This window comes from Nocardia sp. NBC_01009, assembly GCF_045208035.1.
Taxonomy (GTDB): Bacteria; Actinomycetota; Actinomycetes; order Mycobacteriales; family Mycobacteriaceae; genus Nocardia.
This window is the reverse complement of record NZ_CP108695.1, coordinates 5576526-5691512: the sequence shown is the minus strand read 5'-3', so window position 1 is coordinate 5691512 and position 114987 is coordinate 5576526. Positions and strand designations below refer to the sequence as shown.

Here is a 114987-nt window from a genome sequence, read left to right as displayed (position 1 = left end):
CCAGAAGGTCGCCAACCGGTAGGCGAGGACACCGGCGACCGCCGACGCGCTGGGCACACCGCCCACCATGAGACCGGCCACCAGGGCGGCCTCGACCACACCGAGGCCTGCCGGGGTCGGGCTGGCCGCGCCCAATGCCGCCCCGCCGAGGAAGACGGCGGCGACCAGGGCCGCGGACGGATGTCCGCCGAATGCTTGTACTGAAAAACCCAGGGCCGCAACGTAAGCGATATTTACGCAGATTTGGCCGCCGATCACCATCGCGGCACGGCGTGGCCTGCGCAGCACATCGGTCATCGAACCGGCCGCGCTCCGCACCTGGGCGAGCTGGTCAGGGCGACGCAGCAGCAGCGCGACGGCGCCGCCGAGCACGGTCATCACGGCCACGAAGCCGATGAGCAGTACCCAGCCGCTGGGCAGTGCGGAACTCAGCAGCAGTCGGGTCCGGCCGAGCCACACTCCCGCTCCGGCGAGCTCGATGACATGCAGGATCGCACCTGAGGCGACTGTCAGTGCGACGGCGGCGACGGCGGTGGCCCTGGTCATCCCGGAACGTTCCAGATAGCGTTCGTTGACCGCGGTGCCGCCGATGCCGTAGGGCACCAGCTGGTTGGCGAACGAGGTCGCCAGTTGCACATTCATTGTGCGGCCGAATGCGAGCGGGCGGGGACTCGCTCCCATCAGTACCAGCGCCGCCGCCGCATAGGTCACCACCGACATCGCCAAGGCGCCGGCCAGCCATTGCCATTGCGCGTCGTCCAGGGTGGCGATGGTGGTGCCGAGTTGACCGAGCCGCGGTAGTAGCACATAGGTCGCGAAGATCGTCGCGGCGATCCAGCCGAGGGTGCGCCAACGGAACCGCACCAGCACCTCCGGTACGACGGCCGCCACACCGGTCGTATCCGCGATGATGGCAAGCAGTTCGTGCAGCAGGCGAGGCTGATGCCGGGTCGCGCGGCGGGTGGCTACGGCCAGCGCCAGCGGCTGGAGCAGGGGCGCCGCGCTGGTCAACGCGTCGGTGCCGAGCACCATATGCGCCGTCGCGACCGCACGTTCCGGACCGACCTTGAAGCTCATCGAGAGGAGCAGTTCGGCGACGTCGGCGTCGAGCAGATGGTCGGAGGCGCCGGATTCGCCGAAACCGAAATCGACGATCCACGGTGCGTCCTGTTCGTCGATGAGGATATTGGCCAGGCGCAGATCGCGGTGGGCGATGCGGGCTGCGCGCAACAGCGCGATCTGGCACCAGATATCGCACAGGGATTCGTCGGAGATCGGGCCGGACACCGTGCGGGCGAGATTGCGGCTCGGAACGCGTTCTTCGGCGATCCACGCGTCACCGCTCGCGGCGACGCCGACCGAGGCGATCGTCGGTGTGCGCACGCCCGCGCGTTGGGCCAGCAGAGTCAGGAACGCTTCATGTTCGGCCTTCTGTTTCGGGGTCGCGAACGGCGAATCGTCCTCGACCTCCCGGAATATGAGGTGCCGGAACAGTTTGAACAGCACATCGGCATTGCGTTCGTGATAGCCGATTACCTTCACGAACAGCTCACAGGTCTCGGTGGTGACGTAGAACGGCCGGGACCCGCGCGCGTCGAGGACCGCGGGGATGACCCGCAGCGGGCGCAGTCCGGCGGCGGTAAGAGCCCGCAGCACTGCAGGCGCCTCGGCGCGGTGCACGGGAGCGCCCCAGAGGAGGTGCAGCGCGGCGGCAACCGTCCAACCCAGCGCCGCGCCGCCGAAAACGTCCAGCACGAAATGCGCCCCGACGAAGACCCGCGCCAGGGCGACCGCTCCGGCAAGCGCCCAGACGACGCGTCGCCAGGGCCGGGGCAGCCACGGGCTCGCCGCGGCCGCCATAGCTGCCGCGACCGCAGCGTGCCCGGAGACGAAGCCGAGTCCGCCCTGGTGTGTACGCAGGTTCAGCTCGTTGAGCAGGACATCCGGTCGCGCGCGACCGGTCAGCGTTTTCACCTCGATGGCGAGCAGATAGGAGAGCACGCCCGCCGCGGCGATGTCGCGGGCCATCCGGAACCGCCGCGCCACCAGCGCCGCGCCCGCCGCGACGCCGACCGCGCCGATGGTGCCCAGCTGCATGATGACCCACAAGACGGGCGCCACCCACGAGGGCAGGTCGTTGATCACCCGGAACAGGTCGACCTCGAGTTGCGGCACCTCGGTATGGCGGGCTGCCAGCGCTGAAATGGTCAGTGCCACCAGGCCGAGCACGACTCGGATGGCATTGCCCGCATGCCGCTCGACGACTCGGGCCCGGGGTGGGATGTCGGCTGCGGTCGCGGCCTGCGACGCCGAGGTCGGTGTCACGCCGGCCGGCACCGCCTCGATCCGTGTCGCCTCAGCCGTCATCGTCATCGGTCTTTCGTCGGTGGAACTGCAGTGTCGCAACCGAGCCCAGGGCGCGACCAGGGGCGTACGGCTCCCGGATCAGGGCCGATGGACCCGTCGTCGGGTAGCGGTGTGCACAGCACGCCCGTCAGCCAGAGCAGCCAGAGCAGCCAGAGCGGCCGGTAGCAACGCGTCGGGGAGTGCGTTGATGCGCAGAAACAGTTCGCGGTCTACGCGCACGAGCGCGGCGGACCCGGTGGCCAGGGCGCACAGCATGGTCAGCAGCAGCAGCAGCGGCGAGCCGCAGATCTGTTGCTCGCCATCGACTTGGCACGGTCATCGCGAACATGCTGCATCGGTCGTTGGTCACAAACCAGACGGGTACGTCTCGGGGATCGTGCCCGCGATCCATTCGCCGCTTGGTTCCAGTGGCTCCAGTGCGGTGGTGTGGTCGATGTGGATGAGGGCGTCGTATTGGTCGGCGGGTCTGGCGTGGAAGTAGTGGCTCTGGCGTTCGGTGCCGGGGCGGTATACCACGCCGATGGCGCGCTGTAGGCGCGGTTGACGCAGCAGGTCGGTGACCTCGTTCGGAATATCCATGCGGAGTAGGAATTCCGGGTTGCCGGTGTCGTGTAGCAGCTCTTCAACGCTGGATGGCAGTGCGGGGCGGACGGTTTCGCGGATGGTGGGCCCACCCCAATCTTGCGCGGCGGTGACCATGCCCGAGCAGGTGCTGAAGCCGATGATGCGGCAGGCGTCGCCGTGGCGTTCGCGGATCAGTTGGCCGAGGTTGAGTTCGCCTTCGCTGCCCAGTTCGGTGGCGCGGGCATCGCCGACGTGGGAGTTGTGCGCCCACACCACGATTCTGGCGCCGGAGCCGCCGGAGCGGTCCAGATGGGTGGCGAGTGCGTCGAGGGTGTCGGCCATGTGCCGGTCACGCAGATTCCACGAGGACACTCGGTCGCCGAACATGGCTCGGTAGTAGGCCTCGGCGTCGCGCACTGACCAGGCATTGCGCAGCGCGTCGAACTGCTCGTCAGCGGCATAGGGTTCCTGCTCGCCGCGGGCGATGGCCAGGCGCTGCAGTTCCAGCAGTTGCCGGATCACTTGGGCTTCACAGGATTTGCCTGCACCGAAGGCGGCGGCGAAGCCGTAGGCCTGGCCGTCATCGCCCGCGACGTGGTCAAAGCAGGCGTAGCGAATCTTGGCGCGCTGCGCGGCCTTCGGATCGACGCGGTCGAGGTAGTCCACGACCTCGCGCATCGAGCGATGCAGGCTGTAGAGGTCCAGACCATAGAAGCCGGTCTGAATTCGGTTGTCGCGTTGTTGTTCGGCGTTGTGTGCGCGCAGCCAGATGACGAATTCGCGGACCTCGGTGTTGCGCCACATCCAGGTCGGAAATCGTTCGAATCCGCGCAGCGCCTGTTCGGCGCTGGTGTCGTTGCCGCGCCCGTGCACGTACTGGTTCACCCGAATGGCATCGGGCCAGTCCGCCTCGGCGGCGACCGCGGTGAAGCCTTTCTCCTCGATCAGCCAGCGCGTGATCACCGCGCGGGCCCGGTAGAACTCGTGTGTGCCGTGCGAACTCTCGCCGATCAGCACGAATTGGGCGTCGCCGATGAGTTCCTCGAGCACCTGGATAGGCGGGACGCCGTCGGGCGCGTCGATGGCCGCAGCCCGGATGGTCGCCGCGGTGTCGATGGGCGGGACGGCGACTCCGGTGGTCGAGATGCCGAGCAGAGTACGCACCTGCTCGTCGGTGACCTGGGCGAAGTCCCAGAACCATTCGCCGACCGCGCGGAACGGCGAAGGCATTGTCGCGCACACCATTTCGTCGACGGAGGCACCAAGCTCCCGGCAGGTCGACTCCGGCGCGGCGGGGACCGCGACGACGATCCGCTTCGGCTCGCCTGCCCGGATCGCCTCGATGGCCGCGAACATGCTCGCGCCGGTGGCCAATCCGTCGTCCACCAGGATCACCGTCCGCCCGGCCACCTCGATCGGGCCCCGGTCGGCGCGATAGGCGGCCTCGCGCCGGATCATCTCCTGGGCCTCGTCGCGGGCGATGCGGCGCACCTGATCGGCGGTCAGCCGCAGTGCGCGCACCATATCGTCGTTGAGCACGATGCGGCCGCCGGTGGAGAGTGCGCCGATCGCGAACTCGGGATGACCGGGGGCGCCGAGTTTGCGCACGACCAGTGCGTCCATCGGTGCGTTCAGCGCCGCGGCGACCTCCCAGGCGACCGGGATACCGCCACGCGGCAGTCCGAGCACCAGGACATCCGGATCGCCGCGATAGTGTCCGAGTAAACCGGCGAGCACCCGGCCCGCTTCGTGCCGATCCCGGAAGATCGGCCGCGGCGTTTCCTGCTCGACTTGCGTAGGGCTCATGGAAAGCCTCCTATCACCCGCAAAGGGCCGAATTATATTGTCAGGGTGCGGTATTCGGTGGTCGAAACCGTTCGGATCGGCGGACGGGCAGACCGAGCGTGCTGCGCTGGACGGCGAGCGTGAGATCCGTCGCGGTGACCACTCCGATGAGTCGGCCGTGCGGGTCGATCGCGGTGATGACATCGAAGTCGGGTCGTAGGACCACCTTGGCCGCCACGGCGCTGAGCAGTTCGTCGCCGGACACTCGGGCTGTCGGTGGCAGGGGGCGGGCGACTGTGCGCACCGTGGTGGTGGCGCGCGCCGCGGCGGGCAATGCCGTGAGATCGGACCAAGCGAGCACAGCGATCGGTCGATCTGCCGGGTCGGTGACCGGAAATACCCGGTGATCGGTATGCACGATCTGCGAGTGCAACAGGTCCTCGATGGACCAGGCCGCAGGAATCGACAGTGGGTGTTCGGTCATAACGTCACGGATCCGGGTGTCGCCCAGCCGATGTCGCAGCCCGGCGGCGGCGAGCTCGACATTGGCGGCCGAGTAGAGGAACCAGCCGAGCAGCATCAGCCAGAGTCCACCGCCATTGCCGACCAGTAGCATCTCGGCGCCGCCCAGGATGAGCAGACCGAGTCCGAGGATCCTGCCACTCTGCGCGGCCATGGTGGTGGCGCGCAGTTGGTCGCCAGTGTGTCGCCAGATCAGTGCGCGCAGTACGCGGCCGCCGTCCAGTGGTGCGCCGGGCAGCAGGTTGAATACGGCCAGCAGGATATTCATCGCGCCGAGCCAGCCGAGCATATCCGGCACCGGTGAGCTCATCAGGCTGCCGACGAGGTTCGCGACGACCAGCACGATGATGCCGATCCCGAGGCTGGTGACCGGTCCGGCCAATGCGATGCGCAGGTCCGAGCGCGGATCTTTCGGTTCTTCACCGAGTTCGGAGACGCCGCCGAGGAGCCACAGTACGACGCGTTCGACCCGGGTGCCGCGGCGGCGCGCGACGATCGAGTGTGCCAGTTCATGACCCAGCAGCGTGGCGAGCAGACCGACCGCGCCCGCCGCAGCGACCAGCCAGACCGCCACCGAGTTCCCGTGCGTATCGGCCAGTGATCGGCCGAGAAGATAGGTGAACAGTCCGAGGGTGACCAGCGTGGACCAGTGCGCGCCGACTCGGATGCCCGCGACCCGGCCCAGTGGGATCGTTGCACGCAGCATGTCAGCGGTCCGGCGTCTCGGCGCCGACCAGACCTTCGGCGAGCAGAATGCGGTGTGCTTGCTGGGCCGCCTGGGTCGATCGGTCGCTGTCGGGTTCGTCGGCGGGCAGCCGTTCGAGGCCGCGTGCCAGCACGGCGACGGCGTCGCCGAGCGCCTGGATGCGGTCTTCGAGACTGGCGACCGGATGGACCGCCTGTTCCTCGGCGACCGCTTGCCATTCGATCAGCGATTCGTCGATGGCCATTCGCGCACCGCACAGCACGCCGTACAGTTGCATCGGCAGGACCGCGAATATCCGGTCCAACTGTCCAGGGGAAAACAGCTCCGACAATGCCGCCGTGACCGCGCCCGCGACCGGGCCGACTTCGTCCTCGTCGATGCCCGACTCCCTGGCGAACTGCCTGAGAAATTCGGTGATGCCGTGCCGGACCGGTACGTGGCCGGGCACCCAGCCCTCGTAGTAGGCCCCGCGCAGGATCTCGGGCAATTGCGCAGTCAGATGGGCCGAACTGCTGACGCTGATGCGGTCGCGCACAGTGTGCAGCCAGGCGCGCAGCGCCCGGTAGGCGAAGGCTCGGTCGTCGGTATCGAGACTGTCGGCGACAGCGCGGAGCCAGTCGTGGGCAGTCTGCACGGCGGGTGCGAGGGGATCGTCGTGGCGCGACATGGTTGGCCTCCTGGGTGCTGACTGGGTGCGATGCTGGGTTCTTATCGCTCAGCCTGTGTCCCGCGCGGCCACCATCCAAGGGCCGAAGGTTGCCCCTGCGTGAGCCGATGGTCCCGGTTTCGGTTGCGGTGGCTCCGCGATCGAGCGGACTTTATCGGTCGGTGCTCGGACAGGGCCGGAAGTCCTCTAGGTGATGGACGTTCCGTGTCGAATTCGGCGACAGGTGTGGGCCCGGGGACTCTGCCGCGCGGCGGTCGCGGCGCAGACGATGAGGGTATGACGAATATGGTCCCGGTCGGCGCATCGACGAGCGGAACGTTCGGCTGGACGCCGATCGAGAAGCCGCAGTCCGAGCGGGCGCTGGCCAATCTCGTCGACTATGACCGAGCGTGTCGCGAATTCTCCTGGGAGCAGGCGCGATCTGAACTCGCCGGGCTGCCCGGTGGCGGGCTGAACATCGCCTATGAGGCAGTGGATCGGCACGCCGAAGGTCCAGCCGCGCAGACGCCTGCGCTGCGCTGGTTGTCTGCCGCGGGCGGTGAGGTGGTGCTGACCTATGCGGAGCTGGCCGCGGCAACCAATCGATTCGCGAACGTCCTGCAGGGGTTGGGGATAGGGCGCGGCGAGCGGGTCTGTGTCCTGCTCGGGCGAACCCCCGAGCTGTACATCGCGATATTGGGCGCGTTGAAGGTCGGCTGCGTGGTCTCGCCGTTGTTCTCGGCCTTCGGCCCGGAACCGGTGCGGCAGCGTCTGGCGATCAGCGAGGCGGCGGCTCTGGTCACTTCGACGGCACTGTACCGCAAGAAGGTCGCCCCCATTCGCGCCGAAGTGCCCGCGCTGCGCACTGTGCTGATCACCGACGGGCTGACCGAGACCGGGGAAATGTACGTCGACGACCTGGCCGCAGCGATGGCCGTCGCCAGCCCGGAGTTCCGGATCGCCCGCACTGGTCCAGACGACCCGGCGCTGCTGCATTTCACCAGCGGCACCACCGGGAAACCCAAGGGTGCCTTGCATGTTCACGGTGCCGTGCTCGCGCACCGGGTGACTGCTCGCTACGCTCTGGATCTGCGTGTTGGCGATATCTTCTGGTGTACCGCTGATCCCGGCTGGGTGACAGGTATGTCCTACGGCGTTATCGCCCCGCTGTGCCTGGGGGCGACCGTGATCAGTGACGAAGCGGAATTCGACGCCCGTCGCTGGTATGACGTCCTGACTGCACAACGGGTATCGGTGTGGTACACCGCGCCGACCGCGCTGCGCATGCTGATGCGTTACGGGGACCGGCTGCCAGAGGGCACCGACCTGTCGCCGCTGCGGTTCATCACCAGCGTGGGGGAACCGTTGAACCCCGAAGTGGTGCTGTGGGGTGAGCGGGTGCTCGGCCACCCGGTGCACGACAACTGGTGGCAGACCGAAACCGGCGCGATCATGATCGCGAATCTCGCTGCTGCGCAGGTGCGTCCGGGGTCCATGGGGCGACCACTGCCCGGCGTCGAGGCGACCACGCTCAAGCGCGGCCAGGACGGCCGCGCGGCGGTCGTCGCCGATTCCGTCACGCCGGCCGACCCAGGAGAGGTCGGCGAGCTGGCGCTGCGCCCGGGCTGGCCGTCGATGTTCCGAGAGTACTGGGGTGAACCCGAACGCTACGAAAAGTGTTTCGCGGGCGGTTGGTACCTCAGCGGTGATCTCGCCCGTCGCGACGCGGACGGCTACTACTGGTTCGTCGGCCGCGCCGACGATGTCATCAAGTCCGCCGGTCACCTGGTCGGGCCCTTCGAGGTCGAGAGCGCGCTGATGGAGCACCCCGCCATCGCCGAGGCCGGTGTCATCGGCACACCCGATCCGGTCGCGGGGGAGCTGGTGAAGGCATTCGTGCTACTGCGTGCCGGGTATCAGGCGTCGGAGGAACTGCGTGCCGAGCTGACCGCATTCGGCCGCAAGGCCCTCGGCGCAGTGGCTCCCAAACAAATCGAGTTCACCGAGAGTCTGCCGCACACCCGCAGCGGCAAGGTGATGCGCCGACTGCTGAAGGCCCGCGAGCTCGGCCTGCCCGAAGGCGATACCTCGACACTTGAAGGTGCGGTGTGAACGGGTCGACGCTGGACAAGGACGAACGCATCGAGCTGCTGCGGCAGATGGTCCGGATCCGCCGCTTCGAGGAGCGATGCGTGCAGCTCTACAGTGCCGGATCGATCCGCGGCTTCCTACATCTGTACATCGGCGAGGAGGCGGTGGCGGCCGGTGTGCTCAGCGCGATCGGGCCCGAGGACGCGGTGGTCTCGACCTACCGCGAGCACGGACATGCACTGGCCCGCGGCCTTTCGATGTCAGCGCTGCTGGCCGAAATGTACGGCAGAGCAACGGGTTGCAGCCACGGGCACGGCGGGTCGATGCACCTGTTCGATGCCGGGCGCCGTTTCTACGGCGGCAACGCCATCGTCGGCGGCGGGCTCCCGATCGCGGTCGGTCTTGCACTGGCCGACGCGATGCAGGAACGTCCGGTGGTGACGGTATGCCTGTTCGGCGACGGCGCGGTGGCCGAGGGCGAATTCCACGAATCCCTGAATCTGGCTGCGCTGTGGCGACTTCCAGTCCTGTTCGCCTGCGAGAACAACCGCTACGCGATGGGCACCGCGCTGGCCCGCGAGCACGCGGCCACCGATCTTGCGTTGCGCGCGGCTTCATACGGCATGCCCGCATGGCCGGTCGACGGCATGGACGCGCTCGCCGTCGCCGACGGGGCGCGGCGAGCTGTGGAGTCCATTCGCGCCGGCGGCGGCCCGTGCTTCCTCGAGCTGCAGACCTACCGCTTCCGCGCGCATTCGATGTACGACGCGGACCGATATCGGGACAAGGCCGAGATCGCTCGATGGCAGGAACGCGACCCGATCCCGAAGCTGTTTGCCCAGCTGCACGTGTCCGGCGAACTGGCCGAGGACGCGTTGGTCTCGCTCCAGGCCGCCGCCGACAGCGAACTCGACGCGGCCATCGCGGCGGCCGAGGCGGCACCTTTCGAACCTGTGGGCGACCTCACCAGATACGTCTACACGGAGCGCTCATGACCACCTATCGGGACGCGATGCGGGAAGCATTGCGAGAAGCGCTGATTCGAGACGATCGGGTGTTCCTCATGGGCGAGGACGTCGGCGCCTACGGCGGATGTTTCGGTGTGAGCCGAGGATTGCTCGACGAATTCGGGCCGCGCCGGATCCGAGATACGCCGCTGAGCGAGTCGGCCTTCGTCGGAGCAGGCATCGGCGCCGCACTAGGCGGGATGCGACCCATTGTCGAGATCATGACCATCAATTTCAGCCTGCTCGCGCTGGATCAGATCCTCAACAACGCCGCGACGCTACGGCACATGTCCGGTGGGCAGCTTTCGGTTCCGCTGGTGATCCGGATGGCAACTGGCCCGGGTCGTCAACTCGCCGCCCAGCATTCGCACAGCTTGGAGGCGTTCTACGCGCACATCCCCGGCCTGCGCGTGCTATCCGCGGCGACGGTCGAGGATGCCCGCGGCATGCTGTGGCCCGCACTGCAGGATCCGGATCCCGTGCTGATCTTCGAGCCCGCGGCGTTGTACAACACGGAGTCGGAGCTGCCCAGTGATCTGGGCGCGACCGATATCGATAGCGCAAAGATTTGCCGAGCGGGCGCCGATGTCACGCTTGTCGCCTACGGCGGTGCCTTGCGGTTGGCGCAGGCGGCGGCGGAGGCGTTGGTCACCGACGGCATCGACGCCGAGGTCATCGACCTGCGCACGCTGCGTCCGCTGGACGAGAAAACCCTGTTGGAATCGGTGACGCGCACCCATCGTCTCGTCGTCGTCGACGAGGGCTGGCGCAGCGTGGGTATCGCCGCCGAAATAGCCGCACGTGCGGCCGAATACGGCTACTACGAGCTCGACGGCCCGATACAGCGGGTCTGCGCGGTGGAGGTGCCGATTCCCTACGCCAAGCATTTGGAAGAAGCGGCGCTGCCGCAGGTCGCCGATATCGTCGCGGCGGGGCGCCGGGCGGTGAGCTGAATGGCTGAATTTCGGATGCCGTCGCTGGGCGCGGACATGGAAGAGGGAACACTGCTGTCCTGGCGGGTTCAGCCAGGGGACGTCGTGCATAAGGGTGACATCGTCGCCGAGGTCGACACCGCCAAGGCGGCAATAGAAGTCGAATGCTTCGAGGAGGGCACCATCGGCGAGATCCTGGTTGCGCCGGGAGTAACGGTCCCGGTCGGCACTGTGCTGGCCATGATCGAGTCGAACGGTTGCCGAATGCCTCCGAGTGTGGCACCACCCGGGTCCGGTCCGACGCAAACCTCGACCGCGGTGTCCGGCCCTGCGAAACCGTCGTCGGCGGAGCTTGATTCGGTGGAGCCGGTCTCGGTCTCGGTCGAGAGCGGTCTGCCGGGGCGGAAGCCACCGCCGGCCGATCATTCTACGTCGCGATCTCGATCCAAGACCAAGCGGTCGCGACGTTCGGCGGACAAGTCGACGATGACCAGGGCTGCGCGCACTGCTGGGCCGGGGTCTCCGGTTGCCGATATTCATGCGACGCCGCTGGTACGGCGACTGGCGCAGGAAGCGGGCATCGACCTGGCCGTTGTAGTCGGTTCCGGACCGGGCGGGCGGATCCTCCGTGCCGATGTGGACAGTGCCGTCACTGCACGCGCCGATGAGATCCCTTCCGCCGCAGCGGAACCCGAGATGACGAATCCGGAAGCCGCGACGGGCGCCGTGCGGGCCTCCGGGTATGCGCGACGGTTGGCACGGGAGCTCGGTGTCGACGTGTCGGCCGTCAGCGGCACCGGTCCGAGCGGAGCTGTGCGCGCGGCAGATGTTCGTGCGGTGCGGGCGCGCCCCGATGCTGAGGGAACCGCTGCGGAAGCGCTCGGAGACCGAAGGCCTCCACCGCAAGACCACCCGACAACCGGCGAGTCGCGCCAGGCAGCGTCGTCGCGTGACCGGGCAGCGATGCGTCGGTCGATCGCGGCGATGATGACCCGATCCAAACAGACCATCCCACACTATTATCTGTCTACCACCATCGATGTCGGTGCCGCGAGCGGCTGGCTGCGCGAGGTAAACAGGGCGGCGTCAGTGCCGGACCGAATCGTCATGGCGGCCTTGTTGTTGCGCGCCGTCGCTGTGGCGGCCCGCAGAGTGCCCGCGGTAAACGGACACTGGGTCGAGGACGCCTTCCATCCTGCCGACACCGTCGACCTCGGGGTGATCGTCTCATTGCGCCGTGGCGGAATCATCGCACCGACCATCGCGCACGCCGAGGCGGCATCGCCGCGCGAGCTGATGGCACGGCTGCGCGAGGTGGTCGACCGCGCCCGGTCGGGGCGGCTGCGCTCCTCGGAAACCGTTGCTGCCACCATCACCGTGACCAACCTCGGTGAGCTGGGCGTGGAATCCGTGCTCGGTGTTATCCCGCCGCCGCAGGTGGCGATCGTCGGCTTCGGTGCGGTGGCCGAACGTCCGTGTGCAGTAAACGGATTGCTGGGTGTGCGGCCGCAGGTCACCACCACCCTGGCGGCCGACCACCGAGCCAGCGACGGCGCGGTCGGCGCGCGCTTCCTGAACACGATCGCCGAACTGCTCCAGCATCCTGAGCAGCTGTGAAGGGAAGGTGTGAAGGACTATGCCCGGCAACCTGTCCCGTAGCGACGCGGACTCCGTCGTTCGGTCCGCGCTGCGCGGTTTCGCCTCCGACGAGGACCTGGCGGCGCTGACACAAGACGAGCCGCTGCGAGCCGCGTTGGAACTCGACTCCCTCGATTTCTTGACGTTCGTCGAAAAACTCACCCGAGCCACTGGCGTCCGGATCGAGGAAGACGACTATCCGCAGCTGGTGTCGATACATGCGTGTGTGGACTTCCTTGCGACCGAATGACGCGACGGGCACTTCGCACCTGATCCGATCGACGGTCACCACTACGACGGACACCGCCCGCGTGGCTGCCATGGCTGCGCACCGGTGCCGGGTTTATGGCCAATGCCGCTCGCGTCCGGGACGGATCTGGTGGTCTCCGAATAAACGGCAGCCACGGGACCTTCCCGGTGAGCCCACGTTGCACCTGGACCGCCGGTGACCCCGGACGGCCGTGCGCAGTAGCCACACAATGCCCTTTCTGCCACCAAGCGAGAACCGGACAGCATCGATCCTTTTCGTGCTCGTGACCAGGCGACGACTCATACACTCGGTAGCGATTCGTCGAATCGAGCGCAACGGGGGCCAACGTCCCTGAACCTGAGTCCCTTCGCATCTCCCTCGGTGCCCCGTCGAGGCGCGACGATGATGTGGTGGCAGGGGCCGTGGCCGATCCGGCAGCGGCCTTCCACGGCATTCGAGATGGACACCTGTGATGACCGGACTTGGCCCGTTGGATTCGGGATTTATCGAACTGGAGGACACCGATCGGCACGTCAGCGCCGGAATCGGGGCGGTGGCGGTGCTCGCGGGCGTCCCACCCTCGCGGGCGGAGTTCGCCGCAGCGCTTACCGAACACTTGAACGTGGATGCCCGGTTGCGACAGAAAGTGCGTAGGGCTCGATGGGATCTCACCGCGCCCGTGTGGGTCGATGATCTGCATTTCGATCTGGCACATCATCTCCGGTGGACCGCCTTACCCGATCCCCGTGACGAGGCCACGCTGCACGAGCTGATCGCGACAGAGATGGAGGAACGTCTCGATCGCGATCACCCGCTGTGGCAGTGCATCGTCGTCGAACATCTCGCAGGCGATCGCTGGGCGTTGATCGTGAAAGTGCACCACAGCATGGTCGACGGTATTTCGGGGATCACCTTGTTCGAGCGGCTGTGTGATTCGCCGCGACAGCAAGTCGCGCCCCTTCCACAGTCTGTGGACAACAGGTCGCGCGACTGGCGCGGCTTGCTGGTCAAGGGACTGCGGTTACCGATCGATGTGCCACGCGCGGTGTTGGAGACAGTGCGCGGTGCGGTCCCGATAGTGCTGGAAGCGGTGCTACCGGCAGCGGGCTCCTCGCTCATCGGACCGATCGGACGACAGCGCCGGTATGCGGTGGCACGCACGTCCCTGCCGGAGGTCAAGGAGATCGGAGTCGCATTCGGGGTGACTGTGAACGATGTCGCGCTCGCCGCGGTCGCTGCCGCGTTCCGTGCGGTACTGCTGCAACGCGGCGAGCAGCCGACGGCCGATATGCTGCGCATCCTCGCACCGGTGTCGGTGCGCGCCAAGGACGCGAAAGATATTCTCGATAACAGGGTTTCAGCTGTGCTGCCATTGCTGCCGATCGAATTGGAAGATCCGGTCCAACAACTGAGCGCTGTGCACACGCGAATGGCCGAGCACAAGGCCAGCGGCTCAGCCTCGGCGGCGAATTCGGTGTTTGCCTTGGCTTCTCGGCTGCCGTTCGCGCCGCTCGCTTGGACTGTTCGGCTCGTCTTGCGGCTACCGCAGCACAGCATCGCCGGCCTGGCCACGAATGTGCCGGGTCCGAAACAACCGTTGTATCTGCACGGCAGGGAAGTGTTGGAGATCCTCCCCTATGCCCCGATCGCGGTGCGTTTGCGGACCGGCATCGCCATCCTGAGCTACCGCGACCAGTTGGTGTTCGGCATCACCGGTGACTACGACACCACTCCCGACATCGACATGATCGCCCAGGGGATCCAGCGCGCGACCGAACAGCTGCTCGCTCGGGCTCGTGACGCGGCGCCGCAGCACTGATGCGCCGACCGCGGGAGGCTTACCGATGATCGAATTCGACGGACTCACCAAGTACTACGGGCGACAGCCCGCGCTCGTCGATGTCACGCTGAAAGTCCCTGCCGGAGTCGTTTTCGGCTATCTTGGGCCCAACGGCGCGGGCAAGACGACCACCATCCGAATCCTGGTCGGTCTCATGCGGCCGACCAGGGGAACTGCCCGCGTGCGCGGCGCTGACACGGTGCGCGAGCGTGAGGTCGCGCAGCGTCATATCGGTTATCTGCCTGGACAATTCGTCGCCTATCCAGATCTGACCGCCGAGCAGTATCTGCGTTACCTGGCCGCGCTGCGCGGCGGCGTCGATCCCGCTGTTCGTGACGCCATGATCGAGCGGCTGGATCTGGATCCCTCACAGCGCATCGGTGCGATGTCACACGGCAACCGGCAGAAGGTCGGCATCGTGCAGGCATTCATGTTCGAGCCGGACCTGCTGGTGCTCGATGAGCCGACAACCGGGCTCGATCCGCTGGTGCAGCGCGAATTCCTGGGCATGGTCCGAGAGGCGCGCGCCGCCGGGCGGACGGTGTTCCTTTCCTCACACGTGTTGTCGGAGGTGCAGGCCGTTGCCGACACGGTGGGGATGCTGCGCGAAGGACAGTTGATCGCGGTGCGGTCGGTGGCCGAGCTGACCAAGCAGGCGTTCCATCGCATCGACCTCACCTTCGCGGGCGAGCCACCGGACTCGGACGTATTGCGTGGGATCGCGGGCGTCCGGCGGGCCGAACGCAACGCCGTCGCGGTGCATGTCGAACTGGAGGGTTCGACCGCCGATTTGGTGAAGGCGGTCGCACCCTACGACGTGGTCGACATCGTCAGCCACGAACCGGATCTCGAAGAGGTCTTCCTCACCTACTACGGACAGGAGTGACGGGCCGTGTTGCGCAACGTCTATCTGAAGAGCCTGCGCGATCAGCGTCGTGGACTGATCGGTTGGAGCCTCGGCATCGTCGCGCTCGTACTGCTGGAAAGCGCGTTGTGGCCGTCGATCTCGGATATGGCGGGACTGCGCGAATTCTTGGACAGCTACCCGGAGCCGCTGCGCAAGCTGTTCAACATGGACGCATTTGTCACCGGCACCGGATTCCTGAATGCAGAGCTGTTCAGCATGCTGCTGCCGATCCTGTTTCTGGTGTTCGCGATAAGCCGCGGCGCCCGAGCGATCGCAGGCGAAGAGGAGCGCGGCACACTCGAAGTGCTACTGGTGACCAAGCTGTCGCCGATACGTCTCGCACTGGAGCAGGCCGCGCTGCTTGCCACCACGGCGGGTGCACTCGGGATCGTGCTTTTCGGTGCGCTCGTGGTGTGCTCGGCGGTCTTCGGTCTCGGCGTCGGAATCGGGGCAGCATCGACGGGTGCGCTGGCGATGGTGCTGCTCGGTGTCGAGTTCGGCTGGATCGCGCTGGCCATCGGTGCGGCGACCGGCAACCGGATCGTCGCGCTCGCAGTCGCGTCGGTGCTCGCCGTCGGCGCGTACGTGCTCTACGTGGCGAGCAAGCTGGTCGATGCCATGCAGCCGTGGGGCCCGGCGTCGCCGTTTCATCAGGCGATCGAGGGCGGGCCGATGGGAGCCGGATTACCGGCGGCATATGGATATCTGGTCGCGGCAGGCGCGGTGGTCCTGCTGGCCGCACTGCCGGTTTTCGACCGGCGTGATATCGCCGGAGTGTGATGCACCTCGGGCCTCGGGGTAGGGGAATTCGGTCTCGAGCGGCCATATGTCCGGTCAACCGTGTGGTCGTCGCGACCGGATCATCATCGTCCGCACTCGGCTCACCTTTCGACTCGGTTCGGCGGTCCGGCTCGCGCCGAGCATGGTCGTCGCCTACGAGGCGGACGACTTCGACCCGATCCGGCGACTCGGGTGGTCGGTGGTGGTCACCGGACTCGCCCGCGAGTCACCGATCCCGCCCGGATCGCCGAGTTCGAGCAACGGCTGCGACCGTGGGTCGACTCCGTCACGGACACGGTGATCGAGATCGAACCGAGCATCGTCACCGGCATCAGACTTGTCGAGAACGAAAGGTAGGCCCAAGCATCGGGCCCGCGATGATCACGAACCTGCTCACCGAGGGCAATCTGCCGTCCTATCACCGGGAGATAGCCGAGAACTGCTCCAGCGACGGCCTTCGGCCCGCTCCTTGATGCCGAGCAGCATCTTCCGTTCCATGACCCAGCTGCCCGGTTCCATGATCATCCAGTTGAACAGCCGAGTGGGCATGGTGGCATCGGGGGTCGCGATGCGGTTGCGGCTGACCAGCCGAACGCCATTCGTCGCAGGGTAGAGCCCGAACGCCCACACCCAGCGGCCGTCTTCGGAGGCGAACACCAGCGTCCGTTCGGGGTCGAGGATCGCCACACGCATACGCGGCCCCTTGGCGCCGAGTGCGAAAACGTCACCGACGGAGAGGCTCTGGAACTCGGGGAGAATGGTGTTCGCGCTGTGCATATCGAGGCCCAGCAGGTTCTCGATCCAGTCATAGGTATACGCACCGCCACGACCGGGTCCGAGTTGGACCAGCCACGGCCAGACCTGTTCCGGTCCCGCGGCAATGGCGATCGCCCGGGTGGCGACGATATCCGGTTCGGCAAGCAATTCGTCACCTGGCATGGTTCGTGTCACCTCGTCGCTGGTTGCGCCCCAGGTGAGGCGCCATCGGCGCGCGATCACCTGGGAGCCGACCGCGAGTCCCGCCGCATATGTCGCGATCCCGATCGCGCATGCCGTCGTTGTTTTCATACTCGATACGTTCCGCCGAATCACGGTGCGGGCACAGGGCACTTCGGCAGCGAGGGCAACGACCTTTGTCGCATGCGCGTTGCCCGGACGAGGTACCACGAGTGGTACCTCACTGCACCCGCAGTGGTCGTGTGCGATGCCAGCTGTCGGTCGGCAAGGCGTCTTTCGTTGTCCAGCAGGCTGATTCGCTACGTTCGGGGCTCGGTGTAGACATCGGCGACTGGGCGGCGAGGGGTTGGCGGGGGTTCGGTGTCGTCGGGGGAAGTGCCCACGCGGATCACGACTTGAGGCAGTGCGGGGTGGGGGAGGAAGCCCGCGATCGTCGTGCGGCCGGTCGGGAGTTCGGTGATGTGGGTGAGCGCGCAGGTTGCCAGTCCGGCTGCGGTGCAGGCCAACAGCACAGCCGACAGCGCCTCACCGGTGTGGAGCCACGCCGGTTTGGATTCGCTTGCCGAGCTCAGTACCACCAGTCTGGAGCGGTCATCCAGCGCGGCTCGGCGGGTCGAGTGCGGCACCGAGGGGAACGTGCGTGCGACGTCGACGTGGGCGGATTCGGCATCTGAGGGCAGGGCGTTCGGCGGAACACCCTCCGGCATGTCGTGATGACCGGCCCACCACTGCAGTTCGGTTTGATACATCATGTCGTACTGACGAGTGGCTGACGAGTGGTCCGAAGCAGCGGCCACCCGTTGTCTGGCGTCATCGTCGAGCACGTCGAGTTCGATGTCGTGCGGTGAGGTCAGCATCCGCAGTTCAGGCAGAATCCGCGCGAAACCGTCCGGCTCGAGCATCGGCAGCCGGTCGGTGTATCGATGGTCGATGGCGCGTGCTCGCTCGGCGATTCCGGCGGGCGGGTCGGGCCACGGGCGGAAGTCGATGGCAGCCAGGTGCCAGGGCTGAGCCGGGTCGGGCATACGTACGGTATCGGTGTGCCAGCCGTGTGCGGCGAACGCGGTGCGGGCGTGATGGAGTGCGGCACCGCAACTGATCACCAACTGCCGCGCGTTCGGGTCGGCCGAGGTCAGGCACCGATCTATATCGCCGTACAAATGCAGTCGGGTGCCGTCGAACACCCAGCGCCAAGGCTGGGTGTTGTGCACTGAGGGTGCTCGGCCGGCGAGGCGGATCGCCGCCAGCATCGTCCGATGATCCGGTACGGAGGTTACGGAAGAACTGTGGCTTGCGGTCATGGTGTCGAGTCTCGTCCGGTCGGGTGCTACGGAATATGGGCCTTCCGCCTGTTGCGGCGGGCCGATGGTCACCCGTGCCGGGTGACCGGAGACACCGGTGCTGTCCGGCAGGGATTCAGTCTTCCTGGCGGGCGATGATGATCGGGATGTCGGTGCCGTGCAGTACGGCTTGGCCAACCGAACCGAGGGTCATGCCGGCGAATCCGCCGCGGCCGTGGCTGCCGACGACGATCAGTTGCGCGTGCTCGGACTCGGCGAGCAGCCGTCTGGCGGGGTGATCTTCGACAACCACGCGCCGCACTATGACATCGGGATACTGTTCGGCGAATCCTGCCAGGCTCTCGGCAAGCACTCCTGCCGCCTGTTCCTGGAGTTCGGTGCGAGAAAGGTACCGGTTGAACTCCGACCAGGTGTGCACGGCCACCAGTTCGACCCCGCGGTGGGATGCCTCGTCGAAGGCGATCGCGATGGCTGCCATGCTGCACGGTGATCCGTCGACGCCGACCACCACACCACCGGAGAGCCGATCGGGCATGCGGTTGTCGGTCGCGGGGACAGCCACCACCGGGCATTGCGCGTGCCGAGCCAGCGCGGTGCTCACCGAACCGAGCAGCCCACGCCGGAAAGCACCTTTGCCCGTTGTGCCGACCACAAGCAGCCGTGCCTCCTTCGAACGGTTCACCAGTACCGGAATCGGCGGCGCTTCGACGACGAAGGTGGAGATAACAGCATCATCGACGAGCGTGGCGGCCTCGGCCGCGGACTTCTCAGCGGTAGCGAGAGTTTCGGCGCCGGCCTCGCGGAAAGCATCATCGATGATCGGCGCGAAGCCGAGACCCGGTCCATAGTCGATCGGCTGCCCGATCGCCGAAACCAAGTGCAAGGGGGTGTGATGTGCGGCTGCCTCGGCAGCGGCCCAGCGCACCGCACCAGCGGCGGCACGGGAACCGTCAACACCGACGACGATCGGCGGATTGATCTTGGAACCGGACATGATTTGCCTTGCCTTCCAATGGATTCGGTGCGGTATCCGACTATCGTGAGGGCCCCCGTCCGGGCGGATCGACGGGTCCACGCTCTCCACCTCGATAACGGGCTCGAGGCTTCGACAACGTCCGATATCGGAGTCATCGGCGCACCGTCCTCAGCATGGGTTCGAACGCACCGCGATCCACAGTGTCGAACGGCACCGGGCGAAGGGTATTTCGGCCACCTGGAACCCGATGCGGCACCGGCCGTCCGAACATGGTCGGTCGGCGCGATTACCGGGCCTTTCGGCCCTTTCTGTGGCCTACCCCGGTTTGCGAGCGTGACATGCACATCCCCACCGATGCGGAGAACTCGAGATGCCGACCCGACACCCTGATCGCGACACCTTGTTTGCCGCTCTCACTCGCGGTGCGTGCGCCGTCGGTGCACAGCACCCGGCCATGGCAGTGGCGGCCGGCGATAAGTCGGTGTACTTCGGCACTCATGCGGCCGCGCAAGGCGTTCTCGCGCGGAACGCCGCTGTCGCCGTCGAAAGGAGAAGATCATGTATTGGCACGAGGGAGCAATGAACGGCTGGATGTTCGTCGTGATGCTGCTCATCGTCATCCCGCTGTGGTTCGCCGTGATCGCCGCGATCGTCGTGGTGCTGCGCGCATCGAGCAGCCCTTCTCGATATTCGCTCCCGCCCACCGGAAATCGCTCTCCCGCAGGCATTTTGGCTGAGCGGTTCGCGACCGGTGAACTCGACGAGACCGAATATCGACGTAGGCTAGCGGTGCTCGGTGGTGATGCCCCGACCGGAGAGGTGCGCTCACCGGCCCGCGTCGACATTCACGAACAGGACCGACCATGATGGAGGGCACCGATCCGTCACACTCTGCGATCGATGCTCCCATCGTGGTCGCCGTAGACGGCTCGGCCATTTCCTATCACGCCGCAGCATGGGCGGCGGTAGACGCCGCAGTTCATCGCTGCCACCTGGAGATCGTGATGTCGTACACGGTCCCGTTCGGATTCGGCCCGACCGCGGCACCACCCGACGATGTGCGTCGAATGCGCACCGAATCCGAGCGGGTACTCACCGGGGCAACCTGGGCGGCGCGGGCGGCGGCGCCGGACGACGTGCTCGCTATATCCACTTCGATGCTTGGCCAGCCGGTTATTCCTTGGCTGATAGAGCGGTCGAAGCGGGCCAGGATGTTGGTTGTCGGCAGCCGTGGGCTCGGTGCAGTACGTCGCGAGGTACTCGGCTCGGTGGCCCTCGCGGCGACCCGGCACGCGCACTGTCCGGTCACCGTGGTGCATACCACCTCGGCCTCCGACGCGATATCGGCATGCAAACCGGTCCTGGTCGGTGTCGACGGAACCCATAACAGCGTGGCGGCCATCGAACTGGCCTTCGAGGAGGCATCACGGCGCAAGGTGGGTCTCATCGCCCTGCACTCCTGGAGAGACACGAGCGGCCCGCAGCTGCCCGCGTTCGATTGGGGCGGCATCGAGGACGCAGAAGACGCACTGCTCGCCGAGAGCCTGGCCGGTTGGGTGGAACGGTATCCAGATGTCTCCGTTCGCCGAGTTCTTGTATGCGACCAGCCGGCTCGTTCGTTGCTGAGGGAATCCGAGAACGCACAGCTGGTTGTGGTCGGCAGCCATGGACGCGGCGGCTTCGCCGGCATGCTTGTCGGTTCGACCAGCGCCGCGTTGTTGCATTCGGTGCAATGCCCTCTCACCGTGGTACGCGAGCGCTGAGATAGCTCGCACCCATTACGCGACGTAAAGGGCGATCGTGATATGCCGCGTAGCTCGCCAGCTCAGCTGAGCCAGCAGCGCCATCCTCGGAAGCGAACGGTCAAGCCCAAACGCGTGGTGTAGCGGGGATGGTCACCGGTGATCCGGCTTTCATTAGGCGGTGAGAGCTGCGGGGGTGGTCTCCTCCTGTTCGGTGGGGTCGGTGGTGTCACGTGAGCGGGCCAGGACATCGAGTCCGAGGTAGCGGCGGCCTTCGATCCATTCGTCGTGCTGTTCGGCCAGGACGGCCCCGACGAGACGGATGATGGCGGTGCGGTCGGGGAAGATGCCGACGACGTCGGTGCGGCGCCGGATTTCCTTGTTCAACCGTTCTTGAGGATTGTTCGACCAGATCTGGCGCCAGATCTGTTTGGGGAAGCTGGTGAACGCAAGCAGGTCGGCGCGGGCCGCATCGAGGTGACCGGCCACCTTCGGCAGTTTTTCGGTCAAGGCGTCGAGCATCCGATCATATTGTGCGGCAACCGATTCCGGGTCGGCTTGATCGAAGACTGAATGCAGCAACGTGCGAACCCAGGGCCACGATGCCTTCGGTGTGATCGACATGAGATTGACCGTGTAGTGGGTGCGGCAGCGCTGCCAGGAGGCGCCGGGAAGGGTGGCGCCGATCGCGGCCACCAGTCCGGCGTGGGCGTCGCTGGTGACGAGGCTGACCCCGGACAGGCCGCGGGCGACCAGGTCGCGGAAGAACGCCAACCAGCCCGCGCCGTCTTCGCCGCTGGTGACCTGGATGCCCAGGATTTCGCGGTAGCCATCGGCGTTGACGCCAGTCGCGACCAGGGTGTGGACATTGACCACGCGGCCGTTCTCGCGGACCTTCAACACCAGGGCATCGGCAGCGACGAACGTGTAGGGCCCCTGGTCGAGCGGGCGGGTGCGGAACGCCTCGACCTGCGCGTCCAAGTCGGCGGCCATGATCGAGACCTGTGATTTGGAAAGCTTTGTGACACCGAGTGATTCGACAAGGCGCTCCATCCGTCGGGTGGACACACCGAGCAGATAGCAGGTCGCCACCACAGAGGTCAGGGCCCGTTCGGCGCGTTTGCGGCGTTCGAGCAGCCAGTCCGGGAAATACGTGCCCTGGCGCAGTTTCGGGACCGCCACGTCGATCGTGCCGACCCGAGTGTCGAAGTCGCGGTGGCGGTAGCCGTTGCGGTGGTTGACCCGATTCTCGCTGCGTTCGCCGTAGCCGGCACCGCACACAGCGTCGGCTTCGGCGCCCATCAGTGTCTGGATGAACGTCGAGAGCATGTTCCGCAGCAGGTCAGGGCTGGTGACAGCGAGTTGGTCGGACAGCATCTTGCCCGGGTCGATAGGCTGGACAGAGGTCATCGCGTGAAACTTCCTTCTCATGACTTGGTAGGTCTTCTGAAGGATCACGCGGTGACCATCCCATTCACGGTTACGACACACCCTTGCGCTGCAAGGGCGTTCAGTTCGTACACCATCTTGATGGACTCAACCGAAGCGAACACCAGGGCACGTTCCAGGTCGAGGACTGCCGCTCGTGGCGAGTGCCGGCGTGGCCTTCTTTTGTGGCGTCCTACACTTCGGGATCCATCACACAGCCACGCAGGATCGCCACGCCCCACCACAACAGCCGGACCGCAAGACCGAAGTAGATCAGGACAGCGATGTACAACAAGTCCGCGCCGTAGTCGTGGGCCCAATCGGGCAGCAGCACGACAAATGCCACGAGCATCCCGATCAGCATGATCGAGGCCATCACCACAGCGGGAACCGCCAGCGGCAAGGCATCCGGGTCCGGTGCACTGCGGGGAAACAGACGGGGTGACATAGCAAACAGCCTGCTCGAGCGGTTGATCTGACGCGAGGGCACTGCTACCCGCAAGCGAGGGGCGAATGTCCCTGTGTCAGTGTGGCCTCAGTCCACCTGGTCGGTGGAAGTGGGCATATCGAGTATCTCGGCGAGCGGGCGGCGCGGCGTCTCCGGGGCGTTCTGCGCGGATTCGGGCGCCGAGCCGACACGGACCAGCACTTGCGGCAAGCCGGAGCCATTGATCAGCGTGCGGACAAGTGCGCGGCTCTGTGGTACTTCGGACATGTGGGTCAGGGGGCACGTCGCGTATCCCGCGAGGGTGCATTCCAGCAGTACCGTGGACAGGACCTCGCCACAGCGCACCAGTTCGTCGGGGGTGTCGCCGTGGGTGGAGAGCACGAGTATCACCGAATGGTCGGCGGTCGTCTCACCGCGACGCGGTGCCCCGGTGGCGGTGGGGAACTGGCGACCTACGTTGACTCGTTGACGTTCCTCCGAGGAGATGAGCGCCTCGCGGGGGACGCCGGCATTGCCGATGACGTGGCCGGTCCACCACTGTAGTTCGGCGTGGTAGCCGGCGTCGTAGCGGCGCAGGGATGCGGTCATCTCCGAGGCGCGGGCCAGAGCGGGGCGGCTGTCGTCGTGCAGCACGTCGAGGGTGGCGTCGGCCTGATCGAAGGTGCTCCGCAATATGGTTTCGAAATCGGACCATCCGGTGGGTTCGGCGAACGGCAGCCGGTCGGTGTGCCGGCGCCGGATGGCGTCGGCACGGGTGCGGTCGGCATCTGTCACGAAGTGTGCCGGTTGGAACGTGATGGCGGCCAAGTGATCGCGACGGTTCGGGTTCGGGAAACGGGCGACGTGAATACGCCAACCGGCCGCGGACATGGCCGCACGGAAATGGCCCAGCGTGATACCACAGCTGATCAGCATCTGGCGGCCGGAAGGGTCGGTGGCCGGGAGTCTGCGTTCGGGTACGGCGAACAGCTGTAGCGCGTGGCCGTCGAATGTCCAGTGCCAGGGCTGGCTGTTGTGCAGCGACGGCGCCCGGCCAGCGAGCAGGACGGCCGTCGCGATGGTTTCTCCGGTGGGTAGCTGATTCATATCGCTGACCGTATGTCTGCCACGCCGATGGAGGAGGAGTCGTTGGTCCCGGATCTTGTCGCTGGGTGGCCCCTACGCCCGGCGGCTTTTGCGGACTTTTGCCCCTGGACGGGACGGATCGGCTCGTTCAGGCTGGGAGACGTGGGCAACGGTGCGCCGGGGACGCCGCAAATCGATTCGCGCCGCCACGACGCGGTGATCTTCGATATGGACGGGGTGGTGACCGATAGCGCGTCGATGCATGCCGCGGCGTGGACGGAATTGTTCGATGACTTCCTCACCCGGCGGCCGGCCGGCGCCGGACAAGACCGGTCGCCGTTCACCGAAACCGACTATCTGCGCTTCGTGGACGGCAAACCTCGCTATCAGGGCGTGGCGGACTTTCTTGCCGCACGAGGTATCACCTTGCCGTGGGGCACTGCCAGTGATTCGGAGGCGGCCGTAACCGTGTGCGGGCTCGGTAATCGAAAGGATCGCCTGTTCCTCGATCGCATCGCGCGTGACGGTGTCCGGGTGTTCGCATCTACCGCCGATCTCGTTCGCCGATTGAACGCCGCAGGAATCGGCACCGGCGTGTTCTCCGCCAGTCGGCACTGCGCGCAGGTGCTCACTGCAGCCGGTGTCGCCGACTTGTTCGCGGTCCGGGTGGATGGGAACGATGCCGAAGCGTTGCGCCTGCGGGGAAAACCAGATCCAGCGATGTTGGTCGAGACCGTGCGCCGACTGGCGGCCGAGCCAGATCGGACGGTGGTCGTAGAGGATGCCGAGGCAGGTGTTGCGGCCGGCCGAAGTGGGGGCTTCGCGCTGGTCATCGGGGTGGATCGCAACGAGAACGCGGATCGGCTACTGACACGCGGAGCCGATGTCGTCGTCGATGACCTCTGCCGGGTGCGGTTGCGCGGAGGCTTCCGGCGGATGTCGGAGGTTTCGGATGTCATCGAGCGCTGGCCGCATATCGCTGATCTGCTGAGCACCGAGAAGGTTGCGGTACTGCTGGATTTCGACGGCACCCTGGCCGATATCGTCGCCGACCCCAGCAACGCGAAACTCGTCGATGGCGCGGCAACCGCGCTGCGAAGGTTGGCCGCGCAGTGCCCGGTCGCAGTCGTCAGCGGACGTGATCTTGCCGATGTGCGTGACCGCGTCGGCGTCGCCGGAATCTGGTACGCGGGCAGCCACGGCTTCGATCTGATGGCCCCGGACGGCACCCGTCACGTGCACGACGCCGCGCCCGGCGCCGAGGAGACACTCACTGCGGCGGCCGACGAACTGCGGTGTCGATTGCGGGGTGTCACGGGAGTTCTGGTCGAGCACAAGCGGTTCGCGGTCGCCGTCCATCACCGCAATGTCGCGGCCGAAGACGTAGACGGAGTGGTCGCCGCAGTACACGAGGTGGGGCGCACAGCAGGGCTGCGCGTGACCTATGGCCGTCGCGTCGCCGAACTACGACCGGACGTCGACTGGGACAAGGGCACTGCACTGCGCTGGATCCTCGACCATCTCACCCTGCCGGTGTTGCCGATCTATCTCGGGGACGACCTGACCGACGAAGACGCCTTTGACGCCGTCGAATCCGACGGGCTCGGCATCGTGGTGCGTCACGACGAGACCGGCGACAGGCACACCGCCGCCCGGTTCGCGGTCGACGGCCCGCGCGAGGTTCGCGACTTCCTCGATCGGCTGGTGCTCCAGCTGCACGCTGAAACCCTTGCGGCTGCGCCGGACTCGTGGACGCTCACCTTCGACGGCTACGACCCGGCGCAAGAGAAACTTCGCGAGTCGCTGTGCACGGTCGGCAACGGCTACTACGCCACCCGCGGCGCGGCGCCGGAATGCGTACCCGGAGCGGTCCACTATCCCGGAACTTACGTCGCCGGGGTGTACAACCGGCTTTCCGACGAGATCGACGGGCACGTCGTCGACAACGAAAGCCTGGTGAATCTGCCGAATTGGCTACCTGTGACGTTTCGGATCGAGCGCGGTGACTGGTTCGACCTCGATACCGCCGACCTGCTGGGTTACCGGCAGCAACTGGATCTGCGCCGCGCCGAATTCGTGCGGCAGTTCCGTTTCCGTGACACCTCGGGGCGAATCACCGCGGTGACTCAGCGCCGGTTCGCCGCCATGCACCGGCCGCACCTGGGCGCGATGACGACGACGATCACTGCTGAGAACTGGTCGGGGAAGCTGACCATCCGTTCGGCGATCGACGGCGCCGTGCGCAATCAGCTGGTGGCGCGATATCGGGACCTGTCGAATGTCCATTCGGTGACCGAGCGTGCTGCCCACCTGTCCGAGGATTCGGTGCTGCTCGCAGTGCAGACCGTCACCTCGGGCATATCGGTGGCCGTCGCGACGCGCAGCAGTCTGCGACACGGGCAGGAGCCTGTCGACGCCACGGGCGCAGCGATCCATCGAGACGGCCGGATCGGGCACGACTTCACCGTCGATGTCGCCGCCGGGGACACGGTGACCCTGGAAAAGATAGTCGCTGTATACACCGGACGTGACCGTGCGGCCGCGGGACCCCAGGAGGAGGCAGCGCGCTGGATCGACGCCGTCGGCGGCTACGCGGATCTGTTCGCCGGACATACCGTGGCGTGGGAGCATCTGTGGGCACGGCTGCGGATCGACCTCGATGGCACGCCGAACGCGACGCGGATCGTGCGGCTGCATCTGCTGCACCTTGTGCAGACATTGTCACCGAATACCGCGGATATGGATGTGGGCGTGCCAGCGCGCGGATTACACGGTGAGGCGTATCGCGGACACGTGTTCTGGGACGAACTATTCGTCTTCCCGGTACTGAATCCACGCTTTCCCGACGTGACCCGATCGCTGCTGCGGTACCGCTATCGCCGCCTGCCCGAGGCCCGTCGGGCGGCCGCGGAGGCCGGACTGGTCGGTGCGATGTTTCCCTGGCAGTCCGGAAGCGATGGCCGCGAGGAGAGTCAGCGGCTGCATCTGAATCCGCTGTCCGGGCACTGGAATCCGGACCCCAGCCGCCGCGCGCACCACATCGGAATCGCGATCGCCTACAACGTGTGGCAGTACCACCAGGCGACCGGTGACCTCGAGGTCCTCGTCGAATTCGGCGCGGAACTGCTGGTGGAGATCGCCCGCTTCTGGTCGAGCCTGGCCCGCTACGAAGCGGAGCGCAACCGCTACACCATCCGTGGTGTGATCGGCCCCGACGAGTTCCATTCCGGTTACCCGGACGCGCCCGAAGCCGGTATCGATAACAACGCCTACACCAACGTCATGGCAGCCTGGGTGATCCTGCGGGCAATCGACGCCCTCGACCTGCTGGCCCCCCGCGCGCGGTCGGAATTGCTGGAGAGGCTTTCGGTCCCACCGTCGGAACCCGAGCACTGGCAAGATGTCGCTCGCCGCATGTATGTCCCGTTCCACGATGGAGTCATCAGCCAATTCGACGGCTACGAGCAACTGGCCGAACTGGATTGGGACGACTACCGCCGCCGCTACGGCACAATCCAGCGGCTGGACCGGATACTCGAGGCCGAGGGCGACAATGTCAACCGCTACCGGGCGGCCAAACAAGCCGACGTTCTGATGCTGTTCTATCTGCTCTCGGCCGACGAACTTCGGGAACTGCTCGGGCATCTCGGGTATGAGTTACCCGGCGAGATGATCCCTCGCACCATCGACTACTACCTGTCGCGCACCTCCCACGGCTCCACGCTCAGTGCGCTGGTGCACTCGTGGGTGTTGGCGCGCGCCAACCGCGACCGTGCCGTCGAGTTCTTCGATCTCGTGCTCGAGTCCGACGTCGCCGACATCCAGGGCGGCACCGCCGCGGAGGGGATCCACCTCGGCGCGATGGCGGGCAGTATCGACCTACTACAACGTTGCTTCACCGGGCTCGAGATCCGCCGCGACCGCCTGATCTTCTGCCCGTCCTGGCCGGAGTCGCTCGGCGCCCTGTCCTTCCCGATGATCTATCGCGGCCATCGGCTGACTGTGCGTGTCAGCGGCGAGGCCGTCGAGATCAGCTCGGATCCCGGTTCCTCACCGCCGATCGAAGTCACCTGCCGAGACCAGGTCGCGCAGCTGATGGCGGGAGAGACGGTCCTGCTGCCGATTACCTCGGCAGCAGGCCCAGAGGAGCGCGAGGCGGGATCAGCTCGCCGACCGGGCGATGGTCACCAGCATTTTCGCGCCGTGTAGCACCGCATGACCGACCGAACTGACCGTCATTCCGGCGAAATCGCCGCGCCCGTGGGGCTGCCCACCCCCGGATACTTTCTGCAGTAGCCGGCCAGGCTCTGCGACAGCAATTCCTCGGCTTCTTCGTGCACTTCTGTGAGCCGTCGACCACCACCGGGCCCGAGCCACGCGAGGCCCAGGTTGGCGCGCGGACGCGCAAAGATCAGCGCACGGCTGGAAGCAACGAGCACTCGAAGGCGGCTCACACGGCGGCTGCGTTTTCCGCGTAGGCGACTTGCAATGATGATGTGCAGTTGCTTCAGAGCATGGATTCACGCGCGCCCGTCACGCATGGTGCATGATGCGATCGAGTTCGGTATAGGCGATCCGACCCGCCCAGACACGGGCGCGATCCAGCTCGCCCGGCGCGAGCGGGCCGGTCGTGTCTTCGACGAGGAAATCTACTGGCTGGTCGGCGAGGGTATAGCCCAAGCGCCACAGCCGTTTTGCGATGCCGCGTGCGGCCGAGCCCGGCAACCAGGGAGGTTTGGCGACCTTGGTCCCGAACGCCAAGGCGCGGTGGCCGGGTGACACCAGCGGCGCGGCCCCGAGCCATTCCCGTATGCCGATGTCGATCGCGATCGGCGCGTCGGTGAGCTTGGCGGCGTCGCGTCGCGTCTGCGGGCGGCTGAGCCCGAAGGCGTGGGTGGGTCCGCCGACCACGAGCAGGTGCACCGCCAGGGCAGGCACTTCGGCCGCAGCCACCACGTTCAGCATTTCCACCTCGGCATGCTCGAGCAGCCCTTGTGCGATGGCTTCCGCGACCGCCGCGGTGTTGCCGAACATCGACTCGTAGACAACTCGTGCACGCATGGTTGGCTCCTCTGCGTTGCGCACCGTGGAACCCGAGAATTACGACGTTACGGCGAGCGAAAGTAGGCGCACAGAGCCGAACCGACACTTGCCGTGGGACCTTCGCCCTGTGATCGAGATGCCTTTCTGGGTGACCGACTCCGATTCGGGCCGTCCTCCCGGCAGCCGGTAGGCGACGCTGGCACATCTGCTGCCCGGAATCCAGCAATTCGAGGATTGTCAGCAGGTAGTTGCGGTCGGATCTGCTCGCGGGTGTCACGCGTACCTTGTCCCGCAGTTCATGGCCAATGCGACCGTCGCGGGACTACCACCGGTGGTGGGCGGCGATCGGCATGCGGCAGGACGTGTGGCGGCTACTTGGATCTCCCCTGGGGCGGCTATGCGATTTAACACAGTGTCGGCCAGGGGATTTCCTACAGGTGGCGCGGCTCGGGTTCCGGTTGGCGTGTGCGGTGCGGGTCCAGCCGATGAGCGTGGCCGTGGCGCGGGATGCTCGCCGAACTCGCAGCTACATCTGGCGCAGTATGACCCTGGCCTTCACCTCCGAGGTCGGGTCGTGGGCTCGGCTCGTCGCAATTCCCGCACGACGGCATCGACCGCGCGCGGAACGGCGTCTGCGACTGGCTCGGACAATCCGACACCCAGCTCGAGACACGCCACGTCTACGGCGATGACGACGATCCTGCCTGGGAGTCGGCCGAGGGCGCGGCCTAGTGGCAGCGCGTCATGGATGCCGAGAGTGTGGGAAGAAGCGGCGGTGCCGGCCTGCCGGGGGAGGTCGATGTCGGTGCGGTGGACCCGGCCGGGAACCGAGGGTTCGCAGCGTACAGCGTCGATCACCACGGCAAGCTCCACACCTGCCCAGATATCCAGGAGACTCGTGGGCTCGCCGTCGGAGATGGTTACGAAAACTCCTGGTATGCCGAGTTTTTCGATTCGGGAAGCGACAGCCGAACCGACTCCGTCATCACTGCGGTACTCGTTGCCGACGCCGATGACGACGGCCCAGGGCCCGGTCATCGGCGCACCACATCGATGTCCAGGAAGTGCGCCGAGCAGGAGATGCAGGGATCGTAGTTACGGATCGCGCGTTCACAGACGGCGGCCAGCGCGGCGTCGTCGAGGTCGAGATTGTCCGAGACGGCGCGTCGCAGATCGTCCTCCATAGCCGCCTGGTTCTGGGATGTCGGTGGGATGATCGTGGCCGAGCGCACGATTCCCTGATCGTCGATGTCGTAACGGTGGTAGAGCAAACCGCGTGGCGCTTCGCTCACGCCGTGGCCGGTTCCGGCGCGGGGCTCGACCGGAACCGCGGTACGGGAGGGGCGTTCGTAGTCAGCGATGAGCGTGAGCGCCTCTTCGATGGCGTAGACGACCTCGACCGCGCGCACCAGGATGCTGCGGAACGGGTTACGGCATTCGGCGCCGAGTCCGATCTCGACCGCGACCTGTCGGGCGATCGGCGACAGCTGGTGGTAGTTCAGCGTGTACCGCGCCAGTGGTCCGGTGAGGTATCGCTCGCCGTCGAGCATGGCGTGCAAGGCGGTGGAGTGCGCTACCTGGTGTTCCCGCACGTGAGCGGGAAGATCGGCCGCAGCGAACCGAAGCCCGGTGCTGGTGTGCACCTCCCCGTTGTCGATGGCGTAGCGGCCCGGTTCGGTCGCGGCAAGCATTTCATATTCGAGTTCCTGCTCGGGAAATTCGAGTTTCGCCGCCCAGCGCGCGGTATCCACCGCGTAATCTCGTGCACGGCATAGTAGTTCGGTCACGGGAGCGAAATCGGCGGGTTCGGGGACCGAGTAGAAGCCGCCGAGCCGGATATTGACGGGATGGATGGCCCGGCCGCCGAGGAGTTCGAGCAGCGCGTTGCCCGCTTTCTTCATCGCCAACCCCTGTTCGACCAGGGTGCGATGGTCGGCGGCGAGCGCGATCGCGTCCGGGTAGCCGAGGAAGTCCGGAATGTGCAGCAGATAAATATGCAAGGAGTGGCTGGAAATCCATTCGCCGCAGTACAACAGACGCCGCAGGTCGGCCAGTGGCCGGTCCAACTCCGAACCACAGAGTTGTTCCAGTGCGTTGCACGCGCTGGTCTGGTAGGCCACCGGACAGATCCCGCAGACTCTGGAGGTGATATCGGGCGGTTCGGTGTAGGCGCGGCCGCGAAGGAATGCCTCGAAGAATCGCGGTGGCTCGTAGATGCTCAGTTCCGCGCTTTCGACGTGCCCATCCGTGACGACCACGCGCAGCGCGCCCTCGCCTTCGACGCGAGCTAGCGAGCCGACCTTCAGCTCCCTACGATGACTCATCGCCGCTCCTGTTCGCGAAGCCTGGCGCGGCCGCGGCGTATGTGGCGAAAACGCGGTCGATGTCACCGGTGTCCATGCCGTTGACGCGCAGGATAGGAAGCAGCGCGTGGATGTTGGGATTGGCCATCGGGCCGAAACAGCCGAAGCAGCCACGATGGTATGCCGGGCACAAGGCGCCACATCCAGCCTGTGTGACCGGCCCCAGGCAGGGGATTCCCTCGGCGACGGTCACACAGGTTGTACCGCGGCGTTTGCACTCGGTACAGACGCTGGTGTTCGGTATGTCCGGCGACCGGCCGGCCAGGAACGCACACAGGGTGTCGAGCAGTTGGCGCCGGTCGATCGGACAGCCACGCAGCTCGAAGTCCACGGGTACGTGCGCCGAGATCGGGGTGGAGGTGGCGAGTGTGGCGATGTGCTCCGGGCTGGCGTAGACCACAGACGTGAATTCGGTGACGTCGGCGAAATTGCGCAGCGCCTGTATGCCGCCGTGCGTTGCACATGCCCCGATCGCTACCAGAATCCTGGATTGCTCGCGGATCTCGGTGATCCGGCGCAGCTCTTCCTGCGTGGTGATCGAGCCTTCGACCAGTGAAACATCGTACGGTCCCGGCTCCATGGCGCTGGAAGCTTCCACGAAGTGAGTGATGCGGAGCCGGCCCGCGAGGGTGAGTAGCTCGTCCTCGCAGTCGAGCAGGGTGAGCTGGCATCCGTCACAGGAAGTGAACTTCCAGACGGCGAGCGTCGGTGTCTTCGTCATAGTTCTCGCACCGCCAGTAGTGGTTCGGCCACTGCGTAGTCGACGATGGGGCCGTCGCGACACAGCAGCAGCGTGCCGAGCTGGCAGTGCCCACATCGCGCGACACCGCACTGCATGTTGCGCTCCAGCGACACTTGGATATCGGTGGCGGGAATTCCCTTGCGCAGCAGGGTCTGCGCGCAAAAGCGCATCATCGGTTCCGGACCGCACAGGAACGCTGTGGCGCGGCCGGGTTCGAATGTCAGGTGGGCCAGTGGCTCGGTGACGAAGCCGACTCGGCCTCCCCAGTTCGGCGCGGGGTGGTCGACGGTCTGATGTAGTTCGATGGAACCGGTCGTCGCCCACAGATCTTGCTCACGGCGGAACAAGATGTCCGCCGGGGTGCGGGCTCCACTGATCACCACGATCCGCCGGTAGTCGCCGCGGGCCGCGACCGCGGCGAGCACAACCGGCCGCAGCGGTGCCAGCCCGATGCCTCCGCCGACGATGACGAGGTCTCCTCCGACCGCCGACGCCAGATCCCATCCGGTGCCGAACGGGCCACGCACACCGATCACGCCGCCGATATCGGTGTCGTGCAGTGCGCCGCTGACCGCGCCGACCACCCGGATCGTGTGCTCCAAGCGATCGTCGCCGGCCGCAGGGTTCCCGCTGATCGAGATCGCGACCTCACCCACCCCGAAGCTGTAGAGCATCATGAACTGCCCGGCCCGAAACCGTTGCGCCGCATCTCGTACCGGTTCCAGGTGCAGTGTCACGGTGTCGGGAGTTTGCGGGGTGCGGCCGACGACTCGATAGGGCAGCATGGTGTCCCCGGACGGTGCCGTGCGGACCTGCGTGTCGACGCTCATCGGCCACCTCGCCCCACCGCGATGCGGGGTGGACCGGCGGTGCACGTTTCGGCGGGGTTCCGGTAGAGGTCGAGCAGCCTGGCCCGGGTGGCTTGCAGTCTGTCGAGGAGTGCCTCGAACAGTGTCAGAGTCAGCGCATGGCCGAAACGCGGATCCGCGGCAGCGAATTCGGCCAGCGTCTCGGCATCGAATTCGACCGCGTCCACCGGTTCAGTGGTCACAGCTCCGAAATGCCACCGGTATGGCGGCACCAGCCACGACCAACCGAGCAAGTCTCCGCTGCCGAGGGTCTGGACGACGACCTCACCTTGCCCCGCCACCTGCGCGTTCAGCAGTATCCGCCCGTCACGGATCAGCCAGCACCGCTGTGCCACTTGACCTTCCACGATGATGCGATGCCCGGCGGGGAACGACACATCACGCCCGGCCTGGGCTAGCGTGCTCAGGTCTCTGCGGCTCAGTTTGTCCAAGCGCGCGAAGGTGGACAACTCATCACTGGTCGGCATGATCGGATTCCTCGGCGAGCTCGGCGAGCCGGGTCACCTCAGCCGTCAGGTCTATCTCGGCCGGGCACCAGGCGATGCAACGTCCACAGCCGACGCATCCCGAGCTGCCGAATTGGTCATACCAGGTGCTGAGTTTGTGGCTGATCCATTGCCGGTAGCGGCTTTCGCCGGATTGTCGCACGCTGCCGCCATGCAGGTTGGAGAAGTCCAGTTCGAAGCACGACGACCAGTGCTCCCAGCGCTCGGCATGATCGCCGGTGAGGTCGGTGACGTCCTCGGTCGTGGTGCAGAAACAGGTGGGGCACACCATGGTGCAGTTTCCGCAGGTGAGGCAGCGGCTGGCGACGTCCTGCCAGTGTGGGGACTCACGGGAGTCGCGAAGCAGTGCGCGAATGTCGACCTCGGGCATCGCACGGCCCATCCTGTCGGCTGCCGCCGACACCGCCGCACGGGCCTGCATGACCTCCGCCGCGTCAGCCGAACGCGCCGTGAGTTCGGCGAGGATCTCGGCGCCGTCTTCGCTGCCCACGTCGACGAGGAATCGGTGCCCCTCGGCGTCGACGCGCTCGGTGAGAGCGAGATCGTATCCGGCCGACACTCCGGGGCCGGTGCCCATCGACGCGCAGAAACACACCCCGCCCGGCTCGGTGCAGTTCACGGCGACGACGAAGAGATCTTTCCGGCGGGCGGTGAACGAGGAGTCGGGATGCGCCCCGCCACCGAGTACCCGCCCCAGGATCGCGATCGAGGCCAAATCGCAGCCGCGGACACCGAGAAACGCGGAGCGCACCGGAACATCCTCGACGGGTTCGGTCTGCAGGTCCGGTCCGATATCGAGAACTTTGCGGCGCGGCGGATGCAAGAACTGCTTCCAGGACCCGGGGCCAGCCGAATGCGCGAACACCGCCTCGTCGGTTCGGCGATGTAACCGATACCGTCCGGGCGCGGTCTCCACGCCCCACCCCGCGGGAAGCCGCGCGCCCGACTCCAGTTCGCCGAGCACGATCGCCCCGTCGCGCACTTGCGGACCGATGACCCGGTATCCGTGCTCACTCAGCACATCCACCAGTCGATCCAGGCCAACGCGATCGATCACCACGGTGTCATTGGGCATTATCAAGGCCTCTGCTCGGTCGGGTGTAGCCGTCCGGCTTCGAGTCTGGCCGGAGTACGAGACGCGCGGCGAGGGACCAAGGTCCCGAATGGCGATGGCCGACGGCATCAGTCCTGGCAGGGACGCTGATCTCGAGGCGCCGCCGGTCCGGGGCAGTTACCCCGGTGTCGGGTCGGTGCCCGGGTTGAGCCGATTGACGCCGGAGCGCCGCCGAACGTCGACGCGTGGATCAACCACGGTCCGCCTGACCCCCGCCTGGCCCGAGCGGTGACTGGTCCTCGCGCTTGCACACCACCCGTGTCTTCGTGCCGAGTGGGTGGGCTGCGGAGGTTGGGGTATACGTACAACAGAGGTCCTGACCAGGTCTTAGGGAGGATGAGATGCGACGAGCGCTCTTTCTGGCAGCGCTGGGAGTAGGGGTGCTGGCCCTGCGGCACCGGGCATTGCGATGGGGTGCGACACCCGCCGAAGCCCAGGAACGAACCAGCGCGCTGCTCGTGACGGGTGGTCGAGAAACGGGGCCACCGGCTCTGGCGCGAGGTAGGCCTGCAGGTCCGCGCCCACTCACGAAACGGCAGCTGCGGCAAGAACTCTCGATACTTTGCGTTCCATGGTGGACCGCTGATCACCACCAATACGTCGGCGTGAGTGCCGTAATGCTCAGGAGGGGCGAAGTCTCGCACTCACGCTCGGAGCCAGCTGCACAAGGCGAGTGCGCATGAAGATAAGTGTGTCCAGATCAGCGAACTTCGCATACCGCAGGTAGTTGCGGTCGGCCGGTGACGCATATTCCGGGCGTTCGTCGTTTGGGATCTCCGAACACGCGATGTCGACTCTTGCTCCCGGTCACAGTTGCCAGAAGCTGCGCACCGCGTCATCGAGGTCATCGCGCTCGAGGTTGTTGTCTGCTGGCAATGCTGATTGTGCAGGCAGGAACACCGGCTCGACCGGAGGTGAGAGCAGGAGATAGGTGAGGGTGTCGCGGGCGCGTGCGGCGTGGCGCCGGATGGTTTTGATTGCGCATTTCCGGCGGCTGGCCGACGATTCCTGCCGATCGGTGAGGGTAGCGAACCGGTGTTCAGGCAGCAGATTGAAATCTACTCGAGCGTAAGGGCGTTCGTTGACGGCGGTGACGGTGCATCTGCCGGGATCCACGGAGATGTGCGCGCACAACGCCGGGATCGGCTCCTGGTCCACGGCCGGCGAGTCCGGCGCGTCCACCGCCTGGACTCGGCTCCAACTGTCGGCCGCGAGCAGATTCGCCGGGAATGAACCCTGCCCCTGCCCGTGGTGCGTCAGCGATAGCCAGTCCGCTTTTATCGGTGGCGCGCCAGGTGCCTGCGCGGTGTCATCCAGGGATGCGTTTGCTACTCCGGTTCCGAGAATGACCGCGAGTGGCGAGATGATCGCAATCAATATCGGACGTGATCGGAGCCAACGACCGGCTTCCGATAATCCGCGCCCCTGAACGTCTACCAGCGCCTCTCGGCCTGGAGTATTCGTCGCTTGCGGCGCAGACGGTTTAAGCCGACGACGCGGCCGGGACGGGGTGAATTGTCGAATCCTGTGTGAGCCCGGCAAATCTGTGGCTGTGCCCAGTCGATGCGCGACACACCCTGCAACATCGATGCGTCGGGCTGGTATCCCACTATGCTTGCCATGTATTTAGCCATGTGGGTCTATTAAGACGATTTCGCCACCGCTGATGTACATCCGATTCGAAACGGGATCAAATATGCGACCTCGATTCGTCGTTATCGCGACCGCTGTGGTCGCGGCTGTCCTGGCTTTGGTCCTGTGGCAGGGCGCCGAGCCGAGCCAAGCCCAACCGCCCGGTGCGGACGTCTCCGGTGCCGGGATTCATCTGAAGACATCGGTGGACAACGTCAAAGTGGACCCACCGGGCGACCGGATGCCGAACTTCCTCATGACGTTCGCGCATGCCGCGCAGCTATCGGGCGACTACTCGCTGACCGTGGAGGGCAATGGAATAACGTCCGGCCAGGCCGTCGCGGGGTTCCTCCTGGGCTGCGCGATCAGTCTGAGCAACGGCTTCACCGTCGGAATCGATCCCAATCAAGGGCTGTTGGCGAGTATTTCCCCCGATTTCGGCCAGTCGGACCTCGATTTCGGCCAGGCGGACCCCGATTTCGGCCAGTCGGACCTCGATTTCGGCCAGTCGGACGTTGCCGCCAACCTGTCGGGTGTGACGCTCACGCCGGGGCCCACAACGCCGAGTGCCCCCACCACCTCCCGCAGTGCCGCCCCCATCTCCCGCAGTGCCGCCCCCATCTCCCGCAGTGCCGCCCCCATCTCCCGCAGTGCCGCCCCCATCTCCCGCAGTGCCGCCCCCATCTCCCGCAGTGCCGCCTCCACCTCCGAGAGTGCCGCCACCACTTCCCCGAATGCCTCGACCAGCCCGTCCTCCGCGAGCCTCGGACCGACCGTCGGCGGCGCGTTGGGCTTGACCGAGGTCCTGGAAGCCACCTTGGCACCGGGCGAGATCACCACCGTCACGACAGTGACGGCCAACCTGGACGACAAAACGGTGTTCCCGTACCACTTCATTTTCAACAACGCCGCGTTGAACGTCGGCCAGTGTGCCTCACCGGTATCGGCCGTCCCCTTCGTCACCGCCACGGTGAGTACCGCGGTGGGGACGGTGCAGACCACTGCCTACGGCAGCCAGTTCACCTTCTGATCCAGCGATTGCGCTGTACTCGGCGGTGGTCAGACCTCGCCGCAGGATCCACACGCCGATTTCGTGGCCGGCACGTTCAATACCTCGGTGAGCCGAGGGGAATCGAACCCTACAACAGGAGCGGTGGCAACCGGTGTCGCCACCGTTGCCTGCCGTGTCCGACCGAGTCGCTCCGCCCGCCGCGGCCCGCCGCACCGCGGCGACGGCCGGAAAGCGGAGATTGGGCAGCAGTACTGAGCAGGTCTGCCCAGTCTGTGCGGCGCGATCATGTTCTCGCAGTTCGGGCCAGCGCATGAGAGCACGCGAACACGTTTGGGAGAAGGCGACACCGATGGCGTGGATTTGTACGCGAGAGGGGCCTTGAACTCGTGACGACACTTATCAGTGAATCTTGGCGTCACTGCGGCTCGTTCAGGGCGGCGAGTGTCGGTGAAATTTGATGTCACCCAATCACCGGTGAACAGGCCCTCGCGATCCGCGACAGCCTGGACTTGAGTCTCGACAGCTGGGCCACCCAGCTGATGTGCTTGGTGGCCCAGCCTCGGGGTTCGCTAGCTCGGGTCGACAGGGCTGTTGTGGTAGGCGGCGACCAACCACCTGTCGTCAAGCCTCTGGAGGACCCAGGTCGCATTGACGAGCCGGTCGGCAGGCACTTCGGTTTCGCCGGCGAACAGGATGCCGGCCTTGCTGACGACGATTGCGTAGTCCTGACCGAGGAACCGGATGTCTTGGATCTCGTCGGTCACGGTCGAGTTCTGGAGGTAGGTAGAGAAACTTGCAGCCATGCTTTGCCGGACTTCCTCCCTGTTCCGTCGGTAGGCCCCGGGCATGATCACGGTGGCGTGCTCGATGTAGTCCGCGATAAAAGTGTCCGCGTCACCGGCTGCCCATGCTTTGTACTGGTCGGCCAAGACTTGGTTGATCGCCGCACAGTCGTCCGTTCGGGTCATGTTCATGGCATTCCTCCGATTTGTTGGCACGGCCCACCGTTTGGACCATTTAGCTATCCGACGCGCGAGCACGCCTCAAATCGACAACCTGAACGGAACGTCGCCGCGGGTTCATGACTTGGCGCGTTGGGATGCGGCGGCTAGCGATTGTGAACTCGACGAGACAAAACTCCGCAGCCTGGGCAGGCTGCCGGCTCGTCTCGGGTGCGCACGTCCAGTCGCACCCGCAGCCCTACTGAGTCCCACCATCGATCCGCAGCCCGTCCAGATGCGGAAACAGAACCGCCATCGGCCCAAGATCAGAACACCGACAACATGATCGATCATCAAGCCCCCGTTCGCATTCCGAGCCGGGTCAAACACGCAGACTGTGCCAGATCCATTTTGCCGTGCCGTCGACATCCGTCGGGTCGGTGTGAGTTGTTCGGCCCATGAGTGTCCTTCAGGGCTCCAGGTACAGGCGTTCATTGGGCAAGCGTGGGTACCTACGGCTGTCATCAGGTATCACTGCGAGATGTTTCGGATAGCAGCGGTCACGGCAATCTTGTATGAACAACAAAGCCGCAGTGACGCACGCGGTGAAATCGAGGCGCACGTGACCGAGTTGCACTGCAAGGTGCACGTCCGCTTCCTCCGGATGCGGAGACATCTGGCTATCCATGTCAGGCTCGAGCCTCCTTGGGTACCGGGCAGAAATCTGCGCGGCCATCCTCGGCGATCGGTTCCTTGACCTCGAATAGCAGTTCCGCTGTGCCCCACACGTTGTCGGCGGAGTCCATGATCGTCGCGCCCGACCGCAGGTAGTCCGCGTCATCGCACGATGACCCGCGGCAGGTGCCGGATTCGACGGATACCTCATGCCCGGGGGAGATCAGTTCGGGGGCCCGGGCCGGGGTCGTCGCTACGCGGTACTCCGGGTTCTTGATTTCGCGGGGGATTCCGATTTTCACAGGCAAAAAGCTCCTGAACGTGCGTATCGAGGTTTGAGCGACAGCGCCGCAGTTGATGCCAATGTGAGGTGCATCGCCAGTTAACCGATTTCCAATTATGAGTATTCGTCACCGATATACCTATACTGCTGCGGAAAATTCTGACATTGCTCCGTACTTCTGCTGTATGTTCACCCAGAATGCTTGATCTGGGTTCGGAACCGAGAGATCTTCGGTGCGGGAGCGATGAGCCCGCCGCGCGGCTCAATGTCGTCACTGATGTGGAGCCAGGCAGCCATGGTGCCCCACTACTGCGACAAGACCGGCCGAACCCGCCTGGCCTGGTCGCCGTTCGGTAGCGCGCAGGCGGACCCCTATGTATGGGGCACTGCAACAGTCGCCGACTACCGACTGCCTGCGGACCTACCCAGGACCGCGGAGCCGCCCGCCATTCCGCAGACCGCCGCGCGGAGCGTCGACTCCACTGCGTCACTGGCTCAGGCCCGGCGTATCGGAGTGCCGATTGCGGGCGACCCGCGTCCCGGATCCGTCCGCTGAGTTCCCGCCATGGTCACTCGAAATACCCGGCCCACGCGGGGCCGGGCCTTGGTCGTGCAAGTGGGACTTGTCAGGTCGCGACCTTCTGGTTCCAGTCGATGACGAACCGGTGAACCGGGCCGAACATCTTCTCCGGCTTCAGAAATGTGCGGGTGGCCAGCGGCATGGTGAGGCCGAAGAGGGCCTTGGCGATGGGGCCGGAGGTCTTGCCGCTGTTGGTCTTGGCGGCATTGTTCGAGATGTCCTCCACGCGGGGGCGGCGCAGCCGCTCGTAGGCGGCGAACGCGGCGGTCGGGTCGGTGATGTCGCGCAGGCAGCGGGCAAGCTCCACCGCGGACTCGATGGCCAGCGACGCGCCCTGACCGGAGCTGGAGGAGGGGGCGTGCGCCGAGTCGCCGACGAGCACCATCCGATCGCGGAACCAAAGTGGTAGGTGCGGCATCCGTTCCATCGGGCCCGCGACGATCATCTTCTCAACGCTGGTTCGCTGGAACAGCTGCTGGCCCGGGGTGTCGCCGACGTGTGCGGCGCGCAGCTCGGCCAGCCACTTCTCGGCGGAGACGGCCTTGGCCTCGGCCATCGTCATCGCCTCCTGCTGTGGGAGGTTGCTGAAGAACATGTCGCTGCCGTCGGGTTGCCGCCAGTAGCCGTAGAACGCTCGTTTGCCGAATGCGAAGTGCATGGCGTCGATATCGCCGCCGCCACCGTCGCAGCGCCTGCCGTCGGGTGTGAACTCACCGAAGCCGAAGCTCATCAGTCCGGTGTACTCGGGGCCGGGAGCCTCGGGGTCGATCAGGGTGCGGACAGTCGAGTGGATGCCGTCGGCGCCGATGAGGATGTCGCCCTCGGCGCTGGTGCCGTCGGTGAATGTGGCGACGACCCCTTGCGCGGTCTCCGTGACGTCGACCAGCCGTTTTCCGTGCTCGATCGCGATCCCGTTCGCCAAGGCGTGGTCGTGCAGCACACCGAACAAGTCCGCGCGCAGCATCACACAGCTCGGCGGCAGGCCTGGTAGGGCGTCGACGCGCATGAGTTTGCGTCCTCGTCCTGTCTCCATGACCATGCTGTGCAGCGGGTGTCCGGCGGCCCGCACCAGTTCGTCGGCGCCGACCGTTTTCAGTGCGGCCAGTCCATTCGGGGCGACGGTCAGCGCGCCGCCTACGTCGCGGGCTGCGCTGTCGTACGCCTCGAACACCGTCGCTGCGATGCCGGCTTTCCGCAGTGCCAGTGCCGTCACGGGTCCAGCAATGCCGCCACCGATGATCAACGCGGTCTTGATTCCCATGATCGTTCCATCTCTTCGATCCTCGCGATCGGTGCCCGGTCGACCACCGAGTTGATAGTGTCATAGAAACTAGTTGCAATGCAACTAGTCGTCCGAAGTTGACGTCGGCCGGGGTTCATCAAGGGCGGAAACAAGGCGGATCGGGCAATATGAGCCGGACGTTGAAAATCCTCTGACCTGGACGGGAAAGGATCAGGCGGACACCCGAGGACGAAATCCAGTTCCCTGGGTCGAGTGGTCGCAGGTCAGATCCTGTTTGGCGGACTGTTCGTCACGTGCGTTGATGCGGCGTGTGCAAACGTGCTCGTTCCGCGAGGTTGCATCGGCTGTCATTCGTTGCTGGTCTGCTCGGATTCGGCCGGTGCAGTGGGTCGGGCAGCGTTGCGCTGCCCGCGGTGGGACCAGCCTGTGACTGACGAATTCGTTGATGCACGGCTGACAGGCAGTCAATGACGTGGCGGGTACGTCATGACCCGCAACACTTAGCTGTCTCCTTCCTGAATATCCCGCGTGTTAGACGCGCAGCAGGAAGTAAGCGGCGGTTCCCGAGCCGATGACGGCGCCGCCGTAGCAGACCAGGATGATCAACGCGCTGAACTGCTCGAGCCGCAAGCCGTGGTACAGCGCGTACCGGAAGCGGTGTGCCCAATGGAATAGAGCCAGCACACAGAGTCCGAAAAGGACCAGCCGGATGACAGGATGACGCAACACCGAGAGCAGGTGTGCGTGGTCCGGCGCGGGAAGCCAGCCCAGCGGGAAGGCGAGGCCGAACAGGAACAGCAGCACCGGTATGAGCAGCGCGGCGGCCATCCCGCCGACGCCGAACAGCAGCCACGCCAACGGTTCCAGGGACCTCCTGCTTTTCATCGCAGCACCACCAACAGCACGATCGTCGTCAGCAGACCCCACAGCAGGTAGTGCAGCCCAAGGATCACGACCGGTGCGACGCGTCGGTTCCGCACACGCACCACCATCGCCTTGGGCGCGAGGTTGAACCAGGTGACCGTGTGCAGAAGCACAAAAAGCAGGGCGATCATGTTCAGTGCGAGCACCCACGGGCCGGCGCTCCAGCTCAGAAACCGCTGGTACTCCTCGCTTCCGGAACTGACCGCGTTGACCAGAAGCAGGAGATATACCACGAACCAGGCGACGAACACGCTGCTGAGTTCGCGCAGGACGAAGATCAGGTATGAGCGGCGTTGCGCCCACCAGAACGTGGAGATCGGTTTTCGGTACAACCGGGGTGTCGTGGTCATCGCGCCCGCCAAGGCATGAGGAAATCTCGGAGCGATTGCGTGGCCGCGGTCAGCTTGTAGCGTTGGATCGCGCCGGCCGGGTCGACCCCCTTGGGGCAGGCGGTGGTGCACTCGCCGACAAGGGTGCAGGACCATACTCCCTCGGCGGACGCGAGAACGTCCCGCCGATCTCCGGCTCCCTCATCGCGCGAGTCGAGGTTGTAGCGTTGGGCCAGCGCGATCGCCGCCGGACCGAGGAACTCGGGCTCGAGCGCGTAGACGGGGCAGGCCGAGTAGCAGAGCATGCAGTTGATACACATGCTGTACTTCGTGTAGTTGTCCATTTCGGACGGTGTTTGCAGGTACTCGCCGTCTTCGAGTGGCCGGTGTTCCTCCCTGATCAGCCATGGCTTGACCTCGGTCAGCTTGTGCATGAAGTCGCTGATCTCTATGACGAGATCCCGGATCACGGGGAAGTTGCGCAATGGCTCGATTCGCACCGGCCCCGGCGCGTAGTCGGTCAGGAAAGTGGCGCAGCTCAGTTGTGGCTCGCCGTTGACGGTCATGCCGCAGCTACCGCAGATGCCCATCCGGCAGGACCACCGGTAGGACACCGTTCCGTCGAGGTAGTCCTTGATGTAGTTGAGGCCGTCGAGCACCGTCCATTCCTTGCGCAGCGGGACCTCGTACGACTGCAGTACCGGTTCGTCCTCTTGCTCCGGTCGGTAGCGCGCAACCTGCAGGGTTATCCGGTCCACCATCGTTATCACCTCCCGTATACGCGTTCGCCGGGAGGCCAGCGAGTAATCGTTACCGGGAGGTACGAGACCTGCCCCGAGCTGTCCGGCTGCCGATGGATCACTGAATGGGCCAGGAATCGCTGGTCGTTCCTGGCGGGGAAATCGGTCCGTTGGTGCGCGCCCCGGGATTCCTCTCGCGCCAGCGCGCAGGCGATGATGCATTCCGCCACATCGAGCATGCACGACAGCTCCAGCACCGCCACTAGTTCGGTGTTGAACGCCCGGCTGTGGTCATCGAGGCACGCGCTGCCGAACCGCTCGCGAAGCTCGCGCAACTTGTCGACCGCCTCGGCGAGTGAATCGCCGTCCCGGTAGATCCCGGCACTGGTCTCCATCGTCTTCTGCATCTCGGTGCGGATGTGTGCGATGCGTTCGGATCCCTCGGCGTGTCGCGTGAGGTCCCGTTCCAGCCGGTCCTGTTCGGCGCGGCCGCGCGCCAAGACCGCCGACGTCGGTCCGGCCGTGGCCGAGCTCACGTACTCGGCGGCGGCACGACCGGCCCGCGCACCGAAGACCAGCAACTCGGGGAGGGAGTTGGACCCGAGCCGGTTGGCGCCGTTGATACTGACGCACGCGACCTCTCCGACGGCGTACAGGCCCTCCAGCGGTGTCGCGCCATGGATGTCGGTATGGATGCCGCCCATCATGTAGTGGACGACGGGGCGTACCGGGATCAGCTCCCGGACCGGGTCGATGTTCTGGTACTTCGAGCACAGCTCGCGCACGAACGGAAGCTTCGTGTCGATGAGATCCGCACCCAGGTGGCGTATGTCGAGGTGGACGACATGTCCGTACGGTGTGCGGATGGTCCGGCCCTTGTCGAGTTCGTGCACGAAGGCCTGCGACAGCCGGTCGCGTGGCCCGAGTTCCATGCTTCGCATCACCGGCACCGATGAGGGCGTCCCGAGGTCGTAATCCTGTAGGTAGCGGTAACCGTCCTTGTTGAGCAGCCAGCCGCCTTCCGCGCGTGTTGCCTCGGTGATCAAGATGCCCGTGAACGGCAGCCCGGTCGGGTGGTACTGGACGAACTCCATGTCCTTGAGCGGCGCGCCTGCCCGGTAGGCCAACGCCATACCGTCGCCGGTGTTGATATTGGCATTGGTGGTGAACGGATACACCCGGCCGCAGCCTCCAGTGCACACGATGACAGCGCTGGCGAGAATGGTTTCGACGCGTCCGGTGGCTAGTTCTATGGCTACGATGCCGCATACCTTGCCGTCGTCGACGAGCAATGTTGTGGCGAACCACTCGTCGTACCTGACGATGTCCTGATAGGACAGTGCGGTCTGGAACAGGGTGTGCAGCAAGTGAAAACCGGTCTTGTCGGCTGCGAACCAGGTGCGATTGTTCGTCATGCCGCCGAACGCCCGCACCGCGATGTGCCCGTTCGGCCGGCGGCTCCATGGGCAGCCCCAATGCTCTAGCTGGAGCAGCTCCCGCGGTGCTTCCTCGACGAAGGCCTCGACAGCGTCTTGGTCACAGAGCCAATCGCTGCCGGAGACCGTGTCGTATGCATGCTCTTGCAAGCTGTCGCCGGGACCGGCGACTCCGGCGGCGCCACCCTCAGCGGAGACGGTGTGGCTGCGCATCGGATAAACCTTGGAAACGATCGCGATACTCAACCGCGGGTTGTGTTCCGCGATGGCGATGGCCGAACGCAGGCCCGCGCCGCCCCCGCCGACGATCACGACGTCGTGAGAAGCGGTCATGGTGGCACCACCCGGGTGTCGTCCGTCAAGCCTCGAAGTCGGCGCTGTGCTCGTCCATCAGGACCTTGCCGTCATGGCGGACGATTCTGATCCGAATGCTGCCGTCGTGGAATTCGCGCCGAATCCGGCGGCAGCCACAGTCGTAACGCAGATTGTCAATGACCAAGCCCGCCTCGTCGTCTTCGCGGTGGCGAGCCCCGCCCCTCAGTTTCCCGCACGGGGCGCGCTCCCTGCTGAACTGCTCGGTGGCGCTTAGCATCTCCATCTCCCGGCGAACCGGTGGCACACCTCACTGATAGGTACATAAGAGTACGCGCATTGCGCCGAGGCCGCAGGAGGCGTGCTGGTCTGCCGGACGTAGCCCACCCACCTGCGCCGGCGGGACGGACGGCTGAATCGCCGTCGATCGCCGCCGCCCGGGAATACCTGGGCCGGGGCGCGGGTCGCACGATCCCGATCGGCATGTCCCCGCCCAGGACCGCCGTGTCAGCCGGCACGGCCATGCGTTCGCGGCCGTCCGGAGATGCCGCTTCGCGGGTTCCAGGGAGCCGCCGAACTGCACGACCATCCCTCCGGCGCGCCGGAGATGGGCCTGACCGGCGGTAGGCCCTCACCTGCGCCCGGATGTGCTGCAGCAGCACTGCTCGCAATCGTTGGAATTTCGATGGAGGTCATGATGAGTTGATGACGCGAAGCGATGATGACTGGGGGTCGGCAGGGGCGGGCGGAGCGGTCGCGGCCGGTGCGGTGATGTCCGTTGCCGCTGCTGCACCCGCGGTACGAGAGATCCGGGTGCTCGCATTGAACACATGGCACAGCGGCAGCAAAATCTCTAACGGTATTCAGCTGATCACCGATCTCATCATCTCGACACAGGCCTCGATCGTGCTGCTCTCGGAGGCAACCGAAGCGACCACGGCCGTTGCGGCCGAACTGGTGCGGCGGGGGCGCGAGTTCAACGCCGTCCCTTCGCACGACACGGGAATTCTGTCGGTGTTTCCGGTCGAAGACAGCGCCGATCTGCAATGGATGGTCAAGGCGCGGTTGAACATCGGCGGAAAGCGACTCACTGTCTACTCCGCGCATCTGGAGTATCGCTGGTATGCCTCCAACCTGCCCCGAGGGTACGGACCCGGGGCCCCGGCGCCGGGCGAGTTCGCCGAGCACGAGTGGAACAAGCTGCCGGAGGGCCCAGTGACCGACCCTGCCGTGATCGGGCGCATCAACGCGGCCTCGGGCCGCCCCGAGGTCATCAGCAACTTTCTCGCCGACGCGAAAGCCGAGATCGCCGACGGGTCTTCGGTCATCATGGGTGGCGACCTGAACGAGCCGTCCCTGCTGGATTGGACGCCGGCCACAGCGAGCTTGTTCGACCACAACGGTGTGGTGTTGGCGTGGGAGACCACTCGACGCCTGCAACAAGCCGGTTTCATCGATGCCTACCGATCGATGTATCCGGACCCGGCCACCCATCCCGGACTCACCTGGCCCTCGGACAACGTCGATGTGGAGGTCTCCGAGCTCGCCTGGGCTCCTGAGGCCGACGAACGCGACCGCGTTGACTACATCTTCGCTCATGGTGCCGCGCTGTGCCTGTCTGCCGTGGGCATGATCGGCCCGCGCGGGTCCATCGTGCGTGGTACCCGACCGCAAGAACCAACCCAGGACAATTTCCTCGCCTCGCCAGCGCAGTGGGGCAGCGACCACAAAGGCATCGTCGCGACATACCAACTCACCGACTGACAGAGAGGAGGGGGTGCGCACCTCTGCCCGGGGCCGACCCACCGACTGGCGGCGCATGCGGGTACTACGCTGCCGGAGCAGCTTCAGGTGATTTTGGATCATTTGGATCCGTTGCCGGGGTGATGTTGAGTGCGCGCGGTATGACGTGTTGGCCCACAACGAGCCGTATGAAGTGTTGTGTCCTGGCTTCTCGACCGGCGAACGCAACGTCGCCCGCCGGGTGTTCCTTACCCCGGAATGTTGGTCGGAAGGTGTTCAAGCGCCGCGTGATTCGGCGAGGCGGCGCATCCAGTAGCGGAACCAGTTGTGGCCAAAGGGTATGTACACGCGAACGGGGATTCCGCGGGCAGTGAGGTCGTCTATCACCTCTGGTCGCACGCCGAGTAGCTGTTCGACGGGTACGGGGCCGAGCGAGGCGAGGACTGCTTCGCGGAGGACTCCATCGTGGGTGGCAAGGGTGAATGGCGCTTTCGCCGTAGCGAGCCGGTGCGCCAAGCGCAGGTAGGCGATGTCGGTGGGCTCGCCGTAGGGGAGGGCACGATCGGATTGCTCGACGTAGGCGCCTTTGACCAGCCGGATGTGGATACCGGCATTCAGGAGGCGTTCCACATCGTCGGGGGTGCGACGGAGGTTGGCCTGTACGGTGGCACCGAGCCGGTCGGCCAGCCCTCTGCCAGCGACGTTGAGCACACATGTCAGCACGGCGTCTGAGCGTGCGTGGTCCTCGGCTCCGACCTGGATGCGCCGACCCTCCGGTAGGGCCCGCGCGATCGCTGTGATGCGGTCGGCACAGCCGCGCGGGTCGATATCGAGGCCGAGGTGGGACAGGTCGATCGCCAGCCAGGTGTCGTCCGAATCGGTGAGTTGACCGGCCAATCGGAGGTAGTCATCGGTAACACGCTGTGCGACGGTCGGGTCGTCGACCAGTTCGCCGAACTGGTCGATACTGCTGGCTACGTTGCGCGCGGAGAGTTCCTGGGCTGCCCGGATCGCGTCGTCGGCCGCGGTGCCCGCGACGTAGGGTGACGCTGCTCGCCACGCCATGTCCTGCCCCCACGGCACGGTCTTGACGATCCGCTCCAAGCGGGTATTGGTGGCAAGGCGAAACAGGATCGCGCGATCAATCGACATGGCCTCATAATGGCAACGGTCGAACGCCCAGCCGCATTCAGGCCACAGCTCATGTCGCCCATCGGGTGTTCGGATCCGCACGTGCCAGCCCCGGACCGGTTGTCCGAGAACGTAATTCGACTCTGCCGGTTCGAACGCGCGACAGTGCCGATGGGCGTGCTGCCAGCTCGGTTCGAACTCGGCGTCGGCGGCTACCGCACTCGGGGATAGCGGTGCCGAACCAGATCCGTCGCGAGTCGTGCCTCGAGCGGATCAGTTGATCGCGTTGGACGCGATCCGGAGGTAATCGGGTCGCGGCGCGGCTGGTTGAGTGGCAGTCGATCTGAAAGAACGTGGCCTGGCAGTTGTGGACCCTCAGGCCCGACGACTCTACGACCCACGCGGGCGTGCCGACGCGCTCGTGACGGTTGGTGACGGAACAACCTTGCCGTATCTGACCAAGGAACTGGTCGAGGACCTGCTCGCCGATCCTCCCGATCCGAACAATCCGTTTCTCGTCATAGAACGCGAAGAGCAGTACTACGTCCAAACCTGCCTGGACTCCGACGGTGTCTACGAACTGGAATATCGCGCGGGTTCAGAGGATGAACATTTTCACGTGCATACCTCCGACCGCAGCCTGGTGCGCGATGTTGTATGGGCGTGGTCGACCGACAATCTGTGGTGGCGCGATGCCGTTCGGTGGCGCGATCTGACGATTGAGGAACGTCCCGGCTAAGAGAGTGCGTGACAGCAGAATTGGCCGAGATCCGGGAGCAGCTGGCGGCGGTCGCGGAAATGATCCCGAAAATATCGGAGGTAGCGCTGACACTGTCGGTGGAAACGGATGTTTCTGACGACGGCGAATCGAATTGACCATCGGTCGGCCCTCGCCGACCGATGTCGAAACCAGCCAGATGTGTCGGGTGCGTTCAGTTCTCGGGAGTCCGGTATAGGGATGGCCAAGGCTGGGCCGGGTGGGTGAGGAGTTCGAGTAGGTCGTCTCTTTTGGCCTAGATGTGGATCAGTGTGGTCCGCAGCTGGTCGTTGTCTCCCAGCCATTGTTGGGTGCGGACGGTGTCGGTGCGTTTGGTGATGTCGGCCTGAACTTCGTCCAGGCGTGGCAGATGTGTGGGTTCGATCGGGAGCCACAATATCCACACAGCGAATATTCATCTGAACCACTGGCCGAAACTGCACGTCCTATGGCGATGCGACAACGAGACCGGAATCGCCAACATCCTACGCTGGAATAGCAATAAGCTATGAAATCGGCCCGGTGGTCGCCTCGGTGGCGGCGCCAGGGCTTGTTGTGAATCCACGTATCAGTCGACCACTCGAGGAGCAGGTAAATGACTGTTGTAAACGTTTGGGGTTCGCTCAGTCCCGTGGCACGATCGGCGTTTCCTGCGCCGCCCGAGCCGCACGATGAATGGCCGCTGACCGGCGGTACGGCATGGGTCTACTACAGCCCGCTGAACCGGCGCCAGCTCGTCCGGCCGGTTATCCTCGCCGATGGGTTCTCCTTGGGCGCGAGTGATCTCGGTGAGCTGTGGGCCGGGCTGGAGGAAAACGGCAGATACCGTTTCATCTCCGAACTACACGCTGCGGGCCGGGATGTGATCGTGCTGGGTTATGACGATCGGACGGCCTCGATCATGGACAACGCAGATACCGCCATCGAATGCATCCGCAGGGCCATATCCGAGCGTGTGGGTAAAGCGCGGCTGGTCGTGGGTGGTTTCAGTATGGGCGGCATGGTCACCCGCTACGCGCTGGCCAGGATGCAGCACGATCGCGATCTGCCCGACCCCGAAACCGCCATCTATCTGTCCTATGACACGCCGCATCGCGGTGCGTGGCTGCCGATCTCGATGCAAGCGTTCGCCCATTTCCTCAAGGACAATTGGGGCGCGAACCACCCGATCTTCGGCCAGTTCTCCGACCTGATCAACAGCTCGGCGGCCCGGCAAATGGCGCGCTGGCACATCGGCAAGATCGGCGACGAGGTCGACCAGGCTTCGGAACGCATGACCTTCCTCAAGCAACTCGAGGCGGTCGGCGGATGGCCCAAGGGTATGCGCAAGATCGGCGTTGCCAACGGCGTCGCCACCGGAGCAGGAAACGGTATCGACCCCGCGCAGACCGCGACGAGCGGTCGGGGTGAGCTGATGGAGGCCACCCTGCGCACCCAAGCACTCGGCGACCAGGTCGTGGCAACCCTGCACAAAGCCGATGAATCTCCCCTCGAGGTCCACGTCGACGGGCTGCCCGACATCGACGGCGCACCTGGCGGCCTGTTCCCCGAGAACCCGGTTGTGCCAGGCAATCCGGGCAGTTTCGGCATGGCAGCGATGCTCATGGGACTGCTCGGATCCGAGACCGATCTCCAGGTCAACACCTCCTGCTTCATCCCCACCGTCAGTGCCGTAGCCGCCGGTGACATCAGCGACCGTGACACCCTGTACAGCCCGATCATCTCCGGCGACAGCGAACTCGACGCCTTCGCCTGCGCGAGCAGCAACGAGGGGCACACCACCATGACCGAGGAACTGGGCGCATGGCTGGTGAACGAAATCACCTCCCACACCTGATAGCACACCCCGAACAACCCGCGCATTGCTGAATCAGGGCAGCCGCACCGGCACACAGGCGCACGGTGCGGCTGCCCCAAGCCCCCACGCCGCCGTGTCGAGCCACCAGCCACGGGCTAACTAACCAACACGTTCGGTCGAACTTCTCCACGCATCCCTTGGCCGGGTGGCCGCCGCACGGACGCCAATACCGTTGCTGCGCCCTGGATCACGTCGGCCTGGGGCCGCTGCGCGTTGTTGGCCGCCGCCAACTCACGCAGCTTCAGGCTCAGCACCCGGCGCCTGGCAACCCGGCGGCTTTCCATTGCTCGACCGGCTCACCCAGCTGACCACCCTCACCTCTACGAGGCTCGAGGCGGGCGGACATCGGGCCAGGATCGCGGGTTTGCCGATCATTTGCGGCGACAGTCGTATACTCGCGATATGGCGGATGAATCGTCCTCCACCGAATTCCCCGAGGCGCCGATTCTTGTGGTGCAGACCAGGGAACGCGTCTATCGGCTACGTGCCGGGGGCGCGTACAACGTCGGTCGCGATCCGACCGCCGACATTGTTGTGACCGATCCGCGCGCATCTTCGTTGCACGCCGTTCTGGAGCGTGGTGCGGACGGTTGGGAAATCGAGGACGCCGGTAGCCTCAACGGCACCTTTTTCGCGGGCCGTCGCGTCGAACGGATGGTGATCGACCGGGACGAGACGTTCCAGCTCGGGCACGCCGTGGACGGCGAGCAGTTGGTCTGCTCGGTGGAAGTACCACCCGGCCACGAGACTGGTGGCGATGTCGGGGGAGACACGGACTTCGGGGGAGACACGATGGTCGTCCCCGATCCCGGCTACAGGCTCGACGACGAAGCAACGGTCAACTTCGACCCGGGCCGGCCCCGGCGAGTTTCGCGGTCGTCACCTCCGGCGGCACACCCCAGCGCGGTCGTCCGGATAACATCGCCCACGCTTCGGATCGGACGCGCGGCCGACAACGACGTTGTTGTGCCCGATCTCATGGTCTCCCGCCATCACGCCGAGCTGCACACGGTCAGCGGCGGCAGGTACCGGATCGTCGACCTCGACAGCCACAACGGCATCTACATCAACGGCTCCCGGATGGACGCCGCGGACCTATCCGAATCCGACTTGATCGGTATGGGGCACACCACGTTCCGGCTGGTCGGCGACGAGCTGCGCGAGTTCGTCGACACCGGTGACGTGTCGGTCTCGGTGCAGAACCTCACCGTGCGGACACCTGAAGGCAAGGTGCTCCTCGACGGGGTGGGCTTCCCCATCTCGCAGCGCTCGCTCGTCGGGGTCATCGGGCCCAGCGGAGCGGGCAAGTCGACGCTGCTCGGCGCGGTCACCGGGTTGCGGCCGGCGACGGAGGGGACGGTCCGCTACGACGGACGCGACCTGTACACCAATTACGACGAGCTCCGGCACCGGATCGGACTGGTCCCGCAGGAGGACATCCTGCACAACCAGCTTCCGACGCGGCGCGCGCTGCTCTATGCGGCCGAGCTGCGCTTCCCCGGTGACACGGGCAGCGAGGAGCGCGAGCAGCGGGTCGACGAGGTCCTCGACGAGCTCGGCTTGACGCGGCACGCCGATACCCGCATCGATAAGCTCTCGGGCGGGCAGCGCAAACGCGTGAGCGTCGCAGTGGAGTTGCTGACCAAACCGTCTCTGTTGTTTCTCGACGAACCGACCTCCGGCCTCGACCCGGGCCTGGACAAGACGGTCATGGAAATGCTGTCCGAACTGGCGCACGACGGGCGGACCGTCATCGTCGTTACGCACAGCGTGGCGAATCTTGATTCCTGCGACCGCCTACTGGTCCTGGTGCCCGGCGGTCGGCTTGCCTATTACGGGCCGCCCGAGGAGGGGCTGCAGCAGTTCGCACAGCGCACCTGGGCTGAGGTGTTCCAGGCATTCGATCGCGAGGACGAGCGCGACTGGGCCGGTGAGTTCCAGGCGTCGTCACGCTTCGAGAACTACGTGGCGGTCGGACTGACCGACGATGTCGGCCCAGCGGAAGTGCGCCCACCGGCGCCGCCGCCCGCGCAGCAGTCCAAGCTTGCCCAGCTCAGTACCTTGTGCCGGCGATATCTGGCAGTGATTGCCTCGGACCGAAGTTATCTGGCGCTCCTCGGCGTGATGCCCCTACTTCTCGGTGGCTTGATCGCTGCAGTGCCGTCGGGCGAGGGGTTCGCCGGGCCGCCGGGATCCAACACCGATGCCCCGACCAAGCTCATGGTTTTGGCGTTCGCGGCATGCTTCGTCGGCACCGGCAACTCGATTCGCGAGATCGTCAAGGAACAGACGATCTACCGCAGAGAACGCGCGGCAGGCCTGTCAGCGGGGGTCTATCTGATGTCGAAACTGCTGGTCCTGAGCGTGATCACCACCCTTCAGGCGGTGGTGTTGGTTTTGGTCGGCACCATCGGTGTGGATATGCCGCCCAAGGGGCTTTTCATGTCAGTCGAGCTGGAGCTGATCCTGGCGATGGCGCTGCTCGGCATCGCATCGTTGGCATTGGGCTTGCTGGTGTCGGTGTCGGTGGACACCTCGGAGAAGACACTGCCGCTGCTGATTGTGCTGTCGATGGCACAACTGGTGCTCACGGGCGGGCTGGTGCGGCTCCCCGGCACACTCGGCCTAGAGCAACTGGCCTACATATCGCCGTCCCGTTGGGGGTTCGGCGCGGGAGCCGCCACCCTCGACCTCGACACCCTCACACCGCACACGGGCGGACCCGACCCGATATGGAAACACACCCTCGGCACCTGGTTGGTCGACATGGGAGTCGTTGCCGGGCTTGGGGCTGTCTTCCTCGCGCTGGCCTGGTATCGCCTGTACCAGCTGCGTCCACGGCGCCGCGGTGCCCGCCGCGCGAGGCTTTGACGCCCAGCGACGCGAACCGACGGCTCGGCGGCTGGCTGGTTTCCGCTTAGGTCAGGGCTTGAAGCAATCGTTGGATTGGCGATGCGGCTCGCCGAGCTCGCGGGCCAGGAACGACATGATGACCGACCAGGCTGAAGCGATCCGCAGCTCGCCTTGCACGCCCGCGGTGAGGATGCGAACTCCGAGCGCATGTCGTCGAGGTGTCGAAGACCGACCTGAAACCAAGTGGATCACTCTGAACCAGGGTGATCCACGGTCGGTTCAGTAAGCGCGGGAGAAGATCACCCGCTTGCCGTAGGCGGCTGGTGTGTCACAGCGCACGCAACGGCCCGTCTGCGGCGGCCCGTCCAACGGCACACATCGCGGCGTCGCCGAGGTCACCGTCTTGATGTCGTCCTCACAACCCGGCTGCCCGCAATGCAGCGCCCGCACCCATCCCGATGCGACACCGGATTCGAACGACACCCAGTCCCCGACATCGGAGGTGTGCGTATCGCGGAACTCGGCTGCCTGAGCCAGCAGGAACGCCTGGAACTCTTCGAGAATGCCCGGCATGAGCTGCGGCAACATATCCAACGGCACCGACTGCTTACCCTGATCGCCCAAACGACGCACGAGCATCGCAGTCCCGGCCGCGAGATCACGTGGCCCCAACTCGACCCGGACCGGGACACCCTTGAGTTCCCAGTCGTTGAATTTGAATCCCGGACTGAACTGGTCGCGGTCATCGACGTGCACCCGCACCCCGGCACTGCGCAGCCCCACGGCCAGCGTCTGTGCAGCAGCCACCACGTCCGCGCCGTCGCCGCGGGTGATCGGCACGATCACCACCTGATAGGGCGCCAGCCGCGGCGGCAGCACCAGGCCCCGATCATCGCCGTGAGTCATCACGATCCCGCCGAGCATTCGGGTGCTCATGCCCCAGGACGTGGTGTGGCACAACTCTTCTCGCCCGTCCATGTTGGCATAGCGGATGCCGAACGCCGTCGCGAAATTCGTGCCCATGTAGTGCGATGTACCGGCCTGCAAGGCTTTACCGTCGCGCATCATCGACTCGATCGTCATCGTCGAGACCGCGCCCGCGAACCGCTCACCTGGTGTCTTCTCGCCAGGCACTACCGGCATCGCCCCGTAGTCGCGCGCCACCTCCTGGTAGATGCCCAGCGCGAGCAGCATTTCCTCGCGCGCTTGCTGCTCATCGGCGTGCGCGGTGTGGCCTTCCTGCCACAGGAACTCGGTGGTGCGCAAGAACATTCGCGGCCGCATCTCCCACCGGACAACGTTGGCCCACTGGTTCAGCAACATGGGCAGATCCCGATGCGAGGAAATCCACTTGGCCATCATCTCCCCGATGATGGTTTCCGACGTCGGCCGTACAACCAGAGGTTCCTCGAGCTCCTTGCCTCCCGCGTGGGTCACCACTGCCAATTCGGGTGCGAACCCCTCGACGTGATCGGCCTCGCGCTCGAGGTAGCTCTGCGGAATCAGCAGCGGAAAGTACGCATTCTCGTGCCCGCTCGCCTTGATTCGCCCATCCAGTTCGGCCTGCAGTAACTCCCACACGCGATAGCCATACGGTCGGATGACCATCGTGCCTTTGGCTGGACCGCGGTCGACGAGGCCGGCCTTCAGAACCAGCTCGTTGTACCAGGAAGCGAAATCCTCACTCTGGGCGGTCACACCGCGCTCATCGCGTGCCATGCGACAAGGCTAATGCCCCGCAGATGGCGGAGTGATCTGGCTTGCTGCGATGCTGACTGCATGGGTGCTGAACAGCGATCGTGAAGAGCGTATCCCCGCAACCGTCGCGGCGTAGAACTCTGAGCAGGCGACGACGTCGCTCGATCGGCCCTGGACGTATGGCCTCAGCCGGGCCGTCATGCGCACAGCCAGCCAGCGTCGAGATCGGCGGCCGAGTCACCGATCAAGTCGCTCGCGAAGGGCCGTCGCCGTACGGCTCGAGGTCGCCGACCACGACACCGGCGCAGAGCAAGCCGACCGTGCGCCGTTTCACCTTGCGGCGTTGATGTCTCGTGGACGTGATCTGCTCATCCAGGGCCGTGCCGAGGGCCGGTGCCGTTGGGTTGTTTCAGGGCTCGATGATCGAGACGGGTGCCGTCACCGGCGTTCGTGACGTAAGCGGTGTGGGTGCTCGGGTCCACTGCGAGGTTTTGTGGTTTTTTCCCTACGCCGATAGTGGCGGTGGCAGTTCGTTTTCCGATATCGATGATCGAAACCGTGTTGTCGCTGGTGTTGAGGATGTAGGCCACATGCGAGGAAGTGTCGATCGCGATTTCTGTTGGCTGGTCACCGACGGGGATAGTCGCGACCAGTTCACGTCGTGTGGTGTCGACGATGGCGACTGTGTCGTGGCGCTGGTATGTGGTGACAAGTGCGACGCCGGCTTCGGAGTCGATGGCAACACGCCAGGGAGTCACGCCGACAGTGAGTGGTGTGACGGAGTGGCTGACAGCATCGAGGACCGATATTTTGTCATCGGTCTCATGGACGGCGTATGCGGTTCGCGTTGCGGAATCGACTGCCACATCTCGTGTGCTGGCACTCGCAGACCAAATCCTGCTGGCGAAGATCGCCTCGATTTAACCACATCATGCCTTATTCGCGGAGATACGCGTCGGTTACGTTTCGCGAACGTGAACTTGGTCGGAGCGAACCTTTCTTATTCAATTTTGAGAGATACGAACCTGAACGGTGCACTTTTGTTCGGTACAAATATGCATGAAGCCTGGATCGGCGGTGCAAACCTGACCGAATCTGCAGTACTCGGATCTCACCCGAGCAAACCTCACCAGAGCAGCGATGGGCGGAGGCGTGGACGTCAGGGGCGCAAGGATGACCCGAGCAAACATGACCGGCGTGCACGACCTCGCCGGCATCAGCTACGACGGCACGACAATTTGGCCCGCAGGCTTCACGCCGCCGCCACAGTGATCCAGGGAATGCCTGTCGTTCGAGCCGTCACTGAGATCACTTGTGGCCGTTCGGTATATAGGACGCCGACGACATGCGCGGGAGGGCGTCGGGGACGGGTTGTTGTCAGGCTTGCTGCCTGCCTCGTCTTGGTAGTGGTGATGAAAGCTCCACTGGGGTGCGACGGCCGTATGCAGGGTGGGAGCGCGGTCCAGACGGCCGGTTCCGTCGTCTCGGGAACTCACCTGATATCGGTGATCACAGGGTGTCACCTGTGTGCCTTGCCGCATTGTCAGCGCAGCCCACCTTGCCTGCTGGCGGTAGATACGGGCCGGCTCGGCCTGGGCGTTTGATCGATCATTTTCCCAGTTCGGGAGTGGTCGAGTGGCGTTAGGGTAGAGGGGGGAGAGTGCGAGGAGTCGAAAGATGAGCACCACCATTGTGATCGTGATCATCGTCGTCGCGGTTGTGGTCATTTTGCTTGTGGCCTGGGTGTTGATAGGCAAACGGCGCGAACACCAGCGGGTCGAAGCCGAGGGTATCCGTGACCGCGCGGCGGAACAGGAATTCGAGGTCGGTCAGCGGGAGGCGCGGGCGGAGGAGACTGCTGCCCGGAGCCGGGCGGCAAAGGCGGAAAGCGAGGTCAAGGCGGCACAGGCTGAGCAGCTTGCGCAGCAGGCGCACGTGCATCGCAACGAGGCAGCGGATTCGCGAAACGAGCTGGACAAGGAGTGGGAGCGCGCGGATAAGGTCGATCCGGACTCGAAGTCGGGTGAGACGCAGCAGGGGGCTGATCCTGAACCGCCGTCGCGAAGCCCCTGACATTGATCCTGAGGTTTCTCCGGCTGTCGGGGACTCGGGAACATGAGCACCGACGCAGCCGTGACCACTACGTTGTGTTGAGCGGTCCGGCGTCTGAAGCGTGTCGGATTTGCATTGACCTGGCCCGCCAGGGTTAGACGACGGCCTGTACGCCAATGGGCGTGGCTGGCGTCACGCCATCGAGACGGGGTTGCCCTACTCCCGGTCGTTCGGACCGATGACGAGTTGAGCGACCAGGTAATTCCCACGAAGACCGACACGGCGCCGCTCACGAGCTGGCCGGTGCTACTCGTTGTTCTTTCAGCTCGGATCGGCCCACCTGTAGTGGTGGTGCATGCACGCTCGCTGGGCCGGCTGGTCGCACGGTGCTGCGTAGTCCGCTGTCGGCGGTCAGGTCGACGATGATGCCGTGCAAATCACTGTCAGTTCGGTTCGACATCGGGCGGGAACGCGGAAAGGACGAAACGGAGGACAAGTGATGGTGATTGCGAACGGAGTGCGCCTGGTTCGGGCCGACGTGCCCGGTCACTCCGATCATGCGTCAGGGCGTGGAATATCACCACGCCATGCACCCGTTTCGTGGGGCTGGCCTTCGATGAAGTGCTTGAAGCGCTGCATATCGCCGTTGACCCGATGCTTCAGCACGCCGAGCTTGTCGGCGGCGCTCTCCACGAATCCCTCTGGATCGACCTCCATTTGCGCGGTAATCCTGGTGTGGGTGTCGTCCAGGCGATGGAAAGTGATCACGCCCGCGTGGTTGGGACCATTGTCGGACTTCCACGCGACACGTTCGTCGGGATGCTGCTCGGTGATGGTCGCGTCGAACTCCCGGATCGAGGGTCCGACGTGGATACGCCAGTGGGTGTGCTTGTCGTCGAGCTGGTCTACCGCCTCCACACCCAGCATGAACTGTGGAAATGTCTCGAATTGCGTCCATTGGTTATAGGCGGTGCGGACCGGTACCTCGACATCGACACTGGCAGCGACGGTGCTCATCTGAACTCCTTTTCCGGCGCGTCGCCCGGGCCCGAGTCGGGCGGGCGAGCAACCTCGTCGAGAGTCGCCCTGTCCGAGCGTCTCAGGTCAAAGCGCGGCATACCCGGGCCCGTCCGGACCAAACGGCGATCATGGTGATGTCGACGATCGTCTCGTGGTGGTCCGGTCTGATTCGCGTTCCGGAGCCGCGGCCGGTTCCGCCGCGGTGACGACCTTCCGATCTTTGCCGGTGGTCGGGGTTGGCAGGAATGCAATGGCCGGGACACCGCACGCGGAATCCTTGGTCTCCGGGGCGCGCGCGACGAGGTGGTCGCCGCGCGGTACCGGGCGCGCGCACTCGGCGCGCGGCCATACGAGTCGCGCGCCGAGGATCGCCTGATGCGGTGGCCGTTCGCCTGAGCCGCCACCATCCTTGCGCACCGCCTGTGGGGCAGACGATCGCTCTTCTGGATTGGTATCACCGGAGAGGGCTGTGGTGCTGGTGCGTGGCGACGTCGGCAAGAGGGTGGACCGCTTGGGCAGCGTTCGCCCAGTCGATTAGGTGCCGGCGCCGGTTGTAAAGCTCGCCGCTTTCAGCGGAATCGGCCGGTACGGTCTCTTGCATGAGCAAGGCGATGTGGGAGCTGTCCCATCCGATCTCGGACGGCATGCTCACCTATCCGAGCCTGCCTGGACCGCGAATCACCACAGATATCTCGCGCGAGCAGTCGCCGCTGATCGACATGACCTACGACATCGCGCGCGTGGATATGGTCGGCAACACCGGGACCTATATCGACGCGCCCTTCCATTTCCACGCCGATGGCGCCGATATCGCCGAACTGCCGCTGGAACGTCTGTTCAACGTGCCGATCGTGATGATCCGCGTGGCGGGGATCCGCGTGGTGGGACCGGATGTGCTCGGCGACCCGGCGCGGCTATGGGGCAAGGCGGTGCTCGTGCACACGGGATGGTCGGCCCGGTGGGGTTCGTCCGCATACCGGAGTCCCGGGCATCCGTTTCTGGTCGGCGAGGTCGCGGATGCGCTGGTCGCCGCCAATGTGGCGCTGGTTGGAATCGACTCGCTCGACATCGACGACACGTCCCTGCCGACGCGGCCGTGCCACCACACTCTGCTCGGTGCTGGAATCCCGATCATCGAGCACATGACAAACCTGGACGCGGTTCCCGACACCGGTGCCAGGCTGGTTGCACTGCCGGCGCCAGTGCACGGGATGGGCTCGTTTCCGCTGCGCGCTGTCGCTTGGACCGATGCCGGCGGCGTCGTTAGCTGATCAGTACGCTGATCGGCGCCGGGACGCGACCTACCATCCGCGGCGAACCGCATTCATTCGAACCGGCCCGACGAAGTGATGTCCCGCGAAGCCGAAGCCCCCCGCCGGATTTCGATGCTGAGCTTACCCATCGTTGCAGGTTGTCTCGGCGCGGTGTATCCGAAGTGTTGCCTTGAAAAGCTCGACGACAGTTCGACCGGAGTGGGGCCACATCGGATGCGCAGCGTCATTTTCGACATATTCGGCTCACTCTTTGATGTGTCGCTGTAAGTTTGCCAGCGGTAGCCCTTGAATTCAGCCTGGCTGGTCGATGAATGCCACGCATAACCCTGGGAGGTCAAGGTCTTGACTCGTCCGTTTCTTTCCTTCGGCAGTATGCGCAGCGGTTGGGCCCATGTCTTCGGTGTATTCGGCGGTGTAGCACTCACGCTGCTGCTGGCGACGACGGCAACCGCGGGACCGACGTATCCGCGGCCCGATCCGGACCCGTTCTATGCCGCCCCGGCGGATCTGGCAGCGCACGGACCCGGTGACGTGCTCGAGGTGCGGGGAATGCCGCCGCTGCCCCTATTCCCCGGCGCCACTGTGTCACTGGTCAAGTTCCGGTCCACCGACTCGCACGGTGCGCCGATCGCGGCGACCACGACGATCCTTACACCCCTCGGTCATCGGCCCGACGGGCCGTTGCTGTCGTATCAGCATTTCATCAATTCGCTCGGCACCGCCTGCGCGGTATCGCACACGTTGTACAACAGCGATCTGAATCTCGTGGCGACGACGCCGATGTTGAACGTGGTGCTGCAGCAGGGTTGGACTGTCGCGCTGCCGGATCATCTCGGACCGCAGTTTGCCTTTGGAGCCGGGCGTTTGGGTGGCCAAATTGTTTTGGACGGCATCCGGGCGGTGAAACGGCTACCCGAGCTCGCCGTACAGCGCAGTCCAGTGGTGATGGCCGGCTACTCCGGTGGCGGCCTGGCCACCGCATGGGCGGCAGCGCTGCAGCCGTCGTACGCAAGTGAGCTGCAGCTCGCGGGCGCGGCCATCGGCGGCTACCCGGCGAACCTGGTGACGATGGCGGAGGCGCTGGGCTTCGCGCCGCACCCGGCCTTCGGGCTGGCCATGGCAACGGCAGTCGGCCTGGAGCGGGAGTACCCGGACCGGGTGCCGATCAGTGCCTATCTCAACTCGCGTGGCAACGAGATCCGTGACGCCCTTGCCAACAGCTGCACCAACAGTATCCTCGCCATGGGTGCCAACAGCAGCGCTCGCGATTACCTCACCAGCACCTCGATTTTCGACAGTCCGTCGGCCCGGTCGGTGGTGGAGGAGAACAGCATGGAACTCTACGCCGGGGTGCCGCAAATACCGATGTTCGAATGGCATTCGCCGAGCGACCCGCTGATTCCGGTCGACGCCATCAACAACACCGACCGCCGCTGGTGTGGGGCCGGGGTGCAGTTGCAGACGATGCTGGTGTCCGCGCCCGAGCATTTGTCCGCGGCGGCAGAGGGTGCCCCCACGGTGCTGGGGTGGCTCGAGGGCCGAGTCCGCGGCGAGCCTGCGCCCGTCATCTGCTGAGATCTGACGGACATAGTCGCTGGTGGTGGCTCGGTGCGAGTGCGGCAACGGTCAACCGTCGCACCGAGCCGGCGCCACTGCCAGTAGACGCGAGCGAACGAGGCTGGACGCAGTCATGTGGGCAGCGACTCGTCGACCACCCGCCATCGTCCGCCGCACCGGTCGGCCGCATACTCTCGCAATGAATGTCGCGCCCGCGCTACTCACCGCTTGTAGTGGGTTTCTGCTGTCGACCTTATGGATGGACCTGATCTTCGATATCCAGGTGCGGGGGCGTCGGGGCGAACTACCTGAACCTGTGCTCGCATCCATCGCTGATTACTATCGCCGGGCGACAACGACCTCAAAACCGATGAGTCTGCTGATCGCAGTGGTCATGCTTATTCTGTTGTGCGCATTGGGTATTCAAGCCTTTTGCGGCGACGATCCTGGGTGGCTACTGATCGTGTCGGCCCCACTCGCGGGCGGCCCGATCCTCTTGGCGCTCACCCGAGTTGTGCCCAATGCGATGCGGCTCGGCAGGCGCTCCGATACATCCTCGGAACAGACGCGCCTGTCCCGGTCCATCTTTCAGGATCATGTCCTGTGCTTCGCGAGCATGCTCACCTTCTTGGTGCTGTGGGTCATCCGTTCGACTGGCGCGTTCGGATAGCAAAACCAGCGGCGCCGGATGGGACAGGCGCGAGACCAGGTGTGGTCGTGGATTGTCGGCGAGGTCCCAGCCGTGAAAGTCCGGTGAGAGGCGGTCGGTTCAGCGGTCGGATAGTACGGCGTGCGGTTTCCCCTCGGCGATCAACATGCCGTCCCGTAGGAGCAGACAATGGTCGGCGCGCATCGCCTCGTCCATGTCATGGGTGGCCTGCACTACGGTGACGCCGTGGCTGCTGACCTCGCTCAGTGTGTGGGAGATCTCTTGCTGTGCGGCCGAATCCAGCCCGGCGGCGGGTTCGTCGAGCAGCAGCAGCGACGCTTTCTGGGCGAGTGCTTGAGCGATCAGGGTTCGCTGGCGTTGGCCGCCGGACAGGGTGTCGAGGCGTCGGGCCGCGAGGTCGGTGATGTCCAGTCGTTCCATGCAGGCGCGCACGGTGTTGCGGTCCTGCCGCGACAGCCACCGCCACGGACCGCGGTGTGCCCAGCGCCCCATGGCGACGGTCTCCCGGACGGTGAGCGGCAGTGTGGCGGGAACGGCGGTGTGCTGGACGACGAATGCGGGCCGCTCCGTGGATCGCCGCCACACGGTGCCTGCGCGCGGCGTGATGACCCCCGCGATGACGCCGAGCAGCGTGGATTTCCCCGACCCGTTGGGCCCGACCACCGCGGTGACGCGGCCGCACGGAATGGCGGTGGTCAGGTTGTGCAGGACGGGCCTGCCGGAATAGCTGGCGGATAGTCCGCTGATGCGCAGCGCGTCCAGAACGGGAGTGTGGGACATGTCACCTCGTTTGTAATGATAATCGTTTTCACCATATCGTGGCCGACCATGGAGTGGCTATTCGCCCCGTTCGAGGTGGCTTTCGTGCAACGGGCGTTGTGGGGCGGCCTGCTCGTCTCCTGTGTTTGCGCCCTGGCCGGGACCTGGGTTGTAGTGCGCGGCATGGCTTTTCTCGGTGACGCGATGGCGCACCGCATGCTGCCCGGAGTTGCCGTGGCGTCGCTGCTGGGCGGCAATCTGCTCCTCGGTGCCGCGATCAGTTGTGCGGCAATGGCATTCGGCGTTTCGGCACTCGGACGGAACCGGCGGCTTTCCGCCGACACCGGGATCGGGCTGCTGTTCGTGGGCATGCTCGCCCTGGGGGTGATCATTGTCTCCCGCTCGCAGTCGTTCGCCGTAGATCTCACCGGGTTCTTGATCGGTGACGTGCTGGCCGTGCGCGAGCGAGACCTGTGGTATCTGGCTGTCGCGCTGATCGTCGCGGTGACGGTCGCGGTGCTCGGCCATCGCGGTTTCGTGGCGCTTGCTTTCGACCCATGCAAGGCGCACACGCTCGGTCTGCGCCCGCAACTCGCGCAGGTTGCGCTGGTTGGTCTGGTGACGCTGGCGATCGTCGCGTCGTTCCACATCGTCGGCACTCTGCTGGTTTTCGGGCTGCTCATCGCCCCGCCCGCGGCCGCGACATATTGGGCGGATCGTATTCCGGCCGTCATGTTCGTCGCGGCAATGCTCGGCGCGCTGTCCACCGTTGTCGGGCTGATCATTTCGTGGCATGCCGGAACCGCGGGTGGTGCAACGATCGCGGCGGTCGCCGTGGGGTTGTTCTTTCTCTCGGCACTCGCCGCTGGACTGCGTGATCGGCTGCGCGGCAGGGGTGTTCGTTATGCCGCTTTGGCGGCAGGTGCTGTCGCGGCGGTGCCACTGGCGGGGTGTGGCGTCGGTGCCGACAGTCGGCAGCCGGCAGTAACGCCGCATGGTTACGTGGCGGGAGCCGAGGAGACTTCGGATGCGCAGTCGCGTCTGGTCCTGGCCGATGAGCGAACCGGCGCCATCGAGGTGCTCGACCTGATCACCGAGCAGGTCGTCGAGGCAGGTTGGGCCGAAGGCGTGCGTGGGATTGCGGGCGACGGTCGGTTCGCGTTTATCGGCGCCGCGGATTCGGCACGGATCGTGGACAGCGGTGGATGGACGGTCGATCACGGCGATCACGTCCACTATTACCGCACAACGGCGCGCGGCATCGGCGCCATCGTGGGCGGCCGGGTGGCGGGTGTGCTCAGCGACGGCGCCGTGGTCGCGGCGTCCTTCGAGAGCGGCACCACGCTCCTGCTCGACCGGCTTGCCCTGGAGAACGGGACGGTCTCCGAACAGGGCCGGATCGCCGAAGGCAGTGTGGTGCCCTACGCCGAACATCTGCTGGTCGCGGTCCCGAGTGGGCGAATCGAGGTTCGCGTCCGCGCCGGCGCGCCGGTGACTGCCATCGCCGAGCCCTGCGCCAACCCGCGCGGTCGGGTGGTGACCCGTCGCGGCGTGGTCTTCGGTTGTGCTGATGGCGCTTTGGTGGTGTCCCACCGAGACGGAGTGTTCACCAGCGCGAAGATTCGCTACCCGCGAGAAGTGGTCGACGCCGATCGTGCGGTGGAGTTCACCCACCGTCCTGGCAGTGCGACGCTTACCGCCAAGGCAGGGGAGCAGGGGATCTGGACGCTGGATGTCCGCAAGAAGGTGTGGACGTTCGCGTCGGTCGGCCCGGTGCGGGCCGTGAACACGGCGGGGGAGGGATCCTCGCTGCTGGTGTTGACGCGAGACGGTGTGCTGCGCGGCCTTGATCCCGAAAGTGGCAGGGAGACAGCACAAATTGCGCTGCTGGAGCCGTTGGCCGAAGGTGCCACACCGCCGGTGATCCAGGTCGATTCGAATCGCGCCTATGTCAACGACGCGGCTCGACGGAAGGTCTACGAGATCGCCTACAACGACAACCTGCGCCTGGCGCGCACATTCACCGTCGGGATCGACCCGACACTGATGGTGGAGACCGGCGAATGAGAACCGCGACGCGGATCGCTGCGGCCTTGGCGATGCTGCTGCCGGTAGTCGCCTGCACAATAGGTGGCGGTGAGCGAGCCGGAATCGTGGTCACCACCAATATTCTCGGTGATCTGACTCGTGCCATCGTCGGCGACGCCGCCGAAGTCACGGTGTTGATGCCGGCGGACGCCGACCCGCACTCTTTCGCGATATCCGCCAAACAGGCGGCACTGCTCGACCGTGCCGGCCTGGTTGTGCACAACGGACTCGGTTTGGAGGAAGGGGTTGCCCGCAACGTCGCGGCGGCCGAGAACGCCGGTGTCCCAACGGTCGCTGTTGCCGATCACCTCGACCCGCTCAGCTACGCCTCCGACGAATCCGCGGGCAGTTCCGATCCCCACTTCTGGACCGATCCGAAGCGGACGCGAAAGGCCGTCGAGGTGATCAGCGCCGAGATCATCGAGCATGTCGGCGGCATCGATGCCACAGCCCTCCGGACCAGGACCGATCGCTACCTGGCCGAGGTCGATCAGCTTGACCGTTGGATGACCGAGCGGTTCGCCACGATTCCGGTCGAGCGACGTCAACTGGTCACCAATCACCACGTATTCGGTTATCTGGCACACCGTTTCGACTTCCGGGTCGTCGGCGCGGTGATTCCCAGCGGGACGACCCTCGCGTCGCCGAGCTCATCCGACCTCAAAGACCTTGCCTACGCGATCCGAGCCGCCGATGTCCCAGCAATCTTCATCGACTCGTCGCAACCCGACCGGCTCGCCCACGTCCTCGCCGAACAGGCCGGCCTGCACGTGCAGGTGATCGGGCTACATACCGAATCGCTCACCGAGCCCGGTGCGGGCGCCGGCACCTACCTGGAAATGATGCGCGTCAACACCGAGGCGATCGCGCGTGGGCTGACCACGCCGTGAATGCGCATACCGCACGAGAACTGGAGTAGTACATGCATAGTCGATCACGAGCAACGAAATCGGCGGCCATATCCGGGCTCATCGCTTCGGTGGTCGTCCTCGGGGGCTGCGGCGCGGACGACTCGAAGAAAGCGTCTGCCTCGGGTGGCGAGCCGATCGCGGTGACCTATGACGGCGGCATCTATGTCCTGGACGCGGTGACTCTCACACGGACGGGTGAGGCGAAACTCGATGGGTTCAACCGATTGAATCCGGCGGGGGATGATCGTCATCTGGTGGTGTCGACCAAGGATGGCTTCCGGGTATTCGACGCTGTCGACGCCGAGTTCACCGGCACTGATTTCCCCGCTGCCGAGCCGGGCCACGTCGTCCGGCACGCGGGGCGCACGGTTCTGTTCGCTGACGGCTCCGGCGAAGTCACCTCCTTCGACCCCGGGAAACTCGGCGGCGAGAAGCCGGAGACCCCCGTCTACCATGCCGCCGCACCGCATCACGGCGTCGCTGTCGAACTGGCCAACGGTGAAATGGTGATCACGTTGGGCACCCAGGACAAGCGCGTCGGCATCGCGGTACTCGACAAGGATCGCAGGGAGATCGCCCGTAACGAGGACTGCCCCGGCGTGCACGGCGAAGCCGCCGCCAAAGGCGAGGCAGTCGTGATCGGTTGTCAGACAGGTGTTCTCGTCTACCGCAACGGCGTCATCACCAAGGTGGCCAGCCCGACCCCCTACGGCCGCATCGGGAACGCCGCAGGAAGCGCTGTCTCCTCGATCGTGCTCGGCGATTACAAGCGGGACAAGGACGCCGAACTAGAACGACCACAGCAGGTTTCACTCATCGACACGGCCACCGGCACGCTCCGCCTGGTCGATCTCGGCACCAGCTACACCTTTCGATCGCTGGCCCGCGGCCCACAGGGCGAAGCGCTGGTCCTCGGCACCGACGGTCGAATCCATGTGATCGATCCCGTAGCGGGCACCCTCACCCGCGCCATCCCGGTCATCGACGCCTGGCAGGAACCATTGAAGTGGCAGCAGGCCCGCCCGGCGCTGTTCGCGCGCGGTGGGATGGCCTACGTCTCCGACCCGGCCACCAAGAAGGTGCACCGCATCGACCTTGCGACGGGCACCGTCTCGGCGACCATCACCTTGGCCGCCGCCCCGAATGAACTCAGCGGCGTCAGTGTGGACTGAGCCGACCGCTCGGCCACGAGCTGAACCGGGTATCGAGCGGTTTCCGACGAGCCGAGCGGCCCGCCGCAGTCCTCGACTCGGCGTGATGCCGACCCCACACCGAGCCGAAGAGATCATCACCTCCGGCCAGGCGACGCGGTCATGATGGTGAGATCGGCCGAAATCTGCATCGTCTGTTCGTTGAAGCCGGGCTCGACGGGGGTGAGATGTGTGCCGCGAGTTATTCGAAACAATCTCGCCTTCACCAGAGCCGTCCTGGGAAACCGGTTGCGGGATATGGTCGCCGACGGCTCCGCAACCGCCTCCGAGGTTGTCGATTTCTGGAATGAACTCGAGGACGGCGAACAGCACCGTTGGTTGTGTACCGGCGTTGTCTGCTTCACCGTTGTCGGCAGAAGGAGCTGATCGGTGCCGACGAGTTCGCGGTATATCCCGATTTCGGCCGTCGACGGGGCTTATGGCCGGTTCGCCAGCAACCGGTAAGCCTCGGCGACGTAGTCGATCCGAGCGTCCTCGAGTTCAGGGCGTGGATACGTGGATCGGAAGATCGCCTCGCCGTCGAACATGTGGATCAACGAAGTGGCCAGCAGCTGTGCGAGTTCCGGTGGAATCTCGGGGCCGAGGGTTTCGACTGCGGCCCGCTCGACGTCCGCGATCAATGCGTGTGCGACCGGTGCGAGTCGCGCTTGCAGTTCGGGTTCGGTGCGGGCGGCGACCAGCAGTTCGAACCACACGGTGTTCGTCCGGTCGCGGATCTGGGCACGGGCGGCCCGCATGACCTGCACGAAGTCCCTCGGCGTCCGGCTCACGGCCCGGGAGTTGAAGGCCGCCATATGCTGGTGCCCGACCTCTTCCGCCGCGGCGACGACCAGGTCGATCCGTGAATCGAAATGCCGGAAGATACCGCCCTTGGACACGCCGGAACGCTGACTGATCTCGCCGAGCGACGCCCGGTGGTAACCGACTTCGGCAATGGCTTCGATGGTGGCGTCGACGAGCTTGGCGATGGTTGCCGCCCGCCGCTCGGCCTGGGTGCGGCGCGGTGGGGCCGTCACCGTTGCCCGGATCGCAGGAACTTTCCGGTGCGACGGGTGCCGAGCACGGGGGCGGCCGTGCCGTTCCCGAAGACGTACCGGCCGCCGATGAACACGGCCGAGACGGCGTCGTCGTTGCGATTGACCATGCGCGGCATGTTATCGAACTGGGCGACAGGGCTTTCCGCGTACTCGTCGAGCGACTCGTCGAGGTGTGCGGGGTCGACGACCACCAGGTCGGCGCGGTCGCCGGTGCACAGGTGTCCGGCGTCGAGGCCGTACCAGTCGGCGAGCTCCCCGGTCAGCCGGTGCACCGCGCGTTCCAGGGACATGAACGGCCGGCCGGCCGCCTCGGCTCGGTGCACCCGCCGCAGGAAGCGGAGTCCGAAGTTGTAGAACGCCATATTGCGCAGGTGCGCGCCCGCATCGGAGAACCCGAGCTGAACGCCGGGATCACTACCGAGCTTCTCCAGGTACTCGGGGCGGTGATTGGAAATCGTTGTGCGCCAGCGCAACTTGGTGCCGTGTTCGACGACCAGGTCGAGGAAGGCGTCGACGGCATGCAGCCCGCCACGATCGAGACCGACCTGACCGAATGTCTTGCCGATCACCGTGTCGTCCGGGCAGCCCACGATCTCGGCATCGAAGAAGTCCCGGTGCCAGACCCGCAGCCCGAACTTGGCGTCGTAGTCCTTGCGAAACCGCCTGCGGTAGGCCTCATCTCGCATCAGCGCGTTCCGCTCGACCTGATCGGACAGGTGCAGCGCGGCGGCGCCCGAGCCGAACTCCTCGAAGATGACCAGGTCTATACCGTCGGCATAGACCTCGAACGGCACCGGCAGGTGCTGCCACCGGAAGTTACCGCCGAAGCGGTTGAGCAGGCGCGCGATCGGACCCAAGATGTGGATGAGGAACGGGCTTGCTTTGATGTCGGCCGCGGACAACAGGCTGGTCTTCAACGGTTTGCGGAAGATGCCCAGACTGCTGAGTGTCATCGCGCCGACGCTGCGCGGAGAGGTGATGTCGGGCCCGGCCTGCAAGACGCGACGGCGGCGGCGCAGGATCGCATTGAGCCGCCGGCGTTCCCTGGCCTTGGCGTAGGTGGAGGGCAGGGTGCGTGAGCGGCAGGTCTCGCCGTCGAGCTTGTCGAAAAGCAGCTGCTGCGCAGACATTCCGACGAAGCCCGCGTCCAGCGCCTCGGTCAGCTTGGCCTCCATCGAGGCGAGCTCGGCCGCCGTGGGCCGGACATTCTTTCGAGTGGCGCGCTCGAGCCCCATCTCCGCGGCGCGCACATCGGAGTGACCGAGGAACGCAGCGACATTGGGCCCCAACGGCAGCGTCTCGAGCGCCGCGACGTACTCGCGCGCGGAGCTCCACGTCTTGGTTTCGCCGACGGTGCCGATCACATGGCGGCGGGGGATCGCCTCGACGCGGCCGAACAAATCTCCGGCATCGGTGGCTCCGACGTGCACGGTCGACAGCGAGCAGGAACCGAGGAAGACCGTGGTGATGCCATGGCGCACGGATTCGCTCAGCGACGGCGTCTGCAAGACCTCGATGTCGTAGTGCGTATGGATGTCGATCATGCCGGGCAGCACCCATTTGCCTGCGGCATCGACGACCTCGGCGCAGCCGTCCTCGTCGAGCGGTTCCGCCGACACGGCTGCGACCCACCCGTCGCGGATCCCGAGATGGCGGACGGCCGATGTCGAGCCCGCGCCGTCGAACCAGCGCCCGCCTTTGATGATCGTGTCGTAGCTCACATGTACATAGCAACCGATCGGTTGCTAAATGTCAATGGTCGTGCGGCGCGCCTGGGCGAATCGATACCGACCGAAGGCGAGCGCGACATTGTGCCCACCGAAACCGAACGAGTTGTTGATCGCGTATTCGATCCCCTGGCGGCGAGCCTCGCCGTGAACCACATCCAGATCGATCTCCGGATCCTGGTTCTCCAGGTTCAGCGTCGGCGGAACGATCCCGTCCCGGATGCTGAGCGCGGTGAGCACCGACTCGAGAGCGCCCACGGCGTTTCGATCACCTCTCGCACTACGGCAGATAGTTTCCCGAGTCGGCGTCGCCCTCCCCTCGTGTGAGACTCGTCATCGGGATGTAGTGACGAATCCGCAGGTCGGCCAGTGGCACTCAGGTGACGACTCGCACCTGACCGGCTACCAGATCGTTTCTCTGCCGCTCGGCACCAGCCCGTGCAGCGCCCAGGCGGGGCCTGGCGGCCACGTGGAACACCGCGTCCGTGGCCGTGTCAGGGCGGTGTCAGGGTGGTGTCAGGCCAGGCGCTGATAGTTGCGGCATGACGAACAGCAGCACTTCCTCGACCAATTCGAAGTAGACCCCAGTGCCGGGCGAGGGCTTGCGGCGCAGCTACTCAGTGTTACTATCTACTAGTAGTCAGTAGCACTGAGTAGCAAGAGGAGGTGATCCGTGGGCAAGCAGATAACGGAGATGCTCAAAGGCACCCTGGAGGGCATCGTCCTGGCGATTTTGTCCGTGCGGTCCGCGTACGGCTACGAGATCACGGCATGGCTGCGGGAGCAGGGCTTCTCCGACATCGCCGAAGGCACCATCTACGCCCTGCTCGTCAGGATCGAGAAAAGGGAACTGGTCGACGTGGAGAAGGTCCCGTCGGAGAAGGGGCCGCCGCGCAAGGTGTATTCCCTCAACGCCCAGGGACGGGAATATCTCGACGAGTTCTGGAGGACCTGGAGCTTCCTCTCGCAACGGCTCGAACAGCTCCACGAAGGAGACAAATAATCATGTTCATCGAAAAGGTGATCGGCGACCTCGGCGACAAGAAGCGGTGGCGGCAGTACAAGGCGCGCAAACAGCAGCTTCCCGAGAGCTATCGCACGGCGGTCGATGCTTTCGAGCGGTACCTGATGGTCCTCGGGCCTGGGGGCGGCAGTGCGATTTTCGAGGACCTCATCGATCTGTTCGAGCAGAGCGCGGCGGACCGAACCCCGATCCGCGAGGTCGTCGGGGAGGACCCTGTCGAGTTCATCGAGGCGTTCGCGCGGAACTACCAGGAGGACTCGTGGAAAAACCGCGAGCGGGAGCGGCTGAACAGCGCCATCGAGCGCGCCGCCGGAGAGGGAAGGTAGGGCCGTTCGATGACGACACAGCATGCTCCGGCGATCCATGTGCAGGGCCTGGAGAAGTCCTACAAGGACCTGCATGTGCTGCGCGGCGTGGACTTCGACGTGGCGCGGGGCAGTATCTTTGCCCTGCTCGGCTCGAACGGCGCAGGCAAAACCACCGTCGTGAAGATCCTGTCCACGCTGCTGAAAGCCGACGCCGGGACGGCGACGGTGAATGGCTTCGACGTCGCCACGCACCCGGCGAACGTGCGGGAGTCCTTCAGCCTCACCGGACAGTTCGCCGCCGTCGACGAAATCCTCAGCGGGCGGGAGAATCTCGTGCTGGTCGCCCACTTGCGGCGCGTCGAGGACCCGGGCACGATCGCCGATGACCTGCTCGAACGTTTCTCACTGACCGACGCGGCCACGCGGAAGGTCTCGACGTACTCGGGCGGCATGCGCCGCCGCCTCGACATCGCCATGAGCCTCATCGGGAACCCGCCGGTCATCTTCCTCGACGAGCCGACGACCGGGCTCGACCCCCAGGCGCGCATCGAGGTGTGGAAGGCCGTCAAGGCACTCGCCGAGCACGGCACCACGGTGCTGCTCACAACGCAGTATCTGGACGAAGCCGAACAACTCGCCGACCGGATCGCGATCCTGCACAAGGGCCGAATCATCGTGAACGGCACCCTCGCCGAACTCAAGCAACTGCACCCACCGACCAAGGTCGAATACGTCGAGAAGCAGCCGACCCTCGAGGAGGTCTTCCTCGCCCTCGTCGGTGACGAAGGCAATGACGGCGACACCGGCAATGCCGCAGCCCCGGCATCGACGAGTAAGGGACAACGATGACCACGCAATTCTTCGGCGACACCGGCTACCTGTTGGGACGGTCCCTGCGCCACATCATGCGCAGCCCGGACACCATCATCACGACCGCGATCACACCGATCGCCATGATGCTGCTGTTCGTCTACATATTCGGCGGAGCGATCGACACAGGGACGGATTCGTATGTGACCTACCTGCTGCCCGGAATTCTGCTCATCACCATTGCTTCGGGCATCGCCTACACCGCATTCCGGCTCTTCCTGGATATGAAGAACGGCATCGTCGAGCGATTCCAGTCCATGCCGATCGCGCGATCGTCCATCCTGTGGGCGCACGTGTTGACCTCGTTGGTCGCCAACCTGATCTCGCTGGTGGTCGTCGTGCTCGTCGCCCTGCTCATGGGCTTCCGCTCCGGCGCGGGAGTGCTGGCGTGGCTCGCGGTCGCCGGCATCCTGGCCCTGGTCACCCTGGCGTTGACATGGCTGGCCGTCATCCCCGGACTGACCGCGAAGTCCCCGGACGGTGCGAGCGGATTCTCCTACCCGCTGATCTTTCTGCCGTTCATCAGTTCGGCATTCGTGCCCACTGACACCATGCCCGGCCCGGTGCGTGCCTTTGCCGAACACCAGCCGACGACCGCCATCGTCAACGCCATCCGCGACCTGTTCGCGCAGGAGCCGGTCGGCACCGATATCTGGATCGCGCTGGGCTGGTGTGTCGGCATCCTCGTCCTCGCCTACACCTTCGCCATGGTCACCTACCGCCGCAAAATCTCCTAACAGCACTCGCCGTCGAGAACGGCATCGTGAGCGCGGAGGTCGACATGGACAAATAAGGAATACCGATGACCAAGCACTTCTTCGGCGATACCGCCTTCCTGCTGGAACGATCCCTGCGCCACATCACCTGCAACGTGGACGCCATCGTCACGACCACGATCATGCCGATCATCTTCTGCTCGAAAGCTGTTGTGTCGCAGACGCTCACACGCTCCGCCCGCTCGGCGCGACTACCCGTCGATCTGTACCGATAGCTTGTACCGCCGGACCGGCGGGAAGATGCTCACGGACTACCCGGCCGGCCGATCAACTTCGACCTCCGTTCGGCGGGGGCGGCCTCCTGACAACTGCACACGTCTTGCCGGGCATATACGTATACGTCTACTTATATTCTGAATGTTGCTACATAACGAGCTGGACGGCAATCGATATCCCCGGACCACACTCCAACCGATGTGGAAGGTTCCGCTGAAACGAGAGTGCCAGAGCGCATCTGAGAACTCTGGATTCGGCCGGCGTGAGACAAGGTCCGCGTGGGCCGTGCCCCAACCGCAAGGGCGCCACCAGGTTCGGGGCCGGAGCGACACGACCGCACGGACGGCATTGGAAGTGACGGCCTTCCGCCTATGACGCCGGCGGCAAGTGCTTCTCGTAAACCACCCCCGGCAGCCCCCATCCAGTGACCGGGGCTTGCCGGTCGACCCGAACGCACGTCATCACAGAAGTCTCGGGTCCCTGAGTTTCAGATCTCCAGAATGGATTACAGCAATGGTAGGCACGACAAATGAGAACGGTGTCGAGGACGGCTGGGGAAAGGTCGCCGACGCGTTCCACGCGAACTTCGAGGGAAATTCCGGCGAGTTGGGCGCGGCGTGCTGCGTCTACGTGGGTGGCCGCCGCGTCGTCGACCTGTGGGACGGTGTCGCCGGTCGCGAGGCCGACGGCCTCGCCGGTCGCGAGGCGAACCGGCCGTGGGGCGAAAACACCATCGTCCGGGTCGCATCCACGACGAAAGGCTTTGCCGCGATCTGCGCCCATCTGCTGGCGCAGCGCGGTGAGCTGGATCTGGACGCCCCGGTGGTCAAGTATTGGCCGGAGTTCGGCGCTACCGGCAAGGACCGGATTCCGGTGCGCTGGTTGCTTTCCCACCAGGCCGGTCTGCCGATCGTCGACGGACCGCTGACCTTCGAGCAGGCGTGCGCCTGGGACCCGGTCATCCGGGCACTCGAGGCGCAGCCGCCGCTGTGGCAGCCGGGCACCGAGCATCTCTACCACGGCGTCACATTCGGGTTTCTGGTCGGGGAGGTCGTGCGTCGGATTTCCGGTAAGTCGCTCGGCACCTTCTTCGCCGACGAGGTGGCTGCTCCGCTCGGACTGAGCGCCTGGATCGGGCTGCCCGAGCAGCACGAGAGATGGGTGGCCCGGATCGAGTACGCCGCTCCGTTCAGCGTGGAGGAGCTGACCGCCGGGATGATCGCGACGACCGGGCTGGATGCGGACACAGTCACCGCGTGGATGAACGCCGGGTGGGGTCCGGACTCGGTCCAAATGCGCGCCGGGTCACTCGGCGGTGCGTTGGACAACATGGCCGAACCCACGACCGCGTACTACACCACGCGTGCCTGGCGCGCGGCAGAGTTCCCGGCCGCGAACGGGGTCGCGGACGCGCGTTCGCTGGCACGGATGTATGCCGCCACGGTGAGCGATGTCGACGGCGTGCGGCTGCTCGATCCGTCGACTGTCGAGAGGGCGACAGCTGTCCAGACCGACAAGACGCGGATGCACGGGTTGCCACCGCAGCTGAACATCCCGGCCGACCGCTCCTTCAACATGTCGCTCGGGTTCTGGCGAGCCTGCCCGCCGCTGCCGATGCTCGGACCGGGGTCGTTCGGCCACCCGGGCTCCGGCGGATCGATCGGCTTCGCAGACCCCGACGCCGGTGTCGGCTTCGGCTACGTCACCAACCTCTGGAACCTCCGCCCCGACGACCCGCGGGCGTCGAACCTGGCCCAGGCCGTCCGATCCTGCCTCGGATGACGGCAGCCCTCGCCCTAGGGAACTCCAGGAGGCGCTGCAGGAGCCGGCACAGCGGTGATCTGCTCGACGCGCTCGGCGAGCAGTCGCATACGCCCCTTGGGCGCTAAGCGTGCCGTGGCGTAGCCGACGGCAGGCGACCCACGCCGGGCCACGTTATGCGTAGTAGAAAGAACTCGGTGCGTTTGGCGATGGAACCGAGCGGTGGGACACCGTTGCCGACAAGCATCGTCGGCAACGGGCACTCCCGTCCCGCGTTTTGCGGGAACCAGCCCAATAGTCATCGACCAGCGTGGTGCCGCGGAGCGTCCGCGGCAGTTTCAGCGACGTGCGCGGGCCAGCTGTGCGAGGACGGCCACCATGCAGTCGACTTCCTCACGGGTGTTGTAGAACGTGAACGAGGGACGGACGGTCGCTTCCAGTCCGAAGCGCCGATGTATGGGCTGAGCGCAATGATGCCCGGTGCGCACCGCGATGCCCTTCTCGTTCAATGCTTTTCCGACCTCGAGTGGTTGGTATCCGTCCATGACGAACGCCAGCACACTGGCCTTTTCGGCGGCGGTCCCGACCAGATGGACGCCCGGCACCGCGGCGACGCGGGGCGTCGCATAGGCGAGAAGATCGTGTTCGTACCGGGCGATATTGTCGATGCCGATGCCTTCGACATACTCGATGGCTGTGCCGAGCCCGACCGCGTCGGCGATGTTTCCGGTGCCTGCCTCGAATCGGCCGGGGGGCGGTTGAAAGAGGGAACGCTCCAGGGTGACGTCGCTGATCATGTTGCCGCCGCCCTGCCATGGCGGAACATCCTGTAGCACCGAAGAAGTGCCGTACACCACGCCGATACCGGTGGGGCCGAAGAGCTTGTGGCCGGAGAACACGAAGAAGTCGGCGCCGATCGATTGCACATCGATCCTGGTGTGCGGTACCGATTGCGCTCCGTCGACGAGCGTGACGGCACCGGCTCGGTGCGCGGCCGCGACGATCTCGTGGACCGGTGTGATCGTGCCGAGCGCATTCGAAACATGCGCTACCGAGACAAGTTTCGTGCGATCGGACAGCAGTCTTGTGTACTCGTCCAGCAGCAGCTGCCCGCTGTCGTCGACCGGGATGACCTTCAGCACCGCGCCGGTCTCGCCGGCAAGCATCTGCCAGGGCACGATATTCGCGTGGTGCTCGAGGTGTGAGATGACGATCTCGTCGCCCTCTCGAATGTTCTTGCGGCCCCATGTTTGTGCGACGAGATTGATGCCCTCGGTGGCGCCGCGGACAAAGATGATCTCCTCTGCGGAGGATGCGCCGAGAAACCGGGCCACGATGTCGCGGGCCTGCTCGTATGCGTCGGTCGCGCGGGCGGCCAGTTCGTGCGCGGCGCGATGGATGTTCGAGTTCTCGTGCTCGTAGAAGTACGTGAGTCGCTCGATGACCGATCGTGGTTTCTGCGTGGTGGCGGCATTGTCGAACCAGACGAGCGGCTGTCCGTTCACCCGTTCACGCAGAATCGGAAAGTCGTTGCGCACCGCGTACACGTCGAAGGGCGGGTGCCGGTCGGGCGATGCCCTGCGACCTTCGTTGAGGAAGTAGAACTGCGAATTGGCCTGTGGTGCAGCGATTTCTGGCCGATCGAGGAAATAGAAGCTCGGTTCGGCCGACAGTGCGGGACCGGTCGACAGTGGCAGCCTGGGGGAATTGCTCAGCGTGGGCAAGTCGGGGAGGAACTGGTCGGTGTACACATCTGCACCGGTCAGTGCCGAGGTCGGCGGTTGGCCCGCCGGGTTGGCGGGCACCTCCGTCTGCCAGGAAGGCACCGTCGGATCCGGGGTGGGTCCTCCGGGCGGGACGCCCTGTGCGGGCGAGCTGGGTGGCCCCGATGCCTGCCGATCGGCTACCGACGGACTGGCCATCCACGGACTCGCTGCCGAGGTACCACCTGCGGCTGGACCGGCTGCCGAGCGCCCGGCCGCAGGTGGTGCGGCCGGAACGGAGGCGCTCGACGGCGTGATTCCTGGCGCCGCGACACCGAGCGTCGCGATACCCGGCGACGCGAAATCGGGTGTGGCAATGTCTGGCGACGTGATGCCGGGAAACTCGATCCCACGCGCCGCCGAAGGCAGCGCCGAGAAGAACTCCGCGGCGAGACGGTTCAACGTGGCTTCGTCCGGCAGCAATGAACTCGCCGGTGCCGCAACGGTATCCGCCGAATACGGCGGAACCGGCGGCTCAGCTCCGGTAGGACGGGGCGTAGTCATGGAACTTGTCCACCTCGGCTCCCTCTAGCACTGCGACGGCATCGTCGGTGAGGATCGCCAGCGAGCAATACAGCGACACCAGATACGACGCGATCGCACTGCGATCGACACCCATGAACTTCACCGAAAGCCCCGGTCCCTGTTCGCCTGCCAGTCCCGGCTGGTACAGCCCGACCACGCCCTGACGGGTCTCACCGGTCCGGATCAGCAGGAATTTCGTCTTGCCGCGCTCGACCGCCACCTTGTCCGACGGGACGATCGGAATCCCACGCCAGGTCAGGAACTGCGAACCGAACATGCTTACCGTCGGTGGCGGCACACCGCGCCGGGTGCATTCTCGCCCGAATGCCGCGATCCCTTCTGGGTGCGTCAGGAAGAAGCCGGGTTCCTTCCACGCGCGCGCGATCAGATTGTCGAGGTCATCGGGGGTGGGGGGTCCGGCGATCGTCGGGATCCGCTGTTTCTTGGCGGCATTCGCGATCAGCCCGTAGTCGGGACTGTTGATCAGCTCGCCCTCTTGATGCTCTTTGATCGCTTCGATTGTCAAGCGCAACTGCTGGGCTATCTGATCGTGCGGGCTCGAGTACAGGTCCGAGACGCGGGTGTGCACGTCGAGGATCGTGTGCACTGCCTTCAGTCGGTATTCGCGCGGTTGCTTCTCGTAGTCGATGAAGGTTTCCGGCAGCGGGGACTCGTCGAAATTGTCGCACTGAATATCGACGGTCTGCTCATGCGTTACCCGGTTGCGCCGGTAGATACCGGCCTCGACCGGGATCCAATTGAGCAGATGAACCAGCCACCGCGGGGTGATCGACTCCATCTGCGGGACGGTTTTGGTCGCGTTCGCAAGGGTCCGGGCGGCATCATCACCCAGCGCCACAGGTTGTGGAACAGTACTTGTCATCGAACCACCTCGGGATCGGCAAATCGACCGTTACCAGCTCGCCCATGCTAGCGCTGGGTTGCACGAATTCCCTCGATGGCGCGAGTTGAGGCGGTCGTGTCCCGAGTCGGGCGGGTATGGCTACCGATGCCACTCGCATCCAGAGAATGTCGATGATCGCCCGTTTCGGCACCGAGGCATTCGACGTGTCCGAACCTGAAAGCATGTGGAGTTCGGGTTTTGCAATGCCTGCTCGATGGTGTGGCGAATATCGGGTCCGGAGGACGACCGTACCTACCTCTGGTCAGCTCGTAGTGGAGCGGTTCGGGTGCTCCACGAGGGCTTGCCAGGTGTCTTTCCATGGGAACAGCGGGATTTGACTTCCGCCAGCGCCCGGTTCGTGGGGTTCCTTGGCCACAATCGTGACGCCCCATCCGGACAGTTTCGTGATGGCTTCCTGGATTGCAGGGAACCCGAGGTGGGCCTGATTTGAGAACGGCACGGCCACCACCGGCAGCCCCTTCCCGACCGCTTCGACGAGCAGACCGAGCGCGAGGGTATCGGAGATTCCTGCCGCCCATTTCGCCAGCGAATTGCCGGTGATCGGTGCCGCAATCATCGCATCGGCAGGCGGTAGCACGTCGGGCGCGCCCGGCTCCTTGTAGTGGCTGCGTACGGTATGCCCGGTCTTCGCGGCCAGGGTATCCGCGTCGATGAACCGATAGCCGTCCGGTGATGCGATCACGCACACGTCCCAACCGTCAGCTTGGGCCAGATCGACAAGGGTTCCTACGTCGGTAGCGGCGGGAGACCCCGCGATGATGGCGTACAGCACGAGGTTTCCCTGACTGTTCATCTGTCCATCGTGTCAGCTGGTCAGTGATTTGCCGCCAGAAGACCTGTGCCGCGGATGCGCAATCAGTGCTTGCCAAGCTGCGAGCCATGGGACATCGTCGGGGGAGAGTTCTTCTGTGCCTTGTTCGTGACCGTCGTCGCCGACCAACACCACACCCCAATCGGACAGCTTGCGCATGGCTTCCTGTATGGCGGGGAAGCGAAGCAACTCCTGCTTTGCGAAAGGCACCGCGACTACCGGAAGTCCTTGCCCCACAGCTTCCACCAGCATCCCCAACGGGAGGGTGTCGGAGATCCCCGCCGCCCACTTCGCCATCGAGTTCGACGTAATGGGCGCGACAATCATGGCATCGGCTGGCGGCAGGGCGTCCGGTGCGCCGGGCTCCTTGTACTGACTACGCACCGGGTGCCCGGTTTTGGCGGCCAGCGCAGTGGCGTCGATGAACCGACTGCCGTTCGGGGAGGCGATCACGCATACGTCCCAACCGTCGAACTGAGCCTGGGCGACAAGCTCACCGACGCCGCCGGCTGGGGTCGCACCGGTCACGATGGCATACAGCACGGGGCTTCCCTGATCATTCATAGCCACCATCGTGTCAGCTCCGTGTAGTCACGCGGGTCAGGTCGGAACGACTCCGACACGTTTTTGCTTGTAGCGGCGGAATCGTGGCGATGGTGTGGCTGCTTCCGCTCGGCGATGAGCAGCATCCGAAAGAGCGGGACTCGATCACGGTGTCCGGCATCCAGTTTCGGCTCGAGCACGAACCGCCAACGGTCCCGTTCACGGTGTCTGAGGCGCATGATGCCGCGCAGGAGCACAGCGAGTGTCGTATCGACGAGTGCGGCCGGAAGCGGTCGGCGTTCCTCGTGCTGGTCCTCGCGGGCGCGGTTATGCCGGACCGACGCCTGGAACGGGTATTGAACGACGACTGACCGCAGGCGGATGAGCCTGCGCCAACCAACAGCGATCAGGGGAAATCTTATGCAACCCAGGGCAATCGGCCTGTTGCAGCTCGATATCACCGGCCCGAACCGGCATCGGGACGAGCAGGTGATCGGCACCTTGGCTCATCAGCGGGGCTATGAGTTCGTCGGAATCCTCACGATCCGATCGGACACCTACATGCCGACGACGCTGGTGGTCCAAACAGCTTGCAAGGCAGGGGCAATCGCCATCCTGACACCTCATTTCGGCCACTTCGGAGGACATGCACGAGCGATCGCGCTGGCCTGCGATCTGGTGACACCGGACGGGACCCTACCGCGCTCGATTCGGAACCGATAACTACTGCCTGAACAGACCGACACGCTGCGCTGAGTGCACGAGCGGAGTTCCCAGCTGTGGAGGCGGACGTGGGCGAACGTCGAAGTACGCTGCTGGGTTCTGCCTCACGCACCCAAGGATGGAATTCGTATGGAGGAGATCGGCCTCGCCGAGATCATCGATGCACTACGACCAGCGGTCGCCGATCTCGTCGAGCCCGGATCGCCTGCCGCCGCGCATGTGCCTGCTCGGTGGCAGGCGATCGCCCGGGCCACGTGGCCGCAGGATCGCCGGGAACTCGCACTCGCGCTATGGAATCTGGACTTTCTCAACGTGCTGCCGCGGTTTGCCGCGGTGCTGGACGAGTTCCTCGTCGACGTTCGGGTAGCCCTGCTGCGCGGTGATTGGGTACTGCTCTACATTCTGCGCGGGGAATACCAGCCACCGGCTATCCGGATCGGTTGGGATCCGAGCACATTCGGCGCAGACGAGCCGCCGTTCTTCGACTGTCTGCCGGAGCCGCTGCGCGCATTTGTGCGCACCGTCCACGCTGGATTCACGGCCCCGGAGGGCGAATCGTTCGGCCCGCTGCGTCCACGCGACATGATTACCTACGCCGATCTCGGCGTCGGCCACGCGGTGGTCCACAACTGGGATGCGGACGTCGAGATCCCGCCGAACCGCGTGATGCTCGTCGCCGATGCCATCAGCGGCATCCGCTATTGCGTGTCGCCGGACCTGCCTGCGGGCACGATCGGGTTCGAGCTCGGCGGGAATATCGATAGCCCGCAGCCGTTCGATTCGACCTTCGACACCTTCATGAGCAAGGGGTTCGTGCTCAGTCGGGACAAGGTCCCGCAATCGGCCGAGACCACTGCTCATGATGGCCTACTCCCGATATTGGAACCCGTGGCCGGGGCGGTCGTGTGGAATCGCTCGCTGGACGAGTCGACCGCGCGCGAGCAGATTCGTGACTACCTCGCCGACCTGCTCGACGCTCTGCCAGGCGCGCCGAGCCTACGTCCGCAGCACGGCATGGACGGCGAACTGATCCTGCCCTTCGACGACGATGCCGGAAACGTCTACCAGGTCGACCGCCTCGATGCGCGCTACTGGCTCACGGGTTTGCCCGCGGACGCGAGTGCCGCTTACCTCGACATGGTGATAGCGGAATGGCGTAAGCGCGGCTGGAATGTCCACACCACCGACGGCGAATCCGGAATCGTCGGCCATGCCCGTACTCCTGATTGGTACGAGTTCACCGTGTCCGATCAGGGCGTTGGCGCACTCTGTATCACCGCGGCCTCGCCAGGTTTCCATCGGCCGCCGTGGGCATGAGGCGGCGACAGCGCCGGCCGTTGGATTCGGCTGAGGCCACGATTCGGCTCGGAGTTGACGGTCCGGGCACGGCGCGGTGGAAATTACAGGCGCTTCGGATGACGTAGGCAGGGTCGGGCTGCTGCGGCTTCCAGTTGGTCCGGCCCTGCCTCAGCGACAGTCACCGCCGAGACATCGGCCGGAACTAGGGGGAACTGCGTTCGTCAGCGGTGTTTCGGCGGTTCCATGCCACGCAATACCCGAGTGATCAGGCGGATCGGTTCCGCGCACGAGTCGTACCGAGCGTCCGGATCTTTCGCCAGTGCTTTGTTCAGTATCGAGTCGACCGCGTGCGGGATCCACCGGCGTCGCCACGACACGTCCGGGGGAATGGCCCACAGATGCGCATCGGCGATCGCGAACTGAGTCGGTAGCGGGAAGGGCGGGCGGCCGGTGAAGAACTCGACCACCGCACATGCCAGCGAATATTGGTCGGTCGCGGGGGAGACCGGCTTGCCGCGTAGCACTTCCGGTGCCGCGTACGGAAGTGACACGGGCACCAGCCCATCGGGTCCGGCGAGCGGCGAATCGTCACTGAGGCGGTGCGCGATCCCGAAATCGGTCAGCACCGCCTCCGTGCCCTGGGGGCCGATGAGCATGTTGTGGGGTTTGACGTCGAGGTGCACCACATTGTGCTGATGGATATAGTCCAATCCCGCAGCGATGCCGGCCAGTGCCGGAAGCATTCGTGCCAGATCGATCTCTTCGTGCCGCCGCGGGAGCAGGCCGGAACCGGGCTCGCCCTCGCGATAGGTGTAGGTCATCCACGGCTGATCCCGGAACTCCCCGAACTCGAGCATCTCCACGACATTGGAGTGATGCAGCGTGCTGGCGATCTCGAACTCATGGCGAAATTGCTTTCGCGCACTGGATAAGTCGGTCGTCGGGTGGTCGAGAATCTTCAGCACCGCCCGACCCGAGCGCGCCGGATCGTCGACGAGATACACATCGCTGCTGCCGCCCCGACCGAGCGGCGCGCGAACGATATAGCCCGCGAACTGGGCACCTGGCTGAAGCGACACGGTCACAGCCTAGAACGGACTGCCGGAATTGCACGGCCGGTGGGTCGAGGTTGCGGTCGGTTCGCCACCCCGGAGCACGCGGACCTAGTGCGTGTGGGCCGACTGTGCGTTCGACCCGGATGGCAGTGAGATTCGATCGGTGACCATTCGGACATCGAGGTTTGCGATATGGCCGGAAGCATCGAATTCGATGTCACCCTCGACACCGTGGCCGCTGAATTCGAGCAATCCGTAGTCATCGAGGAATTCGGTGCGCAGGCCGCGTCGGGTCAGGTAGCTGTGTGCGGCGCGTCGATGATCTGTCAGCGGCAGTGCGCGGACGCCGTGTGCCATGACGCGCGCGAGGCCGGACGCGGTGGGTGGCGGCAGCAGGAACGCCGGATGTTCGACGAGAAACGCGACATAGGTGCCGTCGGTGACGCCGCAGTAGGAGCTCCAGCGCCCACAGACGATCTTCGCGGCGTCCGCCAGGAGTGTGGCCACCTGGTGCGGTTCCGGTGTCGCGCCCGCGAGGGCGATCGGCATTTCCGCCGCACACAATTCGGCGACCCCGTACTGGAAGCCGAACTCGCGCACCGTCGTCGCCGCCTCGATCAGTGACGGCGGATAGCCCCAGGGATTAGCCCATCCCCACAACCACGTCTCGGCGTCGGCGGTGCCGAGCAGGTGGACGTCGGTGCATTCGAATGACCGCTGCTCGCCGATGAATTCGAGTCGGCGTCCCTCGAGATCGGCTTGCCACACGTGTGCGCCGAGCACATCTTCGAGGTGGAGCCGGTGCTCGAGCGACAGCAGCCCCGCGTCGTCGAGGAGCCTCGTCAGTGGCACAGATTCGGGCACTCGCAACAGCGTAGTCAACGCGAGGCCCGGTCTCCGGCGCTGATCGGTGTTGGTGGGGCAGGTCGAGTGCCGCGTCGATGTGTCACACCGAGTGGTGCGTGACCGATGCGGCCAGGGACTGGAGGATCAGTGCTGAGACAGCGGTCCGGATACGCACGCTGGTGCGGTCATCCGGTGATGACCGCACCAGCGTCGTCAGTGTGGTCAGAGCTGCGGCGGCGCGTCGGTTCCGTTGGTGCGCTTGGCCTGGATCTGGTTGTACTTGTCGACGGCCACGGCGATGCCCACCGGCACACCGACGGCGACGCTACCGACCATGCCGCCGAAAGCGGCGGTGGTGCCGGCGCCTGCCAGGCAGCCGCCGATCATGGCAGGCACGGTCAGTACAGCCGCCGACATGACGGTGGCCATGCTGCCGAGGGTGACCGCGCCGATCGGGCAGCCGACGACCATGCCCGCGAAAGCGCCTGCGGTGCCGCCGATACCGGCTGCGAGCCCGGTGTACGGGCCTGCCTGGTGCCACGCCTGATTCAGGTCGGTGAGGAGGTCGCCCTGACCGCTCGCGATGGGCGCGGCCGGTATTGTCACCGATTCGGCCGGACTGCCTGCCGCGGTGTCCAACGGTGCGCCGAGGATCGGCCGCTGGGCTGCATCCTGCACCGCGACTTGACCGTCGCGCATCGTGACCGACCCGATCGGCGTGTTGAGGACGGACGAATTGTCCGACGCCGCTCCGGTGAATTCGACACCGGGCATGACCTCGACGGAGACCGTGTCGGCGTCGGGTGCCTGCGCCGGATCGGCGACGGCGGTGCCCGCAGCGATCGCAACGGCGACGGCGGTCAGTGCGGTGACTGTGGCTGCCCGAGTGGGGTATTTCATGACAATGCTCGTTTCCAGCTGTGGTGCGGAAGCCGTGCCGCCGTCGGCGGCCGGCCGAGGACTAAGGAGCGGGGGTATCGATCGGCGCGGCGACGAACCCTTTGGCATGCAGCGCGTTGTACTGCTCGTTCGCGGTGGTGGCGAGCGCGGGCAGACCGGTGATTGCGGCTCCGATGGTGCCGCCGAGGCCGCCCAGGGTGAGACCGCCGAGGATGCAACCGCCGACCACACCGATCGGCGTCAGCACGCCGGCCGTGGTGAGCACGGTCAGGGTGCCGCCGGTTACCGCGCCGAGCGGGCAGCCGACGACGACGCCCGCGACCGTGCCGACCATGCGGCCATCCGCGCTGGCGTGGTTGAACGCCTCGGTGACCGTCTCGACCGCCTTGTCGATTTCCGCATTCCGATCCACACCGCTGGTATTCGGCGTGCCGTGCTCCGTACCGTGCACGGCGGCAAGGACATCGGTGTTCTCGTTGCCGAAGGAGGGCGCTGCCACCGGTGCGGGAGACTCGGCGGGTGCGGCCGCTGCCATGCCGGCAGTGACGCCCGTCGCGGCGATTGCCAATACGGCAATCGCCGCTGCTCGGGAGACAGTGTTCACAGTTTCTCGTTTCTTGTTCTCGGGCTTTCTCGGTCCGGTTCGACCGAGAGATCTGCAACGGCATGCGGTGCCGTCGATCGGTACTGGGTTTGGTTCGACCAGTGCACTTTCGGTCAGGGTTCGAAGTGCGTTGTATGGGTCGGCCGCATCAACGAGAAAGTTCCGATGGTGGTGTGATCGCGTAAGTCGATGCGAAACGCTGTCCGCCGCAGGGGTATCCGTGGCTCCACACGGTCAGGGCTGGAATGGTGTGTCTACCAGGCAATTCCGGTAGTGGTGGCATATCTTGCGCGAAGACTGGGGGCCGGGTTACGAGAGCCAGGTGTGGGCTATGCCACTGATCCGCTCACAGTCGGATCGCAACATGGCCACCGAGCGTATGTCCGCCTCGCGCCGTTTGGGTGCGGACACCCTGAACAGGCCGGTCGGCCCGGTGCCGGTCGTGGACTGTCGCGGTGCCGACTTACGTTGGGTCGTAATGGGTTTGTACCCATTCGGAGATCCGGTCACCCGTGTTCTACGTACGGCGAAATAAATTCGGCTGATCCGAACCGTCGCCGCAGGGCACGACGAGTGCTGGACTCGGACGGCCGCCGGATTGTGCCGGCGACCGGGCTGCCGTGTTCGCGTCAACGGACAGAGCGCGGGAGTCGCTGTCGATTTCGTGACGGGATGAGATGACGATGAGTGCTGGCCGACGCCGGACGCTGAAGACGGTCACCGGAGTCAGTGGTGCCGCGAGTGTGTATGCGGCCGCGATAGATCCACGGCAGTCGACTGTCGCGGCTTCGATCGAGATCGCGAAGATCGCGGAGGCCAACAAGTTCGATGCCCTGTTCGCCGCCGATCTGCTCAGCTTCGGGGCGCAAGGCGCGATCGGCGCGCAGGAGCCGCTGATCTATCTGTCCGCATTGAGTTCGGTGACCACGGACGTCGGTCTGATCGCCACCGTGACCAGCACCTTCCACCACCCCTACAACCTGGCGCGACTGTTCGGAACGCTCGATCACGTGAGCAACGGTCGTGCGGCGTGGAATGTCGTCACGTCGTCGGTCGGCGAAGAGAACTACGGTGACCAGGACCTGCCGGCACCGGAGGAGCGGTACGCGCGGGCAACCGAATCCCTCGAGGTGGTCAACGCGCTGTTCGACAGCTGGCACGCCGGCGCGCTGACCCCCGACGGACACGGCGGTGTGGTCCTCGACGCGACGCACGTGCGGCCGATCGACCATACGGGACAGTACTTCACGGTGAAAGGGCCGCTCAACATCCCGCCGCTGCCGCAGCGGCGGCCTGTGCAATTCCAGGCGGGTCAGTCGGCGGGCGGCATCGAGCTCGGCGCCCGGTTCGCCGAAGTCGTGTTCACCTCACTGCCCACGCTCGAAGCTGCGATCACCTATACGAAAACGGTGCGCGCCCGCGCGACCGAACTCGGCCGCGCCGACGCATTGCCGTTGATCATGAGTTCTTTCCATGCCACCTACGGCGCGACCGAAGATGAGGTGCGTCGATTGGTCCGTGAGGACGCCGAAGCCACCGATCTCGACGCGGGTCGAATCCGCTTGGCCGACATGTTCGGCGGCGGCATCGACCTCTCGGAACTCCCCTTGGACAAACCCATCCCACGGCACCTGCTGCCCGAGGTGACCTCGGTGAATCGCCGACGTGGGCGCGTCGAGATCTTCACCAAGCTCGCGGCCTCGGGCCGAACCCTGCGCGAGTTGATCATTGCTTCGAAAGACACCGGACACTGGGCCGCGGCAGGCACCCCGGAGCAGCTTGCCGACGCGATCGAGGAGCGGTACCTGGCAGGAGTGCTCGACGTCATCTCGTTGGGCGGCCTCGCGGACCCACGGACCCGTGATTTCCTCACCAACGGACTGCTCCCCGAACTGCGCCGCCGAGGCATCGTCGGGAACGACTATCTCGGCGCTACTTTCCGTGAGAATCTCGAACTTCCGCCGCTGTGACACAGTGGTCGGGGGCTGAGCGAAGATTACGATGCAGCTGTCCGACGCCGGGTCGACTGCCAGCCGGAATTCGAATCGCACCGCGCCCGGGGGCGATGCGGGGGCAGTGACCATCGTGGTCGGCCGCAGCTCATCTATTGAAGCAACCGACGGCCTTCCATCGCCAGAGGTTCGTGTATCCGGCGGCTCGACGCTGGAAAACTGGACTGCCGGGTTTCGAATCGTGTGCCGCGACCTGCGCCGATTTCGCCCATTGCCGGATCCACGCCCATCCTGGAATACTTAGGCAAGCTAACGTATTGCTGGACAAAGGTGTCTGTTGTGAGTGCACGAAGCGACCGAAGGTTGAGGAACGACCCGAGGAGGCGGGCAATGGCACCCGACACGCGCGAGCGGCTGATGCGACGTATCGCCGACTTGTATGCGGCCGAGCAGCAGATTCGCGACGCGCAGCCGATCGACGCCGTCACCGAAGCGATTCGGCAACCCGACATGCGCCTTGCGCAGCTCATGGCAGCGATCATGAAGGCCTATGCCGACCGTCCCGCACTCGGACAGCGCGCCGTCGAGCCCACCGTGGATGCCGCGTCGGGTCGTCGTTCGCTGCGATTGCTGCCCGTTTTCGAGACCGTCAGCTACGGCCAACTGTGGGAGCGGGCGGCCGCCCTGGCGAGCGCGTGGCACCACGATTCCGAACAGCCTTTGTGCACAGGTGATTTCGTGGCGATACTGGGATTCACCAGCCGCGACTACACCACGATCGATCTGGCCTGTGTGCATCTGGGCGCGGTTGTCGTCCCGCTGCAGGCGAGCGCTGCCGTCTCCCCACTGACGGCCATCATCGCAGAGACGGCTCCGCGCATTCTGGCGGCGACTCCGGAACATCTCGAGACCGCCGTCCACTGCATTCTGGCAGGCACATCGCCACAGCGACTGATCGTTTTCGACTACCACCCCGAAGACGACGACCAGCACGATGCATTCGAATCCGCGCGCCGACGGCTCGCGAGTGCGGGCAGCGCGGTGCACATCCAAACACTGGAGACCGTCCTCGAACAGGGGCGCACCCTCCCGCAGGCCCCGCTCGTGGTCCCCGAGGCCGAGGACGATCCGCTGGCCTTGCTCATCTACACCTCCGGAAGCACCGGTACGCCGAAAGGCGCGATGTACACCGACCGGCTGGTCTCGGCGATGTGGCTCGGCGCGCCGCCGGTATCCGCGATCAATCTCAACTACATGCCGATGAGCCACGTCGCGGGGCGCATGTCCCTGTTTGGAGTGCTTGCCCGCGGCGGCACCGCCTACTTCACCGCCAAGAGCGATATTTCGACGCTGTTCGACGACATCGCGCTGGCGCGACCGACGGAGCTGTTTCTCGTTCCGCGGTTGTGCGAGATGGTGTTTCAGCGCTATCAGAGCGAGATGGACCGCCGCACTGCACCGGGTGTCGACCCCGCGGCGCTCGACGGCGAGGTCAAAGCGCAACTGCGGCAAGACTTTTTCGGCGGCCGCCTGATGACGGTGGTGTGCGGCAGCGCACCGCTGGCCGCGGAGATGAAGGTGTTCATCGAGTCGCTGCTCGACATGGATCTGCACGACGGTTACGGCTCGACGGAGGCGGGCGGCGGTCTCGTGATCGACAACCAGGTGCGGCGGCCACCGGTGCTCGACTACAAGCTCGTCGATGTGCCCGAACTCGGCTACTTCCATACCGATCAGCCGCATTCGCGCGGCGAACTGCTGCTGAAGACCTCGACCATGATTCCCGGGTATTACAAGCGGCCCGAGGTCACCGCGGAGGTCTTCGACGCCGACGGCTTCTACCGGACCGGTGACATTGTGGCCGAGCTCGGACCGGATGAGCTGGTCTATGTCGATCGTCGCAACAGCGTGCTGAAGCTGTCGCAGGGTGAGTTCGTGGCCGTGTCGCGTCTCGAGGCCGTCTTCGCCAATAGTCCGCTGATCCGCCAGATTTTTGTCTACGGCAGCAGCGAACGCGCCTACCTGCTTGCGGTGATCGTTCCTACCGAGGACGCACTCGCCGCCGCCGACCCGGATGCACTGAAAGTGCCACTGGCCGATTCGCTGCAACGGATCGCCAAGGACAGCAATCTGAACTCCTACGAGATTCCACGCGATTTCCTCATCGAGACCGCGCCGTTCACTACCGACAACGGCTTGCTCTCCGGCATCGGTAAGTTGTTGCGGCCCGCACTCACCGAGCGCTACGGGGGGTCGGCTCCAGCAACTGTACGCCGACCTTGCCGAAGGGCAGGCGCACGAATTGCTCGCGCTGCGGCGCGAGGCGGCGAACATGCCGGTGCTCGCCACCATCGGTCGTGCAGCGCGAGCGTTGCTCGGCTGCGCGACCACGGATTTGCGGCCCGACGTGCACTTCACCGATCTCGGTGGCGATTCCCTTGCTGCACTGTTCTTTTCGAATCTGCTGCAGGAGATCCTCGGCGTGGAGGTGCCGGTCGGCGTCATCCTCAGCCCGGCCAACGATCTCCATGAGCTGGCCGGGTACATCGAGGCAGCGAAGAACTCCGCGGCCGAACGTCCGACGTTCGCTGCTGTGCACGGTTCCGGGGCCGACCGAGCCCGAGCCCGTGACCTCACGCTGGACAAGTTCATCGACGTCGGAACCCTCACTGCGGCAGGGGATCTCCCGCGCGCTGCGGCCGCCCGCACGGTTCTGCTGACCGGGGCGAACGGGTATCTGGGTCGATTTCTGTGCCTCGAATGGTTGGAACGCCTGGATCGAACCGGCGGCACGCTGATTTGTCTCGTCCGGGGGCGGGACGCGGTGGCGGCGAGTGCACGGCTCGAAGAGGCGTTCGACAGCGGCGACGCCGGACTGCTCGGGCATTTTCGGGATTTGGCGAGCCGGAGCCTGGAGGTTCTCGCAGGCGACATCGGAGAACCGAATCTGGGCTTGGACGATGCGACGTGGCATCGTCTCGCGGACGGCGTCGACCTGATTGTGCATCCAGCCGCGCTGGTGAATCATGTCTTGCCCTACAGCCAATTGTTCGGACCCAATGTCGTCGGCACCGCGGAACTCATTCGCCTGGCGATCACCACACAGCTCAAGCCCGTCAACTATCTCTCGACCGTCGCGGTGGCCGCTCAGATCCCACCCGCGATCTTCGAGGAAGACGGCGACATCCGCGAGATCAGTCCAGTGCGCGTCGTCGACGACAGCTACGCCAACGGCTACGGCAACAGCAAATGGGCGGGCGAAGTGCTGCTGCGGGAAGCGCACGACCGCTGCGGCCTACCGGTCGCCGTTTTCCGGTCGGACATGATCCTGGCCCACAGTCGCTACGCAGGTCAGCTGAACGTGCCCGACATGTTCACGCGTTTGTTGATCAGCCTGCTTGTCACCGGCATCGCGCCGTATTCCTTCTACGAGACAGCTGCCGACGGCGTTCGGCGGCGGGCGCACTACGACGGCCTGCCTGCCGACTTCACCGCAGAAGCGATCACCACTCTCGGCACGCAGGCCACTGCGGGCTTCCAGACCTTCGATGTCCTGAACCCGCACGACGACGGTGTCTCGCTCGACGTATTCGTCGACTGGTTGATCGAGGCGGGTCACCCGATCCAGCGGATCGAGGACTATCGAGAGTGGTTCGCCCGCTTCGACACTGCGCTTCGGGGTCTGCCCGAGTGGCAGCGGCAGGCCTCGCTGTTGCCGTTGCTGCACGCCTATCGTAGGCCCAGCCTGCCCATCGATGGATCGGTGATTCCGGCCAAGGGCTTCGCTGCCGCGGTGCAGGCTACCAACATCGGCCCCGACAACGATATTCCGCACTTGTCGCAGTCGCTGATCCACAAGTACGTTTCCGACCTGCGGCAACGCGGCCTGCTCTGAGGGCGGCCCGGCATCCCCTTCCGGCCGTGTGCGGTTGGCATGGAGTAACCGAAACATCGTGTGCCAGAAGATAACTGGTGCACCTTTCGGCTATCTATCGGTCATTCGGTCGCATAAATGGCAAAGGTGTGCAATCTTGTTATTGCACAACGGCATTCATAGGAAACCCGAGCTTGCCCACGGGCGTCGGCGAAGGGGGTGCGGCGAAAAGATGTCGTCGTCGAACACATCCGGGTCCGGCGGCCATATCGCGGCGCGTCACGGCCGGGGTAGGGCATCGGCCGTACCGTTGTGGCCGGGCATGATTTCCTCGGAGCTGCCGCAACGCCTCGACATATCACAGCGGCTGGAGCCGCCACGGCGGCTCCAGCCGCCCCAGCGCGTGGACCCACGGCAGAGCCTCAGCCGTCAACGCCGCTCGCGGCGGCGCGCTGATCGCGCGCACCACGGACCACTGCGATTCTGGTGGCTCGGCGCTTTCGCGATCGGTGGGTCATTGGCGACAGCGGCGATTGTGCTGGTCTACAGCGCCGCGGCGACCGACCCGCGTCAGTCCGCGACGGTTGTCGATCCGGTACTCGGCGGTCGGCCCGGGTGTGAGGCGACCCGGACCGAACAGCTGGTGCGCGGCAACGGCATCGGTTCGAGCGCGACCGGGCCGGAAGTGATTCTGGCGTTCCAGCACGCCTACTACGTGGAGCGTTCGGGGCAGGCGGCGCGGGCGGTCACCACACCGGACGCGGCGGTGCCGAAGATCGAGGTGATCGACGCGGGTATCGCGTCGATTCCGCCCGGCAGTCAGCACTGTGTCCTGATCGTGCCGATGAGTGATGGCCGATTCGATGTGGTGATCACCGAGAGTCGTTCCAATTCGACCGTGCGGACCTATCGACAGATCGTGGCCGTGGCGGACCGCGAAGGCTCGATCGTCATCACCAAGATCGCGCCCCCTGGCTGAGCGCGATTCAGGCGGTCGCACTCTTGTCGGCTGCGCTGCGGCCACCGCGGATCTCGACGATCGGCAGCACCAGCGCGGTCGGCGTGCCTGCAGGCACGACAGGATTCGTGGGCGCCACCGGCGAAATCTGTTGATAGGCAAGGCCTTGCGCCGGACGGGTGTCCTGTTCGCCGTTGTTCGGCCAATAGGCCGCGGCGCGCTCGGCCTGCGCGGTGATCGTCAGTGAGGGATTGACACCGAGATTCGCCGACACCGCGGCACCGTCCACGACGCTCAGGGTCGGATAGCCGTACACCCGGTGGTAGGCGTCGATGACACCGGTTTCGCGGTCGGCGCCGATCGGTGCACCGCCCAAGAAGTGCGCGGTCAAAGGGATATTGAAGATCTCGCCCCAGCTGCCGCCCGCGATGCCGCCGATCTTCTCGGCGACTCGACGGGTGACATCGTTGCCCGCCGGAATCCAGGTCGGGTTCGGTTCGCCGTGGCCCTGCTTGCTGGTCAGCTTGCGGCCGAACAGGCCGCGCTTGGTGTAGGTGGTGATGGAGTTGTCCAGGTGCTGCATCACCAGCGTGATGATGGTGCGCTCACTCCAGTTCTTCACACTGAGGAAGGTGAGCAGGGTGAGCGGGTTGCGCAACACGACGCCGAGGAACCGCAGCCAGCGTGGCATCCGGCCGCCACCATCGACCATCAGCGTCTGCATCAGGCCCATCACATTGGAGCCCTTGCCATAGCGGACCGGCTCGATGTGCGTGTCGTGGGTGGGGTGGATGGAGGAGGTGATCGCGACGCCCTTGGTGAAATCCACACCGGGGGTGACCTTCTTGGTCGCCGCTCCGACGATGGATTCGGAGTTCGTCCTGGTGAGTTCGCCGAGTCGATCGGAAAGGTCGGGCAGCACACCCTTGTCGCGCATCGCGTGCAATAGCTTCTGGGTGCCGAGGGTGCCTGCCGCCAGGACGACCTGACGCGCGGTGTAGGTCGCGGGACGCTTGCGCACCCACGCGCCGGTGCGTTCGGTCGCGACGTCCCAGGTGCCGTCCGGCAGCGGGCGCAGTTTGGTGACAGTCGTCATCGGAATCACTTGCGCACCTGCTTTTTCCGCGAGATACAGGTAGTTCTTGACGAGCGTGTTCTTCGCTCCGTGCCGGCAGCCGGTCATGCATTCACCGCATTCGAGGCAGCCGGTGCGTTCAGGGCCGACACCGCCGAAATACGGGTCCGCCACGGTCTTGCCCGGCTCACCGAAGAACACGCCGACCGGAGTCTGCACGAAGGTGTCGCCGACGCCGAGATCCTCGGCCACCTCCTTGAAGATCTCGTCGGCCGGAGTCATGTGCGGATTGCGCACTACGCCGAGCATCTTCTGCGCGCGTTCGTAATACGGCGTGAGCTCGGCACGCCAGTCGGTGATGTCGCGCCACTGCGCATCCTGGAAGAAGGGCTCCGGCGGCACATACAGCGTGTTGGCGTAGTTGAGCGACCCGCCACCGACGCCCGCGCCACCGAGGATGAGGACATTGCGCAGCGGGTGGATGCGCTGGATGCCGTAGCAGCCGAGCTTGGGCGCCCACAGGAACTTCCGCAGGTCCCAACTGGTCTCGGGCAGTTCGCTATCGGCGTAGCGCTGACCGGCTTCGAGCACGCCGACCGTGTAGCCCTTCTCGATCAGCCGCAGCGCGGTCACGCTGCCGCCGAATCCTGAACCGACGACGAGTACGTCGAAATCCGTCTCTCGCTGGTCCATATAGAGCTCCTCGATCCGGTGTCGCCAGTGACACCGCTAACACTACTACTGGGTAGGTTACGACCGATTGTGGGCTGTCAGCGGGTGGATATGAGCAGGCAGTGACATTTCACTGCTGAGTTTTCCACCAGGCGACGGTGGCGGCGACGGCCTCGTCGAGGGGAGTGGGGTGCAGGCCGAGCCGCTGTTGGCTGTCGCTGGAGTCGAGCACGAACGGGCGCGCGACCTGGTAGCTCACTTCCGCGAGCTCACGCAATTGCGCGCTGAACAGGCCCAACAGTCGGATCACGGTGATCGGCGCGGCGGACACCTTGGGTACGGTGACACCGGCGGCGGTGGCGATGGCGACGATGAGTTGGCGCTGGGTGATCGGCGGCGCGGTCGGCGCATGCAGGAAGGTGTTCCAGACCGATTCTTCGGCGGCCGCCCGAATCATGGCGGCGGCGAGATCGGGAACGTAGGTAAAGGAGTGCGGGACGTCGAGTTTGCCGAGCGCCTGCACCTTCTTGCCGGTGAGGATGGGGGTGAAGAGTTGTTCGCCCGCCACCGAGGCGCGCACGTAAGGGCCGAGGAAGTCCGAGGCCGCGACGCTCACCGTCGGGGTGGCGTGGGCCGCCCGCGCCCGCACCAGCTGGGTCCGGACCGCGGGCTTGCCGAAATCGGCATTGCGGGGCCCGGTTTCGGTGATGGGACCCTCGACCTTGCCGTAGGAATAGAGATTCTCGGCGAAAACGACCACGGTGCCGGCCTTTCCGGCCTCGTCCATGACCGCCTGTTCGGTGGGGGGCAGCTCGGCTTGCCATGTCTTCGCGGCGTAGCGCGAGGCGCCTGCGCAGTGATAGATGGCGGTAGCGCCGTCGAATTGGCCCGAAAGCTGTTCGGGCAGCGTCACGTTCACTGCGCGCCGTTCGATAAGGTTATGCTCGGGCCCGCTGCCGGAGCGGGTGAGCAACCGCACGCGCTTACCCGCGGCGGCCAGGTGATCGGCGATGGTGGCACCGGTGGGTCCGGCTCCGGTGACGACGTGCAGTTCGGTCATTGGCTCCCCGACTCTCTTCAGAGAGCGATGCTCTCTATTTCTGAATAGGATGCGATAGTCGCACTGCATTGTCAAGAGCATTGCTCACGGTTGTTGACAATGCTCTCTAGAAATTGCACGGTGGAATCGTGCCGACTACTCCCCGCGCCCGCGCCCGCGCGCAAACTATGGCCGATATTGTCCGGATCGGCCGCGAACATCTGGCGACCGACGGCGCCGCCGCGCTGTCGTTGCGTGCGGTGGCGCGCGACCTCGGCGTCGTGTCCTCGGCGGTATACCGGTATGTGCGCAGCCGAGATGAGCTGCTCACCCTGCTCGTCGTCGAGGGCTACAACGCGCTGGGCGATGCTGTGGACGCGGCGCTTGCGGCAGCCCCCGAAGACCCGGCGCAACGGCTGCGGGTGGTCGGCCGGACCCTGCACGCCTGGGCGCTCGCCGAACCTGCATGGTATGGGCTACTTTTCGGCACGCCGGTTCCGGGCTACGACGCGCCCGCCGAACAGACCGTCTCTCCGGGAGTTCGGGTGATCGCCGCGTTGTTGCAGATCTACGGTCAGGCCTATCGCGGCGGACTGCTCACCGAGCCCTCCAAGCCTGTCACCGTATCTCCCGCGCTGGCAGCGAGTTTCGCGCAGATTCGAGTCGAGTTCGAGCTGGATGCGCCGGACTGGCTGTTCTCGCGCGGGATCACGGTGTGGAGTGCGATGTTCGGTGCGGTGAGCTTTGATGTGTTCGACATGTACGGCCGCGACACGTTCGCCGATCGGTCCGAGTTGTTCGAGCTGCAGCTCGACCGGCTGGTGGAGCTGCTCGGATTCTCGTGATGTGGCACAAGCCAGCAGTTATCCGCCATAGGCCAAGGGCGTAACCGCCCGGCGAGCCGACCATCCTCGAAATCGGTCTCGCCGCCACCGACGGTGTGCTGCAACAAGGCCATAGGCTGCGGATCGACATCTACGCCATGAACTTTTCGCGGGGGATTCCGCTGCGGCCTCTGCTGAACGAAAGCGGACTGAAGCCGCAGCACGTCCAGCTCGACCCGGATCAGCCGAGCTGGGTGAACATTCCGATCGAGGGCGACCCCGGGTGGTGATGGGCACCTCGGGCACTGCCACGGCATTTCCCCGACTCGGTGCTGGTAGGGCACCTTCTGAGTAGTCTTCGACTCGTCGATCGATGCTTTGGAGCGTAGCCACTCACCCGCAGCTGTGGAACGGGAAAACTATGGTCACCCATCGCTGGAAGCCGAATGTCTCCGTTGTCGCTGTCGCCGCGGCAATCACGTTGCTGCTCGCAGCGTGCGGGTCCGATGCGTCGAGGACATCGGGCGGTGGCAACGTCGGTCCCGACGGCATCCCGGTCGCCTACCGGGAGCCGGTGAAGCTCACGAGCAAGGAGGGCGTTCTCGAAGTGCGGCTGTCGGCCCATCAGGGCACTGTCGCACTCGACACCGTCTCGAAACCTGTGTCGAACTTCCTGGTCTTCGGTTACGAGGTCATCAAAGGTGCCGCCTCGGACGGCTCGACCAAGGGCGACAACCTCTACCCAGCGCCAACGTTGCATGTCGATCCGGGCGAGCGCTTGATCGTGCACTACGACAACGATCTGCAGGACCTGACGATCGAGGACTACTACGATCCCGCGTTCACCTCAGCGGGTGGAGACGTGCCGATCTACCCGCCTGCTCTCACCTCCTCGCCGCTCAACCTGCACACCCACGGACTCCATGTGAGCCCTGACGGCAACGTCGACAACGTCCTGCTCGACATCCCCGCCGGTAAGGGCAACGTCTACGACTATGCGTTGCCGAAGGACATGCCCCACGGCCTGTACTGGTACCACAGCCATCGCCACACGCTGACTGCTCAGCAGACCTACAAGGGTCTGGCTGGTCTACTCGAGATCGGACGGCCCGACGGCAATCTGCCGCTGGTGACACGGAATCACATTCCGATCCGCACTATGGCGCTGCAGTACAACTACGTCTTTGATCGCAAGGGCAGCGGTCACCAGTTGAACGACCCGAATCGGCCGCAGTATGTGAGCACGCTGAAGCCTCCGGAGGGATCGCAGCTCGCCGACGGCACATACCGGCCGAGTCTGGCCCCGGTGAACTTCGCGGAGACGACGAACGGCTCCCGGTATGTCACCAACTGGTACAGCGGGCCACTGTCGCCGGCCAACCACCGTGGTCAGAACCAGTTCGTGCCGAGCAACCTGCAGAGCTTCATCAGCGGTCCTACGTCGCGGCCGCCCATCTCGGTCCCCGCGGATCTCGCGCTACCGGAGAACCAGCGCGACGTGCAGTTCACGATCAACGGGCAGTTCCAGCCCGCACTGAAGCTGAAACCGGGTCAGACCGAGATATGGGTTCTGGCGAACATCAGCGACATGGCCTATATCCCCGTCATGCTGACCGAAACGGCGACCGGCAACCATCCGAAGTTCGCCATCGTCGGCCAAGACGGCGTCCCCTTCTCCGAGGTCGACCTGCCGATCGACGGCGACGGCACCCGTCTGGTCATCCCGCCGGCATCGCGGTACGCGATCGCGGTCACGATGCCGAAATCCGGTGATCTGGTGCTCGAGATGCCACCCGCACCCGACGCCAGGCCCAGCACGGAGCCCAGCGTGCTCTACACGAACAACGGCACCGACCAGCCGCCCGCCGTACTGGGCACGGTGAGCGTCGACCGGTCGGTCATCAGCTACCAGGACGGCTTTTTCACCTTCCCCACCCAGAAGCTCATTCAGGTGCGGCCCGACAGTGGCGAGGGTCGGACCACACCGTTCGTGCCCGGCCAGCAGCTCGATGCTTACACGTCCTTCGTGGACACGTCGGCCACCATGCCCGCCGTGCAGCGCACGCTGACGGTCTCGGGTGGCTTCGGCAACGAGAAGGCGAGCAACAGCGATCCCAAGGCTTTCACCTACCAGTTCGACGACAACACGTTTCCGAACATCCCGTTGCTCCAGCCGCGACTCAACTCGGTCGAGGAATGGTTGATCACGAACCTGAACAACGACGAGCACCCGATGCATATCCACGTCAACGACTTGCAGGTGATGGAGATCGTCGATCCTGTTGCGAAATCCGTTACCGGAGTGCAGATGTGGGGCGTGGACAACGTCAACGTTCCGGCTCCCGTGACCGACGAGAACGAGAACCCACTGGTCCCCGCTTCGGTGACGTTGCGGATGAGGTTCATCGACTACACCGGCACCTTCGTGATCCATTGCCATCGCCTCAACCACGAGGACAACGGCCTGATGGCGATCGTCAACGTGATCCCCGAGATATCGACCTACGCGGTGGCGATCGCAGGGGCGCCGGGCCGGCCGGCCACCGTGCAGGTCTACGACGGCGACGGCGACAAGTTGGTTGCGGCCGTCACGCCGTTTCCCTCCTTCATGGGCACGCCCACGGTTGCCATGACCGACCTCAACGGCGACGCGGTGCTCGACCTCGTCGCTGGTACCGGTGCCGGCGTCGGCTCCGAGGTCGTGGTGTACAGCGGGGTCGGCGGTGCACGTTTCGGCACGGAACTGGCGCGGTTCACCCCGTTCGGGTCCGACTTCCGTGGTGGCGTCAACGTCGCGGGCGCCGATATTGATGGCAACGGTTCGGCTGACAACCTCATCGTCGGCTCGGGTCCAGGCATCGAATCGGCAGTGCGCGTGTTCTCCTCGACGCTGACCGGCGAGCCGGGCAAGGCGCCCGAGCTGTACTCGAGCTTCACGCCGTATCCCGGATCGAAGGCTGGGGTCACAGTTGCTACCGGGATGGTCGAAACCTCCTCGGGCCGGGCCAGCATCGTGACAGTCCCGGGGCCCGGCGACGCCCCACGGGTGAAGACCTTCCACTACGACCTGTACACGCCGACCGCCGCCGCGGCGGCGAAAGGCACGACAGAGCCGCATGCCGGTCGTCCGGGTGAGCCGAAGATGACCTCGGATTTCCTGGCCTTCGACGAGAGCTACCGTGATGGTGTCACGCTCTCGACCGGGTGGGTGGCCGGCGCCGAGGGCGGGGCGAAAAGCATCGTCACGGGCATGATCGGCGGCGACGGCACGGTACGGATCTGGTCGAGCGGATCGCGGCTCGACGGCGAGCCTGCGATGTACACCGAGAGCCCGAACCACCACCCGGGCGCGGTTTCCTTCAGAGAGACAACGTCATTCGCCCCCTTCGTCGGCGGCACCGGGGTACAGGTGGCGACCACTAGCACGACCGCCGGCGCGGATCTGCTCGTCAGTGGGCTCGCCGGGAATGGAGGCGAGGTCCGACGGTACGGGCTGAGTCGAGCTGCTGAGGGTGCTACGACCCTGTCACCGCGGCTGTTGAACACGCTTGCCCCGATTCCCGCACCGACCGGGCCTGCACCGCTCGCCGGTCGATAGCGGGTACCCGACCGGTCAGGGGAGGGACCAGAGCTGCCTGGTCACTACGTAGAAGATGACGACCCAGGTCAGGGTGAGTGCGGCGACAACTGCGAGGCCCTGGAGGTTCGTCTTCGCGGCCGGCGCGTCCGGGGGTGGCCGCAGCCACCGCTTCAGCAGCCGGTTCACGTAGTACGGCATGGTGAAGAAACTCATGATGAAACTGGACAACAGGTTGCCGACGAGCAGCCCGAGCCACAGCGGCATTTTCAACGGCGACAGCGCGAGGGTGAGCACTACGACGGTCGGGTAGAGACCGACCCAGACCGCGATGGCCGTCTTGGTGTCCGACGGAGCGGGAGCGGTGTTGCCGTTCTCGTCGAAGACGAACCAGCTGCCGAACGAATTGTCGATGGTGCGCAACTCGAAGTCGCTGAACTTCTCGCCCTCGGCGAGGAGTTCCCGGCGCCGGTTCGAGGTGAGCCACCTGGCGAGGTTCGCGGAGGTGTCGAAGCGGTAGAGCGCGGTCCATTCGTCCTGAATGCCTTCGATGGGACGGAAGAGCTCGCTGCCGCGGAAGCCTTCGAATTTGGCTTCCTCCTGGGTCAGGTGCTTCTGCCACGCAACGAAATCGGCGACGCTGTCGTGATTTACGCGGTGGGTGACGACAACTGTGACGAGCGGATCCGTAGCTTGCGTGCCGCCGCTGATGACCTGCTGGGTGGCCGGGCCGTCGAAGTATTGCCTGCCCTTGTCGAGAAAGTCCTGACGGGTAGCGCTGTTTATCCAGGCCTGCAGGTGGGCAACGGAATCGAAGCGGTAGACCACGACCCATTCGGTTTGCGCGGCGGTCGGGGCGGCGATCTCGGCGCCGAGAAATCCGGCGTAACCGGAGGCCGCGTCGTTCAACTCCTGCTGCCAGGTTTTGAAAGCCTGCCCGAAACCGGCGCGCACCTTCTGGCCGATGATGACAGTCGCGGCATTGTCGGTGAGGTCGGCTTCCATCACGATCTCCTCACGGCTCAGCCCGCACTGAAACCGGTGTCTTCGTCGAGCCGGCGGTAGATGCGCTCCGGCGTGAACGGCAACGCTCGATATCGGACCCCCGTCGCATCCTCGAGTGCGTTGGCCAGTGCAGGCGCCACCGGGTTGATGCAGCATTCCGCGATGCCCTTCGAATGCATCGGCCCGACAGAATCGGTCGAGTCGACAGTGAGCACCTCGGTGCGGGGAATATCGGCATAGGTCGGGATGCGGTAATTGCGCAGGTTCGGATTGACCATGACGCCGTTTTCGTCGACGTGGAAGTTCTCGGTCAGCGCGAAGCCGATGCCCTGGGCAACGCCGCCCTCGATCTGGCCACGCACCTGCGCCGGGTTGATGACGATTCCTGCGTCGGCGGCGTGCACGCTATAGAGGATTCGGATCTCACCCGTCACCCGGTGTACGGCGATGCGGAAGCCGTGACTGTTGAAGACCACGCTGCGCGGCGACCCGAAAGCCTTGCGCGCCTCCGTCAATCGTATGCCGCGCCGACGCGCCAGCTCGACCAGCTCGGACAGGGACACGCGGCGGCCGTCGCAGACGACCCCGTCGTCGTCCATCGAGCACGACGCGACATCGACCCGCTCATGCGCTGCGGCAAAGGCCAGGATCCGATCGCGCAGGGCCTCGGCTGCCCGCAGTACCGCGTTCCCGGCGACGAAGAGGCCGGCGCTGGCGAATGCCCCCGTATCGAAACCCGTTCGGTCCGTGTCGGACTGCACGATGCGTATCCGCGACGGCGTGGTGCCGAGCTGGTCGGCCGCGATTTGCACGTGGGCGGTCGAGGTGCCCTCACCGAATTCGACGGTGCCGATGGCAAGCTCGTAGACGCCGTCATCGCCGAGGGTCAGCCATGCCTCGGAGAGATGGTCGGTCGGTGGCGCGGTCTCGTGCAGCGAGCTGGCGGCACCCGTACCGATGAGCCACCCGTCTCCCGGTGGCGGCGCGTCGGCGTTGCGCCGGAGGGCCGTGTCGACGAGATCGATGCACTGTGAGAGGCCGTCCTCGCTGAACATGACGTCGTCGGGCCCGTCGTCGAGCGCGATGAGGGCGTCACCGGGACGCACGATATTGCGCCGCCGTAACTCGAAAGGATCCATGTCGAGCGCGATCGCCAGCTCGTTGATAGCCGACTCCACCGCGAACGCGGGCTGGGTCATGCCGTAGCCGCGCAGTGCGCCGCTGGGCACCGTGTTCGTGTAGACCGAGTAGGCGTCGAACTTCTTGTTGGCGCAACGGTAGATCGCCATGGCGGCCCCACCCGCGAACAGGGTCTCGCCTCCGTGGTTGCCATAGGCGCCCGTGTTCGACACATTGCGGACCTGGAACGCGGTGAGCGTGCCGTCGGCCCGAGCGCCGAGCTTGATCGTGAGCGCCATCGGGTGTCGCGGTGACGCGGTGGTGAATTCCTCCTCCCGGGTGAACTCGAGACAGACCGGCCGCCCGGTGTCCAAGGCGGCGAGGGCGACCAGATCCTCGGAGATAACCTCTTGCTTGCCGCCGAACCCACCGCCGACCCGCTTGCTGAACACGCGCAGCTGATCGGGACGGAGATCGAAGAGATAGGCGAGCTTGCCTTTGGCGATCGACGGGGACTGCGAACTGGTGCGCACATGCAGGCGACCGTCATCCATCCATGCGATCGATCCGTGCGTCTCGAGATGTGTGTGCTGCACGCGCGGTGAAAAGTATGTGCCCTCGTGGATCACGTCGGCCTCGGCGAACCCCGCTTCGACGTCACCGATGTGTCCGTGGATCTCGAGCAGAATGTTGTGCTCGGGATCGTGCATGAACGGATCGCCCGAGCCGTGCAGTGGGGGAGCGCCGTCGGCCATCGCCTCTTCCGGGTCGAAGACCGCGGGCAGCACCTCGTACTCGACAATCACCGCGCGGCAGCCCGCTTCCGCGGCTGCGACGGTGTCGGCCAGCACCGCGACCACCCGTTGACCGACGAAACGTACCGTGTTGTCGAGGATGTAGGTGTCACTTGGATCGACGAGGTGATCGGTGTGTATCGCCGTCGTGAACCGCTTGCGCGGCACATCCGCCCAGGTATACACCCGATGCACACCGGGTACCGCGAGCGCCGCGGTCTTATCGATGGACACGATGCGGGCATGGGCGTGGGGTGAGCGCAACACCTCGAGATGCAGCATGCCGTCGATGGCCGTGTCCATCGTGAACTCGGCACGGCCCGTCACCACCTCGGTGGCCGCCGGCGCGCCGGCGCTCACGCCGACTGCTCGGCCCGGCCGGGCGACCTGGATCTCGGCGACGCCGTTTATCGCATCTTCGATCGCCCGGTAGCCGGTGCAACGGCAGAGGTTTCCTTTCAGTGCGCGGGGCAGGTCTGCCTTCTGGGCGTCGGTGAGCGCCACCGCGGTCATGATCATGCCCGCGGTGCAAAAGCCGCACTGGAAGCCTGGGGCGTCGCGGAACTGCCGTTGCATCGGGTGCAGGTCCTCCGGCGAACCGAGGCCTTCGATCGTCGTGACTGCACACCCGTCCGCACGAAACGCGGGCGTGATGCAGCTGTGCACCGGAATGTTGTCGAGCCACACCGTGCACGCACCGCAATCGCCTGCGTCACAACCTTTCTTGACGCCGTGGTAGCCGAGCGAGCGCACGAATGTGCGCAGGCATTGACCAGGGTTCGGCTCGTCGTCGAAGGTGGTTCCGTTCACGGTGTATGTCATGGCGGGCATCCTTCGGCGAGTTCGACGCGGATCTCCTCGGCGAAGTGCCGGGCCAGGTGGTGACGATGGTCGGGCGTGCCGTTCGGGTCGCTGAACCACAGGTCTTCGGGTATCGCATCGATGCACTGCCGCAGTTCCTCGGCGTCGGGCATGGTGTCGAACGTCAGGCGCACCGGACGGGTGGTGCCCGCCGTGATGGTCAGCAGCAGGTCGGCGGTGCCGGGCGACTGGGTGGCGATCATGAACAGCGTCGAGCGACCCAGGTGCGTGAGGGTGAAACGCCGGTGCGTGTGCCGCTTGCGAAGCGCGCTGACCGGGATGTCGATGTGCCGCAAAATCTCGCCGGGGGCGAGGACATTGCGGTGGTCGCCCGTGACAAAGGCGGCCGCGTCGACGGCGCGTTCGGACCCGTCCGCAGCCCACACTGTGTACGTGGCTTCGAGCGCGACCGTCATGGTGATCATCGGGCCTGCGGGCAGCGACATACAGATGTTGCCACCCACAGTCGCCGCATTCCAGATCTTGAACGACGATAGGAACGCCTCGCAGCTGGTGGCGAACAGCGAGCCCGCACGCCAGTCGCTGGGCGGCACGAAGGCCGCCAGCTCACCGATGGTGCACGTCGCGCCGATCTCGAGCCCGGCATCGCTGGGCATCAAACTGTCCCAACCAAGTACGGTGAGATCGACGAGACGGCGCAGCTGCGGCTGCTCGGTGGAGAACAACCATGTTCCGCCGGCGAGCCACGCGTCACCCTCGCGCCAACCCGCACCCGGTCGGTCCGGAGGGCGCCGAACGATGTCGGTGATCGTGTTGAGATCCATAGCGCTGCTCCCTCGAAGAAGGTGCCGTGCTGCCACTCGCCCGCGAGTTCGATCCTGCCGCTATTCGCCCTGTCGGGCGCGTCGCCGTTCATGTGTTCGCCTGGCGTCAACTTACCCGATCTACCAGCACCGACTCAGGAAAATGCCGTTGTAGTACCAGGGGTCGTGCTACCGCGACTCGGACCTCACGCTCGAGCAGCACCCAGCGCTGTCGCGACGTGTCGGTGCGACACCGTTGGCATTCGACCGGTGCAGACCTGCACCCAGGGCTCGCACCATCGGCCCCGCAAGACCTCCGACCGAGTTGGTCGGGTTCGTGGGGGCTATCGATGTCCTGGTCGCAGCGATCTGCGGATCATCGTTGGGCCGCAGTGCGGGGGAGTTGACGCTTGCCCCCGAGCACCTCGGCGATCAGTGCGTCATAACCAAGGCGGATTTCTTCGAGACGATTGCGAGCTCGGCGCGCCCGCGTATCGTGCTCCGGTAGCGCCCGGGTGGCGTGTTCGGCGTGTACGAGCCGCTCCGCGAGTCGGTCGACGACGGGCCCGAGTCCTTCGGTGTGCATGGTCGGACCGGTGTGTGCGGTCGGCACGTTTCGGCTCACCCACAGGTCGATCGCGCGCATCAGGGTGGATCGGTGGGTGTCGATTTCGGCTGTGCGCGTGGGCTCGTCGATGCGTCGGCGGTGCAGGCTGCCCGCGTGACTCGCCGACACCGCGAGTGGGTGGTTGTTCGACCGGTCGTCCTGGATTGCGTCCAGAAGTTCATCGGCGCTCGGTAGCAGTCCAGGCCTGCCTGCCGCCGTTGCCATCTGTGGCTGCCGAAACTGTTGTGCGTCATGGATAGTCATCTGTGCTCCGCTCGCAGACGCCGCTCCAACAGGCGTCGCCGTTAGGGATTCGATCCATGCCCTTAGTCGTCGTCCAGGTCGGCCGACATGAATGCGGCGGCCGCCAGCCAGCGATCACACGGCAGCGTGTGTTCGGCGGCCAGGATCGCTCGTGCGGTGAGGTCGTTCAGGTCCGGTTCGGCGCCTTGGGGCCGGCAGCAGTGATGGCCGGCGGCGATCCGCATCCCGGCTGCCGGCACGGTTCCGGAGACGGGCTTGCGGGCTGAAATGGGTTGCGGTGCCGAGGCTTTCCTGCGCATCTCGTCGTCGGCGATCGGTCTGGTCGTCATCAGCCGATGCCCCTCTCCGGTTGCGGGGACTGCGAGCGATGACACCCGCTGCCTCGGCGTTCCGTGATATCGTGAATGTGTTAAATGTACCGTGATTATCACGCTTCAGGAAGCGGAGTGGCGATATCGGTGCCGTTGAATATGTTGGGGGCCATGGCTACGCGACTGCGGACCGCACGAAAACTGTTGCTGGGACGCGAGATCGAGCACATGATCAAGACCGCTGGCATCAGTCAGGCCGATGCGGGGAAGATCATCGAGGTAGGCCAGAGCCGAATCAATGGGCTCATCAATGGCATTGGCACGATCTCGGTCGGCGATCTCGAAAAGTTGGCGGGCGGGCTGGGTTTCGGTGACGCACGCTACGTCGACACCCTGCTCGAGCTCAGGCGTGACAATCATCGCCGCGGCTACTGGAGCACCAGCCATCGACGCGCGTACAGCGAAGAGCTACGACTACTTGTCGATCTGGAGGCGCACGCCGATCTGCTACGCACGGCCGAGTCGGAGATCATGCCCGGGCTCGTGCAATGCGAGTCCTACATTCGTGCTCTGCACAAGCCCGAGATCCCCGGCGCGGGCGAGGCCGATGGCAGCACTGTCGAAGACTCGGTACAGGCGCGACTGGCCCGGCAGGAAGTCCTGGTCAAGCGTAATCCGCCCGAGTTCCGCGCGATTCTGTCCGAGTCCTGCCTGCGTCGCGAATACGGTGATCGCAACGTCATGCTCGATCAGCTCGAGCACCTGCACGAGCTGTCTCGACGACCGAACATCCTTATCCAGGTGCTGCCGTTCGCTATCCCGACCAACGGTGCGGGCATGGAGGACCGGTACACGTTGATCCGAGTGCCTTCGCCCGGTGCCGCGGGAGACCTCGAGATGGCCATCGATGAACTGCAAGGCGACATCCGCTACATCGATGAAAAACCCGCCGTCGCGCGCCGCGAGACCGTGTGGTCGCGGCTGAGCGCCGCCGCACTCAGCGCCGAGGACTCACGGCAGTTCATGGAACACGTCGCCCGCTCCTTTCGTCGCAGAACAGCCAACCGGTCGTAGCCGCACGAACAGGAGCCCCCATGGCCACCAACGACTTCGAGTCCCGCGAGATCGACCCGCGTGTGCCGTCGGCCGCCCGCCTCTACCACTACTACCTGACCGGCGAACCGGTCTTCGATGCCGACAAGCTGTTCGCCGAACGGGTTTTCGCACGCTTCTCCCACCTCGACACCTGGGCGCACCACAATCGCGAGTTCCTCGGGCGCGCTGCGCGATTCATGGTCGAGCAGGGTATTCGGCAGTTTCTCGACATCGGCTCCGGCCTGCCGACCGGCGGAAACACCCACGATATCGCCCGCGAGTCCGCTCCCGACGCGCGTGTCGTCTATGTCGACAACGACCTGGAAGCGGTGAACCGCGCCCATGACCTGCTGCTGCAGCAGCACGCGCTCGACACGACAGCCATCGTCGAAGCCGACCTGCGCCACCCCGATGCGATCCTCGATCACGCGGACACGCGCCGTCTCATCGACTTCGACCAGCCGGTCGGCTTGCTGATCGTGAGCGTGTGGCCCTTCGTGGCGGAGTCCGAACGGCCGCTGGAGCTGATGGCTCGATTGCGCGACCGGCTGCCGTCCGGCAGCTACGCAGCCATGGCCCATGTGTCGCTGGAGGACGTGGGCACCGAGATACAGCGGCAGATGGCTTCGGCCGCCGAGCTGTACGACGAAACCTCGGATCCGGTCACGCTGCGCAGTCGCGCGCAGTTCGCGGCGCTCTTCGACGGCTTCGAACTGGTCGAGCCCGGCATCGTCTACGCCCCGGACTGGCGACCGGACCTAGCCGTCGATGTCGATCATCCGGCGCGGCCGTGTAATTTCGCCGCCGTCGGCTATATGCCGTAACACGGGGCGGGCAAGGACTCGTGAGTCCCTGTGCCGCCCCAGCTTTACCCCGTAGAAAGGAACGACAATGGAGCCGACCTTCACTATTGGCGAATTCATCAAGGCTGCGGCCAGTTCACCCAACCAGAACTGCGTCCGAGTCGCCCGCCGGGACGGCTGGACCGCCGTCTGGGACGACAAACTGGCCGCCGAGCACACCAGCCTGGATACGGCCCTGCCCGGCGAGCAGCTGCTGTATTTCACCGATCAGCAGTTCGACTCTTTTCAAGAGGGCCTACGTGCCGGGCGAGCCGACCTGTACTTGACCACGCGACATGACGACGGCGTTTACGTATTCCGTGCGGATGCTGCCGCACCGCAGCCGGTCGACGGCGTGGAACTGCACTTCAGCGCGGCGGAGGTCGAGGCATTCCGTTCGGGAGTGCTCAATCGGGAATTCGAGCGGACCCGGTTCCGCTGACGCCGTGCCCACGTGTCACTCGGGCGACCGCGGTGCTGTTGCCCGAGTCACTGTCGTAACGACTGTGCGCCGCCGTCTTTGGGAACGCTTTTGCTGCCATTGAGTCAGTTGGGCAATATGCTTCTCGTCATGCCATTGACTGCCAAGCAGCGAGCCACGCTCGGCCTCATCTGCGATACCTTCACACCGGGAGACGGGGCCGAGCTGCCGTCCGCGACGCAGATAGGCGCGGTCGATGTCGTCGAGCAGTTGCTCGAGCGCAATCCGAGTGCGGCCGACGGGAAGGCTTTCGACCTGCTGCTGAATGCCTGGGATTCCCGCACGTTCGGTCTACTCACTGGCCGCGGCGCGCGCCGCTTCTCCTCGCTGACGCCGCAGGACCGTGAGCAGGCACTGCTCGGCCTCGGTAGCTCCCGTATCGCTCGTAAGCGCGCGTTGTTCCAGGCGCTGAAGTCCGCGGCAATCACGGCCTACTACGTGGCCTCCGGGCCGACAGGCATCCATCCCGCCTGGGAGCGAATGGGATTCACACCGCCGCCGGGACCGCTGCCCGACGCGCCCGCCCCAGGATTGCGGCCGGTGCAGCCGACCGAGGACACCACCCTGGATTGCGACGTCGTGGTGATCGGGTCCGGCGCAGGCGGCGGGACCGCGGCCGGGGTGCTTGCCGCGGCCGGTCTGGCAGTGGTGGTCGTCGAACGCGGCGGCTATTACGACGACGCGAACTTCGGTTCCGGTGAGCTCGACGGATTGCTGCGTTTGTACGCTCCGGGTCCAGCCACCACTGCCGAGGGGCAACTCGGTCTCGTGGCAGGCACCTGCCTCGGTGGCGGTACCGTCGTCAACTGGACCACGTCGTTCCGCACACCCGACTCGGTGCGCGACGAATGGGCGAGCCTGGGCGCCAAGCAGTTTGCCGCCGACGAGTTCACCGAGGCGCTGGACGCGGTGGAGCGCAGGATCTCGGTGAATCGCGACCATTCCGCCATCTCCGCCCGCGACACTGTGCTGGAGCGCGGTGCGACCGAGCTCGGATGGCATATCGATGCGATGCCGCGGAATGTCCGCAATTGTGATGCTGGAATCGAGTGCGGTCGTTGCGGGTTCGGCTGTCGGATCGGCGCCAAACAATCTGTCGCGAAGACGTGGCTGGCCGACGCCGCCGAAAACGGCGCGCGCATCCTGATCGGCACCGATGTGCGAAAGATCGTGGTGGACAATGGTTCCGCGGCCGGTGTCGAAGCCGTCACCACCGACGGAAAGTCGATCACCATCAGATCCCGCGCTGTTGTCGTTGCCGCGGGCGCGATTCAGACGCCTGCGCTGCTGGGCAGATCCGGCATCACCGGCAAGAATATCGGCCGATACCTGCGGTTGCACCCGGCCACCGCGGTGTTCGGGACGTTCGACGAAGAGATACGGCCGTGGGAAGGCGGCATGCAGACCCGCTACTCGACGCAGCATGCCGACCTGGACGGCGCGGGTTACGGCGTCATCTACGAGACCGGGCCCATGACACCGGCCATGTCGGTGGGCTTCATGAATTGGAGTGGTGGCGCTCAGCATCGCGATGCCATGCTGAATCTCGCGCACACCGTCGCAGTGGGGGTCATCACACGCGACCGCGATCACGGCCAGGTGTCGACCGATCGCGATGGCGAAGCAGTGGTCCGGTACCGATTGTCGGAGTACGACAAGAAACATATGCACGCCGGAATCGAAGGCGCTGCAAGACTTCTCGAAGCTGCGGGAGCGCGGCGAATCTCCTCGGGACACCAGGCGGGGCCGGCATACGAGCCGGGTGTGCAGGGTTCCTACGACGAATTCGTCGCCCAGTGCCACAGTGCGGGCTACGACCCCGGTCGGTGCGCGATGGGCGCGCTGCACATCATGGGCTCGGCCAGGATGGGTGGATCCGCGGCGGATTCGGCCACCGACCCCGATGGTGTGGTGTGGGGTTACTCGAATCTCGTTGTCGCGGACGGATCCTGCTTCCCCACCGCATCCGGTGTGAATCCGATGGTGTCGATCGAAGCCATCGCCTATATGAACGCCACCCGGCTCGCTGCGCGCTTGCGTTAGCGGAGCGGCTCGGGCTCCCGCGCCGCCCTCGCATCGAAATCCTCACGGGCGGTGAGGATTTCGATGTGGTGCCGCTCCGACCACATGCCCATGGCGTGGCTGAGTTCGCCGAGGCTGGCGCCGAGTTCGGTGAGCGAATACTCCACGCGGGGCGGGACTGTCGGATACACGTCGCGGCGGACGAGGCCGTCGCGTTCCAGACCGCGCAAGGTCTTGGTGAGCATCTTCTGGGTAATGCCGTCGAGACGGCGCCGCAGGTCGTTGAACCGTATCGGGCCCTCGCTCTTGCGCAGTACGCCGAGCACCAGCAGCACCCATTTGTCCGCGAGGACGCTGAGTACATCCCGCGCCGGGCAGTGCCGGAGGTAGCTTTCGACCAGGTTCGGGGAGGGTTCCCACTCCCAGGTAGTTTCCATTGGGTACCTCGGTATCGAAAAGGTGCCTTCTTCCCAATTGATACTAGACCGCCTGAGAATCATGGGCATGCTGGCAATTACACAGAAGACATACGGCGGTCCCGAAGTTCTCGAGGCGGTGGAGGTCGATCGGCCTCGACCCGGGGCGGGCGAGGTGCTGGTCCGGGTGGCCGCGACCGCGGTGAACGCGGCGGACTGGAAGGTGCGGTCGGGATTGATCCGCGAACTCGGAGATCCGCCCTTCACTCTTGGCTTCGATGTGTCCGGAGTCGTGGAAGAGCTCGGTCCGGGCACGACGCGGTTCCAGCTCGGCGCCGAGGTGCACGGCGTGGTGTTCAGCCGATTCGGCGCGTACGCCGAATATGTTGTCGCACAGGAGGTTGCCCTTGCCGCCAAACCGACGACCCTCGATCACGTGCACGCAGCGGCATTGCCGACCGCCGCGCTGACGGCCTGGCAGGCCCTCGCGGATCTCCGCCCGGGCCAGCGGGTGCTCGTGCACGCGGCTGCGGGTGGAGTAGGCCATCTTGCGGTACAGATAGCCAAAGTCCGCGGCGCGCATGTGGTCGGCACCGCCCGCGGCAGCAACCACGAATTCCTCCGCGACATCGGGGCCGACGAGCTGATCGACTACACCACAACCGATTTCGCCACCGCAGTGCAGAACATCGACGTAGTGCTCGATCTTGTCGGCGGGGAATACGGCTCGCGCTCACTGCCGGTGCTGGCTCCGGGCGGTCGCCTCATTGATGCGCAGGGCAACGATGCCGAAACCGACCCTCGGTATCGCCGCCACTATGTCGTGCCGTCGGGCACCGGTCTGGAGGAGATCACGGCCGCTGTCGAACGTGGCGAACTCCGCGTCGAGATAGATCAGGTGATGAGCCTGTCGGAGGTCGCAAAAGCTCATCAACTCAGCGAGTCCGGCCGGGTCCGGGGAAAGATCGTCTTGATCCCATGGAACCCGCCACACTGAGCATGCGCGCGGTCAGGTGGTGACGACGAGTTTGCCGGTGGCGCGGTCCGATTCCAGATAGGCGTGCGCTTCCTGGATCTGGTCGAGGGTGAAGACACGGTGGAGGGGAACCTGCGCCATGCCCGAGGCGACGGTGTCCAGGAAGCCCTGCAGGACCTCCGCAGGCAGATCGCCCACATCGCCACCGTAGGCCGCGAGCCGGACGCCGCGCGGAAGATAGCCGATGGGATAGAAGTTTTCGACGGTCCACTGATTCGACAGCATGCCGGTGAAGCAGACCACGCCGTGAAATCGCGTGGCGCGCAACGTGTCGGGCAGGGTCGGCGTGCCGACGAGCTCCAATGCGGTATCGACGCCGCCGTCGATCAGCTCGCGCACCTGCTTCGCGATCTCACCGGTGTCGAGGAGGACATGATCGACGCCGATGGCCGTCAGCGCCGCGGCCTTGGCCGGATTGCGGGTGGTCGAGAGCACGGTCATGCCGCGCTGTTCAGCGAGAATTGCGGTGGCCATCCCCACCGAGGAGGTGCCGCCGCGGATCAGGATCGATTGGCCGCGCTGGGCGTCGAGGCCGACCGTGAGCGAGCCGTAGGCCGTCTGCAGCATTTCCGGCACCGCACCCAGCGTGGCCCAGTCCAGGTCGCTGCTGAACGGAATGACCTGTGCGACAGGGACACAGGTGTATTCCGCGTAGCCGCCGTCGTAGGTGCGCCCCATGTCGCCCATCATCGCGGCGACTTGCTGCCCGGTCTCGAACTCGCCACCTGGGCAGGCCGCGACCTCGCCAACGGCTTCGATCCCGAGCACACGCGGAAAGGTCACCCCCTCGGCGAGCCCGAGCCGGGTATGCAACTCGGAACGATTGAGCCCGAATGCCCGGACGCGGATCAGCACCTGGCCGCGCTGTGGAGTCGGTATCGGCAGGATACGCAAGCGCAGCGCCTCGGGCGGTCCGGGTGCGTCCAATACCGCCGCGCGCATCGTTTCGGGTGCTTCGGTCATCTGGGCACGCTCCTCACATAGATGTTCGGCGCTATCGAACACTCCGCGGTGATCACACCATTATTGGGCGAGATAACCGCCATCGACGGGGAGGATCACGCCGGTGATGAAGGATGCGGCGTCAGAGGCCAGGAAAGCGATGGCTTCGGCTACTTCGTCGGGTTCGCCGAGCCTGCCCATGGGGTGTTTGCTCGCCATATCGGAAATGTACTCGGGTCCGCCCGGCTCCTCTTCCAACGCCCGGACGCGTTCGGTGCGGATGGTGCCCGGAGCGACCGCGTTCACGCGAATCCCACTGGTCGCCCATTCGATGGCGAGATGTTTGGTGAGGCCGGAGGCGACGTATTTTGCGGGACCGTAGGCGGCTTGCCGAGCTTGCCCTGCCAGGCCGCTGATGGACGACACACACACGATGGCGCCGCCGCATCCACTGGCCGTCATATGCTCGATGGCGTATTTGCAGGTCAGGAACATGCCGCGACCGTCTACCGCCATGACGCGGTCCCAGTCCGCTGCGCTGGTTTCCACAATGCTCGACAGCGGGATGATCCCGGCATTCGCAACGACCACATCCAATCGGCCGGTGGCGTCGACTGCAGTGCGGATCATCGTGCGCGCGTTCTCGGGCCGGGAGACGTCTCCGGTGACGGTCACTATGGTGTGGCCCTCCGCGGCCAGCGTCCGGCGCAGCGTGTCCAGGCCGACCTCATTGATGTCGGTGGCGGTGACGGCAGCGCCGCGGCGGGCCAACAGTACGGCGGTGGCGTTGCCGATGCCGCTGGCGGCGCCGGTGACGACACAGGACTTTCCGGCAAAACTCGGTGTAGCCATGATGATCGCTCCCCAGTGTTGTGAGCGGACGGTGTCGGCCTACGAGACGCCTCAGCTAATGGGCCGCGTCGGCAAGCCCGCGCTACCGGGCGAGCTTGCCGGAGGCCCTGTCTACCCAGTTCCGTTCGCACCCAGCGGCATTGAGGGCATCAATCTGCGAGTCATCTTTCTGCCTGCGGGTCGACACCCGCGCGTATCCGAACCGCGCCGTGCCCCGGACTGTCCCACAAAGGGTCGACACGTCCGGTTGTGTCCCGCAGATATCGCAAATGGGTTGTGGCCCAAGGCGTATGTCGCGCAAGCTGCGGATTTCCGGAGGATGTCGACGCGGCCGTCGGTGGGACTCAACGATCGTTTCCGACTCACGATGCTTCATCTCAGTCTGTTCGCCGCACGTCGGTGGTTTCGGCAGTGACCCGCGCTCCGGTCTGGCTTTGGGGGTGTAGCTCGGCGATGCGTCGGCCGTCGCGGTCTACGAGTGTCGAGTGGGGCTCGTCGTCGGTGAAGGCGTGGCGTTCTCCCCACTGCCGCATGGCGACGATGGTGGTGAACAGGTCCTGGCCGGCTTGGGTCAGCTCGTAGACGTGTCGTTTGCCGCTCGGGGTGGCGCTGGTGGTGAGGATGCCGTGGTCGAGGAGTCGGCGGAGGCGGTCGGTGAGGATGTTGCGGGCGATCCCGAGTCGCTGCCGGAATTCGGTGAATGATGCCGGTCCGTCCATGGCGTCGCGAACGATGAGGAGGCTCCACCGGTCGCCCACCAGGTCGACGGTTCGAGCGACTGGGCATGTGGGGTCGGTCCACTCGCGGTCGACGCTGGATGTGGGTGCCATGGGTGACCTCTTCTTGGGTTGCAATTCGAAACCATTATTCCCTAACCTGAATTGGTTTCATTTTGCTACTCTTTTGGAGGTGTGATGGCGACAGGGGTCACGCAACCGCAGCGGTTGGTTCTGGCGTCGGTGTGTGCCGCGGCGGTGTCCACGATCTACGCGATCCAGCCGGTCCTGGAGGCAGCGGGTGCCGAGCTGGGGTTGTCGCTGGAGTCGCTGGGCTGGCTGGTCGCCGCCGGGCAGATCGGCTACTTCGCCGGGCTGGTTCTGTTGGTACCGCTCGGTGATCTGTTGAACCGACTCCGGCTCATCGGCGGGCTTCTGGCGCTCACCGCGGTGGGGGCCGCGATCACGGCCGCCGCACCGAACGGCGTCGTCGCGGTGGTTGGGCTTGCGGTCGCCGGGGTGTTCGCGGTCGTCGTGCAGGTGACGGTCGCCTATGTCGCTGCCGTGTCTCCGCCCGGTGAACGCGGCCGCAACATCGGCGCGGTCACTTCAGGTGTGGTGATCGGCATCCTCGGTGTCCGCGTCATCGCGGGGGTCCTGGGTGACACGCTCGGCTGGCGGGCCGTCTACGTCCTGCTCGCCGCGCTGTGCGCGGCGCTCGCCATCATTGCCCGGGCGGGCCTGCGCCCGGACGTTAGAACATCCGGCGATCGCTACGCACAGATTCTGAGGTCGATGGGACACCTCGTGGCCACGGATCGACTGTTCCTGGGCCGGGGCCTGATCACCTTCTTTCTCTTCGCATCCTTCGGAACCCTCTGGAGCGGCCTTGCGCTTCCGCTCGGTGCCGAACCCTGGTCCTTCGGCACCACCGAGATCGGGCTCTTCGGACTGGCGGGACTCGCGGGAGCCGTCGGTGCCGCCCGGGCGGGCAGATGGGCCGATGCCGGTCATGCCCAGGCGATCAGTGGTTGGTCGCTGCTGATACTCGCCGTGTCCTGGCTGCTCATCGCTCAGACCGGGCCGACTCTGGTGCTGCTCATCGCCGGCGTCATCGTGCTCGACTTCGCCGTCCAAGCCGTGCACGTCAGCAGCCAGCATCTGCTGACCACCGCGCACCCCAACCGCGCCAGCAGCGTCATCGGCGCCTACATGGCCTTCTACTCCCTCGGGTCCGCCTTCGGAGCGGTCACGACCACTTGGGCGTACACCTCGTGGGGATGGTGGGCCTCCTGCCTGTTCGGTGCCTTCTACGCCCTGTCCGGTTTGGTCGTGTGGGGGCTGGCCCAGCTCGTGGGCAGCTCGCGCACCGCCGCCACGACCTCTCCAGAGTCCGTACAGGTTTCACAAGATTCGTCGCCACGGTCGTAATCGTGCGGGTGTCGGCTGTCGTCGTAGACTCGCCGATTCTTGATTCCGGTGATCCGCTGCAGATCCAGCGACCTGGGTACCGCCAGGCTCGAGATCAATTCGTCGGTGGAGCGGACGGTTGCCGGTGTATTATCCGCGATCGACTCGAAACGGGTTCGCCGCATAGCCGGTGCCGCTGTGTTGCTGTGGCTTTCGACGACGCTGTCGCGGAACGGAGGGTCGCGATAGCCGCCCGCATTGTTGGCAAGAACATCGATCCGGTCGTACTGTGCCAGGACCGCTTTGCCGAGCTGCCGCACTGATGCCTGTGCGGCGAAGTCGCATTCGAGAGTGTCGAGGCCGCAGGCGCCTGTGGCTCGATCCGACTGCGCTGCGGCGGCCAGCTTGCGCGGATTCCGTCCGCCGAGAACCAGATAGTGGCCTTCGGCGGCCAGCTGCTGAGCGGCCTCCGGGCCGATACCCGAGGTAGCCCCGGTGATCAGGATCGTCTTCATAGCGGCCACCCTGTCACACGTTTTCGGGCCGGTTGTCGATCCCGACCGGCTTCGGATCGCTGACCGCATCTGTCGAAAGGTATTGCAGCGGAACGGGAATCGAGCAAGCGTGCAGGTCGATGGGTGTGGTCTGGGCGCTGGGCCCCTGTTGTGTACAGGTGAACCGAGCGCAGTTCAGTGGGGGACACAGGGGTTGGTAGGGGCCTTTCCCGAGCTCGATCGCTGAGTCCAGGGGCTGGGTTAGAGGTGCGCGGCTCTTCGAGTCGGGCCGACGTGTGGATGTTTTTCGACGCCATCGACCGGACGCTGGTGTACGCCGATTCGGCGCGTCACGATCGTCGGGTCGGGAAACTCGCTTGGTCGTATACGATTCGATGGTTTTTCGGAACGATCTGGGCAATTCATCCACGGGAGTAGTTGGTACTCACTATCATCCGGAGTCTGCCTGATCCGAGAGGTCGAAACTTACTCGCCCGTAAGGGCTGTACCGGTGCTCGTTCGAACACTAGAATTGGAGCTCGGTCTACATAACGCAGTTGGTGACAGGTGCCGGGCCGTTCGGTCCGGTGTAGGAGCTCCATCGAACTGGTTGCACAGCCTTACCGATACGTCATGTCCCATAGATCGCCACCTCGATCCGGATAGCCGACTCGATTTACCGAGCGGCCCTTCTGTTATCGAATCATGCGTAGCGAACGTTAATCGCTCGAGTATTGATTGGCTTGATTCGTAGTGACACCGGCATCGAAAGCCGGCCATAAATTACATGGGAGGGAGGGGGTCTGGATGACGACCGCGAAAAATTCGGCATCCTTACATCACCGAGCCGGGGAAATCCTGGCGCGGTCCCGACGGATGTGCGAACCGTTGTTGCGGGATTCGGTCGAGGCACTGCCTGATCCTTTGCGTCTCATGGCCGGCTATCACTTCGGCTGGTGGGACGCGACGGGGACGCCGACGCGAACCAGACCAG

General features: G+C 65.3%; 102 protein-coding genes and 4 pseudogenes (2 of these 106 running past the window's edge). 50 read left to right on the top strand and 56 right to left on the bottom strand.

Annotated features, from left to right (window positions below):
- The 4 genes from OHA42_RS25435 to OHA42_RS25420 form a co-directional block, all read right to left on the bottom strand.
- On the bottom strand, window positions 1–2373 hold the 5' portion of the coding sequence (locus OHA42_RS25435) for a lysylphosphatidylglycerol synthase domain-containing protein (protein WP_406230365.1). 60 nt of this gene lie to the left of the window's left edge; the window shows 2373 of its 2433 coding nt (coding positions 1–2373); the start codon lies at window positions 2371–2373; its stop codon lies off the left edge, out of view.
- A 339-nt stretch (window positions 2374–2712) separates the two neighbouring features.
- Window positions 2713–4737, bottom strand: a complete 2025-nt coding sequence (locus OHA42_RS25430; protein ID WP_406230364.1) for an erythromycin esterase family protein — start codon at window positions 4735–4737, stop codon at window positions 2713–2715.
- A 40-nt stretch (window positions 4738–4777) separates the two neighbouring features.
- Complete coding sequence (locus OHA42_RS25425) at window positions 4778–5944, bottom strand: site-2 protease family protein (RefSeq protein WP_406230363.1); 1167 nt, start codon at window positions 5942–5944, stop codon at window positions 4778–4780.
- 1 nt (window position 5945) lies between these two features.
- Window positions 5946–6611: a DUF2267 domain-containing protein gene (locus tag OHA42_RS25420; protein ID WP_406230362.1), complete on the bottom strand. Its 666-nt coding sequence runs from the start codon at window positions 6609–6611 to the stop codon at window positions 5946–5948.
- A gap of 276 nt (window positions 6612–6887) precedes the next feature.
- Here OHA42_RS25420 and acsA point away from each other — a divergent pair, with 276 nt between their 5' ends.
- The 9 genes from acsA (at window position 6888) to OHA42_RS25375 (ending at window position 16336) form a co-directional block, all read left to right on the top strand.
- Window positions 6888–8702 carry an acetate--CoA ligase gene (acsA, locus tag OHA42_RS25415; protein WP_406230361.1) on the top strand — a complete coding sequence of 605 codons (1815 nt, stop codon included), beginning with the start codon at window positions 6888–6890 and terminating at the stop codon, window positions 8700–8702.
- Window positions 8703–8749: 47 nt separating this feature from the next.
- The gene (pdhA, locus tag OHA42_RS25410) at window positions 8750–9676 is read left to right on the top strand and encodes a pyruvate dehydrogenase (acetyl-transferring) E1 component subunit alpha (RefSeq protein ID WP_406239588.1); all 927 of its coding nucleotides are present in this window, start codon (window positions 8750–8752) and stop codon (window positions 9674–9676) included.
- A complete protein-coding gene (locus OHA42_RS25405; RefSeq protein ID WP_406230360.1) occupies window positions 9673–10641 on the top strand; it encodes an alpha-ketoacid dehydrogenase subunit beta in 969 nt (322 codons plus the stop codon). The genes pdhA and OHA42_RS25405 overlap by 4 nt, the downstream gene beginning before the upstream one ends.
- A complete protein-coding gene (locus OHA42_RS25400; protein WP_406230359.1) occupies window positions 10642–12237 on the top strand; it encodes a dihydrolipoamide acetyltransferase family protein in 1596 nt (531 codons plus the stop codon).
- A 19-nt stretch (window positions 12238–12256) separates the two neighbouring features.
- Window positions 12257–12508: an acyl carrier protein gene (locus tag OHA42_RS25395; protein ID WP_406230358.1), complete on the top strand. Its 252-nt coding sequence runs from the start codon at window positions 12257–12259 to the stop codon at window positions 12506–12508.
- A 472-nt stretch (window positions 12509–12980) separates the two neighbouring features.
- Entirely contained in the window at window positions 12981–14327 is a 1347-nt protein-coding gene (locus tag OHA42_RS25390; protein WP_406230357.1) for a wax ester/triacylglycerol synthase family O-acyltransferase, read from the top strand.
- Between the two features lie 25 nt (window positions 14328–14352).
- Window positions 14353–15234 (top strand): ABC transporter ATP-binding protein, encoded by an 882-nt coding sequence (locus OHA42_RS25385; protein WP_406230356.1) that lies wholly within the window; start codon window positions 14353–14355, stop codon window positions 15232–15234.
- A 6-nt stretch (window positions 15235–15240) separates the two neighbouring features.
- On the top strand, window positions 15241–16035 hold the full coding sequence (locus OHA42_RS25380) for an ABC transporter permease subunit (protein ID WP_406230355.1): 795 nt from the start codon (window positions 15241–15243) through the stop codon (window positions 16033–16035).
- Window positions 16036–16081: 46 nt separating this feature from the next.
- A complete protein-coding gene (locus OHA42_RS25375) occupies window positions 16082–16336 on the top strand; it encodes a hypothetical protein (RefSeq protein ID WP_406239911.1) in 255 nt (84 codons plus the stop codon).
- Between the two features lie 92 nt (window positions 16337–16428).
- On the opposite strand, the gene OHA42_RS25370 is transcribed toward OHA42_RS25375, so the two are convergent.
- The 3 genes from OHA42_RS25370 to OHA42_RS25360 all read right to left on the bottom strand — a co-directional run bounded on the left by OHA42_RS25370 (window position 16429) and on the right by OHA42_RS25360 (window position 19287).
- Window positions 16429–17103, bottom strand: coding sequence for an SRPBCC family protein (locus OHA42_RS25370; protein WP_406230354.1), 675 nt, complete (start codon window positions 17101–17103; stop codon window positions 16429–16431).
- 188 nt (window positions 17104–17291) lie between these two features.
- Window positions 17292–18242, bottom strand: coding sequence for an Acg family FMN-binding oxidoreductase (locus OHA42_RS25365; RefSeq protein ID WP_406230353.1), 951 nt, complete (start codon window positions 18240–18242; stop codon window positions 17292–17294).
- Window positions 18243–18408: 166 nt separating this feature from the next.
- On the bottom strand, window positions 18409–19287 hold the full coding sequence (locus OHA42_RS25360; protein WP_406230352.1) for a universal stress protein: 879 nt from the start codon (window positions 19285–19287) through the stop codon (window positions 18409–18411).
- Between the two features lie 540 nt (window positions 19288–19827).
- On the opposite strand from OHA42_RS25360, the gene OHA42_RS25355 reads away from it, so the two are divergent.
- Both OHA42_RS25355 and OHA42_RS25350 read left to right on the top strand, forming a co-directional pair.
- On the top strand, window positions 19828–20136 hold the full coding sequence (locus tag OHA42_RS25355) for an SHOCT domain-containing protein (RefSeq protein WP_406230351.1): 309 nt from the start codon (window positions 19828–19830) through the stop codon (window positions 20134–20136).
- Window positions 20133–21032, top strand: a complete 900-nt coding sequence (locus tag OHA42_RS25350; RefSeq protein WP_406230350.1) for a universal stress protein — start codon at window positions 20133–20135, stop codon at window positions 21030–21032. Before OHA42_RS25355 ends, OHA42_RS25350 begins: the two co-directional genes overlap by 4 nt.
- Before the next feature lie 153 nt (window positions 21033–21185).
- Here OHA42_RS25350 and OHA42_RS25345 read toward each other — a convergent pair whose 3' ends face one another.
- From OHA42_RS25345 to OHA42_RS25335, 3 genes are all read right to left on the bottom strand, one after another.
- Window positions 21186–22421, bottom strand: a complete 1236-nt coding sequence (locus OHA42_RS25345; RefSeq protein ID WP_406230349.1) for an IS256 family transposase — start codon at window positions 22419–22421, stop codon at window positions 21186–21188.
- A gap of 211 nt (window positions 22422–22632) precedes the next feature.
- Complete coding sequence (locus tag OHA42_RS25340) at window positions 22633–22887, bottom strand: hypothetical protein (protein WP_406230348.1); 255 nt, start codon at window positions 22885–22887, stop codon at window positions 22633–22635.
- 87 nt (window positions 22888–22974) lie between these two features.
- A complete protein-coding gene (locus OHA42_RS25335; protein WP_406230347.1) occupies window positions 22975–23973 on the bottom strand; it encodes an Acg family FMN-binding oxidoreductase in 999 nt (332 codons plus the stop codon).
- Between the two features lie 207 nt (window positions 23974–24180).
- On the opposite strand from OHA42_RS25335, the gene otsB reads away from it, so the two are divergent.
- The gene (gene otsB, locus OHA42_RS25330; protein ID WP_406239587.1) at window positions 24181–28161 is read left to right on the top strand and encodes a trehalose-phosphatase; all 3981 of its coding nucleotides are present in this window, start codon (window positions 24181–24183) and stop codon (window positions 28159–28161) included.
- A gap of 324 nt (window positions 28162–28485) precedes the next feature.
- Here otsB and OHA42_RS25325 read toward each other — a convergent pair whose 3' ends face one another.
- From OHA42_RS25325 to OHA42_RS25290, 8 genes are all read right to left on the bottom strand, one after another.
- Window positions 28486–29013: a flavodoxin family protein gene (locus OHA42_RS25325; protein WP_406230346.1), complete on the bottom strand. Its 528-nt coding sequence runs from the start codon at window positions 29011–29013 to the stop codon at window positions 28486–28488.
- Between the two features lie 537 nt (window positions 29014–29550).
- Window positions 29551–30033 (bottom strand): hydrogenase maturation protease, encoded by a 483-nt coding sequence (locus OHA42_RS25320; protein WP_406230345.1) that lies wholly within the window; start codon window positions 30031–30033, stop codon window positions 29551–29553.
- Window positions 30030–31319: a Ni/Fe hydrogenase subunit alpha gene (locus OHA42_RS25315; protein ID WP_406230344.1), complete on the bottom strand. Its 1290-nt coding sequence runs from the start codon at window positions 31317–31319 to the stop codon at window positions 30030–30032. The genes OHA42_RS25320 and OHA42_RS25315 overlap by 4 nt, the downstream gene beginning before the upstream one ends.
- Window positions 31306–32079 carry an oxidoreductase gene (locus OHA42_RS25310; RefSeq protein ID WP_406230343.1) on the bottom strand — a complete coding sequence of 258 codons (774 nt, stop codon included), beginning with the start codon at window positions 32077–32079 and terminating at the stop codon, window positions 31306–31308. Before OHA42_RS25310 ends, OHA42_RS25315 begins: the two co-directional genes overlap by 14 nt.
- The gene (locus tag OHA42_RS25305) at window positions 32076–32930 is read right to left on the bottom strand and encodes an FAD/NAD(P)-binding protein (protein ID WP_406230342.1); all 855 of its coding nucleotides are present in this window, start codon (window positions 32928–32930) and stop codon (window positions 32076–32078) included. Before OHA42_RS25305 ends, OHA42_RS25310 begins: the two co-directional genes overlap by 4 nt.
- Window positions 32927–33436, bottom strand: a complete 510-nt coding sequence (locus tag OHA42_RS25300) for a Crp/Fnr family transcriptional regulator (protein ID WP_406230341.1) — start codon at window positions 33434–33436, stop codon at window positions 32927–32929. The genes OHA42_RS25305 and OHA42_RS25300 overlap by 4 nt, the downstream gene beginning before the upstream one ends.
- Window positions 33423–34550, bottom strand: a complete 1128-nt coding sequence (locus OHA42_RS25295; protein WP_406230340.1) for a 4Fe-4S dicluster domain-containing protein — start codon at window positions 34548–34550, stop codon at window positions 33423–33425. Before OHA42_RS25295 ends, OHA42_RS25300 begins: the two co-directional genes overlap by 14 nt.
- Window positions 34551–35396: 846 nt before the next feature.
- Window positions 35397–35966, bottom strand: coding sequence for a hypothetical protein (locus OHA42_RS25290; protein ID WP_406230339.1), 570 nt, complete (start codon window positions 35964–35966; stop codon window positions 35397–35399).
- Window positions 35967–36285: 319 nt separating this feature from the next.
- Here OHA42_RS25290 and OHA42_RS25285 point away from each other — a divergent pair, with 319 nt between their 5' ends.
- The gene (locus OHA42_RS25285) at window positions 36286–37251 is read left to right on the top strand and encodes an MspA family porin (RefSeq protein WP_406230338.1); all 966 of its coding nucleotides are present in this window, start codon (window positions 36286–36288) and stop codon (window positions 37249–37251) included.
- 551 nt (window positions 37252–37802) lie between these two features.
- Here the strand turns inward: OHA42_RS25285 and OHA42_RS25280 are convergent.
- Window positions 37803–38201, bottom strand: coding sequence for an SgcJ/EcaC family oxidoreductase (locus OHA42_RS25280; protein WP_406230337.1), 399 nt, complete (start codon window positions 38199–38201; stop codon window positions 37803–37805).
- Between the two features lie 662 nt (window positions 38202–38863).
- A complete protein-coding gene (locus OHA42_RS25275; protein ID WP_406230336.1) occupies window positions 38864–39151 on the bottom strand; it encodes a hypothetical protein in 288 nt (95 codons plus the stop codon).
- Window positions 39152–39409: 258 nt separating this feature from the next.
- On the opposite strand from OHA42_RS25275, the gene OHA42_RS25270 reads away from it, so the two are divergent.
- Window positions 39410–39688, top strand: a complete 279-nt coding sequence (locus tag OHA42_RS25270; protein WP_406230335.1) for a hypothetical protein — start codon at window positions 39410–39412, stop codon at window positions 39686–39688.
- Between the two features lie 70 nt (window positions 39689–39758).
- Here the strand turns inward: OHA42_RS25270 and OHA42_RS25265 are convergent, their stop codons facing one another.
- The 6 genes from OHA42_RS25265 to OHA42_RS25240 form a co-directional block, all read right to left on the bottom strand.
- Window positions 39759–40973, bottom strand: coding sequence for an FAD-dependent monooxygenase (locus tag OHA42_RS25265; protein ID WP_406230334.1), 1215 nt, complete (start codon window positions 40971–40973; stop codon window positions 39759–39761).
- A 513-nt stretch (window positions 40974–41486) separates the two neighbouring features.
- The gene (frdD, locus tag OHA42_RS25260) at window positions 41487–41840 is read right to left on the bottom strand and encodes a fumarate reductase subunit FrdD (RefSeq protein WP_406230333.1); all 354 of its coding nucleotides are present in this window, start codon (window positions 41838–41840) and stop codon (window positions 41487–41489) included.
- A complete protein-coding gene (locus OHA42_RS25255) occupies window positions 41837–42229 on the bottom strand; it encodes a fumarate reductase subunit C (protein WP_406230332.1) in 393 nt (130 codons plus the stop codon). Before OHA42_RS25255 ends, frdD begins: the two co-directional genes overlap by 4 nt.
- Window positions 42226–42969 carry a succinate dehydrogenase/fumarate reductase iron-sulfur subunit gene (locus tag OHA42_RS25250; RefSeq protein WP_406230331.1) on the bottom strand — a complete coding sequence of 248 codons (744 nt, stop codon included), beginning with the start codon at window positions 42967–42969 and terminating at the stop codon, window positions 42226–42228. The genes OHA42_RS25255 and OHA42_RS25250 overlap by 4 nt, the downstream gene beginning before the upstream one ends.
- Before the next feature lie 5 nt (window positions 42970–42974).
- Window positions 42975–44717, bottom strand: a complete 1743-nt coding sequence (gene frdA / locus OHA42_RS25245; RefSeq protein WP_406230330.1) for a fumarate reductase (quinol) flavoprotein subunit — start codon at window positions 44715–44717, stop codon at window positions 42975–42977.
- Window positions 44718–44742: 25 nt separating this feature from the next.
- Window positions 44743–44883, bottom strand: coding sequence for a hypothetical protein (locus tag OHA42_RS25240; protein WP_406230329.1), 141 nt, complete (start codon window positions 44881–44883; stop codon window positions 44743–44745).
- A 518-nt stretch (window positions 44884–45401) separates the two neighbouring features.
- Between OHA42_RS25240 and OHA42_RS25235 the strand changes: the two genes are divergently transcribed.
- Both OHA42_RS25235 and OHA42_RS25230 read left to right on the top strand, forming a co-directional pair.
- Window positions 45402–46460 (top strand): endonuclease/exonuclease/phosphatase family protein, encoded by a 1059-nt coding sequence (locus tag OHA42_RS25235; protein WP_406230328.1) that lies wholly within the window; start codon window positions 45402–45404, stop codon window positions 46458–46460.
- 145 nt (window positions 46461–46605) lie between these two features.
- A complete protein-coding gene (locus tag OHA42_RS25230; RefSeq protein WP_406230327.1) occupies window positions 46606–46755 on the top strand; it encodes a hypothetical protein in 150 nt (49 codons plus the stop codon).
- Here the strand turns inward: OHA42_RS25230 and OHA42_RS25225 are convergent.
- Complete coding sequence (locus OHA42_RS25225; RefSeq protein WP_406230326.1) at window positions 46716–47591, bottom strand: proline dehydrogenase family protein; 876 nt, start codon at window positions 47589–47591, stop codon at window positions 46716–46718. The genes OHA42_RS25230 and OHA42_RS25225 overlap by 40 nt on opposite strands.
- 310 nt (window positions 47592–47901) lie before the next feature.
- On the opposite strand from OHA42_RS25225, the gene OHA42_RS25220 reads away from it, so the two are divergent.
- Both OHA42_RS25220 and OHA42_RS25215 read left to right on the top strand, forming a co-directional pair.
- On the top strand, window positions 47902–48309 hold the full coding sequence (locus OHA42_RS25220; protein WP_406230325.1) for a hypothetical protein: 408 nt from the start codon (window positions 47902–47904) through the stop codon (window positions 48307–48309).
- Window positions 48310–48317: 8 nt separating this feature from the next.
- Window positions 48318–48446, top strand: coding sequence for a hypothetical protein (locus tag OHA42_RS25215; RefSeq protein WP_406230324.1), 129 nt, complete (start codon window positions 48318–48320; stop codon window positions 48444–48446).
- Window positions 48447–48583: 137 nt separating this feature from the next.
- Here the strand turns inward: OHA42_RS25215 and OHA42_RS25210 are convergent, their stop codons facing one another.
- The gene (locus tag OHA42_RS25210) at window positions 48584–48733 is read right to left on the bottom strand and encodes a hypothetical protein (RefSeq protein ID WP_406230323.1); all 150 of its coding nucleotides are present in this window, start codon (window positions 48731–48733) and stop codon (window positions 48584–48586) included.
- Window positions 48734–48922: 189 nt separating this feature from the next.
- Between OHA42_RS25210 and OHA42_RS25205 the strand changes: the two genes are divergently transcribed.
- The gene (locus OHA42_RS25205) at window positions 48923–50164 is read left to right on the top strand and encodes an esterase/lipase family protein (RefSeq protein WP_406230322.1); all 1242 of its coding nucleotides are present in this window, start codon (window positions 48923–48925) and stop codon (window positions 50162–50164) included.
- Between the two features lie 423 nt (window positions 50165–50587).
- Window positions 50588–53056 (top strand): FHA domain-containing protein, encoded by a 2469-nt coding sequence (locus OHA42_RS25200; RefSeq protein WP_406230321.1) that lies wholly within the window; start codon window positions 50588–50590, stop codon window positions 53054–53056.
- Between the two features lie 261 nt (window positions 53057–53317).
- Here OHA42_RS25200 and proS read toward each other — a convergent pair whose 3' ends face one another.
- Entirely contained in the window at window positions 53318–54757 is a 1440-nt protein-coding gene (gene proS / locus OHA42_RS25195; protein ID WP_406230320.1) for a proline--tRNA ligase, read from the bottom strand.
- A gap of 347 nt (window positions 54758–55104) precedes the next feature.
- Window positions 55105–55494, bottom strand: a complete 390-nt coding sequence (locus tag OHA42_RS25190; RefSeq protein ID WP_406230319.1) for a YncE family protein — start codon at window positions 55492–55494, stop codon at window positions 55105–55107.
- 66 nt (window positions 55495–55560) lie between these two features.
- Between OHA42_RS25190 and OHA42_RS25185 the strand changes: the two are divergent.
- Window positions 55561–55773 (top strand): annotated as a pseudogene (locus OHA42_RS25185) (pentapeptide repeat-containing protein); the annotation flags it as partial.
- A 640-nt stretch (window positions 55774–56413) separates the two neighbouring features.
- Complete coding sequence (locus tag OHA42_RS25180; RefSeq protein ID WP_406230318.1) at window positions 56414–56809, top strand: hypothetical protein; 396 nt, start codon at window positions 56414–56416, stop codon at window positions 56807–56809.
- 534 nt (window positions 56810–57343) lie between these two features.
- Here OHA42_RS25180 and OHA42_RS25175 read toward each other — a convergent pair.
- Window positions 57344–57805, bottom strand: coding sequence for an SRPBCC family protein (locus OHA42_RS25175; protein ID WP_406230317.1), 462 nt, complete (start codon window positions 57803–57805; stop codon window positions 57344–57346).
- Window positions 57806–58407: 602 nt separating this feature from the next.
- Between OHA42_RS25175 and OHA42_RS25170 the strand changes: the two genes are divergently transcribed.
- The 3 genes from OHA42_RS25170 (at window position 58408) to OHA42_RS25160 (ending at window position 61309) form a co-directional block, all read left to right on the top strand.
- The gene (locus tag OHA42_RS25170; RefSeq protein ID WP_406230316.1) at window positions 58408–59079 is read left to right on the top strand and encodes a cyclase family protein; all 672 of its coding nucleotides are present in this window, start codon (window positions 58408–58410) and stop codon (window positions 59077–59079) included.
- A 345-nt stretch (window positions 59080–59424) separates the two neighbouring features.
- Window positions 59425–60657, top strand: a complete 1233-nt coding sequence (locus OHA42_RS25165; RefSeq protein WP_406230315.1) for a lipase family protein — start codon at window positions 59425–59427, stop codon at window positions 60655–60657.
- 181 nt (window positions 60658–60838) lie between these two features.
- A complete protein-coding gene (locus OHA42_RS25160) occupies window positions 60839–61309 on the top strand; it encodes a hypothetical protein (RefSeq protein ID WP_406230314.1) in 471 nt (156 codons plus the stop codon).
- A 99-nt stretch (window positions 61310–61408) separates the two neighbouring features.
- Here OHA42_RS25160 and aztA read toward each other — a convergent pair whose 3' ends face one another.
- Window positions 61409–62089, bottom strand: coding sequence for a zinc ABC transporter ATP-binding protein AztA (gene aztA, locus OHA42_RS25155; protein ID WP_406230313.1), 681 nt, complete (start codon window positions 62087–62089; stop codon window positions 61409–61411).
- A 48-nt stretch (window positions 62090–62137) separates the two neighbouring features.
- On the opposite strand from aztA, the gene aztB reads away from it, so the two are divergent.
- From aztB to aztD, 3 genes are read left to right on the top strand one after another with little or no spacing between them, the layout of a single operon-like run.
- Entirely contained in the window at window positions 62138–64135 is a 1998-nt protein-coding gene (gene aztB, locus OHA42_RS25150) for a zinc ABC transporter permease AztB (RefSeq protein ID WP_406230312.1), read from the top strand.
- On the top strand, window positions 64132–65046 hold the full coding sequence (gene aztC, locus OHA42_RS25145; protein ID WP_406230311.1) for a zinc ABC transporter substrate-binding protein AztC: 915 nt from the start codon (window positions 64132–64134) through the stop codon (window positions 65044–65046). The genes aztB and aztC overlap by 4 nt, the downstream gene beginning before the upstream one ends.
- Window positions 65047–65078: 32 nt before the next feature.
- Window positions 65079–66239 (top strand): zinc metallochaperone AztD, encoded by a 1161-nt coding sequence (gene aztD / locus OHA42_RS25140; protein ID WP_406230310.1) that lies wholly within the window; start codon window positions 65079–65081, stop codon window positions 66237–66239.
- A gap of 455 nt (window positions 66240–66694) precedes the next feature.
- Here the strand turns inward: aztD and OHA42_RS25135 are convergent, their stop codons facing one another.
- The 3 genes and pseudogenes from OHA42_RS25135 to OHA42_RS25125 all read right to left on the bottom strand — a co-directional run.
- Complete coding sequence (locus tag OHA42_RS25135; RefSeq protein ID WP_406230309.1) at window positions 66695–67294, bottom strand: TetR/AcrR family transcriptional regulator; 600 nt, start codon at window positions 67292–67294, stop codon at window positions 66695–66697.
- Window positions 67291–69036 (bottom strand): amidohydrolase family protein, encoded by a 1746-nt coding sequence (locus tag OHA42_RS25130; RefSeq protein WP_406230308.1) that lies wholly within the window; start codon window positions 69034–69036, stop codon window positions 67291–67293. Before OHA42_RS25130 ends, OHA42_RS25135 begins: the two co-directional genes overlap by 4 nt.
- Before the next feature lie 24 nt (window positions 69037–69060).
- Window positions 69061–69303: pseudogene (locus OHA42_RS25125) on the bottom strand (hypothetical protein); the annotation flags it as partial.
- A 412-nt stretch (window positions 69304–69715) separates the two neighbouring features.
- Here OHA42_RS25125 and OHA42_RS25120 point away from each other — a divergent pair.
- The 6 genes from OHA42_RS25120 (at window position 69716) to OHA42_RS25095 (ending at window position 74018) form a co-directional block, all read left to right on the top strand.
- Complete coding sequence (locus OHA42_RS25120; RefSeq protein ID WP_406230307.1) at window positions 69716–70045, top strand: PadR family transcriptional regulator; 330 nt, start codon at window positions 69716–69718, stop codon at window positions 70043–70045.
- 2 nt (window positions 70046–70047) lie between these two features.
- The gene (locus OHA42_RS25115) at window positions 70048–70392 is read left to right on the top strand and encodes a DUF1048 domain-containing protein (protein WP_406230306.1); all 345 of its coding nucleotides are present in this window, start codon (window positions 70048–70050) and stop codon (window positions 70390–70392) included.
- Window positions 70393–70401: 9 nt separating this feature from the next.
- A complete protein-coding gene (locus OHA42_RS25110; RefSeq protein ID WP_406230305.1) occupies window positions 70402–71223 on the top strand; it encodes an ABC transporter ATP-binding protein in 822 nt (273 codons plus the stop codon).
- Entirely contained in the window at window positions 71220–71981 is a 762-nt protein-coding gene (locus OHA42_RS25105) for an ABC transporter permease (protein ID WP_406230304.1), read from the top strand. The genes OHA42_RS25110 and OHA42_RS25105 overlap by 4 nt, the downstream gene beginning before the upstream one ends.
- 65 nt (window positions 71982–72046) lie before the next feature.
- Window positions 72047–72235 carry a hypothetical protein gene (locus OHA42_RS25100; RefSeq protein WP_406230303.1) on the top strand — a complete coding sequence of 63 codons (189 nt, stop codon included), beginning with the start codon at window positions 72047–72049 and terminating at the stop codon, window positions 72233–72235.
- A 514-nt stretch (window positions 72236–72749) separates the two neighbouring features.
- A complete protein-coding gene (locus tag OHA42_RS25095; RefSeq protein WP_406230302.1) occupies window positions 72750–74018 on the top strand; it encodes a serine hydrolase domain-containing protein in 1269 nt (422 codons plus the stop codon).
- A gap of 317 nt (window positions 74019–74335) precedes the next feature.
- Here OHA42_RS25095 and OHA42_RS25090 read toward each other — a convergent pair whose 3' ends face one another.
- From OHA42_RS25090 to OHA42_RS25075, 4 genes are all read right to left on the bottom strand, one after another.
- Window positions 74336–76264: a family 2A encapsulin nanocompartment cargo protein cysteine desulfurase gene (locus OHA42_RS25090; protein ID WP_406230301.1), complete on the bottom strand. Its 1929-nt coding sequence runs from the start codon at window positions 76262–76264 to the stop codon at window positions 74336–74338.
- Window positions 76236–77168, bottom strand: coding sequence for a family 2A encapsulin nanocompartment shell protein (locus tag OHA42_RS25085; protein WP_406230300.1), 933 nt, complete (start codon window positions 77166–77168; stop codon window positions 76236–76238). Before OHA42_RS25085 ends, OHA42_RS25090 begins: the two co-directional genes overlap by 29 nt.
- A 283-nt stretch (window positions 77169–77451) precedes the next feature.
- The gene (locus OHA42_RS25080; protein ID WP_406230299.1) at window positions 77452–78003 is read right to left on the bottom strand and encodes a flavoprotein; all 552 of its coding nucleotides are present in this window, start codon (window positions 78001–78003) and stop codon (window positions 77452–77454) included.
- A 12-nt stretch (window positions 78004–78015) separates the two neighbouring features.
- Window positions 78016–78585: a flavoprotein gene (locus OHA42_RS25075; protein WP_406230298.1), complete on the bottom strand. Its 570-nt coding sequence runs from the start codon at window positions 78583–78585 to the stop codon at window positions 78016–78018.
- 89 nt (window positions 78586–78674) lie between these two features.
- Between OHA42_RS25075 and OHA42_RS25070 the strand changes: the two genes are divergently transcribed.
- The 3 genes from OHA42_RS25070 (at window position 78675) to OHA42_RS25060 (ending at window position 80604) form a co-directional block, all read left to right on the top strand.
- On the top strand, window positions 78675–78935 hold the full coding sequence (locus tag OHA42_RS25070; protein WP_406230297.1) for a hypothetical protein: 261 nt from the start codon (window positions 78675–78677) through the stop codon (window positions 78933–78935).
- A gap of 10 nt (window positions 78936–78945) precedes the next feature.
- Window positions 78946–79287 carry a hypothetical protein gene (locus OHA42_RS25065; protein ID WP_406230296.1) on the top strand — a complete coding sequence of 114 codons (342 nt, stop codon included), beginning with the start codon at window positions 78946–78948 and terminating at the stop codon, window positions 79285–79287.
- A gap of 129 nt (window positions 79288–79416) precedes the next feature.
- Window positions 79417–80604: a hypothetical protein gene (locus OHA42_RS25060; RefSeq protein ID WP_406230295.1), complete on the top strand. Its 1188-nt coding sequence runs from the start codon at window positions 79417–79419 to the stop codon at window positions 80602–80604.
- Window positions 80605–80807: 203 nt separating this feature from the next.
- Here the strand turns inward: OHA42_RS25060 and OHA42_RS25055 are convergent, their stop codons facing one another.
- From OHA42_RS25055 to OHA42_RS25040, 4 genes are all read right to left on the bottom strand, one after another.
- Window positions 80808–81665: a serine/threonine-protein kinase gene (locus OHA42_RS25055; protein WP_406230294.1), complete on the bottom strand. Its 858-nt coding sequence runs from the start codon at window positions 81663–81665 to the stop codon at window positions 80808–80810.
- A gap of 84 nt (window positions 81666–81749) precedes the next feature.
- The gene (locus OHA42_RS25050) at window positions 81750–82505 is read right to left on the bottom strand and encodes a DUF6882 domain-containing protein (RefSeq protein ID WP_406230293.1); all 756 of its coding nucleotides are present in this window, start codon (window positions 82503–82505) and stop codon (window positions 81750–81752) included.
- Window positions 82506–82709: 204 nt separating this feature from the next.
- Window positions 82710–83387 (bottom strand): hypothetical protein, encoded by a 678-nt coding sequence (locus OHA42_RS25045; RefSeq protein ID WP_406230292.1) that lies wholly within the window; start codon window positions 83385–83387, stop codon window positions 82710–82712.
- A 61-nt stretch (window positions 83388–83448) separates the two neighbouring features.
- Window positions 83449–83991: a hypothetical protein gene (locus tag OHA42_RS25040; RefSeq protein WP_406230291.1), complete on the bottom strand. Its 543-nt coding sequence runs from the start codon at window positions 83989–83991 to the stop codon at window positions 83449–83451.
- Between the two features lie 683 nt (window positions 83992–84674).
- Between OHA42_RS25040 and OHA42_RS25035 the strand changes: the two genes are divergently transcribed.
- The 3 genes and pseudogenes from OHA42_RS25035 (at window position 84675) to OHA42_RS25025 (ending at window position 90796) form a co-directional block, all read left to right on the top strand.
- Window positions 84675–85961 (top strand): NtaA/DmoA family FMN-dependent monooxygenase, encoded by a 1287-nt coding sequence (locus OHA42_RS25035; RefSeq protein WP_406230290.1) that lies wholly within the window; start codon window positions 84675–84677, stop codon window positions 85959–85961.
- A gap of 372 nt (window positions 85962–86333) precedes the next feature.
- Window positions 86334–89838, top strand: a pseudogene (gene car, locus OHA42_RS25030) (carboxylic acid reductase).
- 301 nt (window positions 89839–90139) lie between these two features.
- Complete coding sequence (locus OHA42_RS25025) at window positions 90140–90796, top strand: hypothetical protein (protein ID WP_406230289.1); 657 nt, start codon at window positions 90140–90142, stop codon at window positions 90794–90796.
- A gap of 7 nt (window positions 90797–90803) precedes the next feature.
- Here the strand turns inward: OHA42_RS25025 and OHA42_RS25020 are convergent, their stop codons facing one another.
- Window positions 90804–92543 (bottom strand): GMC family oxidoreductase N-terminal domain-containing protein, encoded by a 1740-nt coding sequence (locus tag OHA42_RS25020; RefSeq protein WP_406230288.1) that lies wholly within the window; start codon window positions 92541–92543, stop codon window positions 90804–90806.
- A 109-nt stretch (window positions 92544–92652) separates the two neighbouring features.
- Entirely contained in the window at window positions 92653–93582 is a 930-nt protein-coding gene (locus tag OHA42_RS25015) for an NAD-dependent epimerase/dehydratase family protein (protein WP_406230287.1), read from the bottom strand.
- A gap of 128 nt (window positions 93583–93710) precedes the next feature.
- Between OHA42_RS25015 and OHA42_RS25010 the strand changes: the two genes are divergently transcribed.
- The 3 genes from OHA42_RS25010 to OHA42_RS25000 all read left to right on the top strand — a co-directional run bounded on the left by OHA42_RS25010 (window position 93711) and on the right by OHA42_RS25000 (window position 97983).
- Window positions 93711–94406 carry a TetR/AcrR family transcriptional regulator gene (locus tag OHA42_RS25010; RefSeq protein ID WP_406230286.1) on the top strand — a complete coding sequence of 232 codons (696 nt, stop codon included), beginning with the start codon at window positions 93711–93713 and terminating at the stop codon, window positions 94404–94406.
- Window positions 94407–94501: 95 nt separating this feature from the next.
- Window positions 94502–94675, top strand: a complete 174-nt coding sequence (locus tag OHA42_RS25005; protein WP_406230285.1) for a hypothetical protein — start codon at window positions 94502–94504, stop codon at window positions 94673–94675.
- Between the two features lie 131 nt (window positions 94676–94806).
- Window positions 94807–97983: a multicopper oxidase domain-containing protein gene (locus OHA42_RS25000; protein WP_406230284.1), complete on the top strand. Its 3177-nt coding sequence runs from the start codon at window positions 94807–94809 to the stop codon at window positions 97981–97983.
- A gap of 15 nt (window positions 97984–97998) precedes the next feature.
- On the opposite strand, the gene OHA42_RS24995 is transcribed toward OHA42_RS25000, so the two are convergent.
- The 5 genes from OHA42_RS24995 to OHA42_RS24975 form a co-directional block, all read right to left on the bottom strand.
- A complete protein-coding gene (locus tag OHA42_RS24995; RefSeq protein ID WP_406230283.1) occupies window positions 97999–98967 on the bottom strand; it encodes an antibiotic biosynthesis monooxygenase in 969 nt (322 codons plus the stop codon).
- 17 nt (window positions 98968–98984) lie between these two features.
- On the bottom strand, window positions 98985–101702 hold the full coding sequence (locus OHA42_RS24990; RefSeq protein ID WP_406230282.1) for a molybdopterin-dependent oxidoreductase: 2718 nt from the start codon (window positions 101700–101702) through the stop codon (window positions 98985–98987).
- Entirely contained in the window at window positions 101699–102526 is an 828-nt protein-coding gene (locus OHA42_RS24985; protein WP_406230281.1) for an FAD binding domain-containing protein, read from the bottom strand. Before OHA42_RS24985 ends, OHA42_RS24990 begins: the two co-directional genes overlap by 4 nt.
- 355 nt (window positions 102527–102881) lie before the next feature.
- Window positions 102882–103376: a DUF4254 domain-containing protein gene (locus OHA42_RS24980; protein ID WP_406230280.1), complete on the bottom strand. Its 495-nt coding sequence runs from the start codon at window positions 103374–103376 to the stop codon at window positions 102882–102884.
- A 62-nt stretch (window positions 103377–103438) separates the two neighbouring features.
- Window positions 103439–103705 (bottom strand): hypothetical protein, encoded by a 267-nt coding sequence (locus tag OHA42_RS24975; protein WP_406230279.1) that lies wholly within the window; start codon window positions 103703–103705, stop codon window positions 103439–103441.
- 153 nt (window positions 103706–103858) lie between these two features.
- Between OHA42_RS24975 and OHA42_RS24970 the strand changes: the two genes are divergently transcribed.
- The 4 genes from OHA42_RS24970 to OHA42_RS24955 all read left to right on the top strand — a co-directional run bounded on the left by OHA42_RS24970 (window position 103859) and on the right by OHA42_RS24955 (window position 108148).
- On the top strand, window positions 103859–104761 hold the full coding sequence (locus tag OHA42_RS24970) for a helix-turn-helix domain-containing protein (protein WP_406230278.1): 903 nt from the start codon (window positions 103859–103861) through the stop codon (window positions 104759–104761).
- Window positions 104762–104781: 20 nt separating this feature from the next.
- Window positions 104782–105606 carry an SAM-dependent methyltransferase gene (locus OHA42_RS24965; RefSeq protein WP_406230277.1) on the top strand — a complete coding sequence of 275 codons (825 nt, stop codon included), beginning with the start codon at window positions 104782–104784 and terminating at the stop codon, window positions 105604–105606.
- 67 nt (window positions 105607–105673) lie between these two features.
- Window positions 105674–106066, top strand: a complete 393-nt coding sequence (locus OHA42_RS24960) for a hypothetical protein (RefSeq protein WP_406230276.1) — start codon at window positions 105674–105676, stop codon at window positions 106064–106066.
- A 129-nt stretch (window positions 106067–106195) separates the two neighbouring features.
- Window positions 106196–108148 carry a GMC family oxidoreductase N-terminal domain-containing protein gene (locus tag OHA42_RS24955; RefSeq protein WP_406230275.1) on the top strand — a complete coding sequence of 651 codons (1953 nt, stop codon included), beginning with the start codon at window positions 106196–106198 and terminating at the stop codon, window positions 108146–108148.
- Here the strand turns inward: OHA42_RS24955 and OHA42_RS24950 are convergent.
- Window positions 108145–108564 (bottom strand): winged helix-turn-helix transcriptional regulator, encoded by a 420-nt coding sequence (locus tag OHA42_RS24950; RefSeq protein ID WP_406230274.1) that lies wholly within the window; start codon window positions 108562–108564, stop codon window positions 108145–108147. The two genes, OHA42_RS24955 and OHA42_RS24950, sit on opposite strands and share 4 nt — an antisense overlap.
- Before the next feature lie 67 nt (window positions 108565–108631).
- Between OHA42_RS24950 and OHA42_RS24945 the strand changes: the two genes are divergently transcribed.
- On the top strand, window positions 108632–109540 hold the full coding sequence (locus OHA42_RS24945) for an NADP-dependent oxidoreductase (RefSeq protein WP_406230273.1): 909 nt from the start codon (window positions 108632–108634) through the stop codon (window positions 109538–109540).
- Window positions 109541–109552: 12 nt separating this feature from the next.
- Here the strand turns inward: OHA42_RS24945 and OHA42_RS24940 are convergent, their stop codons facing one another.
- The 4 genes from OHA42_RS24940 to OHA42_RS24925 form a co-directional block, all read right to left on the bottom strand.
- Window positions 109553–110542 (bottom strand): zinc-binding alcohol dehydrogenase family protein, encoded by a 990-nt coding sequence (locus OHA42_RS24940; RefSeq protein WP_406230272.1) that lies wholly within the window; start codon window positions 110540–110542, stop codon window positions 109553–109555.
- Window positions 110543–110602: 60 nt separating this feature from the next.
- On the bottom strand, window positions 110603–111373 hold the full coding sequence (locus OHA42_RS24935) for an SDR family NAD(P)-dependent oxidoreductase (protein WP_406230271.1): 771 nt from the start codon (window positions 111371–111373) through the stop codon (window positions 110603–110605).
- An 82-nt stretch (window positions 111374–111455) separates the two neighbouring features.
- Window positions 111456–111749 carry a recombinase family protein gene (locus OHA42_RS24930; protein WP_406230270.1) on the bottom strand — a complete coding sequence of 98 codons (294 nt, stop codon included), beginning with the start codon at window positions 111747–111749 and terminating at the stop codon, window positions 111456–111458.
- 1 nt (window position 111750) lies between these two features.
- On the bottom strand, window positions 111751–112203 hold the full coding sequence (locus tag OHA42_RS24925; protein ID WP_406230269.1) for a winged helix-turn-helix transcriptional regulator: 453 nt from the start codon (window positions 112201–112203) through the stop codon (window positions 111751–111753).
- Window positions 112204–112287: 84 nt separating this feature from the next.
- On the opposite strand from OHA42_RS24925, the gene OHA42_RS24920 reads away from it, so the two are divergent.
- A complete protein-coding gene (locus OHA42_RS24920) occupies window positions 112288–113520 on the top strand; it encodes an MFS transporter (RefSeq protein ID WP_406230268.1) in 1233 nt (410 codons plus the stop codon).
- 224 nt (window positions 113521–113744) lie between these two features.
- Here OHA42_RS24920 and OHA42_RS24915 read toward each other — a convergent pair.
- Window positions 113745–114014, bottom strand: a pseudogene (locus OHA42_RS24915) (SDR family NAD(P)-dependent oxidoreductase); the annotation flags it as partial.
- Window positions 114015–114800: 786 nt separating this feature from the next.
- On the opposite strand from OHA42_RS24915, the gene OHA42_RS24910 reads away from it, so the two are divergent.
- Window positions 114801–114987 carry the beginning of a polyprenyl synthetase family protein gene (locus OHA42_RS24910; RefSeq protein ID WP_406230267.1) on the top strand. It continues 845 nt past the right edge of the window, so only the first 187 of its 1032 coding nucleotides appear in the window; its start codon is at window positions 114801–114803; its stop codon lies off the right edge, out of view.

Bases quoted from the DNA above. Each gene is read 5' to 3' on its own strand.
- OHA42_RS25430 (WP_406230364.1), bottom strand. From the start codon at position 4,737: ATGAGCCCTACGCAAGTCGAGCAGGAAACGCCGCGGCCGATCTTCCGG.
- OHA42_RS25425 (WP_406230363.1), bottom strand. From the start codon at position 5,944: ATGCTGCGTGCAACGATCCCACTGGGCCGGGTCGCGGGCATCCGAGTC.
- OHA42_RS25420 (WP_406230362.1), bottom strand. From the start codon at position 6,611: ATGTCGCGCCACGACGATCCCCTCGCACCCGCCGTGCAGACTGCCCAC.
- acsA (WP_406230361.1), top strand. From the start codon at position 6,888: ATGACGAATATGGTCCCGGTCGGCGCATCGACGAGCGGAACGTTCGGC.
- pdhA (WP_406239588.1), top strand. From the start codon at position 8,750: ATGGTCCGGATCCGCCGCTTCGAGGAGCGATGCGTGCAGCTCTACAGT.
- OHA42_RS25405 (WP_406230360.1), top strand. From the start codon at position 9,673: ATGACCACCTATCGGGACGCGATGCGGGAAGCATTGCGAGAAGCGCTG.
- OHA42_RS25400 (WP_406230359.1), top strand. From the start codon at position 10,642: ATGGCTGAATTTCGGATGCCGTCGCTGGGCGCGGACATGGAAGAGGGA.
- OHA42_RS25395 (WP_406230358.1), top strand. From the start codon at position 12,257: ATGCCCGGCAACCTGTCCCGTAGCGACGCGGACTCCGTCGTTCGGTCC.
- OHA42_RS25390 (WP_406230357.1), top strand. From the start codon at position 12,981: ATGACCGGACTTGGCCCGTTGGATTCGGGATTTATCGAACTGGAGGAC.
- OHA42_RS25385 (WP_406230356.1), top strand. From the start codon at position 14,353: ATGATCGAATTCGACGGACTCACCAAGTACTACGGGCGACAGCCCGCG.
- OHA42_RS25375 (WP_406239911.1), top strand. From the start codon at position 16,082: ATGTCCGGTCAACCGTGTGGTCGTCGCGACCGGATCATCATCGTCCGC.
- OHA42_RS25370 (WP_406230354.1), bottom strand. From the start codon at position 17,103: ATGAAAACAACGACGGCATGCGCGATCGGGATCGCGACATATGCGGCG.
- OHA42_RS25365 (WP_406230353.1), bottom strand. From the start codon at position 18,242: ATGCTGGCGGCGATCCGCCTCGCCGGCCGAGCACCCTCAGTGCACAAC.
- OHA42_RS25360 (WP_406230352.1), bottom strand. From the start codon at position 19,287: ATGTCCGGTTCCAAGATCAATCCGCCGATCGTCGTCGGTGTTGACGGT.
- OHA42_RS25355 (WP_406230351.1), top strand. From the start codon at position 19,828: ATGTATTGGCACGAGGGAGCAATGAACGGCTGGATGTTCGTCGTGATG.
- OHA42_RS25350 (WP_406230350.1), top strand. From the start codon at position 20,133: ATGATGGAGGGCACCGATCCGTCACACTCTGCGATCGATGCTCCCATC.
- OHA42_RS25345 (WP_406230349.1), bottom strand. From the start codon at position 22,421: ATGACCTCTGTCCAGCCTATCGACCCGGGCAAGATGCTGTCCGACCAA.
- OHA42_RS25340 (WP_406230348.1), bottom strand. From the start codon at position 22,887: ATGTCACCCCGTCTGTTTCCCCGCAGTGCACCGGACCCGGATGCCTTG.
- OHA42_RS25335 (WP_406230347.1), bottom strand. From the start codon at position 23,973: ATGAATCAGCTACCCACCGGAGAAACCATCGCGACGGCCGTCCTGCTC.
- otsB (WP_406239587.1), top strand. From the start codon at position 24,181: ATGGACGGGGTGGTGACCGATAGCGCGTCGATGCATGCCGCGGCGTGG.
- OHA42_RS25325 (WP_406230346.1), bottom strand. From the start codon at position 29,013: ATGCGTGCACGAGTTGTCTACGAGTCGATGTTCGGCAACACCGCGGCG.
- OHA42_RS25320 (WP_406230345.1), bottom strand. From the start codon at position 30,033: ATGACCGGGCCCTGGGCCGTCGTCATCGGCGTCGGCAACGAGTACCGC.
- OHA42_RS25315 (WP_406230344.1), bottom strand. From the start codon at position 31,319: ATGAGTCATCGTAGGGAGCTGAAGGTCGGCTCGCTAGCTCGCGTCGAA.
- OHA42_RS25310 (WP_406230343.1), bottom strand. From the start codon at position 32,079: ATGACGAAGACACCGACGCTCGCCGTCTGGAAGTTCACTTCCTGTGAC.
- OHA42_RS25305 (WP_406230342.1), bottom strand. From the start codon at position 32,930: ATGAGCGTCGACACGCAGGTCCGCACGGCACCGTCCGGGGACACCATG.
- OHA42_RS25300 (WP_406230341.1), bottom strand. From the start codon at position 33,436: ATGCCGACCAGTGATGAGTTGTCCACCTTCGCGCGCTTGGACAAACTG.
- OHA42_RS25295 (WP_406230340.1), bottom strand. From the start codon at position 34,550: ATGCCCAATGACACCGTGGTGATCGATCGCGTTGGCCTGGATCGACTG.
- OHA42_RS25285 (WP_406230338.1), top strand. From the start codon at position 36,286: ATGCGACCTCGATTCGTCGTTATCGCGACCGCTGTGGTCGCGGCTGTC.
- OHA42_RS25280 (WP_406230337.1), bottom strand. From the start codon at position 38,201: ATGACCCGAACGGACGACTGTGCGGCGATCAACCAAGTCTTGGCCGAC.
- OHA42_RS25270 (WP_406230335.1), top strand. From the start codon at position 39,410: ATGTGGAGCCAGGCAGCCATGGTGCCCCACTACTGCGACAAGACCGGC.
- OHA42_RS25265 (WP_406230334.1), bottom strand. From the start codon at position 40,973: ATGGGAATCAAGACCGCGTTGATCATCGGTGGCGGCATTGCTGGACCC.
- frdD (WP_406230333.1), bottom strand. From the start codon at position 41,840: ATGAAAAGCAGGAGGTCCCTGGAACCGTTGGCGTGGCTGCTGTTCGGC.
- OHA42_RS25255 (WP_406230332.1), bottom strand. From the start codon at position 42,229: ATGACCACGACACCCCGGTTGTACCGAAAACCGATCTCCACGTTCTGG.
- OHA42_RS25250 (WP_406230331.1), bottom strand. From the start codon at position 42,969: ATGGTGGACCGGATAACCCTGCAGGTTGCGCGCTACCGACCGGAGCAA.
- frdA (WP_406230330.1), bottom strand. From the start codon at position 44,717: ATGACCGCTTCTCACGACGTCGTGATCGTCGGCGGGGGCGGCGCGGGC.
- OHA42_RS25235 (WP_406230328.1), top strand. From the start codon at position 45,402: ATGACGCGAAGCGATGATGACTGGGGGTCGGCAGGGGCGGGCGGAGCG.
- OHA42_RS25225 (WP_406230326.1), bottom strand. From the start codon at position 47,591: ATGTCGATTGATCGCGCGATCCTGTTTCGCCTTGCCACCAATACCCGC.
- OHA42_RS25205 (WP_406230322.1), top strand. From the start codon at position 48,923: ATGACTGTTGTAAACGTTTGGGGTTCGCTCAGTCCCGTGGCACGATCG.
- OHA42_RS25200 (WP_406230321.1), top strand. From the start codon at position 50,588: ATGGCGGATGAATCGTCCTCCACCGAATTCCCCGAGGCGCCGATTCTT.
- proS (WP_406230320.1), bottom strand. From the start codon at position 54,757: ATGGCACGCGATGAGCGCGGTGTGACCGCCCAGAGTGAGGATTTCGCT.
- OHA42_RS25180 (WP_406230318.1), top strand. From the start codon at position 56,414: ATGAGCACCACCATTGTGATCGTGATCATCGTCGTCGCGGTTGTGGTC.
- OHA42_RS25175 (WP_406230317.1), bottom strand. From the start codon at position 57,805: ATGAGCACCGTCGCTGCCAGTGTCGATGTCGAGGTACCGGTCCGCACC.
- OHA42_RS25170 (WP_406230316.1), top strand. From the start codon at position 58,408: ATGAGCAAGGCGATGTGGGAGCTGTCCCATCCGATCTCGGACGGCATG.
- OHA42_RS25160 (WP_406230314.1), top strand. From the start codon at position 60,839: ATGAATGTCGCGCCCGCGCTACTCACCGCTTGTAGTGGGTTTCTGCTG.
- aztA (WP_406230313.1), bottom strand. From the start codon at position 62,089: ATGTCCCACACTCCCGTTCTGGACGCGCTGCGCATCAGCGGACTATCC.
- aztB (WP_406230312.1), top strand. From the start codon at position 62,138: ATGGAGTGGCTATTCGCCCCGTTCGAGGTGGCTTTCGTGCAACGGGCG.
- aztC (WP_406230311.1), top strand. From the start codon at position 64,132: ATGAGAACCGCGACGCGGATCGCTGCGGCCTTGGCGATGCTGCTGCCG.
- aztD (WP_406230310.1), top strand. From the start codon at position 65,079: ATGCATAGTCGATCACGAGCAACGAAATCGGCGGCCATATCCGGGCTC.
- OHA42_RS25115 (WP_406230306.1), top strand. From the start codon at position 70,048: ATGTTCATCGAAAAGGTGATCGGCGACCTCGGCGACAAGAAGCGGTGG.
- OHA42_RS25110 (WP_406230305.1), top strand. From the start codon at position 70,402: ATGACGACACAGCATGCTCCGGCGATCCATGTGCAGGGCCTGGAGAAG.
- OHA42_RS25105 (WP_406230304.1), top strand. From the start codon at position 71,220: ATGACCACGCAATTCTTCGGCGACACCGGCTACCTGTTGGGACGGTCC.
- OHA42_RS25100 (WP_406230303.1), top strand. From the start codon at position 72,047: ATGACCAAGCACTTCTTCGGCGATACCGCCTTCCTGCTGGAACGATCC.
- OHA42_RS25095 (WP_406230302.1), top strand. From the start codon at position 72,750: ATGGTAGGCACGACAAATGAGAACGGTGTCGAGGACGGCTGGGGAAAG.
- OHA42_RS25090 (WP_406230301.1), bottom strand. From the start codon at position 76,264: ATGACTACGCCCCGTCCTACCGGAGCTGAGCCGCCGGTTCCGCCGTAT.
- OHA42_RS25085 (WP_406230300.1), bottom strand. From the start codon at position 77,168: ATGACAAGTACTGTTCCACAACCTGTGGCGCTGGGTGATGATGCCGCC.
- OHA42_RS25080 (WP_406230299.1), bottom strand. From the start codon at position 78,003: ATGAACAGTCAGGGAAACCTCGTGCTGTACGCCATCATCGCGGGGTCT.
- OHA42_RS25075 (WP_406230298.1), bottom strand. From the start codon at position 78,585: ATGAATGATCAGGGAAGCCCCGTGCTGTATGCCATCGTGACCGGTGCG.
- OHA42_RS25070 (WP_406230297.1), top strand. From the start codon at position 78,675: ATGGTGTGGCTGCTTCCGCTCGGCGATGAGCAGCATCCGAAAGAGCGG.
- OHA42_RS25065 (WP_406230296.1), top strand. From the start codon at position 78,946: ATGAGCCTGCGCCAACCAACAGCGATCAGGGGAAATCTTATGCAACCC.
- OHA42_RS25060 (WP_406230295.1), top strand. From the start codon at position 79,417: ATGGAGGAGATCGGCCTCGCCGAGATCATCGATGCACTACGACCAGCG.
- OHA42_RS25045 (WP_406230292.1), bottom strand. From the start codon at position 83,387: ATGAAATACCCCACTCGGGCAGCCACAGTCACCGCACTGACCGCCGTC.
- OHA42_RS25035 (WP_406230290.1), top strand. From the start codon at position 84,675: ATGAGTGCTGGCCGACGCCGGACGCTGAAGACGGTCACCGGAGTCAGT.
- OHA42_RS25025 (WP_406230289.1), top strand. From the start codon at position 90,140: ATGATTTCCTCGGAGCTGCCGCAACGCCTCGACATATCACAGCGGCTG.
- OHA42_RS25020 (WP_406230288.1), bottom strand. From the start codon at position 92,543: ATGGACCAGCGAGAGACGGATTTCGACGTACTCGTCGTCGGTTCAGGA.
- OHA42_RS25015 (WP_406230287.1), bottom strand. From the start codon at position 93,582: ATGACCGAACTGCACGTCGTCACCGGAGCCGGACCCACCGGTGCCACC.
- OHA42_RS25000 (WP_406230284.1), top strand. From the start codon at position 94,807: ATGGTCACCCATCGCTGGAAGCCGAATGTCTCCGTTGTCGCTGTCGCC.
- OHA42_RS24995 (WP_406230283.1), bottom strand. From the start codon at position 98,967: ATGGAAGCCGACCTCACCGACAATGCCGCGACTGTCATCATCGGCCAG.
- OHA42_RS24990 (WP_406230282.1), bottom strand. From the start codon at position 101,702: ATGACATACACCGTGAACGGAACCACCTTCGACGACGAGCCGAACCCT.
- OHA42_RS24985 (WP_406230281.1), bottom strand. From the start codon at position 102,526: ATGGATCTCAACACGATCACCGACATCGTTCGGCGCCCTCCGGACCGA.
- OHA42_RS24980 (WP_406230280.1), bottom strand. From the start codon at position 103,376: ATGACTATCCATGACGCACAACAGTTTCGGCAGCCACAGATGGCAACG.
- OHA42_RS24975 (WP_406230279.1), bottom strand. From the start codon at position 103,705: ATGACGACCAGACCGATCGCCGACGACGAGATGCGCAGGAAAGCCTCG.
- OHA42_RS24970 (WP_406230278.1), top strand. From the start codon at position 103,859: ATGGCTACGCGACTGCGGACCGCACGAAAACTGTTGCTGGGACGCGAG.
- OHA42_RS24965 (WP_406230277.1), top strand. From the start codon at position 104,782: ATGGCCACCAACGACTTCGAGTCCCGCGAGATCGACCCGCGTGTGCCG.
- OHA42_RS24960 (WP_406230276.1), top strand. From the start codon at position 105,674: ATGGAGCCGACCTTCACTATTGGCGAATTCATCAAGGCTGCGGCCAGT.
- OHA42_RS24955 (WP_406230275.1), top strand. From the start codon at position 106,196: ATGCCATTGACTGCCAAGCAGCGAGCCACGCTCGGCCTCATCTGCGAT.
- OHA42_RS24950 (WP_406230274.1), bottom strand. From the start codon at position 108,564: ATGGAAACTACCTGGGAGTGGGAACCCTCCCCGAACCTGGTCGAAAGC.
- OHA42_RS24945 (WP_406230273.1), top strand. From the start codon at position 108,632: ATGCTGGCAATTACACAGAAGACATACGGCGGTCCCGAAGTTCTCGAG.
- OHA42_RS24940 (WP_406230272.1), bottom strand. From the start codon at position 110,542: ATGACCGAAGCACCCGAAACGATGCGCGCGGCGGTATTGGACGCACCC.
- OHA42_RS24935 (WP_406230271.1), bottom strand. From the start codon at position 111,373: ATGGCTACACCGAGTTTTGCCGGAAAGTCCTGTGTCGTCACCGGCGCC.
- OHA42_RS24930 (WP_406230270.1), bottom strand. From the start codon at position 111,749: ATGAAGCATCGTGAGTCGGAAACGATCGTTGAGTCCCACCGACGGCCG.
- OHA42_RS24925 (WP_406230269.1), bottom strand. From the start codon at position 112,203: ATGGCACCCACATCCAGCGTCGACCGCGAGTGGACCGACCCCACATGC.
- OHA42_RS24920 (WP_406230268.1), top strand. From the start codon at position 112,288: ATGGCGACAGGGGTCACGCAACCGCAGCGGTTGGTTCTGGCGTCGGTG.